The sequence below is a fragment of the Mycobacterium sp. BMJ-28 genome (genome assembly GCF_054404835.1).
The window spans coordinates 4079474-4192981 of the sequence record NZ_CM136783.1 but is presented as its reverse complement, the minus strand read 5'-3'; the positions used below and the strand labels follow the sequence as shown (position 1 = coordinate 4192981).

Here is a 113508-nt window from a genome sequence, read left to right as displayed (position 1 = left end):
CCGTTGTGGGACTGGCACTTTCGGCTGCCATTAGGGCGTTGTTGAGTGGGTTGGGGTGCCCGTCGGGGGTGGGGTCGGCGAGCGCTTGGGCGCCGAGGTCGACGGCCGCCGTGGCCGCCGCGGGATCCGGTGTCACCACGGTGATGGAACTCACCGCGGGTACCGCGGACGCCGCGGCCACGGTGTCGGCCAGCATCGCGAGCACCAGCCGCTCGCGCGCGGACGCCGACAGCACCGGCGCAAGCCGGGTCTTGGCGGCGGCCAGCCGCTTGACCGCGATCACCAGGCTCACCTGTGGCAGCGCGCCGGGCGCGCTCGTCGACGATTGACCCTGCCTCACACAGCACATCCTGCCAGCCGCCGCGGCCGCGCTAGGGTGAAGCGTGGTCGAAGCCGCGGTGATGGGTGCCGGTGCATGGGGAACGGCGCTGGCGAAGGTGCTTGCCGATGCCGGTAATGGTGTCAGGTTGTGGACGCGACGAGCCGAGCTCGCCGACGAGATCAACGCGACGCACCGCAACCCGTTCTACCTCGGGGATACCGTGTTGCCCGGCAGTATCCGGGCGACCTGTGATCCGGCGGAGGCGCTCGACGGTGCCTGCACGGTACTGCTGGGCGTGCCGTCGCAGACCTTGCGCACCAATCTCGATCAGTGGAAGAACCTGATCGGTGCGGACGCCACCCTGGTGAGTCTGGCCAAGGGCATCGAGCTGGACACCCTGATGCGGATGAGTCAGGTCGTGGTGCAGGTCACCGGCGCCGACCCGGCCCGGGTGGCGGTGGTGTCCGGGCCGAACCTGGCCAACGAGGTCGCCGACGGGCAGCCCGCGGCCACGGTTGTCGCGTGCACCGACTCCGGTCGCGCGGTGGCCCTGCAGCGCGCGTTCTCCACGCCGTACTTCCGGCCGTATACCAATGCCGACGTGGTGGGCGCCGAGATCGGCGGCGCCTGCAAGAACGTCATTGCGCTGGCGTGCGGGATGGCCGCCGGTGTCGGGCTGGGGGAGAACACTTCCGCCGCGATCATCACCCGTGGCCTGGCCGAGATCATGCGGCTGGGAATCGCGTTGGGCGCCAAGGGTGCCACGCTGGCCGGGCTGGCCGGTGTCGGGGATCTGGTGGCCACCTGCACGTCGCCACGGTCGCGCAACCGCACCTTCGGCGAGCGTCTCGGCCTGGGCGGTTCGATGGAGTCGGCGCTGCAGGCCGCCGAGGGGCATGTCGCAGAAGGCGTGACCTCGTGCCGGTCGGTGCTGGCGCTCGCGTCGAGTTATGACGTGGAGATGCCGCTCACCGACGCCGTCCACCAGGTGTGCCACCGCGGGCTGTCGGTGACCGAAGCGGTCATGCTGCTACTGGGGCGCAGCACCAAACCGGAGTGAACGGGGAGAGGCGACATTCGTGAGCGGCGGCTACGGGGATTCCACGCGCAGCGTCAATATCGTTGGTGCACATGCAGTTCCGGGCGATCCGATCGGCCCCACGCCGGTGCCGGCGTCGGCATACCACCTGACCTCCGACGAATCGGCTGAGCTGGACACCTACGGCCGGGTGTCCAATCCGACCTGGCGGCAACTCGAGTCGGCACTCGCCGACCTGGAGGGCGCCTCCCGGGCGTTGATCTTCGCCTCCGGGATGGGGGCCATCACCTCGGTGCTGCGCGTGCTGGCCAGTCCCGGGGCCACCCTGGTGGTCCCCGCCGACGGTTATTACCAGGTGCGCCGTTACGCGGCCGAATACCTTGGCGCCCAAGGCGTCCACGTCGTCGAGGCGACCGCGGCGCAGATGTGTGAGGCGGCCGGGCACGCCGATGTGGTGCTGGCCGAAACGCCGGTCAACCCCACCCTGGACGTGGTCGATCTGCATCGCCTGGCGACCATCTGCCGGGCCCGCGGAACCACCCTGGTGGTGGACAACACCGCCGCGACCCCGCTGGGTCTGCAGCCGCTGTCGCTGGGCGCCGATCTGGTCGTCGCCAGCGCCACCAAGGCGCTGTCGGGACACAGCGACCTGCTCGCGGGGTATGTGGCCGGTTGCAACGAGGAACTGATGGACCGGGTGCAACGGGACCGGCTGCTGGCCGGGCCGGTGCTCGGGGCCTTCGAGGCGTGGTTGGCGCTGCGCAGCCTGGGCACCGCGGGCCTGCGCATCGAACGGCAGTGCCGCAACGCGGCGGCGGTCGCGCTGATGCTGCGCGACCACCCCGCCGTGCGTTCGGTCCGGTATCCCGGCCTGCCCGGCGACCCTTCGCACGCGGTCGCCTCCGAGCAGATGAAACGGTTCGGCGGCCTGGTGGCCGTGGAACTCGCCGACGCGGCGGCCGTGCACGCCCTGGTTGAGCGCAGCTCACTGCTGGTGGCGGCGACGAGCTTCGGTGGCATCCACACCTGCGTGGACCGCCGCGCCCGGTGGGGCGACCCGGTCGGCGACGGCTTCGCCCGGCTCTCGCTGGGGATCGAGGACACCGATGACATCGTGGCCGACATCGAGGCAGCGTTGGCCTGAGACGCCCCGCCGGCCCGGCAGCCGGTAACGTCTCCTGATTGTGAGTGCCCGTATCCGCGTCGCCGTCGTCTACGGCGGACGCAGCTCTGAGCACGCGATCTCGTGTGTGTCGGCCGGCAGTATCCTGCGCAATCTCGATCCCGAGCGGTTCGAGGTGGTCGCCGTCGGAATCACGCCGGGAGGTTCCTGGGTGCTCACCGACGGGCGCCCGGAAACCCTGGCCATCACCGACGGGCGGCTCCCGGAGGTGACCGGGGCATCCGGCACGGCGCTGGCGCTGCCCGCCGACCCGCACCGCAGCGGTCAGCTACTCGCCCTCGGGGAGGCCGCGGGGGAGATGCTGGCCACCGTCGACGTCGTCTTTCCGGTGCTGCACGGTCCGTACGGGGAAGACGGCACCATCCAGGGCCTGCTCGAGCTGGCCGGTGTGCCCTACGTGGGGGCCGGGGTGCTGGCCAGTGCCGCCGGCATGGACAAGGAATTCACCAAGAAGCTACTGGCGGCCGAGGGCCTGCCGATCGGTGATCAGGTGGTGCTGCGTCCACACCAGGACACCGTCGAACTGGAAGACCGGGAACGGCTGGGCCTGCCGGTCTTCGTGAAACCCGCACGCGGCGGGTCATCCATCGGCGTCAGCCGGGTGACGGCCTGGGATCAACTGCCCGGTGCCGTCGAACAGGCGCGCAAACACGACCCCAAGGTGATCGTGGAGGCGGCGATACCGGGGCGCGAGCTGGAATGCGGCGTGCTGGAGTTCGCCGACGGCCATCTGGAAGCCAGCACGGTGGGCGAAATCAGGGTGGCCGGTGTGCGCGGCCGCGAGGACGGCTTCTACGACTTCGCCACCAAGTATCTGGAGGATGCGGCCGAACTCGACGTGCCGGCGAAGGTCGACGACAGCGTGGCCGAGGAGATCCGGCACCTGGCCATCAAGGCGTTCCGCGCCATCGACTGCCAGGGCCTGGCCCGCGTCGATTTCTTCCTCACCGAGCAGGGGCCGGTGATCAACGAGATCAACACCATGCCCGGGTTCACCACCATCTCGATGTACCCGCGGATGTGGGCGGCCAGCGGCGTGGACTATCCCACCCTGCTGGCGGCGATGGTGGACACGGCCGTCGCGCGCGGCACCGGCCTGCGCTAGTTCCTCGAGCTGGCGGCGGCGAGGGCGGCCTGCGCCGTGCGCACGTTGCTCATCCCGGACTGGACATCGGCCACGATGATGTTGATCGGGCCGCGGCCCCCTTCCGGGGTCAGGTTGTCGCACTGGGTCCCGGCGTCGATGAAGTTCGATGCCGCGGCCTCCATCGGTTCGGTGACGTCCTGCACCGGAGCGGGCAGCGTGCCGGCGATGGCGCGTCCGGCGGTGCCGACACGCCCGCATGCTTCCTTCATACCGGGGAAGTTCTGGGCGTCCATCGCGGTCTGGAAGTCGGCGATCGCATGGTTCAGCCGCTTCAGCGCGTTCTGGGTGGAGGTCTGCCACTTGGCCGCGGCGGCGCCCTTGGCCGCCTGGGCACCGGGCGACGGGGCAGGCGGGGATCCGGGACTGCCCGACATCAGCACCACCTCAGCCGGGGCGCCGGGCACCGGCCCGCCGCCCGGAGACAACGGGTGAACCAGGAGCGCTGCGGCCGCGATGGCGGCGGATCCCGCCGCGGCGGCCGTGAGTTTGCTGAGTCGCATCATGTTCCATAGTGACATTTATTTGCCGCCGGTGTCAGCGCGGCGGTCCGGGGGCGAGCGGCTGAGCCGGCATGACCTGGGCGATCGTCCGGGACATCAGCTGAATAGGGCTGGGCCCCGAACCCTGCGGCAGCGTCAGCGCGACGAAAATGCCGCGGTCGACCGCGAACCAGGTGCTCGACCCGTCGCCGTTGACCTCGAACCAGCTCACCTCGTCGACGACCTGTAGCGGCGCACCCACGACGAAGTCCGCCGGACGGTCCAGGCCGCATCGCAAGATCACCGGTTCGGCGGTCGGGTCGGCCCGCTGCCAGGCCGCCGCACCCGCGGGCACCGGTTCGGCGGCCACCGCCCGGTGATAGTCGCCGAGTTGATCCGGCAGGCTCGCCAGCAGGGCCGCGCACTGCGGACTGTCCGCGGCGGGGGCCGGGGCGCCGGCGATCGCGACGGGATGAGGAGCGGGATCGGCCTGCCGGATGGCGGCCAGACTCAGCAGCACGATCACCGCAGCCAACGCGACACCGGCGGCCGCGATGATCAGGCCGCGCGGCGGGCCGTCGTTGTCGGGATCGGGCACCCCGCAATGCTATGGGGCGGCTCCGTCGGCGATCGGGCAGGTCAGCGTGCGGGTGATCCCGGTGACCTGCTGGACGCTGACCGCGACGCTGTCGTGCAGTTCGGCGAGGGTTTCGGCGCCGACGCGCGCAACCACGTCGTAGGGGCCGGTGACGTACTCGGCGGACAGCACCCCGGGCAGTCCGGCGAGTTGCTTGGCGACGACCTCGGCCCGGCCCACCTCGGTTTGAACCAGCATGAAAGCCTCCACCACCGGGTGTGCCCTCCGTTCCACTACATAGACTCGGCGCCGCAGGGACCAAACGTACCGCAGGTCGCGTGACTGTTCAGGGTGGAGGGAGCTGGGATGACCGACAGTGAGCCCACGCTCGCTCAGCTCGGGGAATTCGCCGTCATCGACCGGATCAACGCCGGGCGGGTGCAGCCGGCGGCGGTGGTGCTGGGCCCCGGCGACGACGCCGCCGTGGTGCTGGCCGGAGATGGCCGCACCGTGGTGTCGAGTGACATGCTGGTGCAGGACCGGCACTTTCGGCTGGACTGGTCGGCCCCGCACGATATCGGCCGCAAGGCGATCGCCCAGAACGCCGCCGATGTGGAGGCGATGGGCGCCACCGCGACGGCTTTCGTGGTGGCCTTCGGGGCTCCCTCGGATACACCTGCGGACCACGCCGTCGCCCTCAGTGACGGAATGTGGACCGAGGCAGCGAAATTCGGCGCCGGGATTGTCGGCGGCGATCTGGTGAGCGCGCCGCTGTGGGTGGTGTCGGTGACGGTGCTCGGCGACCTGGCCGGCCGAGACCCCGTCCGGCGTGATACCGCACGGCCAGGTGACATGGTGGCGGTGGCCGGTGAGCTCGGCCGCTCCGCTGCCGGATACGTATTGTGGCTCAACGGCATCGGTGAGCCCGGCGAGCTTCGGCGCCGGCATCTGGTGCCCACTCCGCCGTATGGCCAGGGCCCCGCCGCGGCGCGTGCGGGGGCCACCTCGATGACCGATGTGTCCGACGGCCTGGTGGCCGATCTGGGTCATATCGCCGCCGCGTCCGGGGTGTGTATCGACCTGTCGGCTCAGGCGCTGCGGGCCGACCATGACGCGCTGGCCGCGGTGGCCGCCGACACCGGGTGTGATGCGTGGGACTGGGTGCTGGGCGGCGGGGAGGATCACGCCCTGGTGGCGACGTTCGCCGACGCGCCGCCACCGGGCTGGCGCGCCATCGGTCGGGTGCACGACGGACCGGCCGGCGTGCTGCTGGACGGCGAGCCGTGGCGGGGAAGCGCGGGCTGGCAGTCGTTCTGAGTGCCGGGCACGCTAGTTTTGGCGCTCGTGACACCACGTTCTCTGACTGAACTCGTCGACCCGGGTTGGGCCCAGGCCCTGGAGCCGGTCGCTCCGCAGGTCGCTCGACTCGGGGAGTTCCTGCGCGAGGAACTGGCCGCCGGACACCGTTACCTGCCCGCAGGGGAGAACGTGTTGCGCGCGTTCACCTTCCCGTTCGACGCGGTGCGGGTGCTGATCGTGGGCCAGGATCCCTATCCGACGCCCGGGCATGCGGTCGGGCTGAGCTTCTCGGTGGCGCCCGACGTTCGTCCGGTGCCGCGCAGTCTGGGCAACATTTTCAACGAGTACAGCACCGACCTCGGTTATCCGGTACCCGCCACCGGCGACCTGACACCGTGGGCCGCCCAAGGCGTGATGCTGCTCAACAGGGTGCTCACGGTGCGGCCGGGCAGCCCGGCGTCCCACCGCGGCAAGGGCTGGGAGGCGATCACCGAACGGGCGATCCGGGCCCTGGTGGCACGGCCGCAACCACTGGTCGCGGTGCTGTGGGGACGCGATGCGGCCACCCTCAAGCCGATGCTGGCCGAGGGTGGCTGTGCGGTGATCGAATCCGTGCACCCGTCGCCGCTGTCGGCATCGCGGGGATTCTTCGGGTCCCGGCCGTTCAGCAGGACCAACGAACTACTGACCGAGATGGGCGCCGACCCGATCGACTGGCGGCTGCCCTGAATCTCAGGCGTTGCCAAGAGTCACGAAAAGGCCGGGCGACCTAGGTCGTCCGGCCTTGTCGAAAGGCTTGATCAGCCGCGGGCGACCTTGCCGGCCTTCAGGCAGGAGGTGCACACGTTCAGGCGCTGCTTGTTGCCACCGGGGCGGGCGACGGCACGCACGGTCTGGATGTTCGGATCCCAGCGGCGGCTGGTCCGGCGATGCGAGTGCGAGACCGACTTGCCGAAGCCGGGGCCCTTTGCGCAGATATCGCAGACGGCAGCCATATCGAGAACTCCTCGTGATCAGTACTTGGGGGGTCTTGGATGCTGCGCCGCGAACGCGTCGCGAGCCGACCCGACAACCTGACCAGGATACCGGCCGGAGCGACGGATCTCCAAAACGGTCCACAACCTGTGCAGCAGCGCACCGGGCTGTCGGGCGTGATGGCTAGGCTGGCGCGGTCTGCACGTGCGTAAGGGGAGGTGGGATGGCCGAGGTTGCCGACGTTTCGGAAGAAGCTCGCCTCGATGCGTCCGGCCTGCGCCGCTGGGCTCACGATGCCGTCGGACACCTCATCACCCACACCGACGAGATCAATCGGCTGAACGTTTTCCCCGTCGCGGACTCCGACACCGGTACCAACATGCTGTTCACCATGCGGTCGGCGGTGGTCTGGGCCGACGACCGCCCGGCATCCGACGGGGTGGCCGGCGTGGCGGCCGCGCTGGCCGAGGGCGCCCTGCACGGCGCCAGGGGCAACTCGGGGGTGATCTTGTCGCAGATCCTTCGGGCACTCGCGGAGGCCACCGCACGGCCGGGGGTGACCGAGATCGACGGACCGGTGCTGGCCGAGGCGCTGCGCCGGGCCGAGGGGCTGGTCGTGATGTCGATGGGTCAGGCGGTGCCGGGGACCATCGTGTCGGTCCTGCAGGCCGCGGCCTCGGCGGCCGAGAGCGCCGCCGGCGGCGGAGCCGACCTGGTGTCGGTCGTCGTCTCGGCCGCCGACGCCGCCGCCGTCGCCCTGGAACGGACCACCGGCCAACTCGATGTGTTGGCCGAAGCCGGCGTGGTCGATGCGGGCGGGCGCGGACTTCTGGTGCTGTTGGATGCCCTGACGGCGAAACTGACCGGTGTGGTGCCGCGGCGCGCGAATTACCAGCCGGCCGGCGGTCAGACCGAAGTGGTCGCCGGCCCGGCCGCACCGCAGTTCGAGGTGATGTATCTGCTCGACGGGTGCACGCAGCAGGGCGCGGACCGGCTGCGCAAGCGCCTCGACGCGCTCGGTGACTCGGTGGCCATCGCGGCGGGCTCCGGGCGTCACTCGGTGCATGTGCACACCGATGACCCGGGCGGTGCCGTCGAAGCGGGGCTGTCGGCCGGTGTGCCCAGCCGGATCCAGATCGCCGCGCTGACCGGCGTGCACCCGAATGCGCACCGGGCGCGGGACCGGGCCGTGCTGGCCGTCGTCGATGGTGAGGACGCGGCCGAACTGTTCGCCGGTGAGGGTGCTCGCGTGCTGCGGCCCGACGGCGGAGCGCCGATCAGCGCCCAGCAGCTGCTGCGCGCACTCGTCGAAACCGACGCCGCGCAGGTGATGCTGCTGCCCAACGGTTATATCGCCGCGGAGGAACTGGTTGCCGGGTGCACCGCGGCCACGGGCTGGGGTATCGACGTGGTTCCGGTGCCGGCCGGATCCATGGTGCAGGGCCTGGCGGCATTGGCGGTGCACGACGCCGACCGGCAGACCGTCGATGACGGCTACACCATGGCGCGCGCCGCAGCCGGTGCCCGGCACGGCTCAGTGCGGGTGGCCACCGAGTCGGCGTTGACCTGGGCGGGCGCGTGCAAGGCCGGGGACGGGCTGGGTATCACCGGTGACGAGGTACTGATCGTCGCGCACGACATCGCTTTGGCCGCAACGGGTTTGATAGATCTGCTGCTGGCCTCCGGCGGCGAACTGGTGACAGTTCTGATCGGGGCGGGCGTGGACGACGGGGTCGGTGAACAACTGCGCAGACACGTGCGCGAGAGGCACATCGGTGCCGAGGTGGTCAGCTACCGCACCGGCCATGGCGGGGACGCACTGCTGATCGGGGTGGAGTAGGCGTGGTCGGGCTCGGGGACCGGTTGATCAATGTGCTGGGGGCCAAGGCCGCCGCCAAGCTGGACGAGGCCTTCGGGTTGCAGACCGTCAACGACCTGTTGCGCCATTTCCCGCGCAAGTACAGCGACGGCATGGCGGTCAGCGGGGAGGGTGAAGACCTCGAACTCGCCGAAGGGGATCACGTCACCCTGGTCGACGTCATCACCGAAGCGGTGGCCAAACCGATGCGGCGGCAACCGGGGAAGCGGCAGCGGATGTATCTGCGGGTGACACTGGGCAACCGCCGTCCCGAGGTCACCGCGACCTTTTTCAACGCCGACTATCTGATCAAGGATCTCGTCGTGGGCACCCGGCTGATGATGTCGGGGGAGGTCAAGTTCTTTCGCCAGACGGTGCAGCTGGACCATCCGGCCTTCCTGGTGCTCGATTCGCCGAGCGGACGCACCATCGGTACCAAATCGCTGAAGTCGATCGCCGAGGCGGCGGAGGCCTCGGGCGGCGAGGATCTGCTCGCCGCCTTCGAACGGGACTTCTTCCCCATCTACCCGGCGACGGCGAAAGTGCAGAGCTGGGACATCTTCGGTTGCGTGCGTCAGGTGCTGAGCGTCCTCGACCCTGTCTCCGAGGTGCTGCCGGAAACCGCTGTGCGGCAATGGGATCTGATCTCCGAAGACCGCGCGCTGCGCGCCATCCACATGGCCGAGAATGCCGTGGAACGCACCCGCGCGCAGGAGCGTCTGGCCGTCGACGAGGCCGTCGGCCTGCAGTGGGCGCTGGTGTCACGGCGCTACAGCCGGCTCGGTGAGACCGGTCCGGCCACCCCCTGGCGGGATGACGGCCTGGCCGCGGCGCTGTTGCGGCAGTTGCCTTTCGAGCTGACCGGTGGCCAACGGGAGGTGCTCGAGGTCATCTCCGCCGATATCGCCGGGACCCGGCCGATGAACCGGATGTTGCAGGGCGAGGTCGGATCCGGCAAGACCATCGTGTCGATCCTGGCGATGCTGCAGATGGTCGACGCCGGTTACCAGTGCGCGTTGTTGGCGCCCACCGAGGTGCTGGCCGTGCAACACGCCCGCTCGGTGCGCTCGGTGCTTGGCCCGTTGGCGACCGCCGGCGAACTCGGCGCACCCGAGGGGGCGACCAGGGTGGCGCTGCTGACCGGATCGATGTCGGCCCCGCAGAAGCGCCAGATCCGTGATGAGATCGCCGGCGGCGTCGCGGGCGTCGTGATCGGTACGCATGCGCTCATCCAGGAGTCGGTGGAATTTCACCGGCTGGGCATGGTGGTCGTCGACGAACAGCACCGGTTCGGGGTCGAGCAGCGAGATCGGTTGCGGGCCAAGGCGACCGGCGGTATCACGCCGCACCTACTGGTAATGACGGCCACCCCGATCCCGCGTACCATCGCGCTGACGGTGTTCGGCGACCTGGAGACCTCGGTACTGCGCGAGCTGCCCCGCGGGCGCCAGCCCATCGCCACCAATGCGGTGTTCACCCAGGACAAACCGGCCTGGCTGGACCGGGTGTGGGCGCGGATCGTCGAAGAGGTGGCCGCAGGCCGGCAGGCGTATGTGGTGGCCTCCCGCATCGACGAGTCGGAGAAGTCGGACAACGAACAGGGCCCGCCGCCCATCACGGTGCTGCAGCTGCTGGACTTCCTGAGCAACGGTCCGTTGTCCACGGTGCGGCTGGGACTGATGCACGGCCGGCTGGCCGGCGACGAGAAGGACGCCGTGATGAGCGCCTTCCGTGCCGGCGAGATCGATGTGCTGGTCTGCACCACGGTCATCGAGGTGGGCGTCGACGTGCCCAATGCCACCGTCATGGTGGTGATGGATGCCGAGCGGTTCGGTATCAGCCAGCTGCACCAGTTGCGCGGACGCATCGGCCGCGGTGCGCATCCGAGTCTGTGCCTGCTGGTGTCGCGGACGAAGGAGTCCACCAAGGCCGCCGAGCGGCTGCGGGCCGTGGCGAGCACGCTGGACGGCTTCGCCCTGGCCGACCTCGATCTGCAGGAGCGGCGCGAGGGAGATGTGCTGGGCTACAGCCAATCCGGCCGGCGGATGACCTTGCGATTTCTGTCGCTGGCCGATCACCAGCACATCATCGAGGCGGCCCGCGATTTCTGTCAGGCCGCCTATCAGGACAGTCCGCGCCAGCCGGGGCTCGACGTGCTGGCCGCGCAGTTCACCGACACCGAGCGTGTTCAGTACCTGGACAAGTCGTGAAACGACTGGGGCCGTTGGCGGCCGGGGTCGTGCTGGCGGTCGTCGTCGCGGTGCAGGTACTCACCCGCGTCGATGCGGACAGCCTCGCCCACGCCGACATTCCCACCGTCGCACCGGGTGTCGACATCCTGGCCGGCATTCCCGAGATTCCGGTGCGGGTCCGCGGTCACGATTACCGGCGGGCCGCCTTCGGCGAGGCGTGGGATGACCTCAATGACGCCCCCGGCGGCCACAATGGTTGTGACACCCGCAACGACATCCTCAATCGCGACCTCGTCGACAAGACGTATGTGGCGATCAAACGCTGCCCGCAGGCGGTGGCCACCGGCACCCTGCACGACCCGTATACCGATGCGTCCATCGCCTTCGTGCGCGGCAACCAGGTCGGTGCGGCGGTGCAGATCGACCACATCGTCCCGCTCGCGCTGGCCTGGGATCTGGGTGCGCGGGGCTGGCCGGACGGGCTGCGGCTGCGCTTCGCCAACGACCCGGCGAACCTGATCGCCGTCGAGGGGCAGGCCAATCAGGACAAGAGCGATGCCGAGCCGGCCCGCTGGATGCCGCCCAACCATGCGTTCTGGTGCCAGTACGCGGTGCAGTTCGCCGCCGTGCTGCGCGGCTACGGACTGCCGGTGGACGCGCCTTCGGCGACGGTGCTGCGGGATGCGGCCGGTACCTGCCCGACGGGATGACCGGCCCGGTTACGGCGGATAGACCTGTTTGATGCTGCCGTCCGGATTGACCTGCATGAAGCCGGTGCCCGGCGCGGTCGAATGGACGGCCAGCTCGACGCCACCGCCCTCGGTACCCTCGATGATCAGGTAGACCCCGGTGCCGTCGGGCGCGCCGAGTTTCTGGGGCGCGTCGGCCAGTGTCGCGGCGACGCCGGGTACGTCGATCGCACCGAGATCGGCAAGCACATCGAAGGAACTCGTGCTGGTCGCCGAACCCCAGGTCTGCCAGCTGTCGCCACGGTAGGTGTAACTCTGCTCGACGTGGGAGTTGGTGGGATCGGCCCGGTCCATCACCGCGTAGGTGGGGTAGACCACCAACTGATAACCCATGGTGTCGGCGAACTTACCGCGAATGGTCTCCAGCAGGGCGGCCAGCCCGGCGGGGGTCTGGAGCTCCGACGGCGGGTCGACGGGCTGCGATGCGGTGGGTGGCGGCGCGGTATTCGTTTGTGGCGTCGATGGTTTCGTGCTCGCCGACGCGGACGTCCGCGGGGTGGCGGTGCGGCTGGCGACTTGTTGGCCGGTCGAGCTCCCGGATTGCCCATTGATGATCAGGACGACGGCGACCACCGCGATGACGGCGACGACGAGCAGGCCGATCGGGATGAGGATGGCCGGTCCGCGCCACCACGGCGCTGCGGTCGGGGCGGGCTGCCAGGCCGGTGCCGCCGGTGCAGACCAGTGTTGCGGCACAGGCGGAGTCGCCGGATACGGAACGGCACTGGGCGGAGTCGCCGGATATGGAACGGCACTGGGCGGCGGCGCCGGGGCGGGGGCGCCCTGGTGGTGTGTCGGCGCCGCCGGCTTCGCGGTCAGTGCCGCGCGGGCCGCCGCCGCCAGATCCCGGGTGGTGGCGTATCGGTGGGCCGGGTCCTTGGCCATGCCCGCGGCGATGACCTGATCCATCTGCGGCGGCACCCCGGCGCGGATCAGCGAGGGTCGCGGCGGTGGCAGCGTGAGGTGCCCGGCCACCTGTCGTTCCATGCTGTCACCGGGAAAAGGTTGCGAGCCGGTCAGACACTCGTGCAGCACGCACGTCAGGGCGTAGATGTCGGCGCGCGCGTCCGAGGTGTCGGTGGAGAGCCGTTCGGGCGCCATGTACGCCAGGGTCCCGATGGTCGAACCGGTACTGGTCAGCTTGGTGGCCCCGGCGGTGCGGGCGATCCCGAAGTCGATCAGATAGGCGAAGTCCTCGTCGGTCACCAGGATGTTGGACGGCTTGACGTCGCGGTGCACCAGGCCGACGCGGTGGGCGGCGTTCAGCGCGGCGGCGATCTGCTCGACGATCGACACCGACCGCTGCGGTGACAGCGGGCCGTCTTCGAGAAGCTCGTGGATGGTCTTGCCGTCGATCAGCCGCATCGTCACATACAGCCGGCCGTCGATTTCGCCGAAGTCGTGGATCGGGACGATGTGGGGTTCATTCAGGCCCGCCGCCATCTGGGCCTCGCGGCGGAAGCGGCGCTGGTAGGTGTCGTCGTCGGCAAGGTTGGCGGGCAGCACTTTCAGCGCGACCACCCGGTTCATCGTGGTGTCGTAGGCCTGCCAGACCTCGCCCATGCCGCCCCGGCCCAGCACGCGGACCAGGCGGTACCGGCCGAACGGCGTTCCATCCACCGGCTCACCATAGTCGGCAATCCGGCAGCAGGGCAGAAACATTGCCCAGCTTCGGGGGCCTCAGCGCGTCGCGTCGTACCCGATGGTCATCCAGTACACGGTGCGGTCCAGGGTGGGCAGGATCTCGGTGATCCCGATCTCGCCCGCGGCGTACCGGCCGAACAGCCCGTGCACCAGGCTCAGCAGCACCTTGTCCAGGTCGGCGATGAAGGCGGGGTCGACGTCGGCGAGCAGCTCGAGGCCGGCCGGTACGACCACATCCAGGCCGCGGCGCAGCAGCCGCTGGCCACCGGGTGCCGACCGGGCCCGGTAGAACGCGGCGAGCATGCCGGGATGTTTCTCCCATGGCTCGAAAATTGTTCGCAGTAAACGCATCTGGGCTTCGTAGAGGGACTCGTCCGGGTCGCGGGGCGCTGGCGAGATGCCGGCGTAGCGGTGTTCCTCCAGCCATGCCTCCAGGGCGGCCAGGATCAGCTGGTCGCGGGTCGAGTACCGCTTGTAGATCGTGGCCAGCGAGGTCTTGGCGCGGCGGGCCACCTCCCGCAGCTGCACGGCGTCGTAGCCGTCGCTTTCCAGGATCTGCACCACGGTGTCCAGGATCGGGTCCATCCCGGGATCAGTCATCGAACCCCCTTGCCGCCGCCGAGTAACCAGGTTACCGTACCGGATGTAACACGGTTACTGCGCAACGAAGCGAGGATCAATGGGCACTTTGGACGGCAAGGTCGCGTTCATCACGGGAGTGGCGCGGGGTCAGGGGCGCAGCCACGCGGTACGGCTGGCCGCCGAGGGAGCCGACATCATCGGGGTGGACGTCTGCGCCGATATCGCCAGCAGCAGTTACCCGATGGCCACCCGCGCCGAACTCGACGAGACCGTGGACCTGGTCGAGGCGGGCGGCGGCAAGATGCTCGGCACGGTGGCCGATGTGCGCGATTTCCGCGCGCTGAAGTCGGCGCTGGACGCCGGCGTGGCACATTTCGGCCGGCTGGACATCGTGTGCGCCAACGCGGGTATCGCGGCAACGGCGTTTCGGGACGTGACCGATGACGAAGACCTCGACATGTGGGGGGACGTGCTGGGGGTCAACCTGTTCGGGGCCTACCACACCGCCAAGGTGGCGATCCCGCATCTGATCGCCGGTGGCCGCGGTGGGTCCATCGTGTTCACCAGTTCGACCGCCGGGCTCAAGGGCTTCGGCGGCTCACAGGGCGGCGGCCTCGGCTACGCCGCCTCCAAGCACGGCATCGTCGGACTGATGCGCACACTGGCCAATGCGCTTGCACCACATAGCATCCGGGTGAACACGGTGCATCCCACCGCGGTCAACACCATGATGGCCGTCAATCCGGCCATGACCGCGTTTCTGGAACACCTGCCCGACGGCGGCCCGCATCTGCAGAACCCGATGCCGGTCTCGCTGCTGGAGCCCGAGGACATCAGCGACGCCGTCGCGTATCTGGTGTCGGATCAGGCGAAGTTCGTCACCGGGGTGACCTTCCCCGTCGACGCCGGCTTCTGCAACAAGCTATGAGGGCCGCAGGCAAACGGGTCCTGATCACCGGGGCGGCCCGGGGGATGGGCCGCAGCCACGCGGTCCGGCTGGCCGAAGAGGGCGCCGACGTCATCCTGGTCGACATCTGCGAATCACTGCCGGAGATCGAGTATCCGCTGGCTACCCGCGAGGAACTCGACGAGAGCGCCCGCCTGGTCGAAAAGCACGGCCGCCGCGCGGTGGTGCACGTTGTCGACGTGCGCGATGCCGAGGCGCTGGCCGACGCCGTGGCGGACGGCGTGGCCGAGCTCGGCGGGCTGGACGCCGCGGTCGCCAACGCCGGTGTGCTGACGGCCGGAACGTGGGACACCACCACGAGCGCACAGTGGCGCACCGTCGTCGACGTCAATCTGATCGGCACCTGGAACACCTGCGCGGCGGCCCTGCCGCATCTGGTCGAGCGCGGCGGCAGCCTGATCAACATCAGCTCGGCCGCCGGGCTCAAGGGCACCCCGCTGCACACGCCCTACACCGCGACCAAACACGGTGTCGTCGGGCTGAGCAGAGCGCTGGCCAATGAGCTTGCCGCGGTGAACATCCGGGTCAACACCGTGCACCCGACCGGGGTGGCCACCGGCATGCGCCCGGATACGCTGCATCAGCTGCTGGCCGAGACGCGGCCCGACCTCGCACCGTTGTTCGGCAATGCCCTGCCGATAGTGATGACCGAGGCCGTGGATGTCAGCAACGCGGTGCTCTACCTCGTCTCCGACGAGTCGCGCTATGTCACCGGGATGGAGTTCAAGGTGGACGCGGGGGTGACGCTGCGATGAGTGCAGGCACCCAGGCCTTCGCCGACGTCATGACGTTCCCGGCGCCCGAGGACTCCAGCCCGGCGACCGCCGGACTGCTGGAGTACGTCTACGCCCAGATCTGGCAGCGCCCGGGGCTCACCCGGCGCGACCGCCGCTTCGTCACCCTGGCCTGCGTGGCCGCGGCCGACGCGGAGGGGCCACTGCGCGACCATGTGTACGCCGCCCTCAACAGTGGTGATCTGTCCATCACCGAAATGCAGGAGACCGTGCTGCATTTCGCGGTGTACGGCGGCTGGCCGAAAGCGTCGCGCTTCAACATGGTGGTCGATGAGCAATGGGCCCGCATCCACCGGGAGCGCGGGACGGAGATGCCGAAACCGGAGCCGCTGCTGCCGTTACCGACGCCGAGTGATCCCGAGCAGCGCCTCGCGGTGGGGGAGCAGTCCTTCCGCGAAATCAACTGCCTGCCGTTCGCGCCGGCCCGCGACAATCCGTATCAGGGCGCGGGCATCCTGAATTTCGTCTTCGGTGAGATGTGGTTACGGCCGGGGCTCGGCATGAAGGAGCGTCGGCTGGTGACGGTGGCGTGTGTGGCCTGGCAGGACGCCCCGTACCCGATCCTGAGCCACGTCTATGCCGCCCTGAGGAGCGGTGATGTGTCGTTCGGCGAAATGGACGAGCTGGCACTGCATTTCGCGGCCTATTACGGTTGGCCGAAGGCTTCACACCTGAATCAGGTGATCGGTGAACAAAAGCAGCGCGTGCGCGACGAACGTGCGGCGCAGCCCTCATGACCACCGCAGCAGGACTGCTGATCGGCGGTGACCGCGTGCTCTCGGACACCCTGCACGAGCACGTGTTCCCGGCGACCGGCCGGCCCAACGCGACCGTCGCGCTGGCCGGCGCCGCCGAGATCGACCGTGCCGTCGCCAGTTCCTGGGAAGCTCACCGCGAATGGATGGCGCTGACCGTGGACCGGCGCAGGGACCTGATGATCGACCTCGCCGATGTCGTGCACGCCCACCTCGAGGAGCTCGCCACCCTCAACGTGCAGGACTACGCCGTCCCCGTCTCGTATGCCGGAACGGCCCATCTGCTCGAACGGTTCCTGCGGCACTTCGCCGGCTATGCCGACAAACCGCACGGCTCCAGCACACCGGTGAACGGGTCCTTCGACGTCAATCTGGTGGAGCGCGAACCCTACGGGGTGGTGGGCGTCATCGCCCCGTGGAACGGTGCCCTCGCCGTCGCCGGATCCTGCGTGGCGCCCGCGTTGGCCGCCGGGAACGCGGTGGTGTTCAAGCCATCCGAACTCGCGCCGCTGGCGGCGTTGCGGTTCGGGGAACTGTGTATCGAGGCCGGACTGCCGACGGGGCTGGTCAACGTGGTGCCCGCCGGCGCCGACGGCGGTGACGCGCTGGTGCGCCATCCCGGCATCCGCAAGATCCACTTCACCGGCGGTGACGCCACCGCGCGCGCGGTGCTGAGTTCGGCCGCTGTCAATCTCACCCCGGTGGTGGCCGAACTGGGCGGCAAATCGGCGAACATCGTGTTCGCCGACGCCGACCTCGACGCGGCGGCCACACTCTCGGCGCATCAGGGCCCGCTGATGCAGTCCGGCCAGAGCTGTGCCTGCGCCAGCCGGATCCTGGTGCACGAGTCCGTGTATGACGCCTTCGTCGAGAAGTTCCTCACCGTCGTGCACGCGGCACGCATCGGGGACCCCTTCGATCCCACGGTCACCGTCGGTCCGGTCATCAGTCACGCTTCGCTGGACCGCATCCTGGCCACCATCGGCACCGCCGTCGCAGAGCGGGCCGGCGAATTGCTCACCGGTGGCCGGCGCCTGGGCGCTGAGTTGGCCGACGGTTTCTATCTGGAACCCACCGTGTTCGGCGACGCGGACAACACATCGACGCTGGCTCGCACCGAGACGTTCGGGCCGGTGGTGTCGATCGGCCGGTTCGGTGACGACGAGCAGGCGGTGCGGCTGGCCAATGACACGCCCTACGGCCTGAACGCATTTGTCCACACCACCAATCTGCACCGGGCGCACGCGACGGCGCGCCGGCTGGAATCGGGTTCGGTGTGGATCAACACCATCAGCAGTATCGCCCCGCAGGGACCTTATGGTGGCTACAAGCAGAGCGGCTTCGGCCGCACCGGCGGCGCCGAGGGCCTGCATGAATTCCTGCAGACCAAGAACATCCGGATCGCGATGCCGGGCTGAGCGGACCCAGGATCAAGGCCCGATCCGGATGCGGCCCGGACTCCACAGCCCGCCGCGCACCGCCACCCCCTGGGTGATGTCGGCCTCCTCGGCCGGGGCGACGGGGTCGAAGCGGCGCAGGGAGCCCCAGTCCCGCCCCCAGTCGTGTGACAGGTAGGTGGGCAGCACGTGCGCGCGCAGCAGAAGGTCGGTGATGCCCAGCAGGCCGCCGTTGTCGCCCGACTGCCACGTGTCGGGCATCTCGACCTTGGCCGGATAGTCCGGGGAGACACGGTATCTGGGCACCTGTGTGACGCCGTTGGCGTGCAGCATGGGCTGCTGGCAGGGAAACACCAGACCGACCGCCCAGTCCAGCAGGATCGGCTGGGTGCTGCCCAGGTACTCCTGTACCGAACGCAGCTCGGGGATCCGGGGCGGGGTCACCGCCACCCAGTCGCCCCGGTCGAGCGATCGGTCCGCGGCAACGATCCGGACATACCGTGCGGCGGAGGGAATGTCGGCCCGCGGGAACCGCAGGTCCCGCCAGGCGGGCTGGGGCCCGATATCGAACGGTTCGAGCCGTCCGCCCGGCACCGGGATGCCACCCGGTCCCGGCACACCGAACTCCAGCTCGACGGTCTGTGCATCGGTGTGACCGGTGCGCACGCTGCGGCCGCTGATGGTGCCCGCGGCGGTGATGACGACGAGGGGGTGGGCGGCGTCGGCGGCCGGTAGCGCGTACCACGCCGAGGTCAGCGACGCCGGTTGCGCGGCGCCTGCGGTGAAACTGCCCGCCACCGGCACCTTGGCCGGGTCCAGCCCGTAGGGCAACGGGACCGATGAACCGTTGACACCGGGGACCTCGAGTGCAGTGGGGGCGTCCCAGTCGTAGTCGGTGCCGTCCAGCCGGGGGCTCTGCCAAACCGCTTCGGCGAGGGTGTGTTCCGGAATCCCGTTGGGCGTGAACCCGATCGGGGCGCTGCCACCCAATGGGCCGAGGGAGCCGACGGCGGCGGGCAGCGGGGCGAGAAAACCGGTGTTCGGGTCCGGTTCGACCAGCACGTCATCGGCCAGCCCGCAACCACCGGCGAGCTCGCGCACGTTGGCCCACCCGTTCGAGTACGTCGGATACTGCCTGATCACGGCGAACAACATCGAATTCACGCACACCACGACCAGCACGGCCGCGGCGGCCGGTACGGGCGCGGTGGTCATGACGGTGACCCAGCGCGGTTCGTGACGGCGGGCCGGGTTCAGGTGCAGCCAGGCCGCGTAGGCGGCGGTGAGCAGGGCCGCCGCGAACAGCACAGCGCTGGCGGTCACCGGACCCAGATGAGGCGCGCTGTCGTTGAACGGCACGCCGTAACTGGATACGTACCACCATCCGTTGGTGGACGCGAAACACAGTGCCAGCACCAGTAACACGGTCGCCAGGAACGCCACCCGGTTGCGTGCCGAACGCAGCACGGCCGGGCCGAGCAGGGTGGTGGCCAGTGCGGCCATGGCCGCGCCGACTGCGGCGAAAAGCCCGAAGTGGTGGATCCACTTGGTCGGGGTGAACGTGAGCAGGAACAGGGTGCCGAAGATGGTGCCCATCAGCCGCCATGCAGGCCCGCGCGCGATACCGAGAATCCGCCTGCGGCGTAACAACATCAGCATCGAAGGGAACAGGCACGCCATCGTGATCAGGATGCCGAACCGCCGCGCGATGGACCCGTCGGTGGTGGGCAGGAACAGATAGAAGTAACGCAGATTCTCGGTGTACCAGGGCTGACTGGGGCCGATCGCGGTGCGTACCCGGGTGGCCTCCAGCACCGTGGCGATGCTCTGGTCGGCGAACACCACCGCAAGGACGACCAGACCGGCCGCGGCCAACGGCAGCAGCACCGGCCATATCCCCACCGCGCGGGCCCGTCTGGTGATGATCCGCAGGATGGGCCGGCCGCCGGCCAGCAGCGCGGCCACCGCGATCAGCCCGGTGGGCTGGATGCCCAGGGTGAAGGCGGCGACGACGATCGCCAGGGCCACCGGGGTGAGACGGCCGGACACGATGGCGCGTTCGATGAGCACATAGGTGATCAAGGCCCCGGTGGCGATCTGGCCTTCGGGGCGTAAACCGTTGTTGAAGGGCATCCACGCGGCGAGCAGTACCAGGGCAGCCGACCACAGCGCCACGGGGTTCCCCGACACCGCGGGCCCGAGTCGGGGCAACACCTCCCGGGACAACAGCAGCCAGCACACCAAGGCGCACACCAGGTCCGGCAGCCGCAACCACATGCTCGCGTGGCTGGTGTGGGTGAGGTACGCGATCAGGTCGTAGTACCAGCCGAACGGATCCTCCGGGCTGCCGAACCAGCGGAAGTAGTTCGACATGTACCCGGCATGGCCCGCCACGTTGGACATGCCGAATTGATAGCCGTCGTCCGAAGACCCGGCACCGGCGACGAACCAGAACGCCGAGACCACGACGACGGTGCCGTCGACCGTCGTGAACCCACGCCACCGCAACGGCACCAGCCGCCGCATGCGCCGGCCGTCGAGGCGGTCGAGTCGCCAGAGTGCAAGCAAGGCAAGGGCGGTCGCCGCAATGCCGATCGACATGGCAGCCAGCTTGAGCGGCGCCGGCGTGCTGGTGTAGCGCGTGTCGATGGTCGCCGAAAAGGACAGCCCCGCCGCGGCCGGACCGGTCAGGTCGGTGAACACGCCCACGATCTGGGGCCGCAGATTCGGATCGGCGAAACCGCTGCGCCACGCCCCACCGCCGGCCGGATCCGGCAGTCCCACCACCGTCGCGAACGTGCCCTGATCGGAGGAGGTGATGTCGATGTGCCGACACGCGGGGTCCGACATCGACTTTCGCGGCACGCTGGCCACCACCACGTTGCGGACCAGCACGTCGACCCGTTCGGTGGTGACGGTGACGAACATGCCGTTGAGGCCGGCCCGCCTACCCTGTGCGGGGGCGGTGCCCAGGACGAGTCCGCCGGCGGCGGGCATGTCGCGGGCGACCGAGCACGGCACGGTGGCGGTCAGCGCGACCGGCGTCAAGGTGATCAGCGGTGCGGTGACATTCGAGAACCGGTCGTGTTGAGGCCAATTCAGCGTCGCGGTGCTCTGCGCCACCGGTAACACGGGTACCAATGCGCACGCGAGGGCTCCGATGAACCCCGCTACCGCAGCGATCCACCGAAATGCACTCCCGCCCATGGCTTAACGTTTAGTTGAAACAAGTGTTACAGTCAAGTGTGTCGCGCGTACCCGACCGGGAGAGGCGTGAGGAACTGCTTGCGGCCGCGGGCGCAGTCCTCGCGCGGACGGGCGTGCTCGACACGTCGCTGCGGGCCCTCGCCGCCGAGATGGGCACCAGCGCCCGAATGTTGGTGTACTACTTCGGAAGTAAAGAGCAACTGATTCTCGATGTGCTCAATCGCCAGCAGCGGGCCGCCATCCCGGACACCGTCGAACTCGAACTGCCCACCTCGATCGAAGCGCACCGCCAGTGGTGCTTCGATGACTGGCACGCATGCACCCGCGGTGAACGCCGCGACACCCTGCGCGTTGTCGAGCAGGTGTTCGGTGCCGCGTGCGGGCGGGACAGCCCGTACCGGGCCTACACCTGGGAGACGTTGTCGCTGCTGACCCGCAACTCGCAGGCCCGGCTGGAGGCGCTGGGGCTGCCCACGCATGTCGCCGAGACCCGGTCCCGCATCGCGCTCGCCGCGTTCCAGGGCTTCATCATCGAGTTCTTCACCGCTGATGACCCGTCCGTGGTGGACGAGACGTTCGCCCGCTTCGTCGACGAATTCCTGCTCGCGCCCGTCGTCGACGCCGCCGACGGGCGGTGACCGCTAGGTTCCGGTGTAGGTCGCCGGGTCCGGTCGATAGCGGGTGCCGTCATCGAGCCCGTTGAGGGTATCGACATGGCTGGCCGCCAACTCGAAGTCGAACACGGCGAAGTTCTCCGCGATACGTTCGGCCGAGGACGACCGGGGGATCACCACGTTGCCCAATTGCAGGCTCCAACGGATCAGCACCTGCGCCGGGGACTTGCCGTATTCGGCCGCGATGGCCGTCACGGCGGGGTGCTCCAGCAGCTTGCCCACGCCCAGCGGGCTGTAGGCCTCGGTCACGATCCCGTGTTCGGCATTGACCGCCCGCAGGGCCGCCTGATTCAGCAGCGGGTGCAGCTCGATCTGGTTGATCACCGGCCGGGTATAGGTCAGGTCGATGATGGTGGACAACTCCTCGGCTCCGAAGTTGCACACACCGATCGAGGTGGCCAGCTTCTCGGCCTGCAGACGGAGCAACCCGCCCCAGCTGTCGACGTACTTGCTGGTGTCCCCGCCCGGCCAGTGGATGAGGTACAGGTCGACATGGTCCAGCCCGAGCCGTTCCAGGCTGGCTTTGGCGGCATCCTGAGCCGCGGTGAATCCCTGGTCGCCCGTCGCCAGTTTGGTGGTGACGAAGATCTCGGCCCGGGGCAGCCCGGAAGCGGCGATGGCCCGTCCGACACCCGCCTCGTTGCCATATGCGGCGGCGGTGTCGACAAGGCGCACACCGATTTCCAGCGCCGCCGACACCGCGCGCTCGGCTTCGGTGTCGGAAAGTTCGCCGACGCCGATGCCGACGACCGGAATTGTGTTCTCATCGCTGAGCCCGACATTGGGCACCGCAGCGGCCGAGGTCATGTCACCTACCCTGTGAAATTGAATGTGCGTGGATCGGGACCCAGTCGCGTTCCATCGTCGAGCGCGGCGACGGACGCGATGTCCTGCTCGCTCAATTCGAAATCGAACACGTCGAAATTACTCGCAATCCGGTCAGGGTTCACCGACTTCGGAATGACGATATTACCCAGCTGGATGTGCCACCTGATCAGTACCTGGGCAGGTGTTTTATCGTGCGCCTCTGCTACAGCCACCACCGCAGGGTCGTTCAGCAACCCACCCTGGCCCAGCGGGCTCCACGCCTCGGTGGCAATACCCAACTCGGCGTGCAGCTCCCGCAATTCCTGCTGCGGAAGGCGCGGATGCAATTCGATCTGGTTGACCGCCGGCACGATCCCGGTGCTGTCGACGAGGGTGCGCAGATGCTCGGTGGCGAAGTTGCTCACGCCGATCGAGCGGACCCGGCCCTGCTCACGCAGATGGGCCAGGCCCTTGAACGAGTCCACGAACAGGTTGGCCTCGGGCACCGGCCAGTGGATCAGATAGAGGTCCACGTACTCGACACCCAGGCGCTCGGCGCTGGCGTCGAAGGCCTTCACGGCTTTCTCGTAGCCCTGATCCGCGTTCCACAGCTTCGTGACGACGAATACGTCCTCCCGCGGTACCCCCGAGGCGGCCAGGGCGTGTCCGACCTCGGCTTCGTTGCCGTAAACGGCCGCGGTGTCGATGTGCCGGTAGCCCGCGGCAAGGGCCGCTTCGACGGCACGCTGAGTCTCCTCCGGGGGCGTCTGCCAGACTCCCAACCCGACGGTGGGAATCGAGTGGCCGTCGTTCAGCAAGACCGTCGGTTGCGTAGGGAGAGTCATGGCGCAAAGTCTGCCAGCACATCGGCATCCGGGGCGGACCCGGCTGGCCGTCGCCAATGCCGCGGGCCGCATCGGGATACCCGTGATGGCCAGAATCCCCGATCCGGTCAAGCGGCTGCTGCTGGGCCGGCGCGCGGTCACCGTCGACGGCAACACCCTGGACACGTCGCTGCAGCTGATGCTCACCGCGCAACGGCTGAGCAAGGTCTCCGGACTGGTCGCCAGTGCCGACGTGCACGTCGCGCGGGCCCAGCTGGCCCGGGCGAGCAAGGCGTTCCGCTCTCCGGTCGTGGTCCCCACCCGGGACTTCGGCATTCCCGGCCCGGCCGGCCAGATCCCGGTCCGGCATTACCAGGCCGCGCCCGGCGCCCCGCTGCTGGTCTTCTACCACGGTGGCGGATTCGTGGTCGGTGACCTGGACAGCCACGACGCGCTGTGCCGGCGCATCAGCCACGGCGCCGGCGTGCACGTGCTGTCGGTCGCCTACCGGCTGGCACCCGAACACAAGGCGCCCGCCGCGGCCGATGACGCCGACGCCGCCTACCGCTGGGCGCTGGAGCACGCCGGCGAACTGGACGCCGACCCCGATCGGATCGCCGTCGGCGGCGACAGCGCCGGCGGAAACCTCGCCGCGGTGGTCACGCAGTCCGCGCGCGCCGACGGCGTGCGGCTACCGGCCCTGCAGTTCCTGATCTATCCGGTCACCGATCTCGGGAGCGCGACGGTGTCCAAGACGCTGTTCGCCGACGGCTACTTCCTGAGCAAGCCCGACATGGACTGGTTCCACCAGCACTACGTGGACGGCGCCGGGATCGACCGTTCCGATCCGCGGGTCGCCCCGCTGCTGGCCACCGACCTGTCCGGGCTGTCTCCCGCGCTGGTGGCCACCGGTGGCTTCGATCCGCTGCGCGACGAGGGCAGGTCCTATGCGCAGGCGCTGGCCGCCGCGGGGGTGCCCGTCGACTGGCGCGAGTACGGCTCGCTGGTGCATGCGTTCGCCAATTTCTTCCCGCTCGGCGGCGGCAGCGAGACCGCCGTCGCCGACCTGATCTCGGCGCTGCGGGCGCATCTGAGCCGGACCTGAGAACCCCGCCGCGGCGCGCCGGTAGGCTGCACCCCGTGGCGAACAAACCCAAGCGTCAGGCCAGTTACGACCTCAAGGCCGCCGACCGTAAGCGCAATCTGCTCATCCAGATCGGATTGACCTCCGTCGTCGTCGTGTTCGCTGTGGCGCTGGTGCTCTACATCGTGATGTCCGGTGACAAGAAGCCGCCGGCCGGCGAGGCCAAGTCCATCCGGGTCACCTCGAGCAAGCTGATCACCAAGGACGGCACCTCCGAGCCCAAGGCCGTGCTGTCGATGTACGAAGACTTCCTGTGCCCGCACTGCGGCGCATTCGAGAAGCAGTTCGGCCCCGCGGTGAGCAAGCTCATCGACAGCGGTGCGGTGGCCGCCGACTACTACATGGTCGGAATCCTGGACGCGCCGAGTAACCAGAACTATCCGTCCCGGGCCGGCGGCGCCGCCTATTGCGTGGCCGACGAGTCGATCGACGCATTCCGCAGGTTCCATGCCGCGATGTATGCCCAGCAGCCGAACGAGACGGCCACCACGTTCCCGACCAACGCGCAGATCATCGAGACGGCGCGGCAGGCCGGTGCGGCGGGCAAGGTCCCGGACTGCATCAACAAGAACAAGTACGTCGATCTGGTGCAGGGCCTGGCGCAGGCCAGCAAGATCAACTCCACGCCGACGGTCCGGATCAACGGTGAGGACTACCAGTTCAGCACTCCCGACGCGTTGGTCGACAAGATCAAGGAGATCGTCGGCGACGTGCCGGGGATGAAGTGACCGCAGCCGCCGCCACCGAGCCGGACGAGACGTCCGGCACCGAGCCCGACGAGACGTCCGGCCCGGTGGGTCCGGCCGGCGCCTGGTGGATCCTCATCGCCGGCATCGTCGGGTTGGCAGCCGCACTCACGTTGACGATCGAGAAGATCGAGATCCTGATCAACCCGGCGTACGTGCCGTCCTGCAGCATCAACCCTGTGCTGTCCTGCGGGTCGGTGATGATCACCCCGCAAGCCTCGGTGTTCGGCTTCCCGAACCCGTTGATCGGCATCGCGGCGTTCAGTGTCGTGGTGGTCACCGGGGTGCTCGCGGTCGCCAAGGTGAGGCTGCCGCGCTGGTACTGGGTCGGACTGGCGATCGGCACCGCGCTGGGCGCGGTGTTCATCCACTGGCTGATCTTCCAGAGCCTGTACCGGATCGGCGCGCTCTGCCCGTACTGCATGGCGGTGTGGGCCGTGACGATCCCGCTGTTCGTCGTGGTGGCCTCCATCGCCCTGCGGGGCCGGTCCGCCACCAGCGGCGCGGGTCGCGTGCTCTACCAGTGGCGCTGGTCGCTGGTGGCGCTCTGGTTCACCTCACTGCTGCTGATGATCCTGGTGAGATTCTGGAATTACTGGTCAACGCTTCTGTAACACTGGGGTTACGGCCAGAAAGATAGGGTTTACCTCGTGATTTCCAAAATCTTGGTAGCCAACCGCGGTGAGATCGCCATTCGCGCGTTTCGCGCGGCGACGGAGCTGGGCATTGCGACGGTCGCGGTGTACCCGTTCGAGGACCGCAATTCGCTGCACCGGCTCAAGGCCGATGAGTCCTATCAGATCGGTGACGAGGGACATCCGGTCCGGGCGTACCTGTCGGTGCCCGAGATCATCCGGGTGGCCAAGCATGCCGGTGCGGATGCGGTCTACCCCGGTTATGGCTTCCTGTCGGAGAATCCGGAACTGGCGCGGGCCTGCGCCGAGGCCGGGATCACGTTCGTCGGGCCGTCGGCCGATGTCCTGGAGCTGACCGGCAACAAGGCCCGCGCGATCGCGGCGGCCAAGGCCGCCGGCCTGCCGGTGCTGGCCTCCTCGGAGCCGTCGGCGTCGGTGGACGAACTGGTCGAGGCGTCCACCCGGATGCAGTTCCCGTTGTTCGTCAAGGCGGTGTCCGGTGGCGGTGGCCGGGGCATGCGGCGGGTGGCCGAGCCCGACGGGCTGGCCGAGGCGATCGAGGCAGCCAGCCGGGAGGCCGAATCGGCGTTCGGTGATCCGACGGTCTACCTCGAGCAGGCGGTGATCAACCCGCGCCACATCGAGGTGCAGATCCTGGCCGATGGTGCCGGCAACGTGATGCATCTGTTCGAGCGGGATTGCAGTGTGCAGCGCCGTCATCAGAAGGTGATCGAGCTGGCGCCGGCGCCGAATCTGGAACCGGCGGTGCGCGAGAAGATCTGCGCCGACGCGGTGGCGCTGGCGCGGGAGATCGATTACAGCTGCGCGGGGACCATCGAGTTCCTGCTCGATGAGCGTGGCCACCACGTGTTCATCGAGTGCAACCCGCGGATTCAGGTCGAGCACACGGTAACCGAGGAGATCACCGATGTGGATCTGGTGTCCTCGCAGCTGCGGATCGCCGCGGGGGAGACCCTGGCCGATCTGGGTCTGAGTCAGGATTCGATCCAGATTCGTGGCGCGGCCATGCAGTGCCGGATCACCACCGAGGACCCCGCCAATGGTTTCCGGCCCGACACCGGCCGGATCACCGCCTACCGGTCACCCGGCGGCGCGGGTATCCGCCTGGACGGCGGCACCCACACCGGCGCGGAGATCTCGGCCCACTTCGACTCGATGCTGGTCAAATTGACTTGTCGGGGCAGGGATTTCGGGATTGCGGTGGCTCGGGCCCGGCGCGCGCTGGCGGAGTTCCGGATCCGCGGGGTGTCCACCAACATCCCGTTCTTGCAGGCTGTGCTGGACGACCCGGATTTCCGGGCCGGGCGGGTCACCACGTCGTTCATCGATGACCGTCCGCAACTGCTGACCGCGCACACCCCGGCCGACCGCGGCACCCGAATTCTGAACTACCTGGCCGACGTGACGGTCAACAAGCCGCACGGCGAACGACGTTCGGCGATCTATCCGCAGGACAAGTTGCCTGCGCTGGATCTGAGCAGCGCACCGCCTGCGGGCTCCAAGCAGCGACTGGCCGAGTTGGGGCCGACCGGTTTCGCGGCCTGGCTGCGCGACAGTCCGGCCCTGGGCGTCACCGACACCACGTTCCGCGATGCGCATCAGTCGTTGCTGGCGACCCGGGTACGCACGTCGGGACTGTTGCGGGTGGCGCCTTATGTCGCGCGGATGACCCCGCAGTTGTTGTCGGTGGAATGCTGGGGTGGGGCGACTTACGATGTGGCGCTTCGCTTCCTGAAAGAGGATCCGTGGGAGCGGCTGGCCGCGCTGCGCGAGGCGATGCCCAACATCTGCCTGCAGATGCTGCTGCGCGGGCGGAACACGGTGGGCTACACGCCCTACCCGGAGTTGGTGACCGACGCGTTCGTCGAGGAAGCGGCCGCGACCGGTGTCGACATCTTCCGGATCTTCGATGCCCTGAACAACGTCGGATCGATGCGCCCGGCCATCGATGCCGTCCGCGCGACCGGCACCGCGGTTGCCGAGGTCGCGATGTCCTACACCGGTGACCTGAGCAATCCCGCCGAGGATCTCTACACGCTGGACTACTACCTGCGTCTCGCCGAGCAGATCGTCGATGCCGGCGCGCATGTGCTGGCCATCAAGGACATGGCGGGTTTGTTGCGCCCGCAGGCCGCGGCCACGCTGGTGACGGCATTACGGGAGCGCTTCGACCTGCCGGTGCACGTGCACACCCACGACACTCCCGGCGGGCAGCTGGCGACGTATCTGGCGGCCTGGCAGGCGGGTGCGTCCGCGGTGGACGGGGCGGCCTCGCCGTTGGCGGGCACCACCAGTCAGCCCGCGTTGTCGGCGATCGTCGCCGCGACCGCGCACACCGAATACGACACCGGGCTCGACCTTTCGGCGGTATGCGAGCTGGAGCCGTACTGGGAGGCGCTGCGCCGGGTGTATGCGCCGTTCGAGTCCGGGTTGCCGGCGCCGACGGGGCGCGTCTACACCCACGAGATCCCCGGCGGGCAGCTGTCCAATCTTCGTCAGCAGGCGATCGCGCTGGGTCTGGGCGACCGGTTCGAGGATGTCGAGAACGCCTATGCCGGCGCGGATCGGGTGCTGGGCCGGTTGGTGAAGGTCACCCCGTCCAGCAAGGTGGTCGGCGACCTGGCCCTGTCGCTGGTGGGCGCCGGAGCCGCCGCCGACGAGTTCGCCGCCGATCCCGATCGCTATGACATCCCCGACAGTGTGATCGGGTTTCTGCGCGGCGAGTTGGGCGATCCGCCCGGCGGCTGGCCGGAACCGTTGCGGTCCAAGGCGTTACAGGGCCGCAGTCCGGCCAAGCCCGAGCAGCAGCTCTCCGGCGAGGACGAGGCGCTGCTGGCCGCACCCGGCCCCAAGCGCCAGGCGCGGCTGAACCGGCTGCTGTTCCCCGGTCCCACAAAGGAATTCGAGGCGCACCGGGAGGAATACGGTGACACCTCGTCGCTGAGTGCCAACCAGTTCTTCTACGGGCTGCGCCAGGGTGAGGAGCATCGCGTCGAATTGGAACGCGGCGTGCAACTGCTCATCGGTCTGGAAGCGGTCTCCGAGGCAGATGACCGCGGTATGCGCACCGTGCTGTGCATCCTCAACGGGCAGCTGCGCCCGGTGCTGGTGCGCGACCGCAGCATCGCCACCGACATCCCGGCCGCCGAGAAAGCCGACAAGGCCAATCCCGATCACGTGGCGGCCCCGTTCGCCGGGGTGGTCACCGTCGGCGTCAACGCCGGCGACCGCATCGAAGCCGGCCAGACCATCGCCACCATCGAAGCCATGAAGATGGAGGCCGCCATCACCGCGCCGCGCGCCGGCACCGTCGCGCGGGTGGCGGTCAGTGCCACCGCGCAGGTCGAGGGTGGGGACCTGCTCGTGGTGGTGAGTTGACCTGACCCGGATCGTCGCCGGCCGCTACGGCGGGCGCCGCATCGCGGTGCCCGCCCGCGGCACCCGGCCCACCACCGACCGCGTCCGCGAATCGCTGTTCAACGTGCTGGCCGCGCGGATGGACTTCCAGGACGCGGTGGTGCTGGACCTGTACGCGGGGTCGGGTGCGCTGGGACTGGAGGCGCTGTCCCGGGGTGCGGCCAGTGCGCTGTTCGTCGAATCGGACCGCAAGGCAGCGGCCGTGGTGGCCGACAACATCGCCACCCTCGGCGCCGTGGGCACCGTGCGGTGCGCGCCGGTGCTCAAGGTGCTGACCGGCGGGGCGGCCAAGCCTGTGGACCTGGTGTTCGCCGACCCTCCGTATGAACTGGCTGTCGCCGACGTCGAGGCGGTGCTCGCGGCCTTGCACGGCCACGGTTGGGTGGCTGCCGGGACGGTGACCGTCGTCGAACGTGGCGCCGGTGGTCCCGCGCTGAACTGGCCCGAAGGCTGGGAATCTGTCGACGAACGACGCTACGGCGACACCCGGCTGGAGTTCGGGATCGCGTAACGTCGGGCCACATGAGTGGCGCCGTCTGCCCAGGATCCTTCGACCCGGTCACCCTCGGTCACATCGACATCTTCGAACGGGCCGCCGCCCAGTTCGACGAGCTCGTGGTGGCCGTGCTGGTCAACCCGAACAAGAAGGGCATGTTCAGCGCCGACGAACGCATCGAGTTGATCCGCGAGTCGACGACACATCTGCCGAACCTGCGGGTCGAATCCGGTCAGGGCCTGGTGGTGGACTTCGTCAAGCAGCGCGGACTGACCGCCATCGTCAAAGGCCTGCGCACCGGCACCGATTTCGAGTACGAGCTGCAGATGGCGCAGATGAACAAGCACGTCGCGGGCGTGGACACGTTCTTCGTGGCCACCACGCCCCGGTACTCGTTCGTGTCGTCTTCGCTGGCCAAAGAGGTGGCGTCGCTCGGCGGAGACGTCAGCGATCTGCTGCCCGAGCCGGTCAACGTCCGGCTGCGCGCCAAGCTGCTGGGTTAGTGCCCGTGCCCGGCGGGTAAGCCAGAGGTGGCGCACGGCGCATCCGCGCCCTCGCGTCAACCCACCGGCTCAGGAGGTTTCGCCATGGTCGAAACGTTTGTCCAATCCACCGACGACGTCGTGAACTTCCTCAAGGACCAGCACAACCTGATCCAGGATCTCTTCGATGAAGTGCAGTCCGCTTCGGGGCGCAAGGCCAGGGAGAAGGCCTTCACCGACTTGCGGCAGCTGCTGGCGGTGCACGAGACCGCCGAGGAGATGGTGGTGCATCCGCGGGCCAGGCGCGAGGTCACCGGCGGGAACGAGATCGTCGATGCCCGGCTCGAAGAGGAACACGGCGCCAAGGAGCAGCTGGCGAAGCTGGAGGGGATGGACGTCGATTCCGACGCGTTCCTCGAAGAACTGACGCTGTTGCGCGCCGATGTCGTCAAGCACGCCGAACGCGAGGAGACCGAGGAGTTCAGCCGCTTGCAACGCAAGCTCAGCGATGCCGACCTGGCCCGTATGGTCAAGGCGGTCCAGGCCGCCCAGGCCATCGCGCCGACCCGCCCGCATCCGGGGGTCGAGACGCCGCTGCTGAACTACGCCGTGGGGCCGTTCGCCTCGATGCTGGACCGGGCCAGGGACGCTCTCGCTGCGGCGATGCGCTAGCCGGTAGCGCGACACACCGGGACAAAACTCCTGTCACAGGGGTAACACCAGGCACACTGGTCACTAACAACTACGCCTGGAGGGTGTTGCCGTGTACCGAGTGTTTGAGGCGCTTGACGAACTCAGTGCGATTGTGGAGGAAGCACGCGGCGTGCCGATGACGGCCGGTTGCATGGTGCCCCGTGGTGATGTCCTGGAGCTGCTCGACGACATCAAGGACGCCATTCCCGGCGAACTCGACGATGCCCAGGACGTGCTCGACGCACGCGATGCCATGCTGAACGAAGCCCGCGAGCATGCCGATGCCACGGTGTCCTCGGCCAACGCCGAGGCCGACTCCCTGCTCAATCACGCCCGCAGCGAAGCCGATCGGATGATGGCCGAGGCCAAGTCCGCCGCCGATCGGATGGTGCACGAAGCTCGCGCCCACGCCGACCGGATGGTGACCGAGGCGCGTGACGAGGCCACCCGGATCGGCGCCGCGGCCAAGCGTGAATACGAGGCCAGCACCGGCCGCGCCAAGTCCGAGGCCGACCGGCTGATCGAGAACGGCAACCTGTCCTACGAGAAGGCCGTCCAGGAAGGTATCAAGGAGCAGCAACGCCTGGTCTCGCAGACCGAGATCGTGCAGACGGCCACCGCCGAGGCCACCCGTCTGGTCGACTCCGCACATGCCGAGGCCGACCGGTTGCGCGGCGAATGCGACATCTACGTCGACAGCAAGCTGGCCGAATTCGAGGACTACCTCAATGGCACCCTGCGCTCGGTGAGCCGCGGGCGCCACCAGCTGCGCACTGCCGCCGGCACCCACGATTACGTGACGCGGTCGGCCTAAAGCTGGCCGTGCCGGGGCGGTTTCGTCCCGGACAATGTGTAGCGGCCGATGTGCTGCACCTTCCACCGCGTGGCGTCGTGCAACGTATGGGTGCGGGCATCACGCCAGTAGCGCGACAGGTTCGCTGCGGCCGATGCACTGCGGGTACCACCGAGCTCGAACAAAGTGCCGGCAGCCTCCAGCGATGCGCGAGTCGCCGCCACCTTGGCGACGGCGACGGCAACCGAAGCTTCTGCCGCCGAGTCTTCGTTCAGGCCGGCGGTGGCGGCGTCGACCGCCCGGCCCGCTTCGGTCAGCAGGGCCTGCGCGCCACGCACCGTCACGGTGAGGTTCCCGGCGACCTGAATCAGCGTCGGATCATCGGCCGCCTCGGACACGTCGGCCTCGAAATGGGGCCGTGCCTTGGCGACCTGCCGGACGCCCTCGGCCAGTGCGGCCGTGGCGATTCCGACGTCCAGCGCGGTGTGGAACAACTGGGCGCGGGCACCGTACACACTGGGCGCCGTGAAGATCGGGGTGAACGCCACCACGTGCGCGGCGGGCACCAGCACATCGTCGAGTGTCACGGTGCCCGACGCGGTGGTGCGCTGCCCCATCCCGTCCCAGTCGTCTACGATCTGCACGCCCTCGGTGCCGGCGGGCACGAAGGCCAGCGCTTTCGGTGTGGACGACGTCGGGGTGTCCCCGGGGTGCTCGGGCAGCGAGGCCCGCACGATCACCCAGTCGGCGAAAAGCGCTCCGGTGGAATAGAACTTGCGCCCCGACAGCCGGTAGTTGCCGTCAGCGGTCGGGGTCAGGACGGTGGTGTCCACGTCGATGGGGCCGGAGCGTTCGGACTGCGCGTTGGCGAACAGCGCCCCGTCGCGCACCTTTCCGTAGAAGAACGCCTGCTGCTCGGGGCTGCCCTGCAGGCGCACCGCCTCCAGGAAGGTGTAGTGCGAATGCGGAATCTGGGCCAGTGATGCATCGGCATGTGCCAGCAACCGGAACACCTCGGCGATCACCGACGCAGGCGCGTCGATCCCGCCGTGCTCCAGCGGCACCGACAAGGCAAGCAGCCCAGCACCTTTGAGCGCGCGCACCTGCTCATGGGGCAGTTCGCGGCCGGCATCTCGCGCTCCCGCGCCCGCGGCGAACACCTCGGCGAGTTCGGCGGCCACTGCCAGTGCGTGGTCCGCGTCGGTGATCCGGGCCCGCGCCGCCGTCACCGTCACCGTGCCGCACCGACGAACGGGATCGAGACCTGCGGGGCCTCCGACGCGCCCGCGTTGAACAGGCCGCGTTCCCGCAGGATCGGCACCACGCCCTCGCCGAACCAGAACAGCTCCTCCAGGTGCGGGTAGCCGGAGAAGATGAACTCGTCGATGCCGATCTCGGCGTACTCGGCGATCCGGTCGGCCACCTCGGTGTGGCTGCCGACCAGGGCGGTGCCCGCCCCGCCGCGCACCAATCCGACGCCGGACCACAGGTTCGGGGCGATCTCCAGGGTGCGGGCATCGCTCCAGCTGCCGTCGGCCCGGTTGGCCTCGTGCAAGGCCAGCATCCGCTTCTGTCCCTCGGACTGGCTGCGGGCCAGCCCGGCCTGCGCGGCCTGCACGGTCTTTTCGTCGAGCGCGCCGATCAGTTTGTCGGCCTGGGCCCACGCCTCGTCGGCGGTGTCACGGGAGATGGTGTGCAGCCGGATGCCGAACCGCAGCGTGCGCCCCGCGGCCTCGGCCTCCTTGCGGATCCAGGCAATCTTCTCGGCCACCGCGGCCGGTGGCTCACCCCAGGTGAGGTAGACATCGGAATGCCGCGCCGCGACCGGGCCCGCGGCCTTCGAGCTGCCACCGAAGTACAGCGGCGGCACCGGGCTGGGCGGCACCGCCAGCGCGGCCTCCTCGACGTTGACGTACTCGCCGTTCAGGCTGACCGTCTCGCCGGCAAAGAGCCGGCGTACCACCTCGAGGAACTCGTCGGCGCGGGCGTACCGGGCGTCCTTGTCCAGGTGATCGCCGAACGAGCGCTGCTCATGCGCCTCCCCGCCGACCACCACGTTGAGCAGGATGCGTCCCGGTGCGTGCCGGGCGAAGGTGGCGGCCATCTGCGCCGACAGCGTCGGGCTGACCAGTCCGGGGCGGAACGCCACCAGGAAGGCCAGTGACGTGGTTTCCCGCGCCAGCAGGGCGGCGGTCACGAAGGCGTCCTCGCACCAGGCCCCGGTCGGGATGAGTGCCCCGGTGAACCCGAACCGCTCGGCGGCCCGCACGATCGACGCCAGATAGTCGATCGACGCCTCGCGATCACCCCCGGCGGCACCGGCCGGAGTGCCGTGTCCACCTCCGACGATCAGCCGGCTGTCGCCGTAAGTGGGCAGGAACCAGTGCAGCTTGACAGTCACGGGTCGAGTATCGATGTCCGCCGACCCGGTCGGTGCCACCGCCGGTGTTCGCCGCCCGACATCACCGACCTCACCGGCCACAGCGCCGGGGGCGAATAAAAATCTCGGTGATCGAGTTTCGCCCCCGGTCGACGGCGGTCGGCGCCAAAGTAGGATCAGCGACATGGCCCGCCCGAATCCGCTCGTCATCGACATCTCGCGGCTGGGGCATCGGCCCGGCTCGATGATCACGGTGCAGGACACGGTGCCCGCACCGGCCAATATCGGCCTGGACCTGATCCGGATCGAGCAGGGCGCCCCGGTGGAGCTCGACCTCGTGCTGCAATCCGTGTCCGAGGGTGTGTTGGTGACCGGCAGCGTCGCGGCACCCACCAGGGGCGACTGCGTGCGCTGCCTGGAACCGCTGACCGGCCACGTGAGCATCGAACTCACCGAACTGTTCGCCTATCCGGGCAGCACCACCGAGGAGACCACGGACGACGATGAGGTGGGTCATGTGGTCGACGACCGCGTCGACCTCGAACAGCCGATCGTGGACGCGGTCGGGCTGGCGCTGCCCTTCACCCCGCTGTGCCGGGAGGACTGCCCCGGGCTGTGCCCGGACTGCGGCGTGGCGCTGAGCTCGGCCGAACCCGGGCACGGGCACGACAAGATCGATCCGCGCTGGGCCAAGCTGGCCGCGCTCAAGGACGACATCGGAAGTGACGCCGGACCCGGAGCGGATGCGTGACCGTCGATCGCACCCCGCTGCTCGACTCGCTCGGCATCAAGCTGTCCGACGACCTGCTCACCGTCGCGCTGACGCATCGCAGTTACTCCTATGAGAACGGCGGCCTGCCCACCAACGAGCGCCTCGAGTTCCTGGGCGACGCGGTGCTCGGCCTGACCATCACCGAAGAGCTGTACAACCGCCATCCCGACCGGCCCGAAGGTGACCTGGCCAAGTTGCGGGCCAGCATCGTCAATACCCACGCGCTGGCCGACGTCGGGCGCGGACTGGGTACCGACGGGCTGGGCTCCTACCTGCTGCTGGGTAAGGGCGAGGAGAGCTCCGGGGGCGCCGACAAATCCAGCATCCTGGCCGACGGCGTCGAATCCCTCTTGGGCGCAATCTATATCGAGCACGGCAACACCGCGGCCCGGAAGGTCATCCTGCGGTTGTTCGGCGACCTGCTCGACACCGCGCCCACGCTGGGCGCCGGCCTGGACTGGAAGAGCAGCCTGCAGGAACTCACCGTCGCCCGTGGACTGGGGCCCCCGTCGTACTCCGTCAGCTCAGAGGGGCCCGACCACGACAAGGAATTCACCGCGGTGGTCGCCGTCGCGGGCGCCGAGTACGGCAGAGGCGTGGGCCGCACCAAGAAGGAGGCCGAACTGAAGGCCGCGGCGGCCGCCTGGAATGCACTCAAGGATGCCTGAACTCCCCGAGGTCGAGGTGGTGCGGCGCGGCCTCGAGGCGCACGTCGTCGGCCGCCGCATCGCCGAGGTCCAGGTGCTGCACCCGCGGGCGGCGCGCCGGCACGACGGCGGTCCCGCGGACCTGTCGGCGCGGTTGCGCGGCACCACGATCGCCGGGACCGGCCGGCGCGGAAAGTACCTGTGGCTCACGCTGGACAGCGGCGACGCCCTGGTGGTGCATCTGGGCATGAGTGGCCAGATGCTGCTCGGGTACGGAACTGGCACTGTGCCCAACCCGTCTCATATTCGGATCGCGTCGGTGCTCGACGACGGCACCGAGTTGAGCTTCGTCGACCAGCGCACCTTCGGCGGCTGGATGGTCACCGAGGTGGTCGGTCCGGATGATGTTCCGCTGCCCGTCGCGCACATCGCCCGTGACCCACTGGACCCGGCCTTCGACCGCGACGGCGTGGTGACGGTGTTGCGGCGCAAGCATTCCGAGATCAAACGGCAGCTGCTGGATCAGACGGTGGTATCCGGGATCGGCAACATCTACGCCGACGAGGCGTTGTGGTCCGCGCGGGTGTACGGCGGCCGGCCGGCCTCGGCGCTGCCCCGCAAGCAGCTGGCCGAACTGCTCGACGCGGCCGCCGAGGTGATGACCGCGGCGCTCCGGGAGGGCGGTACCTCATTCGACTCGCTGTACGTCAACGTCAACGGTGAGTCGGGCTACTTCGACCGGTCGCTCAACGCGTACGGACGGGTGGACCTGCCGTGCCGGCGGTGCGGCGCGGTGATGCGGCGGGAGAAGTTCATGAACCGGTCGTCGTTCTACTGCCCGAAATGTCAACCGCCGCCGCGGGTGCGGCGGGCGGCTACTGCTTCTTGTTGAAGTCCGTCGCCGCGGACATGCAGACCTTCCACTCGCCGGATTCCTTACGGAAGTAAGCGGTGTCGAACGGGCCGCCGGCGTTCATGTGCGCCGAGGCGACATCGCCCTTCACCTTGATGTCGGTGGCGGTCACCTCGGTCTTCGGTGCGTTGCTGGGCACCTCGATACCCTGCAGGATCTCGCCGAGCTGACCGAGGGCACCGAACATTCCGGCCTCGGCCTTGCAGAAGTACTGCGCCAGGTCGGAGAACTTGCCCGAACTGCCCGCCGCGTTGAAATCCTGGACCAGCCGCGCGATCTCGGATTCGTCCTTGGACGCCTGCGGGGTGGCAGTGGAGCGCAGCAGGACGACCCCGCCGACCACCAGCGCGATGACGAGCACCACCGCGGCGATGCCCCCGCCGATCAGCCACCCGCGGTTGCGCTTGGGCTGCGGGGGCGCCGGATAGGGATACGGGTAGGGGAGGCCCTGCTGAGGCGGGGCGTAGGCGCCCTGCGGCGGATAACCGTACGGCGGCGGCGCGCCGTACTGCGGCGCGTCGTACGGCGGATAGGCGGGGTACGGCACGGCGGCGGGCTGCTGGGCAGGGTCCCAAGGGCCCGGCTGCTGTGGCGGGTAGTGCGTCACGGTGATTGCTCCTGAAGGTGTTGCAGTTCACCCTAACGCGGGGTGTGACCGGCAGCGCGGAACCGCACGTAGCGGGTAGGAATGACGTCATGACAGAACTGTGGGTCGAGCGCACGGGCGTGCGCCGCTACACCGGTCACAGCTCGCGCGGTGCGGAAGTGCTGGTCGGATCCGAGGATGTCGAGGGCGTGTTCACCCCCGGCGAGCTGATGAAGATCGCCCTGGCCGCATGCAGCGGGATGAGCAGCGACCAACCGCTGCGCCGTCGGCTCGGCGACGACTACGCCGCCACCATTCGGGTGTCCGGCGCCGCGGACCGGGAGCAGGAGCGCTACCCGCTGCTGCAGGAGAAGCTCGAGGTCGACCTGTCGGGATTGTCCGAGGAGGAGATCAAACGCCTGCTGGTGGTGGTCGAGCGCGCCATCGACCAGGTCTGCACCGTGGGGCGCACGCTGAAATCGGGTACCGAGGTCAAGTTCGAAGTGTCCGATGAGCGCCGGCCCTGAAGTTCGGCTGAATGCCTGGGTGCACGGCCACGTGCAGGGTGTCGGCTTCCGGTGGTGGACCCGTTCCCGGGCCTTGGAGCTGGGGCTGACCGGTTTCGCCTCCAACCGACCCGACGGCAGGGTGCACGTCGTCGCGCAGGGGCCGCGGCCGGCCTGCGAACGGCTGCTCGAACTGTTGCGCGGCGGTGACACGCCGGGGGCGGTCGACACGGTGGTCGCCGACTGGGCCGACGCGGGCGAGCAGATCCCGGGCTTCACCGAGCGTTAACCGCGGCGACGGTAGGGTTACCCGTCATGCATTTGAAGAGTCTGACGCTGAAGGGTTTCAAATCCTTCGCCGCGGCGACGACTCTGCGCTTCGAACCGGGAATCACCTGCGTCGTCGGGCCGAACGGATCCGGTAAATCCAACGTCGTCGACGCCCTGACCTGGGTAATGGGGGAGCAGGGCGCCAAGACATTGCGCGGCGGCAAGATGGAGGACGTCATCTTCGCCGGCACGTCCTCGCGGGCGCCGCTGGGGCGCGCCGAGGTCACGCTGACCATCGACAACTCCGACAACGCGCTGCCCATCGAGTACTCCGAGGTGTCGATCACCCGGCGGATGTTCCGCGACGGGGCGGGCGAGTACGAGATCAACGGCAGCAGTTGCCGTTTGATGGATGTGCAGGAACTGCTCAGCGACTCCGGCATCGGCCGGGAGATGCACGTCATCGTGGGCCAGGGCAAGCTGTCGGAGATCCTGGAGTCCCGCCCGGAGGATCGCCGCGCCTTCATCGAAGAGGCCGCCGGTGTGCTCAAGCACCGCAAGCGCAAAGAGAAGGCGGTCCGCAAGCTCGACTCCATGCAGGCCAACCTGGCCCGGCTCACCGACCTGACCACCGAGTTGCGCCGCCAGCTCAAGCCGCTGGGCCGCCAAGCCGAGATGGCCCGGCGCGCCCAGACCATCCAGGCCGACCTGCGCGACGCCCGGCTGCGGCTGGCCGCCGACGACCTGCTCACCCGGCAGACCGAGTTCAACGACACCAATCAGGCCGAGACCACGCTGCGCCGCGAACACGACGAGGTCAACACCCGGCTGGAGGCGGCGACGCTGGAACTGGCCGCGCACGAGACCGCGGTGTCCGACCTGTCCGGGCGGGCCGACGCCGCCCAGCAGACCTGGTTCCGGCTGTCCGCGCTCGCCGAGCGGGTGAGCGCGACGGTCCGCATCGCCACCGAGCGGACCCAGCTGCTGGACTCCGCGCCGGAGTCGTCGCCCGGCCGCGATCCGGACGCGCTGGAGGCGGAGGCCGATCTGGTCGCCGAGGAGGAACGCCAGCTGCTCGAGGAACTCGAGGAATCTCGTTACGCGCTGGAGGCGGCCCGGGCCGAGCTGGCCGAGCGCGAGCGGGTGGCCGCCGAGGCCGAACGGGCGCAGCGCGCCGCGGCCCGCGCCGAGGCCGACCGCCGGGAAGGGTTGGCCCGACTGTCCGGCCAGGTCGACACCATGCGCACCCGAGTGGAGTCCACCGATGACGGTATCGCCCGGCTGACCGCGCGGATCGAGGAAGCTGCGGCCCGGGTCGAGCATGCCCAGGCCGAATTCGAGGTGGTGCAGGCCAAGGTCGGCGAACTGGACGAGGGCGAGGTCGGTCTCGACGACCACCACGATCGCACGGTGACGGCACTGCGGCTGGCCGACGAGCGGGTGGCGGAGTTGCAGGCTGCCGAGCGGGGCGCCGAACGTCAGGTGGCTTCGCTGCAGGCCCGGATCGACGCGCTGTCGGTCGGGCTGGACCGCAAGGACGGCGCGGCGTGGTTGACCGAAAACCACGGTGCCGATGGGCTTTTCGGCTCGGTGGCGAAACTGCTGCGGGTCCGTGCGGGGTTCGAGGTGGCGGTCGCCACTGTGCTCGGTTCCGCCGCCGACGCGGTGGCCGCGGAAAACCTCGGCGCCGCGCGCGCCGCGGTCGCCGCCCTCAAGGAGGCCGACGGCGGCCGGGCCGCGATCGTGCTGGGGGACTGGCCGGTTGCGGCGCGGCCCGATGCCGGTGCGTTGAGTCCCGGTGCGCACTGGGCCGTCGACCTGGTGGAGGCGCCGGACCGGTTGCGCGGTGCGATCACCGCGATGCTGGCCGATGTGGTGGTCCTCGACGACCTGTCCGAGGCCCTCGAAATCGTGGCCGCACAACCACATCTACGGGCGGTGACAACCGAGGGTGATCTGGTCGGGGCCGGCTGGGTCAGTGGCGGTTCGGATCGCAAGGTGTCCACCCTGGAGATCGCGTCGGAGATCGACAAGGCCCGCGCCGAACTCGTCGCCGTGGAGCGGCAGAGCGCGGAGCTGATGGCCGCGCTGTCCGGTGCAAAGGAAGAACAGACGGCCCGCCAGGACGCCGCCGAGCAGGCCCTGGCCGCGCTCAACGAATCCGATGCCGCCATCTCGGCGATCTACGAACAACTCGGCCGGCTGGGCCAGGAGTCACGCAATGCCGACGCCGAATGGCAGCGGCTGATCAAACAGCGCGACGAGCTGGAAGCCGGCCGTGCGTCGGCGGTCGAGGAGCTGACCGAGCTGGAGACCCGGCTGCACAACGCGCAGCAGGAGCCGATGTTCGAGGCCGAGGCGGTGGACCGGCAGGAGACCAACGTGGCCGCCGACGCGGCCCGCTCCACCGAAGTGGAAGCCCGGCTTGCGGTGCGTACCGCCGAGGAACGCGCGAATGCCGTTCGCGGCCGGGCTGATTCGCTGCGCCGCTCGGCCGCTGCCGAACGGGAGTCGCGCGCGCGGGCACTGCGGGCCCGCGAGGCGCGGGAATACGCGGCCACCGTCGCGGCGGCCGTGGCCGAATCGGGCCGGCTCGTCGCCGCCCGGCTGGCCGACGCGGTGGGCGCCGCGTCACGTATCCGCGACGAGTTGGCCACCGAGCGCCGGCTGCGCGCCGAAGCGTTGAGCAGGGCCCGGACCGAGGTCACCGAACTCGGTACCAGGATCACCGCACTCACCGATTCGCTGCACCGCGACGAGGTGGCCAAAGCGCAAGCGGCCCTTCGGATCGAGCAACTGGAGCAGCAGGCGCTGGAGCAGTTCGGGCTTGCGGCCGGTGATCTGATCGCCGAATACGGCCCCCAGGTGCCGTTGCCCCCGACCGAACTGGAGATGGCCGAATACGAACAGGCCAAGGAACGCGGTGAGCAGGTGACCGCGCCGGCGCCGATGCCGTACGACCGGCCCACCCAGGAACGCCGCGCCAAGAAGGCCGAACGGGAGCTGTCCGAGCTGGGCCGGGTCAACCCGCTGGCGCTGGAGGAGTTCGCCGCGCTGGAGGAGCGCTACAACTTCCTGTCCACCCAGCTGGAGGACGTCAAGGCGGCCCGAAAGGACCTGCTGGATGTCATCGAGGATGTCGACGCGCGCATCCTCACGGTGTTCGCGGAGGCCTACGCCGATGTGGAGCGCGAGTTCACCCAGGTGTTCGCGTCGCTGTTCCCGGGCGGTGAGGGCCGGCTGCTGCTGACCAATCCGGACGACATGCTGACCACCGGCATCGAGGTCGAGGCCCGCCCGCCCGGCAAGAAGGTCAAGCGCCTGTCGCTGCTGTCCGGTGGCGAGAAGTCACTCACCGCGGTGGCCATGCTGGTGGCCATCTTCCGGGCCCGCCCGTCACCGTTCTACATCATGGACGAGGTCGAGGCGGCCCTCGACGATGTGAACCTGCGGCGCCTGCTTGGCCTGTTCGAGCAGTTGCGCGAGCGTTCGCAGCTGATCGTCATCACCCACCAGAAGCCGACGATGGAGATCGCCGACGCACTGTACGGCGTGACGATGCAGGGCGACGGCATCACCCAGGTGATCTCGCAGCGGATGCGTGGCGAGGAACTGGTCACCGCGCAGTAGCAGTCGGTCGTGAATCGACGGATGTGCACATTCGAGTAGGCGACTACTTGCCGTGTCGGCGCGTACTCCCGTGACGATTGGTTCAGTTATTCGTCAGCCCGGCCGCACCTCGGTATCCGGTTCGGTCGGTGCTCTTATTCGAGGGGGTATGGCATGGCTGAATCGATCGTCGGGCCGCTTGACATCAACGGCACCAACGGAGACATCGGCGTACTTCGGGTGAACGGAAAGTCGCTGGCATCAGATGCTTCTCAGGAGCATGGTGAGATCGCCTGCGGACATCTCACCGCCCACGGCGACAAGGCCACCGGCGCGCCGGCGGCGAACTTCGGCAGTCATGTCGGGGTGGATGGGAACATCGATGTGACGGGTCGGGTCAATGCCGGGACGGTGCGGGCGACCAAAGATGTTCAGACGGCGCATGTGTCGGCCAGTGGCAACAAGGCCACCGGTGCGCCGGCGGCGAATTTCGCCAGTCATGTCGGGGTGGATGGGAACATCGATGTGACGGGTCGGGTCAATGCCGGGACGGTGCGGGCGACCAAAGATGTTCAGACGGCGCATGTGTCGGCCAGTGGCAACAAGGCCACCGGTGCGCCGGCGGCGAATTTCGGCAGTCACGTCGGCGTGGACGGGAACATCGACGTGACCGGCGACATCCGGTTGATGGGGGCCGACTGCGCGGAGAATTTCGATGTCTCCTACGACGGTGAGATCACCGCGGGCTCGGTGATGGTGATCGACGAGAACGGCGGGCTGACCCCGTCGTCGCGGCCCTACGATCGGCGCGCGGTCGGCGTGGTGTCCGGTGCGGGTAGCTATCGGCCTGCCGTCATCATGGACACCGCGGGGGCGGCCGAGCGCCGGTGTGCACCCATCGGGCTGATCGGCAAGGTGTACTGCAAGGCCGATGCCACGTCCGCGGCGATCGAGGTCGGTGATCTGCTGACCACGTCCGCGGTGTCCGGGCACGCGATGAAAGCAGTCGATCCGGCTCGGGCGTTCGGCGCCATCGTGGGTAAGGCACTCGGTCCGCTGCCCGAAGGCGTCGGACTGATCCCGATGCTCGTATCGCGGCAGTGAGACGCACATGACCATCTCACTGCGCAAAGTGGCGGCCACCCACGGTTTCACCGGTCGGGTGTTCGTGTGCAGCGACCTGCTGGGCTTCGAAGGCGGTCACCTGCCTGGCGCGCTCGTGCCGACCCGGCCGCGGCCGCAGCTCAGCCTCAAACAGCACGTCCAGTTGTTCCGGACGAGTCATTTCGATGTCCATTTGATCTTCGCGGGCTCCGATCTGCTCACCACGGCAGATCACGACGCCATCAACTACGCGATCTTCCGGATGCGAACCATCTATTACGCCAACGGGATCGGTATCGGCCGAGTCAGTTGGCAGATGCTCACGGCGGCGAATTCATCCGGGCACGCCACCGTGACGACCGAAGCCGACATCGTGAGCACCGGGACCGACCTCACCGCCGACGGCGCCTTTGTGCCCGTCGTGATCCCGGCGAACATGAATGTCACGACGACGGCAGCCGACGGCTCTGTCAGCGTGACCCTGGGAAAGTCACCGGTTGGCGGGCCATGCACCCCGCGCAACGGAACCGGTATGCGCTCGGCGGTCGTGGCGCTCGCCGGTGAGGGGACGGGCCGTAGCTTGGCCCACGAGGTGGGGCACTACCTCGGCGCATCCCATCCCGGGACCGCCGACAACAGCCTGATGACCCAGACCGGCAGTGTCACCAGCGGTGACCCGTTCAACGCGGTGACAATAAATACTGATGACAGAAGGACGATGGTCGGCCACTGCACGATGAAGGCCGGTACGTCGTCCGCGGTGGAGGTGTGAGAGCGATGACGGATTCGGTGACATATCATCCCGACGATTTCTCGGTGGACGATCTGGTCGGCGCCGTGCACGGGCGAAGTGGGGCGCTGACCCCGCAGGTCGCGGTGGCTTTGTTGCGCGCCAAGCTCGGCGACGGCGCGCTCGACACGCTCACCTCGGTGGCGCAGGACACCGCGCTGGACCGCCGGGTGAGGTCGGCCGCCGTGCGCGAACTGGCGTCCTTCGACGTGGCCCGCGGCACCCTGCAGGAGCTCGCGACCTCCGCGGACGTGCTGGTCGCAGAGGCGGCGGTGAACGCTCTGCAGCGGTGATGCGCGCCGTCAGCCGGCGGTGGCGACACCGACATCGCGCAGTGCCGCCAGGTCGGCCGCGCCGCAGCCGTGCAGGCAGATGCGCAATTCGGCGATGAAGCGCTGCAGCCAATCCTGCACGGCCGCAGCGGATTCGATCGCGGGCACCAACAGCGGCCGGGCAACGGCCACCACATCGGCGCCCAGCGCGATCGCCTTGGCGGCGTCCATCCCGGTGCGGATACCGCCGGAGGCCACCAGGGGCATACCCGGCAGCGTCCGGCGCACCTCCACCAGGGCCTGCGCGGTGGGGATGCCCCACTCGGCCAGTTCGGGGTCGTTGATCCGCCCGTAGCGGACGAACTGCTCCACCCGGGCCCAGGACGTGCCGCCCGCGCCGGCCACGTCGACCGCGGCGATCGGGACCCCGGCCAGTTGCGCGGCGGCCGCCGCCCCGATTCCGTGGCCGACCTCCTTGAGCAGCACCGGATAACCGATGGAGGCGGCCAGTTCGTGGAGCCGCTGGACCGATCCGGTGAAGTCGGTGTCCCCGCCCCGCTGTACCGCCTCTTGTAGTGGATTGGTATGTACGGCAAGGGCGTTGGCGCCCACCTGACCGAGCGCCTCGCGCAGCTCGGGCACCACGGCAGGGCCCAGCTGGGCCAGCCCGATGTTGCCCACCAACAGCACGTCGGGGGCCACGTCACGAACCCGGAACGTCGGTGCCAGATCGTCGCCGAGCATGACCCGCTGCGAACCGAGCATCATGCCGATCCCCAGCGCCTGGGCGGCGGCGGCCAGGTTGCGGTTGATCGTGCCGGACAGTTCGGAGCCGCCGGTCATGGAACCGATCAGCACCGGCGCCCGCAAACCGACGCCGAGGAAATCGGTGCTCAGGTCGATCTCGGCCAGGCTGGTCTGGGTGAGCGCGTTGTAGGGCAACCGGTAGCGCTCCAGGCCGGTGCGCACCGTCTGGTACTCGACGGGCTCGGACAGGCACACGTCGATATGGCGGCGTTTGCGAACCTGGATGCCGTCGTCAAAGCCGGGGCCGATCGTCATTGGACCGCCCTGAGACAATGGCGGCGTGTCAGATGCTCTGTGGATCGCACTTGCGGTCATCGCCGTTCTGGTTGTCGCTGCGCTGGTTGTCGGGCTGGTGCGTTACCGGCGCCGCCAGATCAGCCTATCCAAGCAGGACACCGCCACCCCGATCGATCGTTCCGGCGGTTACACGGCGGCCTCGGGCATCACCTTTGCCGAGGCCCCGACCGTCGATGGAGCCCCGCCGACGGGTACCGGCCTTCCCGGGGTCGGCGATGACGCCGCGGTGCCCCGCGACGCGCCGAAACGCACCATCTCCGACGTGGCGCTGCCCGAGCCGCCCGTCGAGGTGGCCGAGCCCGCACCTGAACCCCTGCCCGAGCCCACCCCAGCACCTGAGCCCGAGCAGGCGCCCGCACCGGCCATCGAGGAGATCGCCCCGAGCGAGGGCCGGCTGGAGCGGTTGCGCGGCCGATTGGCGAAATCGCAGAACACGCTGGGCCGGGGGGTCCTGGGCCTGCTCGGTGCCGGCGATCTGGACGAGGAGTCGTGGGAGGAGATCGAGGACACCCTGTTGATCGCCGACCTGGGCCCGGTGGTCACCCAGTCCGTGATCACCGCGCTGCGCGAGCGGATGGCCAGCGCCGGTGTGCGCACCGAGGCCGATGCCCGTGCCGTGCTCAAGGAGGTTCTGGTCGCCGAACTGCGCCCGGAGCTGGACCGCTCCATCAAGGCACTGCCGCACGCGGACAAGCCGTCGGTGCTGCTGGTGGTCGGGGTGAACGGCACCGGCAAGACGACCACGGTCGGCAAACTGGCCCGCGTCTTGGTCGGTGACGGCCGCCGGGTGGTGCTCGGCGCGGCCGACACCTTCCGCGCCGCCGCGGCCGACCAGCTGCAGGCCTGGGGCTCCCGGGTGGGTGCCGAGGTGGTGCGCGGACCCGAAGGGGCGGACCCGGCGTCGGTGGCCTTCGACGCCGTCGACCGGGGCATCGCGACCGGCGCCGATGTCGTCGTGGTGGACACCGCGGGTCGGCTGCACACCAAGACCGGGCTGATGGATGAGCTGGGCAAGGTCAAACGCGTGGTGGAGAAGCGCGCCAAGGTGGACGAGGTGCTGTTGGTGCTGGACGCCACCATCGGCCAGAACAGCCTGCCGCAGGCCAAGGTGTTCGCCGAGGTCGTCGCCATCACCGGGGTGGTGCTGACCAAACTCGACGGAACCGCCAAGGGCGGCATCGTCTTCCGCGTGCAGCAGGAATTGGGCGTGCCGGTGAAGCTCGTCGGCCTCGGCGAGGGGCCCGACGATCTGGCTCCGTTCGAGCCCGGCGCGTTCGTCGACGCGCTCCTGGTGTAGCCCCAAAGCACACAAAGGCGCAGCGTGTAACACCGGTGAAACCAAACGGGCCGATCCGTTCACGCGCACGAAACGCAGGCGCGTCCTAGGCGAAACAACTACTCAGCAGAGTTCCCTACCAGGTCAACGGTGCCTAACCGTGGCATGTCGAAGGAGGAAGCTGGGAGTGGACGGATTTCCGATGATGGGTATACCGGACACCGGTGATACCGCATGGATGCTGGCAAGTGCCGCACTCGTGCTGTTGATGACGCCGGGGTTGGCGTTCTTCTACGGCGGCATGGTGCGCGCCAAGGGCGTGCTCAACATGATCATGATGAGCATCAGCTCGATGGGTGTGGTCACCGTGCTGTGGGTGCTCTACGGCTACTCGCTGGCCTTCGGCAACGACAAGTTCAATCTGTTCGGGGATCCCACCCAGTACTGGGGACTCAAGGGCCTGATCGGCGGCACCTACCTGCAGCTGCATCCCGAGGACGCGGCGGTGGCCATCCCGCTGGCGGGCACCATTCCCCAGACGGTGTTCGTGGCCTTCCAGGCGATGTTCGCCATCATCACCGTCGCCCTGATCTCCGGCGCGGTGGCCGACCGGCTGAAGTTCGGCGGTTGGCTGCTGTTCGCGGGGCTGTGGGCGACCTTCGTCTACTTCCCGGTGGCGCACTGGGTCTTCGCCTTCGACGGTGTCACCGCCGAGCACGGTGGCTGGATTGCCAACAAGCTCAAGGCGATCGACTTCGCCGGCGGTACCGCAGTGCACATCAACGCCGGTACGGCCGGTCTGGTGCTGGCCATCATCCTGGGCAAGCGCCTCGGCTGGCCGGGCACCCCGATGCGGCCGCACAATCTGCCCTTCGTGATGCTGGGCGCCGGTCTGCTGTGGTTCGGCTGGTACGGCTTCAACGCCGGTTCGGCGGTGGGCTCCAACGGTATTGCGGGTGCGACGTTCATCACCACCACCGTGGCGACCGCCGCTGCCATGCTGGCCTGGCTTGTCACGGAACGCATTCGTGACGGCAAGGCCACCTCGCTGGGTGCGGCCTCGGGCATCGTCGCAGGCCTGGTTGCCATCACCCCGTCGTGTTCGTCGGTCAACGTGCTCGGCGCGTTGGTGATCGGTGTGGTCGCCGGTGTGGCGTGTGCGCTGGCCGTCGGCCTGAAGTTCAAGCTGGGCTTCGACGATTCGCTGGACGTGGTGGGTGTCCACCTGGTCGGCGGCATCATCGGCACCCTGATGGTCGGCCTGGTGGCCGCACCCGAGGCGCCTGCCGCGGTGGCGGGCCTGTTCTACGGTGGCGGATGGGATCAGCTGACCAAGCAGGCCATCGGGGCGGGTGCTGTTCTCGTCTATTCGGCGGTCGGTACGGCTATCTTGGCGTTGATCGTGAAATACACCGTGGGGCTGCGTCTCGACAAGGAAGAGGAGGCATCCGGCATCGATGAGTCCGAGCACGCAGAAAGCGGTTACGACTTCGTGGCTGTCGGAACCGGTTCTGTTCTTGGTCGTCACGGCGCGGAGGGATGAGGAAAATGAAGCTGATTACTGCGATCGTCAAACCGTTCACCCTGGAAGACGTCAAGACCGGTCTGGAGCAGACGGGCATCCTCGGGATGACCGTCAGCGAGGTACAGGGCTATGGACGGCAGAAGGGCCACACCGAGGTCTACCGTGGCGCGGAGTATTCCGTGGATTTCGTGCCGAAGGTGCGGGTCGAGGTCGTCGTGGACGACTCCGCCGTCGACAAGGTGGTGGACGTCATCGTCCAGGCCGCCCGGACCGGGAAGATCGGCGACGGCAAGGTGTGGGTCAGTCCCGTCGACACCGTGGTGCGGGTGCGCACCGGTGAGCGGGGAGCCGACGCCCTGTGACCCAGCGGTGAGCTGAGGGGTGCTCTCCCGGCCGGTGCAGTGATTGATCGTGATAGGAACGGCCGGGGGAGGACCGAGATGACAGAGCACACGCCAGATTCCGCCGACGAGCGCTCGCGCGAGGAGCAGATCACCACCGCCGGGGCGTCCCGATGGGAGGCCCCGGCGGCGGGATCGCTGCGTCCGGCAACGGATCTGGCCAAGGCGTCCGAGCAGCTCCTGGTCGGCGGTGGCCGCCAGCTCGATTCGGCGGCGTTGCGTGACGCCTTGCTCGACCTGAACGAATTCTGGCTGGCCACCAAGGCGACCGAGATCGGCATCACCGCGACGAGCGGTTTCGCGATCGTCGCGACCGGCGGCCTCGGCCGCGGTGAGCTGTTGCCCTATTCGGACCTGGATCTGACCCTGCTGCATGACAACATGCCTGCCGAGATCGTCAGCCAGGTCGCCGAACTTCTGTGGTACCCGTTGTGGGACGCGAACATTCGTATCGACCACAGTGTGCGGACGGTACCGGAGGCCCTCAAGGTCGCCGGTGAGGATGTGTCCGCCGGGCTGGCGATGCTCGATGCCAGGCACATCGCCGGTGATCAGGAACTCTCGTCGCTGTTGATCGGTGGGGCGCGACGGCAGTGGCGTACCGGGATCGCGCCGCGGTTCGACGAGTTGGTCGAACACGCCCAGGCACGGTGGCAGCGCAGCGGGCAGATCGCGCACCGCGCCGAGCCGGATCTGAAGAACGGCCGTGGCGGTCTGCGTGACGTCCAGCTACTCAACGCCTTGGCCATCGCGCAACTGGCCGACGTGTATCCCAGCCGGATGCTGGCGTCACCGACCGGAACGCTGGGCGGTGCCCATCTGTCGTTGCTGAATGTGCGCACCGAGCTGCACCGCATTTCGGGACGTGGCCGTGAGCAGGTGCTGGCGCAGTATGCCGACGAGATCGGCGCCTCGCTGCGGATCGGGGATCGGTTCGACCTGGCCCGGGTGCTCTCCGATGCCGCCCGCACCGTCAGCTACTACGTGGACGCGGGTATTCGCACGGCCGGGAATGCACTGCCGCGCCGCGGATTCGCGGCGCTGCGCCGGCCCGCCCGCCGTCCGCTCGACGAAGGGGTGATCGAGTTCGCCGGTGAGGTGATCCTGGCTCGCGACGCCCGCCCGGAACGCGATCCCGGCCTCATCCTGCGGGTTGCGGCGGCCTCGGCCACCACCGGGCTGCCGATGGCGGCTTCCACGCTGAGCCGGCTCGCCGGCGCCGCACCGGAACTGCGTGCGCCGTGGCCGCGTGCGGCGCTCAAAGACCTGCTGGTGATGCTGTCGGCCGGCCCGGCCGCGGTCGCCACCGTGGAGGCACTGGACCGGACCGGGCTGTGGGGGCGGCTGTTCCCCGAATGGGGTGCGGTGCGCGACCTGCCGCCGCGCGACGTCGTGCACATCTGGACGGTGGACCGGCACCTGATCGAAACCGTTTCGCGGGCAAGTGCTTTCACCACCCGGGTGGCGCGGCCGGACCTGCTGGTGCTCGGTGCGCTGCTGCATGACATCGGCAAGGGGCGCGGGGGAGACCACAGCGTCATCGGTGCTGAACTGGCCAACCAGGTCGGGACCCGGCTGGGGTTGTGGCCATCGGATATCGAGGTGCTGTCCAAGATCGTCCGGTATCACCTACTGCTGCCCGACACGGCAACCCGCCGAGACCTGCAGGACCCCAAGACCATCGACCGGGTGGTGGACGCCCTCGGCGGCGATCCCGTCCTGCTCGAGCTGCTCCAGGCGCTGGCAGAGGCGGATTCGCTGGCCACCGGTCCCGGCGTGTGGGGGGACTGGAAGGCGTCCCTGATCGGCGATCTGGTCCGGCGTTGCCGGCTGGTGATGGCCGGTGAGCCGTTGCCGCAACCCGATCCCATTGACCCGCAGTATCTTTCCCTGGCCGCCGAGGGCGGCGTGCATGTCGACCTGGTGCCCGGGGACGGGGCGCACATCCACAACGTGACGATGATCGCGCCCGATCGCCGTGGCCTGCTGTCCAAAGCGGCCGGGGTGCTGGCGCTGAATTCACTGCGGGTGCATTCGGCTTCGGTCAACAGTCGCCAGGGGATGGCGATCAACACGTTCGTGGTGTCACCGCATTTCGGCTCGCCCCCGGCGGCCGAACTGTTGCGCCAGCAGTTCATCCTGGCGCTGGACGACGAACTCGATGTGGTCGAGGCACTGGAGCGCCGCGATCGGGACGCGGCGGCGAACACGCGTGCCGGTGAGGTCGCCTCGGCGGTCCCGGTGAATCAGGTCAGTGCGCCGCCGCGGATCCTGTGGTCCGATGGCTCCGGTCCTGGCGAGTTCATCATCCAGATCCGCGCCGCGGACCGGACGGGTCTGCTGGCCCGGCTCACCGCGGTGATCGAACGCGACGGGCTGGATATCGCGTGGGCCAAGGTCACCACGCTGGGGTCGGCGGTGGTCGACGTGTTCTGCATCGCGGTGCCGTCCCTGGCCGGTGCCGACGACCCGGCCCGGGCCGCGGCGATCCGCGCCGAGCTTGAGCGTGACCTGTTCGCGGTGCTGCCCACGCCGCCGAAGAAGGTGTCGGAAGCCAGTTAGCCGGTGTGCTGAAGGCCGGTGCGGGCCAGGCACGTTTCGGCGAGCTCGTCCAGTGACAGCGGCAGTACGCGGGCCAGCGCTGCGATGGTGCTGAACGCCGGGGTCGCCAGTCGGCCGGTCTCGATCTTGCGAAGTGTCTCGGGGGAAATCGCCGCTTCCTCGGCCACTTCGGCGAGCGTGCGGCTTCCCCGGGCAGCGCGAAGCTGCTCTCCCAGGCGTTTGCCTGCGGCGAGTTGTTCTGCGGTCAGCGGGAGACGCACCATGGCGCCATCCTACTGACATCGGTATGAAAATACCGATTCATCGGCTAGCTTGGTATTTTCATACCGCTGAGGAGGCGTGGCTTTGTTTGAGTTGAAGACAGCGCGGGAGATCGCGGCAATGGACGTCACCGGCACGTTCATCGCCGAGTTGCTCGACGATTTGACCGGACGGGCGCGTCCGGGGGTGAACCTGCTCGATCTCGAGGAGCGCGCCCGCGTGCTGATCGCCGAGCGCGGCGCGCAATCCTGCTACTGGGACTATGCGCCGTCGTTCGGGCGCGGACCGTTCCGGAATGTGATCTGCCTTTCGGTGAATGACGCGGTGCTGCACGGGCTTCCGCATGACTACCTGCTCGCCGACGGTGACCTGCTGACCATGGACATCGCGGTGTCGATCGACGGATGGGTCGCCGATTCGGCGCGCAGCATCATCGTGGGCACCCCGCGAGAAGCGGATCGACGCCTCATCACAGCCACGGAGGAGGCGCTCGCGGCGGCCATCGCCGCGGCGGTGCCGGGAAATCTCCTCGGCGATATCTCTGCCGCCATCGGAGCCGTGGCGGACGGTTACGGGTACCCGGTCAACACCGAATTCGGCGGACACGGGCTCGGGCGCACCATGCACGAGGATCCGCACGTCCCCAACACCGGGCGGCGGGGACGGGGGCTCAAGCTGCGTCCCGGACTGACCCTCGCGCTCGAACCATGGTTCGCCGCGGGCACCGACCGCATCGTCTACGACCCGGACGGTTGGACCATCCGGTCGGCGGACGGGTCGCGGACCGCCCACAGCGAACACACCATCGCGATCACCGAGGGTGCGCCCCTGGTGCTCACGTCGCGGGAACGGGTCACGGCCTCGGTGTGATGCGGCGGTAGCGGCATCTCGCTCAGCCGGCGGTCACCGTCACCCAGGTGCTGTTCACCGCGGCGGTCCCGGTGAACGCGTCCACCCGGGCGGGGTCGTGCAGCACGTTGACGTTGGCTCCGGGCAATGCGCGCGCATGGCGCCAGCCGGTGCCCTGGTGACCCCAGCCGTGCGGTACCGCGACCGTGCCCGCCCGGATGTCCTCGCTGATATCGAGTGGTACTTCGATTTCGCCCACTGCCGAGGTGACCCGGACGGTGTCACCCTGGCCGAGCCCGCGGGTCCGCGCATCGTCGGGATGCATCAGCGCGGTGCACTTGTTGTTCCCGCCGGTCATCGTCGGCACATTGTGCAACCACGAGTTGTTGCTGCGCAGCTGCCTGCGCCCGATGAGCTGAAGATCGTAGGTGCGCGCCGCCCCGTCGTCGTGCCTGCCCAGATACGCCGCGGCCGCATCGACGAATTCGGCCGGCGCCAGCGCGACCTTGCGGTCGCCGGTGGCGATGACCTTGCCCAGTCGTGGCTGCAGCGGGCCCAGATCAACGCCGCCCGTGCTGGAGCGCAACCCGCGCATCGTGATTCCCTTGCGGCCGTTGCGGATCCGCCCGTACGGTCCCGTCAGCAGGGCGAGTCCGGCCAGCCGTAGCGGGTTGGCGAACTCGATCAGCCTGGTGCGCACCGGTGCAAGCAACTGACGAATCGGTGCGGGGAGCAGCTCCATGGTGAGCCGGCTGAGAATCTGCCAGTCCTCCAATGCATCGGCGGGCGGGTCGAAGGACCGGTGCTGGAACCGGATGTTGTTGCGCACACTGAAGATCGTGGTCAACAGCGCGACATCTTCGCGTTCCAGCGGCGACACCGGCGGCAGGATGAAGTCCGCATGCCGGGTGGTCTCGGTGACGTACATGTCCACCGCCACATACAGATCCAGGTTCGACAGGGCTTCGTCGAGGCGTCCCGCCTGCGGGATCGAGGACACCGGATTGCCGGCATAGGTGATCATCGCCCGGATCTGACCCTCACCGGGGGTGAGCATCTCGTCGGCCATCACCACGGCGGGCAGTTCGGCCCGGAACGACTTGTGCCGGCCGGAGCGGTCTGACCACCGCCCGTGCCCGACGGGAACGTACCGCGCGGCGCGGGGGACGTCGAGGATCGGGGTGGAGAACATCGTGCCGCCGGCCCGGTCCAGGTTGCCGGTCACCGCGTTGATCACCATGACCAGCCAGCTCACCAGCGTTCCGGTCTCCTGTTGGCAGATGCCGATCCGGGCATACATCGCGGCGGATTCGGCGGCGGCGTGCTCGCGTGCCAGCGCGCGGATGGTGTCCGCGTCCACGCCGGCCCGCTCGGCGACGGCGTCCGGCGCGGCGTTGCCGACCAGCGCCGCGAGTTCGGCCCAGCCGGACGCCTGCCCATCGACGACCGCGGTGTCACAGAGGTTCTCCTCGATCAACACGTGCAGGATGCCCAACAGCAGGTAGAGGTCGCCGCCCGGGCGCACCGCGACGTGCTGGTCGGCGAGGCGGGCCGTCTCGGTGCGGCGCGGGTCGATGACGACGACCTTGCCGCCGCGGTCGCGCACCGCTTTGATGCGGCGTTTGGCCCCCGGCATGATGGACAGCGAGCCGTTCGAGACGGCCGGATTGGCGCCGATGATCACCAGCCGCTGCGTGCGGTCGATATCGGTGATCGGGATCAGCATGTTGGAGCCGAACACCCGCCACGCCGCGTACTCGTGCGGCATCTGATCGATGGACGACGCCGAGAAGAAGTTGGGCGTCAACAGGGCCAGTCGCAGCAGCAAACCGTAGGCCGCACCGGAGCTGTGCGCGGCGGGATTGCCGAGGTACATCCCGAGCGACCGGACCCCGTGCGCCTTGCGGATCCGGCGTAGTCGCACCCCGATCTCGGCGAACGCCTCGTCCCAGCCGACCGGTTCGAATCCGTCCCCGACCCGCCGCATCGGGGTGCGCAGCCGGTCCGGGTCGTGGTGCAGGGCACCCATGGCCGTGGCCTTCGGACAGATATAGCCCTTGGAGAAGACGTCATCGGGATTGCCCTCGATCCGGCTGACCTTTCCGTCGGTCACCGTCACGTGGATGCCGCAGTGTGCCTCGCACAGGGTGCACTGGCTGATATGGGTGGTAGCGCTCACGGCAGGTGGCCCTCCGACGATATCTGTCTCGATGCGTTGACAGATTAGCGCCGACGACTCGCCTGAGACCAGAGTGCACCGCGACCGTTAGGCTTACCAGGTGTTTGAATCGCTGTCTGACCGGTTGACCGGTGCACTGCAGGGCCTGCGCTCCCGGGGTCGGCTGACCGACGCCGACATCGACGCGACCGCCCGCGAGATCCGGTTGGCGCTGCTCGAAGCCGACGTCTCGCTGCCGGTGGTGCGCGCCTTCGTCGCCCGGATCAAGGATCGCGCCAAGGGCGCCGAGGTCTCGGGTGCGTTGAACCCGGCCCAGCAGGTCGTCAAGATCGTCAACGAGGAGCTGGTCGGCATCCTGGGCGGCCAGACCCGCCAGATCGCCTTCGCCAAGACTCCGCCCACGGTCATCATGCTCGCCGGCCTGCAGGGTTCGGGTAAGACCACGCTGGCCGGCAAGCTCGCGAAATGGCTGAAGGCACATGGCCACACACCGCTGCTGGTGGCGTGTGACCTGCAGCGGCCCGGTGCGGTGCACCAGCTGCAGATCGTCGGTGAACGTGCCGGGGTGTCGGTGTTCGCGCCGCACCCGGGCGTGTCGCCCGACGGGGTCACCATCGACCAGATGACCACCGGCGATCCGGTCTCGGTGGCCGCCGCCGGCCTGGCCGAGGCCAAGGCCAAGCACTTCGACGTCGTCATCGTGGACACCGCGGGCCGCCTCGGTATCGACGAGCAGCTGATGGCCCAGGCCGCCGCCATCCGCGACGCCGTGCAGCCCGACGAGACGCTGTTCGTGCTGGACGCCATGATCGGTCAGGACGCGGTCACCACCGCCGAGGCGTTCGGCGCCGGGGTCGGGTTCACCGGCGTCGTGCTGACCAAACTCGACGGTGACGCCCGTGGTGGTGCCGCGCTGTCGGTCCGCGAGATCACCGGTGTGCCGATCCTGTTCGCGTCCGCGGGGGAGAAGCTCGAAGACTTCGACGTCTTCCACCCCGACCGGATGGCCAGCCGGATCCTGGGCATGGGGGACGTGCTCACCCTGATCGAGCAGGCCGAGCAGGTCTTCGATCAGCAGAAGGCCGAGGAGGCCGCCGCCAAGATCGGCTCCGGCGAGCTGACCCTGGAGGACTTCCTGGAGCAGATGCTGGCCATCCGCAAAATGGGTCCGATCGGCAACCTGCTGGGCATGCTGCCCGGCGCCGGCCAGATGAAAGAGGCGCTGGCCGCCGTCGACGACAGCCAGCTGGACCGGGTGCAGGCGATCATCCGCGGCATGACACCGGCCGAACGGGCCGACCCCAAGATCATCAACGCCTCGCGGCGGCTGCGCATCGCCAACGGTTCCGGGGTGACCGTGTCCGAGGTCAATTCGCTGGTCGACCGGTTCTTCGACGCCCGCAAGATGATGTCGCAGATGGCCGGTCAGATGGGAATGCCGTTCGGCCGCAAGAGCTCGCCGCGCAAGGCGGCCAAAGGCAAGAACAAGCAGGCCGGCAAGAAGAAGGGCCGTCAATCAGGGAACGGGCCGACGCCGCCGAAGAATCCGATCGGCGCCGGTCTACCCGCGGGTTTCCCGGACCTGACCAACATGCCCAAGGGCCTGGACGAGCTACCGCCAGGTCTGGCCAACATCGACCTGTCCAAGCTGAAGTTCCCGGGTCAGAAGTAGGCCGATGAGCACACTGCATGTTCGCGGCCGGGGGCTTCCCGACGGCGAACCGGTGCAGTGGTGGATACACGACGGTGTGCTGTCGGCGGAGCCGATTGCCAACGCCGCCAGTGTGTTCGACGGCGGCTGGATCATCCCGGGCCTGGTCGACGCGCACTGCCATGTCGGTCTGAAACCCGGCGGGCCCACCACGGTCGAGGAGGCCGTCGAACAAGCCGAGACCGAGCGCGGTGCCGGCGCACTGCTGCTGCGCGATGCCGGATCCCCCGTGGACACCCGCAGCTTCGACGACCGCGACGACCTGCCGCGGATCATCCGGGCGGGCCGCCATCTGGCCCGGCCCAAGCGCTATATGCCGGGTCTGCCCATCGATATCGACGACGAATCGCAGCTTCCTGCCGCGGTCGCCGAGCAGGCCCGCTGGGGCGACGGCTGGGTGAAACTCGTCGGGGACTGGATCGACCGGGAGATCGGCGATCTGGCTCCGTTGTGGTCCGATGACATCCTCACCGCGGCCATCGACGCCGCCCACGCCAACGGCGCCCGGGTCACCGCCCACGTCTTCGGCGAGGATGCGTTACCCGGGCTGATCAAAGCCGGGATCGACTGCATCGAGCACGGCACCGGGATCACCGGTGACGTCATCGACCTGATGCGCGAGCACGGGACCGCGCTGGTGCCCACCCTGATCAACATCGAGAATTTCCCCGGGATCGCCGACGCCGCGGTCAAGTACCCGACCTACGCCGCGCACATGCGCGAGCTCTACGCCACGTGTCATGACCGGGTCGGCGCCGCACACGAAGCGGGGGTGCCGATATATGCCGGCACCGATGCCGGCGGGATGATCGCGCACGGCCGGATCGGCGACGAGATCGCTGCGCTGCGCGGTGTCGGGCTCGACCCCACCGACGCACTGGGGGCGGCGTGCTGGGACGCGCGGGCGTGGCTGGGCCGGCCGGCGCTGACGCACGGAGCGTCGGCGGATCTGTTGTGTTTCACCGAGGATCCGCGGGTGGCCGGTGTGAGTCACCCAGATTTGGTGGTGCTGCGCGGGCGGGTGTACTAGTACACGTCACGCACGTAGCGGTGTGACTTGATCAGGTCGTTGACGTAGGCGTGCGCGGCATCGGAGTCCATGGCGCCGCCGCGGGCCACCACCTCGTGCAGCGCCGCGTCGACATCCTTGGCCATCCGGTCGGCATCCCCGCACACGTACACATACGCTCCGTCGGCGAGCCAGCCGAACAACTCCTCGGCGTGCTCCGACATCCGGTGCTGCACATACACTTTGGCTTCCTGATCGCGCGAGAATGCCAGGTCCAGTCGGGTCAGCGCGCCCGAGGCCACAAACTCCTGCAGCTCCTCGCCGTACAGGTAGTCGGTGGCGCGACGGCGGTCACCGAAGAACAGCCATGAGCGCCCCGTCGCGCCGGTGGCCGCCCGCTCCTGCAGAAACGCGCGGAATGGGGCGATGCCGGTACCGGGCCCGATCATGATGATCGGCACGTCGGGCGCGGGCAGCCGGAAGTTGTGGTTGGGGCGCAGGTGTACCCGCACCTTCTCGGTGCGGTCGGCCAGATACGTCGACGCGACACCGGTGTGGTCGCGGTCGGCCCCGGCGTAACGCACCGTGGCCACCGTCAGGTGGATGTGCCCCGGATGGGCCAGCGGGCTGGAGGCGATCGAGTAATCGCGGAAAGTCAACGGGCGCAGGCTGTCCAGCACGTCGTCGACCTTGAGGTCGGCGCGCTTGATCAAGTCGAGGACGTCCTCGCCGTAGGCGGCGGGGCCGGCCAGGTCCTGCAGCGCCCGGGACGGGGTCCGGATCTCCAGGCGTTCGGTGAGCAGTACGCCGACGGGTTCATCGTGGCCGGCAACGGTGTGGTCGGCTCCGACGCCCAGTTGGGTGAGGATCGCCTCGACCAGTGCGGGATCGTTGGTGGCGTGCACGGCCAGCGAATCACCGGCCTGGTAGGCGATTCCGGACCCGGCGAGATCCACCTCGTAGTGGCGCACCTCTTTGTCGGATCCGGCGCCGGTCAGCAGGCGATTGACCGTCAGTGGCGCTTCGAACACCTCGTGCCGTTCCCGCGCGGCGGGGGTCTGCACCGGCGCGGCGGGAGCGCTTTCGGCGGTCATCATCTTGACCACATCGGTGGTCCAGGCTTTGGCCGGCTGTTCATAGAAGCCGTCGACGTCCACCCGGTCGACCATTCGGGTGGCGCCCAGAGCCTCGAGTCGTTCATCGAGCAGTTTGCCCGCGTTGCAGAACAATTCGTAGGAGGTGTCGCCCAGCGCCAGCACCGCGAAACTGAGGTTCGGCAGCGGGTCGTCGCTGGCCTGCAACGCCTCCCAGAACAGGGTTGCGGTGTCGGGGAACTCGCCCTCGCCGAAGGTCGAGACGACCGAGACGAAATGCGTGGCGGTCTGCAGTTCGGCCAGTTCGACCTGATTGAGTTCGATCGCTTCGGCCTGGATCCCGATGGCCGCCACCGACTCGGCGAAGGTCATGGCCGCGTCCTCGGCGTTGCCCATGTCCGTGCCGTAGGCGACGATCAGCGATATCTCCGCGGTGCCGGTCAAATCCGTTCCCCTCAATCGTGCGTATGCAAAATTAGGGTTACCTTACTTGGATGGGATCGGTTTCGGGAACTTCCCCTATGCCGTGCGGCTGAAACCCCAGTCGAGCAGGCTGACCGCCTGCCCGTACAGATCGCCGTTACCGTACATCTGGACCACCACCAGCCGGCGGTCACCGCGTTGGGCGGCGCCTACGTAGGTGTGCTGGGCCAGGTTCGTGTACCCGGTCTTACCGCCGAGGTCGCCCGGGTAGCGACGCAGCAGCTCATTCTGATTGGTGAGCGTGCGGCCAGGGAAATCCGCCGACGGCTGCCGCATGATTTGCGCGATCAGCGGATAGCCCAGCGCCGCCCGGAAGATCACCGCCAGATCGTGCGGGGTCGTCACCGTCTCCCAGCCCGGTCCGTCCAGCCCGGACGGCGACGCGGCCTTGGTGTGCCGGGCGCCCAGTTGCTGGGCCTTGGCGTTCATCCGCGCGACCGCGATCCGCTGGCCGCCGAGCATATCGGCCAGCATGTTCGCGGCGTCGTTGCCCGACACCATCAGCAGCGCCTCGAGCAACTGCCGGGTGGTGTAGGCCTGCCCGGGTTGCAGCCCGACGCAAGAACATTCGACCTTGGTGTGGGAGGCATTGGCGCGGGCGAAATTATCCGGGCGCAGGTTGTCGAGCACCACGGTGGCCAACAGCACCTTGATCGTGCTGGCCGGGGCGTAGCTGCCGTACGGGTCCGACGACGCCAGCACCGCGCCGGTGTCCAGGTCGGCCAGCAGCCAGGCCTTGGCCGGGCCGTTGGCGAAGGCCTGCGCACCGGCGGGTTCGGCGCCGGGTTGGGCGTCCGACTGGGGCGTGGCGACACCGAGAGTCAGAACCGTACCCGCGGCCAGCAGTGTGGCCGTCAACAGTCTTCGCACGCGCGATGAGGTTACGGAGCACAGGACTCGCTCAGTGCGCGGTCAGGTTGCCGTTCGGCATCGACTCCACGCCTCAGAGTGCGCCGACCCCCGTGGTCCCGCGGTCCTGCGCGAAGCCCCAGTCGAGCAGTGCGGACGCCTGATCCCAGTAGGTCGGTCCGCCCTCCCTGACCAAACCGTGCATCAGCACCACCACCAAGCGCCTGCCGTCCCGCTGCGCGGCGCCGACGAAGGTCTTGCGGGCCAGATCGGTGAAACCGGTCTTGCCGCCCAGCATGCCGGGGTAGCGCGCCAGCATCTCGTCCTGGTTGACCAGCACCCGGTTGCCGGTCTTGGCCGGGAATACCGCGGTGGGTTGTGCGGTGATCTCGGCGAACACCGGATGGGCCAGGGCCGCGCGGAAGATCACCGCCAGGTCGTGCGGAGTGGTCCAGACGTCGATCCCGGGGCCGTCCAGCCCGGACGGGCTGCCCGCCGTGGTCGAGGTCGCGCCGACGGATACCGCCTTGGCCGTCATCTTCGCGATCGCCGCGTCGCGGCCGCCGAGCATGGTGGCCAGCGTGTTGGCGGCGTCGTTGCCCGAGACCAGCAGCAGGCCCTCCAGCAGCTGACGCGCGGTGTACGTGACCCCAGGCGCGACACCGGCGCAGTTGCATTCGACGACGGTGTCGGCCGTATCGGCGACGACGGTGGCATCGAGTGGGAGTTCGTCTAGCACCGTCAGCGCCAGCAGCACCTTGATGGTGCTGGCCGGGGCGAACCGGCCGAACTCGTTGCGGGCCGCCAGCACCGCGCCGTTGTCGAGATCGGCGAGCACCCACGCTTCCGCGGGACCCTCAGGAAGGGCGGTGGCGCCGGCGGGTACCTCGACGTCGGCCAGGGCTGCGGGGGCGCCGGCGGCGGCGATGACGGTCAGCCATGTCAGCAGGACGGTCAGGAATCTCCCCATGGAATGCGAAGCCTATCGTGCGGCGCCGGACCCGCCATGTTGATGCAGTCGCGTTTGGAAGTCGGGAGAGCGGGTATCCGTGCTCGCGGGCGACGTGCTTGGACCCAACCTGGCATGGTCGCCCTCAATCGAGGAAGAGGTGGTTCACGCCATGTGCGGCATCGCGGGCGAAATCGCTCGCGGACGGGCAGCAGATATCGGAGCCATCGCATCGATGGCCGACACCATGGTCCCGCGGGGACCCGACAGCGGCGGTGTCTGGGCGAAGGACGGTGTGGCTTTCGGGCACCGGCGCCTGGCGATCATCGACCTGTCGAGCCACGGACACCAGCCGATGCATGATCCGGAGTTGCATCTGACCGTGGCCTTCAACGGCTGCATCTACAACTACCCGCAACTGCGCGAGGACCTGATCGCCAAGGGCTACCGGTTCTTCTCCCACAGCGACACCGAAGTGGTGCTCAAGGGGTTCCATGCATGGGGTGAGGGCGTGGTGGACCGGTTGTACGGCATGTTCGCTTTCGCCGTGACCGACACCGACAGCGGGCAGGTGATGTTGGCCAGGGACCGGCTCGGGGTCAAGCCGCTGTACTGGGCCGACGTGCCCGGAGCGTTCCGGTTCGCCTCCACGCTGCCTGCGCTGGTGGCCGCCGGTGGTGTCGACACCTCGATCGATCCGGTTGCGCTGCACCACTATCTGAGTTTCCACTCGGTGGTGCCCGCGCCGCACACCATCTTGCGCGGGGTCCGCAAACTGGCCCCGGGAACCATCATGCGGATCGAGCCGGACGGCCGGCGCGTCGAACGCACCTATTGGAGCCCGGTCTTCGAACGCGTGCCCGAGCGGGCGTCCTGGTCGGAAAGGGACTGGCAGGATGCCGTTCTGGCGTCGCTGCGCACCGCGGTGGAGCGCCGTCTGGTGGCCGATGTGCCGGTGGGTTGTCTGCTCTCGGGCGGGCTGGATTCCAGCCTCATCGTCGGGCTGCTCGCGGAAGCGGGACAGCATGGCCTGCAAACCTTCTCGATCGGCTTCGAGGCGGCCGGGGGCGAGGAAGGTGACGAGTTCAAGTACTCCGACGTGATCGCCCGCCACTTCGGCACCGACCATCACCAGATCCGGATCGACACCGCACGCATGCTGCCTGCACTGTCCGATGCGATCGGGGCGATGAGCGAGCCGATGATGAGCCACGACTGCGTGGCGTTCTATCTGTTGTCCCAGGAGGTCAGCAAGCACGTCAAGGTGGTGCAGTCCGGGCAGGGTGCCGACGAGATCTTCGCCGGTTATCACTGGTATCCGCCGATGGCGCACGCCGCGGACACCGATGTCGCCGGCGCGCTGGCACGCTACCGTGCCGCCTTCTTCGATCGCGACCATGCGGCGGTCAACGCCCTGCTGCAGCCGCAGTGGCGCCTCGACGCCGACATCGCCGGGGATTTCGTGCGGGACCAGTTCGCCAGCCCCGGCGCGGCCACCGCCACCGACCGCGCGCTGCGGCTGGACACCACCGTGATGTTGGTCGACGACCCGGTCAAACGTGTCGACAACATGACCATGGCGTGGGGCCTGGAGGGTCGGGTGCCGTTCCTCGACCATGAACTCGTCGAACTCGCGGCCACCTGCCCGCCCGCGCTGAAGACCGCGTACGACGGCAAGGGTGTGCTGAAAGAGGCTGCGCGCCACGTCATCCCGAGTGAGGTCATCGACCGCCCGAAAGGGTATTTCCCGGTGCCGGCGCTCAAGCATCTGGCCGGTCCGTACCTGGACCTGGTGCGGGACGCGTTGTGCAGCGATGCCGCCCGCGACCGTGGGCTGTTCGCCACGGCGGCCGTGGACGAACTGCTGGCGGACCCGAATGGCAACCTCACCCCGCTGCGCGGAAATCCGTTGTGGCAGATCGGGTTGCTGGACATGTGGCTGGCCGCGAATGTCGACGGTGCGCGCACCGCCGGAGGTACGCGGTGACCATGTCGGACACCCGGGACGACGTCGGAGTGGTGCAGGATCTCGGCTGGGGGCGGTTGGTCTTCGGCCAGACCTTCGACGACCCGGAGGCGTTCGGCACCGCGCTGCGGGCCGAAGCGAGTGGCCGGCGGGACATCGGCATGTATCTGGATGCGCCGCATGTCTTCGTCGCCCTGCACCCGCAGGAATTCTTCATCGACCCCAGCTTCACCTACCGGCTGACATTCGCCGACCGCGGTGAGTTCTGGCCCGGCGATGTGCCCGGCGTGGTGGTGCGTCCGGTGCAATCGCTGGGGGACTGCGGCGCGATCAACGAGATCTACGTGCGGTGCCGGATGGTCCCGGCCGATGTGGACCTGATGTGGGCGAACGTGCAGCATGAGCAGCACATGGTGTACCTGGTGGCGACCGACGAACACACCGGAGCGCTGATCGGTACGGTGACCGGAATCGATCATCGACAGCTCTTCGGGGATGCCGAGAACGGCTCCAGCCTGTGGTGCCTGGCGGTCGATCCGGCGGTGTCGCGCCCCGGCGTCGGGGGGCTGCTGGTGCGCTCGCTGGTCGAGGAGTTCATCCGGCGGGGCCGCGATCAGATGGACCTTTCGGTGCTGCACGACAACGAGGGCGCCATCGCCCTGTATGAACGGATGGGTTTCGAACGCGTTCCCGCGCTGGGCATCAAGCGCAAGAACGCCATCAACGAGAAGCTGTTCGCCCCAGTGCAGGAGGAGGAGGGGCTGGCCGAACTGAACCCGTACGCCCGGATCATCGCCGATGAGGCCATGATGCGGGGCATCCACGTGGAAGTGCTGGACGGCAAGGGCGGCTACATGCGGCTCACCCACGGCGGGACCAGTGTCGTCACCCGGGAGTCGTTGTCGGAGTTGACCAATGCCGTCGCGATGAGTCGGTGTGACGACAAACGGGTGGCGCGCCGGGTGGTGTCCGAGGCCGGTATCCGGGTACCCCGGGGCCGGACGGCGACCTTCGACGACGAGGACTACGCGTTCATGCGCGAAGTGGGTTCGGTGGTGGTCAAACCCGCCCGCGGGGAGCAGGGCGCGGGCATCACCGTCGGTGTCACCAAGCCCGACGAGCTGGACCGCGCGCTGACCTGGGCGGCCAAGCACTGTCCCGACGTGCTCATCGAGGAGCGTTGCGAGGGTGAGGATCTGCGACTGGTGGTGATCGGCGGCAAGGTCATCGCGGGGGCCGTGCGGCGTCCTCCAGAGGTGCTGGGCAGCGGCAAGCACACCATCCGCGCGCTGATCGAGGCGCAGAGCCGGCGCCGTTCGGCCGCCACCCACGGCGAATCCGTGATCCCCGTCGACGATGTCACCGTCGACACCGTCCATGAGGCGGGCTGGGAACTCGACGACGTGCTGCCTATCAACGAGCGGCTCACCGTCCGGCGCACGGCCAACCTGCACACCGGTGGCACCATCTGTGACGTCACCGATGACGTCAATCCGAAGTTGACGCGGGTCGCGATCGAAGCCGCCGACGCGATCGGCATCCCCGTCACCGGCATCGACCTGATGGTGCCCTCGGTGACCGGCGAGGAGTATGTATTCATCGAGGCCAACGAACGCCCGGGACTGGCCAATCACGAACCGCGCCCGACAGCGCAGGCTTTCGTGGATCTACTCTTTCCCCGTACCGCGGCGACGCCGTGGGCCTGGCAGCCCGATCCCGTCAACCAGGGGTAGTGGCCGCCGGGGCGCACCGCGGCGCCCCGTGTATTTCCGATGCTTGAGAAGGAGGCATGGTGTCCGAACCTGCGCTGATGCCGGAAGCGACCCGGGCGTGGATGATCGACACGCTGCTCGGCCTGCTGCAGACACCGAGCCCGTCGGGCCGCACCGACGCGGTCATGCAACTGATCGGTGACACCCTCGACGATCTCGGGGTGCCGTTCACCCTGACCCGCCGGGGCGCGCTGACCGCCGAGTTGCCCGGCGCATCCAAGACCACCGACCGCGCCGTCGTCGTGCACGCCGACACCATCGGCTGCATGGTCCGCACATTGAAGGACAACGGCCGGCTCGAGGTGATCCCGGTCGGCACGTTCTCGGCGCGGTTCGCCACCGGCGCGCGGGTCCGGATCTTCACCGACGATCCCGACGAGTTCTTCACCGGCACCGTGATGCCGCTGATGGCATCCGGGCACGCCTTCGGCGACGAGATCGACACCCAGCCCACTCAATGGGAGAACGTCGAGGTCCGCATCGACCGCAAGGTCTCCACTCGCGCGGACCTGGAACAACTCGGCTTCCACGTCGGTGACTTCGTCGCACTGATCGCCGCCCCGGAGCTGGCCTCCGACGGCTACATCGTGTCGCGCCACCTGGACGGCAAGGCCGGAGTGGCCGTGGCGCTGGCCCTGGCCAAGACCGTCGCCGAGGACCGCATCGTGCTGCCGCACAAGACGACGATCATGGTGACCATCACCGAGGAGGTCGGCCACGGCGCCAGTCACGGTCTGCACCCCGACGTCGCCGAATTGGTGTCCGTCGACAACGCGGTGTGCGCCCCGGGGCAGCACTCCATCGAAGACGGCGTGACGATCCCGATGGCCGATCTGCACGGGCCGTTCGACTACCACCTCACCCGGAAACTGTGCCGGCTGGCCGACGAGCGCCGAATTCCGCACGCGCGCGACGTGTTCCGGTTCTATCGATCCGACGCCGCGGCCGCCATCGAAGCCGGGGCCAACACCCGCGCCGCGCTGGTGGGCTTCGGTCTTGACGGCAGCCACGGCTGGGAGCGCACCCATATCGATTCACTGGAGGCCGTCTACAACCTGCTGTTCGCCTGGCTGCAGACCCCGCTGACGTTCGCCAAATGGGATGCCACGCCGTCCGGCAAGCTCCGCGACTTCCCGTCGTCCAAGCAGCCGGCACCCATTGAGCAGTGGGTGCCGCTGGCCCGCGGTGACCACGCCGAGCCCGGTGAATGGTCGGGGGAGCACTGGCCGCCCGCCGAAGGTCCGCTGGGTCCGCAAGCCTGACCTGCGCGGGGCCCGCCGGTGGTTGAATGCAGGCGTGCTGAGTATCGAAGAGATCTCCGACCGCCTGGAAATCCAAGATCTGCTGGTGGCCTACTCCACGGCCATCGACAGTCGCCGGTTCGACGACCTGGACCGGGTCTTCACCGCGGACGCCTATATCGACTACCGCGCGATGGGTGGGGTGGACGGGCACTATCCCGAGGTCAAGGCGTGGCTGGCGCAGGTGCTGCCGAATTTCCCGGCGTATGCGCACATGCTGGGGAACTTCGACATCCGGCTGTCCGGTGACACCGCGACCGCGCGCACGCTGTGCTTCAACCCCATGGTTCTCGGAGCCGCCCCGGCGGCGACATCGGGCTCCGGCGGCGATCAGCAGCAGGTGCTGTTCTGCGGGCTCTGGTACGACGACGCATTCGTCCGCACCGACCAGGGCTGGCGGATGACTCGCCGGGTCGAGGAGAAGTGCTTCGATCGCGTGGTCTGAGCCGCCCGCAGATTTGGGGCGATAACGCCTGCTCTGGCACAATGGGCGGCTGTCCGCGCGCGACACGTTAAATGCGCCGCTCGCCGGTCACACACGCAAAGGCAAAACCGGACCGGGCAATCCGCCCGCGTCGCTGAATTACCAGCGTGGCAATCACAGGAGAAGTCGCACAACATGGCTGTCAAGATCAAACTCGCCCGCTTCGGCAAGATCCGCAACCCCCAGTACCGCATCGCCGTCGCCGACGCGCGCAACCGCCGCGACGGACGCGCCATCGAGGTCATCGGCAAGTACCACCCCAAGGAACAGCCGAGCCTGATCGAAATCGATTCGGAGCGCGCGCAGTACTGGTTGAGCGTCGGCGCACAGCCCACCGAGCCGGTCCTGGCGCTGCTGAAGATCACCGGTGACTGGCAGAAGTTCAAGGGCCTGCCGGGCACCGAGGGCACGTTGAAGGTCAAGGAACCCAAGCCTTCCAAGCTGGACCTGTTCAACGCCGCGCTGGCCGCCGCCGACAACGCCCCGACCGGCGAGGCCACCCAGCTCAAGAAGAAGAAGGCCGCCGCGAAGAAGGACGACGACGCGGCCGCCGAGGCTCCGGCTGCCGAAGCCGCCGAGACTGAAGCACCCGCCGCCGAATGAGTTCCGTAGTCGTCGACGCCGTCGAGCACTTGGTGCGCGGAATCGTCGACAATCCCGACGACGTTCGTGTCGATCTGGTGACCAACCGGCGCGGCCGCACCGTCGAGGTGCACGTGCACCCCGAGGACCTGGGCAAGGTCATCGGCCGCGGCGGTCGTACCGCCACCGCGCTGCGTACCCTGGTCGCCGGCATCGGCGGCCGGGGCATCCGCGTCGACGTGGTCGACACCGACCAGTAAGACATGGACCTCGTCGTCGGTCGGGTGGTCAAGGCCCACGGCATCACCGGCGAGCTCGTCGTCGACGTCCGCACCGACGACCCGGACGCCCGGTTCACCCCGGGCGCCCGGTTGCGCGGATCCAAGCGCGGCGGTGCGCAACGGGAATTCGTCGTCGAGTCGGTGCGTGAGCACGGCGCCCGGTTGCTGGTGCGGTTGGCCGGTGTCAACGACCGCAATGCCGCAGACGAGGTCCGCGGCACGGTGTTTCTGGTGGATGCCGCCGAGCTTCCCCCTATCGAAGATCCCGACGAGTTCTACGATCATCAGCTCGAGGGGCTGGCCGTCCGCACCGTGGACGGCACCGCGGTCGGCACCGTGGCCGAGGTGCTGCACACCGCCGCCGGAGAACTGCTGGCGGTCAAGACCCCTGAGGGTGCCGAGGTGCTGGTGCCGTTCGTCGGAGCGATCGTCACGTCTGTCTCGCTGGCCGATGGCACCGTGCTCATCGATCCGCCCGACGGTCTGCTGAACATCGAAGATCTGTAGTACGACGTGCGCATCGACGTTGTCACGATCTTCCCCGGCTATCTCGACGCACTGCGAGAGGCGTTGCCGGGCAAGGCGATCCAGACCGGAATAGTCGAACTCGGAGTGCACGATCTGCGCGAGTGGACGCACGATGTGCACCGGTCGGTGGATGACTCGCCCTACGGTGGCGGTCCGGGAATGGTGATGAAGGCGCCGGTGTGGGGCGCCGCGCTCGACGAGATCTGTTCGCCGGAAACACTTCTGGTGGTGCCGACGCCGGCGGGTAGGCCGTTCACCCAGGCGACTGCGCAGCGCTGGAGCGAGGAAGCCCACCTGGTGTTCGCCTGCGGGCGCTACGAGGGCATCGATCAGCGGGTCGCCGAGGATGCCGCCCGCCGGATGCGTGTCGAGGAAGTGTCCATCGGCGACTATGTGCTGGCCGGCGGGGAGGCCGCCGTGCTGGTGATGGCCGAGGCCGTCATCCGGTTGTTGCCCGAGGTGCTGGGGAATCCGCAGTCGCATCAAGAGGATTCACACTCCATGCAGAAAGGTGGCCTGCTGGAGGGGCCGAGTTACACGAGGCCGCCGGTCTGGCGCGAGCTGGAGGTGCCGCCGGTGCTGTTGTCCGGTGACCACGCCAAGATCGCCGCGTGGCGGCACGAGCAGTCGCTGGAACGAACCCGCGACCGACGGCCCGACCTGCTCCGGGGCGAGCGAACAGACGGGGGAAGCGGGAACTAGATATGCCCGCCGGGGAAGATCGTCGCCACGGCCTGGGTGATGGTCTGGCGAGCGCGCTCGGCGGTGGCGGGCTGCATGGAACTGATCGCCATCACGAAACGGCGGTCCATCCCGATCACGCCGGTGGACAGATGCATCCAGTCGGCGCCGATGCAGCACATCCAACCCTGTTTCACCGCAACGGGTTCGGCCGGCAACCCCTCGGGGATGCCGAAACGTTGCGGGTACACCCCGCCGGGCACCATGCCGTCGGGCGCGGTGGGGGTGGATTCGGCGAGGTTGGACAAGATGATGCTGGCGTCGGCGGCAGGCAATCCACCGGTACCGGCCAGCAGCATGTCGTAGTAGCGCACCAGGTCGGTCACCGTGCTGGTGGTGTTGTACCACCGGCCGTTGCCCGGCGGCCGCGTCGCGGACAGCCCGTAGCGGCCGGCGACCCGGTTGATGATGGCGCTGCCACCGCTGCGGTTCCAGAACACCTCGGCCGCGCTGTCATCGGAGGACCGCAGCATGACGTCGAGCATCCGCCGGTCATCCGGGCTGAGGGTGGTCTGACCCTTGGCCTCCTGCAGTAGCAGGTCGTCGGCGATGAACAGCTTGACCACCGAGGCGATCGCGATGGTGTTGATGGCTCCGTTGGTCACCAGTTGGCCGGTGTTGCGATCCAGCAGTGCCACGGTGATGTCCGCACCCGCGGCGGCCGCCTCCGCGGTGGCTTGGCGGACCCGCAGGTCGATTCCGTCGAGCGCCACCGCCGCCGGGTGGTCGGGCGGCGCCTCGGGCAGCGGGGCGGAGGTGCCCAGGGGAGCGATGACGGTCAGCTGCGGTGACTCGGGAGGTGGCGGCGGGGTGCCGTAGACCTTGGCCTCGCATGCCGACACGAGTGCGCCGGCGCAGAGCACGGTCGCGGTCACCGTCATCAACCTCGACGGCCGCGCTCGCATAGCTCTCCTCCCGGGCATGGATGTCCCTTGCCTGGTAAACCGCTGTGTAAACCATGATGTCGGCCAGCTGCTCGACCCCTCGAAACCGGCCCTGACGTTCGTATAGCCTAACTGTTGACCGCCGTTGTCGCGCCTCTGACAGTTCGGGCGTTTCGCGTCCGGACGCGGCGATTTCGTCGGATGCGTGCCGTCTGGCACAATTGAGCAGTTGTCTGCGCACGGTCTCGCCTGTGATGAGTGAAGCCTGCTGCGTGACGCACGACCCGATATACCCGAAATACCTCGGCTCGATCGCGCCCGGCGCGGTCGCACACGAGCCGCCAACAACAAGGAAGTGTCACCGATGAACACGCTTGACTTCGTCGACAAGGCGTCGCTGCGCGACGACATCCCGGCATTCGGCCCCGGCGACACCGTCAACGTGCACGTCAAGGTCATCGAGGGCTCCAAGGAGCGCATCCAGGTCTTCAAGGGTGTCGTGCTGCGCCGCCAGAACGGTGGGGTCAGCGAGACCTTCACCGTCCGCAAGGAGAGCTACGGCGTCGGCGTCGAGCGGACCTTCCCGGTGCACTCGCCCAACATCGACCACATCGATGTCGTGACCCGCGGTGACGTGCGTCGCGCCAAGCTGTACTACCTGCGCGAGCTGCGCGGCAAGAAGGCGAAGATCAAGGAGAAGCGCTGACGCGCCCTGCCAGGGTTCGCGTCATGACGCTGGCTACCCTGATGCCGTGACCGAGGACAAAGAAGGCACGGCGGCAGGCCACTCTGATCCGGCAGAGTCCGTGACCGATGAGGTCGACGACACCGGCGAGCACGAGAACACCGACGAACCCAAGGGCAAGTCGGGTGCGGTGCGCGAAGGCGTCATTCTCGTCACCATCGCGCTGGTCATGTATTACGTGGTGCTCACCTTCGTGGCCCGGCCGTATCTGATCCCGTCCGAGTCGATGGAGCCGACCCTGCACGGGTGCACCGGCTGCGTCGGCGACCGGATCATGGTCGACAAGTTGACCTACCGGTTCACCGAGCCCGGGCCCGGCGACGTCGTCGTCTTCAAGGGGCCGTCGAACTGGAACATCGGCTACAAGTCGATCCGATCCGACAATCCGGCGATCCGGTGGGCGCAGAACGCGCTGTCCTTCGTCGGTTTCGTACCTCCGGACGAGAATGACTTGGTCAAGCGGGTGATCGCGGTCGGCGGCCAGACCGTCGAATGCCGAGCGGCCACCGGGCTGACCGTCGACGGCAAGAAGCTCAACGAGCCGTATCTGGACCCGACGACGATGATGGCCGACACCAACGTCTACCCCTGCCTGGGCAATGAGTTCGGCCCGGTCAAGGTGCCGGACGGCCGGCTGTGGGTGATGGGTGACAACCGCACGCATTCGGCCGACTCGCGCGCGCACTGCTCCAATCTGCCCGCCGATGCGCAAAAGGGCCTGCTGTGCACCGGTGATCCGGTGGCGGGCACCGTGCCCGTCGGCAATGTCATCGGTAAGGCCCGGTTCATCGCCTGGCCGCCGTCCCGTTGGGGTGGCGTGCACAGCGTGAACCCGCAGACTGCTCCCGCCTCCTAGGAGCCCAGCGTTGCCGGCGAGCTGGCCACCGAGGACCGTGATCCGCAAATCCGGTCTGCGCACCCTTGAATCGGCGCTCTACCGCAGCGGGCTGGGACCCGTCGCGGGTGTCGACGAGGTAGGACGCGGCGCGTGTGCCGGCCCGCTGGTGGTCGCCGCCTGCGTGCTCGGTCCGAACCGGCTGTCCAGCCTGGCCGCGCTGGACGATTCGAAGAAGCTCACCGAAGCCGAACGGGAACGACTGTTTCCCCTGATCCGGCGCTATGCGGTGGCCTATCACGTGGTCTTCATCCCGTCGACCGAGGTGGACCGCCGCGGCGTCCACATCGCCAATATCGAGGGGATGCGGCGCGCGGTGGCGGGGCTGCCGCTGCGGCCGGGCTACGTGCTGTCCGACGGGTTCCGGGTCCCGGGCCTGGCGGTCCCGTCCTTGCCGGTGATCGGTGGCGACGCGGCCGCCGCGTGTATCGCCGCCGCCAGCGTGCTGGCCAAGGTCAGCCGCGACCGGCTGATGGTGCGGATGGAGACTGAACACCCCGGGTACGGCTTTGCCGAGCACAAGGGTTACAGCACCCCGGCGCACACCGCCGCGCTGGGCCGGCTCGGTCCGTGCCGTGAACACCGGTTCTCGTTCGCCAACGTCGCCCGCGTTGCGGGCTCGGGTGGGATGCCTCGGTTGGACGCAGACGAGCCGTGCGGAATGATGGATGTCAACCTAGACGAAGGACAGCTGAGCAGATGAGTGCCGAGGATCTCGAGAAGTACGAAACCGAGATGGAGCTCTCGCTGTATCGCGAGTACAAGGACATCGTCGGCCAGTTCAGTTACGTGGTGGAGACCGAGCGCCGGTTCTACCTGGCCAACAGTGTGGAGCTGGTACCGCGTAACGCCGACGGCGAGGTCTACTTCGAGTTGCGGTTGGCCGACGCGTGGGTGTGGGACATGTACCGGCCGGCCCGGTTCGTCAAGCAGGTTCGGGTGATCACCTTCAAGGACGTGAACATCGAAGAGGTCGAGAAGCCCGAGCTTCGGCTACCCGACTAGGCCGGCGCCGGACGCCCCGGGACCGATGCCTATCGTGAGCGGGTGACTGACGCACCCGAGGCTGCTCGGCCACTGGCCGGTGTCCGCATCATCGAGATCTCCAGTTTCGTTGCCGTACCGCTGGCCGGAATGACCCTGGCGCAGCTGGGCGCGGAGGTGATCCGGGTCGATCCGGTCGGTGGGGCCGCCGATTACCATCGCTGGCCGGTGACCGAAGGCGGCGAAAGTATCTATTGGGCCGGCCTGAACAAGGGCAAGCGGTCGGTAGCGGTGGACATGCGCGCGCAGCGCGGGCAGGACCTGGTGCGCCGGCTGATCGCCGATGCCGGCATTCTGATCACCAATGTGGCAGGGCGGCAATGGCATTCGTATGACGAGCTGGTCGCGTTACGGCCGGACCTGATCCATGTGGAGATTTCGGGCCGCGCCGACGGCGGCACGGGTGTGGACTACACCGTCAACGCCGGGCTGGGTTTTCCGTTGGTGACGGGTCCGGCCGGGTTGGAGGTTCCGGTCAACCACGTGCTGCCGGCCTGGGATGTCGCCTGCGGTCTGTACACCGCGTTGGCCGTCACCACCGCGCTGCGGCACCGCGACGCCACCGGGCAGGGGCAACGGGTGTCCATCCCGCTGGAGAACGTCGCGCTGGCCACCGCCGGAAACCTGAGCTTTCTGAGCGAGGTGATGATCAACGGGGACGACCGGCCGCGGATCGGAAATTCGATCTACGGACAGTACGGCCAGCAGTTCACCAGTGCCGACGGTGTCGCGTTCATGATCGTCGCCCTGACCGGCCGGCACTTCCGCGATCTGGCGGAGGTTACCGGGAACACCAAAGCGGTTGCCGCGCTGGGCGAATCGCTAGGCGCCGATTTCACCGATGAAGGGCAGCGCTATCACCACCGCGATGCGCTCACCGGGCTTTTTACCCCGTGGTTCAGCGCGCACACCGCCGAGCAGATCGCCGCCGCGCTCTCGGCGACGTCGATCCTGTGGGAGCGCTACCGCAGCTTCGCCGAGGCGGTCGCCGCCCCGATGGTCACCGACAATCCGTTGTTCACCACCCTGGATCAGCCGCGGATCGGGAGCTACCTCGCGCCCGGCCTGCCGGTGGCCATCGACGGTGCGTACCCACCCGCGGTGGCTGCACCCGCGCTCGGCGACCACACCGCGGCGGTGCTGGCCGACTCGCTCGGGCTCAGCGCGGACGAGATCGGGACGTTGACCGAATCCGGGACGGTGGCATGAGTGCCCTCGCGGAACTCTTCGCGCTGACCGAGGCGGGGCACGACGCGTGGACCGGCCCGGCGAGCGGGCCCGCAGGCAAGCGGGCCTTCGGTGGCCTGATCGCGGCGCAGACCCTGGCCGCGGCGTGGCGCACCGTCGACGAGGCCTACCAGCCCACCAATATGCACCTGCAGTTCCTGCGCGGCGGGGACGCCGGGGCGGCCCTGGACCTGCGGGTGGACCGGGTGTACGACGGACGCACGGCGGCCGCCCGGCGCGTCGAGACCCGCCAGGCCGGGCGACTGCTGACCGCGGCGACGGTGTCGTTCACCGTGCCGCTGGCCGGACCCGAACACGGTGTGCGGCCGACGATGCCCGCCCATCCGGACACCATGGAACCGACCGGCCCACCCGGACCGGCCCCGTCGTTGCCGTTGGACGACTTGGATATTCGAGTTCAGGACATCGGCTCCGGGCCGGATTTCGTCCGGCGCATGTGGTGGCGGGTGACGACGCCGCTGCCCGATGTTCCCCTGTTGCACACCTTGATCGCCGTCTACATCACCGACCTCTACGGCGTCGACCCGGCCTCGCGGGTACACGGCCACTCGATGAGTGACCGTGCGCACCGCACCGGGACCACCGACTCGTCGATCTGGCTGCACCAACCGGTGCGCGCCGATGAGTGGAATCTGCTGGAGTCCACCTCACCCGCGGCGGCGCGGGGCCGCAGCGTCATCACCGCCGGCCTGCTGCGCGCCGACGGGGTCATCGCGGCGACCCTGGTCCAGGAAGGACTGTTGGCCGACCGGGAGTCCTAGCCCGGCGTGGATCGACCCACTCGACGGACTCACCGTCGGGATGGCGGGTGTGGATGAAGTACTCGAATCCGCCGTATCCGGGTGCCCGGTCCCGGGCCAGCCGCGCGGGCAGCGGTAACCGGTAGAGCCGGGTGCCTTGCCCGCCGGTGTCGATCAACTCCGCGCCGGAGTCACCGATGAGTTGTTCGAAGGTGAGGTAGCGCAACGCGATTGACCGCTGGTCGGCATTGCGTAGCGCCGCGACGTGCTCGATGGACATCTGCCGGCCGACGATCCGGCGATATGCGGCTGCATCGAATTCGGTGCCGTGCAGGTAGTGGATGCCCGATCCGTCAGACCATTCGATGGCGGGCCGGCCGGTATCGTCGTGCAGGACGTTGGTGCTGCCCTCGGCGTACCGCACCGAAGGCATCGGCACCAACAGCACCTCCCGGTGGATCGGCACGATCCAGCCCAGGCCGAGATCCCTGGCGGTGCGCATCGACTGCGAGAACCGGGCCCACCGGCTGACGGACACCACACCGATCGGCGGCAGCCAACGCGCGTCGGGCAGGGCGGCGACCAACCGGCTGTACAGGATGTCCCGCAGGTCGTTGGGCACGACCGCCCCCGGCGGGCCGCCGGCATCGTCATTGCCGGACCAGCGGGCGATGCGGGTCCATCGCTTGTCCGGACCGATGAGGGCGGCAATCCGCAGCGCTCGGTCCAGTTGCGGGATGACCGAGTATTTGGTGCCCAGATGCACGTCGCGGGACGTGCAGAACTCGGCGACCAGGTCGATCGCCGCGTCGGCATCGAACGCACCCGTGTCCGGTGCCCGCCGGGCCGGGTGATCCAAGTCGACATAAGACTCCAGGTCGAAGGTCATGGGCCGAAGGTAGCGCCGGGGTGTGACAAGTCGGATCCGCCAGATGAGCCGGTGCGCGCAAACATGCCGCGACCGCGGGGCCGATCAATAGGATCGAGCGATGAAGCCGATTGCCATCCTCCTGTTCAGTGCGTCCGCCGTGTTCGCGACCGTGGCCGCCCCGACCGCATCCGCCGCCGATCCGTGCTCGGCGAGCAGTCTGGCCACCACCGCCAGCGGCGTGCTCGCGCAAGCGGGGGCATACCTGGACACCCATCCCGGCGCCAATGACGTCCTGACCGCCGCGGGAAACCAGAGCACCGGGGACGCCACCACGGCGGTCAGGGGTTATTTCACCGGGCATCCCGGCGAGTTCCTCGACCTGCAGAACATCGCCCGGCCGCTCACGTCGTTGCGCAGCCAGTGTGGTGTCTCGGTGTCGCCGGGCCAGCTGGCGGCGCTGTTCGACGCGCTGTCCTGAGCCGGGCGGTCGTCCGCTCCGGCTGTGGATGAATCGGTGACTGTGGACAACTAGCGCTTTCGCGGGGTTGCCTCGGCTGGATTGTCGGTGGGCGAGACCACCGTCGAGTCCATGGAGACATGGACGCGCGCCGAGATCGGCGCTCTGGGTGAGCAGTTGGCGGTGGAGCATCTGGAGGCCTTGGGCTTGCGGGTGCTCGAACGCAATTGGCGGTGCCGGTACGGCGAGTTGGATGTGATCGCTGCGGATGGTTCCACGGTGGTGTTCGTGGAGGTCAAGACCCGCACCAGTGATGCCTTCGGCGGGGTGGCGCAGGCGGTGACGCCGGTCAAGGTGCGGCGGTTGCGGCGGCTGGCCGGGGTGTGGCTGGCGCAGCACCCGGGCAGTTGGGCTGGCGTGCGCATCGATGTGGTGGGGGTGCGGATCGGTCGGACCCGGGTGCCCGAGGTGGCGCATGTGCAGGGGATCGGCTGATGGCGTTGGGTAGGGCGTTCTCGGTGGCCATCCGCGGTGTGGAGGGTGTGATCGTCGAGATCGAGGCGGATATCACCTCGGGTCTGCCGGGGGTGCATCTGGTGGGTTTGGGGGATGCCGCGCTGCAGGAATCGCGGGACCGGGTGCGTGCGGCGATCACCAATTGTGGCAACACCTGGCCGATGTCGCGGTTGACGTTGGCGTTGTCACCGGCGACGTTGCCCAAGAACGGTTCGGCGTATGACTTGGCGCTGGCGGCTGCGGTGTTGTCCGCGCACGGGAAGAAGGAGTGGCCTCGGCTGGAAAAGGCCTTGCTGCTGGGCGAATTGGCGCTCGATGGCCGGGTGCGGCCGGTGACCGGGATTCTGCCCGCGGTGTGGGCGGGGAAGAAGGAGGGGTGGCCGGTGGTCGTGGTGCCCGAGGAGAATCTCGCCGAGGCCAGTCTGGTGGATGGTATCGAGGTGTGGGGTGTGCGCACGTTGCGTCAACTGCAGGCGTGGCTGGCGGGTAAGGGTGGATTGGCCGGTCGTCTGGACACCGTGGCGCCGGTGCCGGCGGTGGTGGCCGATCTCGCTGATGTGGTCGGGCAGACCCAGGCCCGCTATGCGGTCGAGGTGGCGGCCGCCGGTGCTCATCATCTGTTTCTGTCGGGTCCGCCGGGGATCGGTAAAACGATGCTCGCGCAACGGCTTCCGGGGTTGCTGCCGCCGTTGACGGAGCAGGAGGCGTTGGAGGTCACGGCGATTCATTCGGTGGCCGGATTGCTGACCGGGGCCACTCCGTTGATCACCGAGCCGCCGTTCATCGCGCCGCATCACACCTCCAGTGTCGCGGCCATGGTGGGTGGTGGCTCGGGTATGGCCCGCCCGGGTGCGGTCAGCCGGGCGCACCGCGGCGTGCTGTTCCTGGACGAATGCGCCGAAATCGGCACCAGTGTGCTGGAAGCCATGCGGACGCCCCTGGAGGACGGCGAGATCCGGCTGGCCCGCCGTGACGGGGTGGCGAAGTATCCGGCCCGGTTCCAGCTCATTCTGGCCGCCAACGAATGCCCTTGTGCTCCGGCAAATCCCCGGGATTGTGTGTGCCCGGCCGCGGTGAAGCGGCGCTACCTCGGCAAGCTGTCCGGCCCGTTGATGGACCGGGTCGATCTTCGCGTCAAGATGCATCAGGTGCGTGGCGGCGCATTCGGCGACCAGGTCCCCGAACCCACGGCGGTGGTCCGGGATCGGGTTGCCAATGCCCGGGCCGCCGCGGCGCATCGATGGCAGGCCGTCGGGGTGCGGACCAATGCGGAGGTGCCCGGGCCGATCCTGCGGCGCGCGTTCCGGCTCAGCCGCGAGGCCATGGCGCCGCTGCGCACGGCGCTCGACCGCGGCTCGCTCAGCATCCGCGGGGTCGACCGAACCTTGCGGGTCGCCTGGTCCATCGCCGATCTGGCGGGCAAGGAATCTCCGACGGTGGTGGACGTCGGTACGGCGCTGAGCTTTCGCGATGAGGTGGTCAATGATGGCCGATGAACAGACCCGGCAGGCGTGGGCATACCTGTCGCGGGTGACCGAACCGCCTTGTCCCGCACTGGCCGAATACGTCAACGTGCACGGTCCGGTCGAGGCGGCCGCGAGGATACGGTCGGGCAAGGAGCCGCCGTCGCTGACCGATGCGGTGGCGGGTCGCCGGGATATCGACCGCTCGGCAGACGATCTGGCGATGCTCGATCGTCGCGGCGGCCGGCTGATCACGCCTGACGATGACGAGTGGCCGTACCTGTCATTCACCGCGTTCGGGGCCGAAGACGTCAGGAAGAAACAGGATGGGCGTGTGCCGATGGTGCTGTGGGCGATCGGGCCGGCGCGGCTGAACGATGTCGCCGACCGTGCCGCGGCCATCGTCGGCACCCGAGCGGCCACCGCCTATGGCGAACACATGGCCGCGACCCTGGCAGACGGGCTCGTCGAACACGATGTGGCGGTGGTCTCGGGTGGCGCGTACGGGATCGACGGTGCGGCTCATCGGGCGGCGCTGGCCGCCGAGGGTTGCACGGTGGCCGTGTTGGCCGGCGGCATCGACGTGCCGTATCCGAGCGGTCATTCGGCTCTGCTGCACCGGATTTCGCAGAGCGGATTGCTGCTCACCGAGTATCCACCCGGCGTGCGTCCCGCCCGGTTCCGCTTCCTGGCCCGCAATCGTCTGGTGGCCGCACTCGGACGTGCCACCGTCGTGGTGGAAGCCGGGTTGCGCAGCGGGGCGGCCAACACCGCCGCGTGGGCCGCGGCGATGGGGCGAGTGGTGTGTGCGGTACCTGGACCCGTGACGTCCTCCGCGTCAGCGGGTTGCCATGTGCTCCTGCGCGGCACAGCTCTGCTGGTGGACCGGGCCGATGAACTGGTCGAGATCGTCGGCAAGGCGGGGGAGTTCGCCGACGAGCCGGAACACCCGGTCGCACCACTGGACGGGCTGTCCCGGCCCGAACGACTGGTGTACGAGGCGCTGCCGGCGCGGGGTTACCGCACCGTCGAGCAGATCGCGGTGGATGCCGCCCTTCCCGCGGAGTCGGTACTCGGGCCGCTGGCGCTGCTCGAGGTATCGGGCTTGGTGCAGCGAAAGGAGGGGAGGTGGCGAATCGTGTCGGGCTCCACGTCGGCGTAGCCGACCGCCGCCGACCGGCCACTCGTACAGTGGTGCGGAGATCGACTAACAGAACGGGGAGGCACTGTGGCGGGACGTCCGGTCCATACCTTCGAGGTGATCAGCTCCACGCAGCTGACACCGCACATGATCCGGCTGGTGCTCGGTGGCTCCGGGGCGGGGCAGGGCTTTGACACCTTCACCCCCGGCGCGTTCACCGACTCCTACGTCAAATTCGTCATCGTCCCGGACGGCGCCGATGTGAGCGCGCTCCCGCGACCTCTGACCCTGGACAGTTTCAACGAACTGCCGCAGGATCAGCGGCCCACGGTGCGCACCTACACCGTCCGCCATGTCGATACCGAAAAGCGCCAGATCACAGTCGATTTCGTGGTGCACGGTGACCAGGGAGTGGCCGGTCCCTGGGCCGCGGCCGCCACACCCGGCCAGTTGGCGTACCTGATGGGTCCCAGCGGAGCGTATGCACCCGATCCCGCCGCCGACTGGCACCTGCTGGCCGGTGACGAGGCCGGGCTGCCTGCGATCAGCGCCGCCCTGCAGGCGCTGCCGCCGGCCGCCATCGGGCATGCCCTCATCGAGGTCGCCGGACCCGAGGACGAACTCGACCTGCCCGCTCCGGCGGGAGTCACGGTGCACTGGATCCACCGCGGTGGACGCGCCGACCAGGTGCCCGACACCGCCGCCGGCGACAACGCGCCGCTCGTCGCGGCGGTACGCGCGCTGCCTTGGCTGCCCGGTCAGGTGCAGGCTTTCGTACACGGCGAGGCGCAGGCCGTCATGCACAATCTGCGTCCCTACCTGCGCAAGGAACGCGGCGTCGAGGCGAAGTGGGCGTCGGTCTCCGGGTACTGGCGGCGTGGCCGTACCGAGGAGACCTTCCGGCAGTGGAAAGCGGAACTAGCGAAAAACGAAGCAGGCCAGCCAGACTGACCCCATGGCATTCGGCGACTATCAGCTCGAGATCTACCTGCAGGGCCTGGCCGGGGTGGTGCCCTCGCTCCCGATCGGCTACGCCGAACTGGAAGAAAGGGCGGAAAAGGCGATGTCCGCGTCGCTGTGGTCGTATGTGGCCGGCGGCGCAGGCGACGAGCGCACCCAGCGGGTCAACGTCACCGCCTTCGAGAACTGGGGCCTGATCCCGCGGATGTGCGTCGGGGCCACCGAACGCGACCTTTCGGTGGACCTGTTCGGGCTGACGCTGCCCTCGCCGTTGTTCATGGCGCCCATCGGGGTGATCGGGCTGTGCGCTCAGGACGGCCACGGCGACATCGCCTCGGCCCGCGCGGCCGCCAAGACCGGCATCCCGATGGTCGTCTCCACCCTCACCGCGGATCCGCTGGAGGCCGTCGCCGCCGAATTCGGCGACACCCCGGGCTTCTTCCAGCTCTACACACCCAAGGACCGCGACCTGGCGGCCAGCTTCGTGGCCCGCGCCGAAGCCGCCGGATTCAAGGGCATCATCGTCACCCTGGACACCTGGGTGCCCGGTTGGCGCCCCCGCGACCTTTCCACCTCGAACTTCCCGCAACTGCGCGGGCACTGCCTGGCCAACTACACCAGCGATCCGGTGTTCCGGGCCGGGCTGGCGCAGCCGCCGGAAGAGAACCCGCAAGGCGCGATCCTGAGCTGGATCCAGAACTTCGGACAGTGCGTCACCTGGGACGACCTGGCCTGGCTGCGGACCCTGACCCGGTTGCCGTTGCTGGTCAAGGGCATCTGTCACCCCGACGACGTCCGGCGGGCACGCGATGTCGGTGTCGACGGCATCTACTGCTCCAACCACGGCGGCCGCCAGGCCAACGGCGGCCTGCCCGCGATCGACTGCCTGCCCGACGTGGTGGCCGCGGCCGACGGACTGCCGGTGCTGTTCGATTCCGGGGTGCGCAGCGGCGCCGATGTCATCAAGGCGCTGGCGCTGGGGGCCACCGCGGTCGGTGTCGGCCGGCCGTACGCCTACGGTCTGGCCCTGGGCGGTGTCGACGGCGTGGTGCACGTGCTGCGCTCGCTGCTGGCCGAGGCCGACCTGATCATGGCCGTCGACGGCTACCGGTCACTGGCAGATCTCACCCCGGACACGCTGCGGCGCGTCACCTAGACAGGCCGGCCCTGGCCCAGCACGGTGAGGGCGTGCAGACCGAGGCCCTCCTGGCGGAATTCGACGAATTCCTGTCGTTGCAGCGTGGCCGCTCCGAGCACACCCGCCGGGCCTATCTGGGCGATCTGCGGTCGTTGTTCGCGTTCACCGGTGGGGGTCTGGAGACGCTCAGCCTGATCACGCTGCGATCCTGGCTGGCCGCGCAGGCCGGAGCGGGGGCGGCGCGCACCACGCTGGCCAGGCGCACCTCGGCGGTCAAGACGTTCACCGCGTGGGCCTGCCACCGCGGCCTGCTGCGCACCGATCCCGCAGCCCGGCTGCAGACGCCGAAGTCGCACCGCACCCTGCCGGCCGTGCTGCGCCAGGATCAGGCCCTCGATGCCCTGGAGGCCCTGAATTCCGGTGCGCAGCAAGGTGATCCGCTGGCCTTACGGGACCGGCTCATCGTCGAGCTGCTCTATGCCACCGGTATCCGGGTCAGTGAGCTGTGCGGGCTGGACATCGACGACGTGGACACCGGGCGGCGGGTGCTGCGGGTGCTGGGTAAAGGCAACAAGCAGCGCACCGTGCCCTTCGGTGAACCGGCGAAGGTGTCTTTGCGCGCCTGGCTGACCGATGGGCGACCCGAGCTGGCCACCGACAAGTCGGGTCCGGCGCTGCTGCTGGGGGCCCGCGGCGGCCGGCTCGATCAGCGCCAGGTGCGCACCGTCGTGCACGACACCATGACCGCCGTGGACGGCGCCCCCGACATCGGCCCGCACGGCTTGCGCCACAGCGCGGCGACCCACCTGCTTGAGGGCGGTGCCGATCTGCGGATCGTGCAGGAACTGCTGGGCCACTCGAGTCTGGCCACCACGCAGCTCTATACCCATGTCACGGTGGCGCGGCTGCGCGCGGTCCACGATCAGGCGCACCCCAGGGCCTGATCACGAGACGGGTTTGAGCCGGATCGGGGTTTCGCCGAGCAGCCCCAGCGGGTCGACGTAGTCGGCCCGCGACGCCGGGCCCCACATCGCACCCCAGTGCAGGCAGGCCGCGGTCGGGCAGCCGGCGTGCCCGCCGACCAGCCTTCCGATCGGGGTGCCCGCCTCCACCCGTTGGCCGGCCCGCACCGCGGCGCGCACCGGTTCATAGCTGGTCCGTAAGCCGCCCGGGTGCGCGATGGACACCAGCGGACGCCCGGCCAGCTCGCCGGCGAACACCACCGTTCCCGGACCGCCGGCGTAGACGGGCTGCCCCGGCGCACCCGCCAGGTCGACACCGCGATGGCCCCGATTCCAGTTGGGCGCCGGGGCGTCGAAGGTGCGGGTGACGGCGGGGCGGGGCCGCAGCGGCCAGCTCAGCCGGTCGGCGGCCGCCCCGGCCGGAGCGGCCGCCAGCAGCGCCAGCAGAACCGCCGCGAGCACCTTCATCCTCCCAGCTCAGCGCCGGGTCAGCGGCAGGGCAAGGCCGGCCGCGAAGAATGTGGATGACGGCCGCACTGTGCACAACTGTGGTGGTAAAAGGCGCGGTATCCACGGTGTAAACTGCTAGCCGCAGCTCACTTCTGTGGGCTGACTTCGCGCGCCTGCTCAGCCGCCCGTACCAACGGGTTGCACCAGCATGCCGGGCGGTCCCGTTCCGGGAGATCGGAACGGGTCCGGCAGCAGCAGACGCCAGGGTCCGGTATCAACCGATGCCGGGCGACAACCGATATCTGAGTGAGGCATCACCATGGCCGTAGTGACCATGAAGCAGCTGCTGGACAGCGGCACCCACTTCGGGCACCAGACCCGTCGTTGGAATCCCAAGATGAAGCGGTTCATCTTCACCGACCGCAACGGCATCTACATCATCGACCTGCAGCAGACGCTGACCTACATCGACAAGGCCTACGAGTTCGTCAAGGAGACCGTGGCCCACGGTGGCACCGTGATGTTCGTCGGCACCAAGAAGCAGGCCCAGGAGTCCATCGCCGCGGAGGCGACCCGCGTCGGCATGCCCTATGTGAACCAGCGCTGGCTCGGCGGCATGCTCACCAACTTCTCCACCGTGCACAAGCGCCTGCAGCGCCTCAAGGAGCTCGAGGCCATGGAGCAGACCGGTGGCTTCGAAGGCCGCACCAAGAAGGAAATCCTCATGCTCACGCGTGAGAAGAACAAGCTGGAGCGCAGCCTCGGCGGTATCCGCGACATGGCGAAGGTGCCGTCGGCCATCTGGGTCGTCGACACCAACAAGGAGCACCTGGCCGTCAACGAGGCCATCAAGCTCGGCATCCCGGTCATCGCGATCCTCGACACCAACTGCGATCCCGACCAGGTCAACTACCCGATCCCGGGTAACGACGATGCGATCCGTTCGGCCGCACTGCTGACCAAGGTGGTCGCCTCTGCCGTCGCCGAGGGCCTGCAGGCCCGTGCCGGTGCCGGCAAGACCGAGGCCGGCCAGGATGCGCCGGCCGCCGAGCCGCTGGCCGAATGGGAGCAGGAACTGCTCGCGGGTGCGACCACCGGCACCGACGGTGCTGCCGAGACCACCACTGACGCCTCTTAATTCCAGGAGAACGCTTTTTATGGCTAACTACACCGCTGCCGACGTCAAGCGCCTTCGGGAGCTGACCGGCGCCGGAATGCTCGACTGCAAGAACGCGCTGGCCGAGTCCGACGGCGATTTCGACAAGGCCGTCGAGGTTCTGCGCATCAAGGGTGCCAAGGACGTCGGCAAGCGCGCCGAGCGCGCGACCGCCGAAGGTCTGGTGGCAGCCAAGGACGGCGCCCTGATCGAGCTGAACTCGGAGACCGACTTCGTCGCCAAGAACGACGAATTCCGTGCCGTGGCCGATCAGATCGTCACCGCCGCTGCCGCCTCCAAGGCGACCGATGTGGACGCGCTCAAGGCCGCCAAGGCCGGCGACAAAACCGTCGAGGAATTGATCGCCGCGCTCAGTGCCAAGATCGGCGAGAAGCTCGAACTGCGCCGCGTCGCCGTGTTCGACGGCAACGTGGAGACCTACCTGCACAAGCGGTCTGCCGACCTGCCGCCGGCAGTCGGTGTGCTGGTCGAGTACACCGGTGATGACAAGTCCGCCGCACACGCGGTGGCCCTGCAGATCGCCGCGCTGAAGGCCAAGTACCTCACCCGCGAGGAGGTGCCCGCCGATGTCGTCGCCAACGAGCGCCGCATCGCCGAGGAAACCGCCAAGGAAGAGGGCAAGCCCGAGGCCGCGCTGGCCAAGATCGTCGAGGGCCGGCTCACCGGGTTCTACAAGGACGTGGTGCTGCTCGATCAGCCGTCGGTGTCGGACAACAAGAAGTCCGTCAAGGCGCTGCTCGACGACGCCGGCGTGACCGTGACCCGGTTCGTCCGGTTCGAGGTCGGCCAAGCCTAGACAGTTTCGCCCGAAGAACCCCGCATCGCCTCGGCGACGCGGGGTTCTTTGCGTCGGGAGCCACCGAGCTGGTACGTGCTGGTACCGTCGGGTCATGACACGTGTGCACGCCTTCGGCGATGACGCCCTCGGTGATCTGGACGCGGTCGCGCTCGTTGCCGCGCTGCGCTCCGGCGACGTTTCCCGGGCCGACCTGATCGAATCCGCAATCGCCAGGGCCGAGGCCGTCAACCCGGCCCTGAACGGTCTGGCCCACCGGGCCTTCGACCGGGCCCGCGCGGCCACACCTCGACAGGGCTACTTCTCCGGGATCCCGACGTTCGTCAAGGACAACGCCGATGTCGCGGGGATGCCGACCATGGACGGCACCGACGCCTGGGCGCCGCGGCCGGTATCGGCGGACGGCGACTTCGCCCGCAGCTACCTGGGCACCGGTCTGGTGGTGCTGGGCAAGACCCAGCTCTCGGAGTTCGGATTCAGCGCCTCGGCTGAACATCCGCGCCTGGGCCCGGTGCGCAATCCATGGGACACCGACCACACCGCCGGTGCGTCGTCGTCCGGGTCGGGCGCGCTGGTGGCGGCCGGCGTGGTGCCGATCGCGCATGCCAACGACGGCGGCGGCTCCATCCGCATCCCGGCCGCGTGCAACGGCCTGGTCGGGCTCAAACCGTCGCGTGGTCGGCTGCCGCTGGACAAGCAGATGCGCCAGATGCCGCTGCGCATCGTGGCCAACGGCGTGCTCACCCGCTCGGTCCGTGACACCGCGGCGTTCTACCGCGAGGCCGAACTCCTGCAGCGTAATCCGAAGCTGCCGCCCATCGGTGATGTCACCGGGCCGGGGAGCCGTCGGTTGCACGTCGCGGTGTGTACGGAATCGATTGCGCGCCAGGCCAGTCCGGAGATCCGCGAACTGACGATGAAGACGGCGGTGCTGCTGGAGGAGCTCGGCCACCGGGTCACCGAAATCGCCAACCCGGTTCCCGCGTCGTTCATGAACGACTTTCTGCTGTACTGGTCGCTGCTGGCGTTCGCCCTGGTGCGCGGCGGGCGACGCACTTTCGGCCCGAGCTTCGACAAGACCAAGCTGGACAATCTCACGCTCGGACTGGAACAACTGGCCGGCCGCAATCTGCACCGCCTGCCGCTGGTGATCGGCCGGCTCAGCCGAACCCGGCGCATCATCACCCGGTTGTCGGCCTCCTACGATGTGCTGCTCACCCCGACCCTGGCCGAGGTGACCCCGCGCATCGGGCACCTCGACCCGACGGCGCCCTATCAGCAGGTCATCGACCGGCTCGTCGACTGGGTCGCCTTCACGCCACTGCAGAACGTCACCGGCGACCCGGCGATCTCGCTGCCGATGGGCCGATCCGCGCAGGGACTGCCGGTCGGGATGATGTTCGGGGCGCTGCGGGGGCAGGAGCGTGTGCTGCTGGAATTGGCGTACGAACTCGAACAGGCCCAGGCGTTCGCGCGTATCCAGGATTGACGGCTCTATGCTGTGATGCGGCTGGACACAAGCAACGGGGGATAGATGGAATCCGGGTCCGACGACGCACCCGACAAGGTCGAGGCGCCACCGGCGCGGGGCTCGATGCGCTATCAGGATCCCGGTTCGACAAAACCGCGGCCGCCCACCGTCGCCGAGGCGCGTCAGCGGGACAAGGCCCGGCGCGCCCGCGAGGCGGCCGAGGAGTTCGCCGCGCAGCAGCAGGCCGACGCCGAGAGGCGGGCCGCCAGGAACAAGAAGGTCCTGATGGGCTCGGTGGCGGTCGTCGGTGTCGTCGGCGTGATCGCGCTGGGCTATCAGATCCTGCACGAGGACACGGTGTCGGCCACCTGCGTCGCCGACGGCTCCAACCAGGTGGTCCCGGACAGCTACTGCAGCAGCGGCTACACCGGAACCGGTGGCGTCTTCATCTACGCCGGCTCGCCGTATCGCTATTACTACGGCGGCAACAACGGCGGGATCGGGACCACCGCGCGGGGTGGGACCCTGGAGCTCCCCAAGGGCACCACGGGCAAGACGAGCTCCGGATCGTCGATCTCACGGGGTGGCTTCGGCTCGTCCAGTCATGGAAGCTCGGGCAGCTGAATGCGGCGTGAGCGCAGTTCCCCCCGACCGGGCTGGGAACGGATCGTGGCCGAGCAGGGCATGTGCTTCGGCACCCCGGCCCGCGATTCCGCCGGGGCCGACCGGCCGTACTGGGACGAGTCGGTGCACTACGTCTTCGACATGGACGAGGTGCTGTCCCTGGAGGCCTCCGTCGAGGTGCTGCACTCGATGTGCCTGGACGCCGTCGAGCACGTCGTCCTCGCGGAGCGTTACCGCGACTTCGGCCTGCCGGAGTGGACCTGGGAGCACATCGCCGCGTCGTGGCGCCGCAGCGACCCGCACGTATACGGACGGTTCGATCTGCGCTACGACGGGCGCAGGCCACCGGTGCTGCTGGAGTACAACGCCGACACGCCGACGTCGCTGCTGGAGGCAGCGATCCTGCAGTGGCACTGGAAGACCGACGTGTTTCCCGCCGACGATCAGTGGAACTCGCTGCACGAGAAACTCGTCGGCAGGTGGTCCGAGGTACGGGATCGGTTGCCCGGCAAGGAAACCCACTTCACCTGGTCCTCGGCCGATGCCAGCGGCGAGGACAACGTGACACTGGCCTACATCCAGGAGTGTGCGGCCGAGGCCGGCCTGCACACCGTCGGCCTGCCGATCGAGGACATCGGCTACGACCAGGACCTGCAGCGCTTCGTCGACCTGGAGGAAGCGCCCATCGCGTCGATGTTCAAGCTCTACCCGTGGGAGTGGATCCTCGACGACGACTTCGGGCGTCAAGCCCTGGACCTGCTGCCGTCGACGATGTGGGTCGAGCCGCTGTGGAAGACGCTGCTGAGTAACAAGGCCATCCTCGCGGTGCTGTGGGAGATGTATCCCGGACACCCGAACCTACTGCCGGCCTATCTCGACGATCCGCACGAACTCACCGAATACGTGCGCAAGCCCAAACTGGGGCGGGAAGGCGCGAACATCACCGTGGTCGGTGCCGGCCAGGACATGCAGACCGGCGGGGTGTACGGCGAGGAAGGCTACATCTACCAACTGCTGGACCCGTTGCCCAAATTCGACGATATGCGTCCCGCGCTGGGCGCCTGGATCGTCGGCGACGAATCCGCGGGCCTGGGCATCAGGGAGACCTCCGGCCTGATCACCGACGATGGTGCTGCCTTTGTGCCGCACCGCATTCCACTCTGACCGACAAAGAAGGAATCCGATGAACCGCGTCACGCTCTGCGCCCTCGCCCCGGACTACTGGTCGGTGGTCGGCCATGGTGCGTCGGCGATCGTGCTGTACACGATCGTCGGTATCGCCCTGATGGTTCTCGGCTTCTTCGTGATCGACTGGACCACGCCGGGACCGCTGCGCGCCCTGGTCCAGGCCGGGCGCCCCAATGCCGCCGCGATCACCGCGTCCGGGGTGGTCTCGATGGCACTGATCATCGTGCTGGCGATCTACAGTTCGTCCGGCGACCTGATCGGCGGGTTGATCAAGACCTTGGTGTTCGGTCTGCTCGGCATTGCCGCACAGGCGTTCTCGGTCCGCCTGGTCGGCGTGATCAAGGGCGTCGACATCGGTAGCGTGCTGGCTCAGGAGCGCTTCACCCCCGAGGTACTGGTGGTGTCCGCGTCTTATCTGGCCTTCGGACTGATCATCGCGGCCGCGATTCTGTGATTGACAACGAAATCCGTAGCCGCCGGGACACCCTGTTGTAATCGCAATCAGTTCCCGTTAACGCGCCGGATACCAGAGACGGCCATCGACGAAACACGACGCGCCCACGATCCCATTCGTGGAGTCCGCAGCATCACCCACGATAACCCGAGCGCCGGAGATAGCGACCGCATCCGGTAACACCTTTCTGTGCCTGGTCCGGTTCGCGCTCGCCAACATCAGGCGCCGCCCCGAGCGGTTCGTGCTGTCCGTCGTCGGCATCGCGCTGGCGATCGCGTGCGTCACCGTGGTGCGCACCATCGCCGCGAGTTTCGCCATCTCCGGCGAGGATTCGGTCACCGATGTGATCGGCGGCGCGCAGTTGTGGGTGGTCCCGGCGGCCGGCGTGCACTATGACAACGAGGCCGAGGCGCTGGTCGCCGACGGGCCCGCTTCCGATATCACCGCCATCCCGGATGGCTGGACCGCCACCCGCACCCTGTCCGGCACCACCACCGTCAACGGGGTGGTGGTCTCGCTGCGGGGTGGCGACAAGGTCGCCGCGGGCCATGCCTCGATCGGGCAGGGCCTGGCGGCCAGACTCGGTGTGGGCGCCGGGGACCGGGTGGTGATCGGGGGCCAGAGCCTGCTGGTGGACATCTCCGGCTCCGGTCAATCCGCAACTGTGTCAACTGATCTGGCGCATGCCATCGTCGGTGACAATGGCTGGTGGACGGTCAACGCCCCCGCGGGCCAGGAGAACCGTCGAGACTCGGCGCAGATCTTCGGCGCCGCGGCCGCGCTGCCGTCCAGCACGGATCCGTCCGTGCAGCCCGACCGCGGTGGCGCAGGGCTGATCTATGACACGGTGGGCGGGGTCGGCCCGTTGACCTTCGAGCAGAGTTTCTCGGCGCTGTTCTCGGGCAAGGTGACCAGTTCCACCCTGGGTCTGATCTCCACGATCGGTCTGATCCTCGGGTTCGTGATCGCGGTGTCCTCGTTCCTGGCCGCAGTCGCCGAACGCAAACGCGAATTCGGCATCATGTCCAGTATCGGCCTGGCCGACGAGGTGCTGTACTTCTTCCTCGTCGAGTCCTTCATCGTGTTCATCGTGGCCTTCATCGTCGGTGTGCTCGGTGCAGGAGCTGCAGTCGCACTGGTCATTCCGGGCATCGCGACCGTGACGGCGTGGGCGCAGGCCGCGGGCATGGTGGCAGCGTTCATCCCCGCGATGGCGATCGTCGGCGCGCTCATCCCGGTGCATCGGCTGTTGCAACAACGGCCGGTCGACCTGCTCAGGGGGAACTGATGCGCTACGGATTGTCCTACGGGTGGCTGGCGGCGCGGCGCCGGATCCGCGAGATGGTGTTGCCCGCCATCACCACGGCCACCGGTGCCTTTCTGGTGGTCATCGTGTTCGGGATGTCCGACGGGATCAGGGCCCAGTCGGCATCCCTCGGCCACGCCGAGGAGATCCGTGCCGCTGTGGTGCTCATCGCGGTGACCGTCCTGTTGGTCGGTGTGGTCGAGGTGGCGGTCGCCACGACACGGACTGTCGCCCAGCGAACCAGGGAACTGGGTGTGCTGGGCGCCAACGGAATTCCCCGCATGCCCGTCGTCGTCGCGTTGCTGGTCGAGCCCGTCGTCGCCGCCACCCTGGGAGCCGTCGGCGGTGCGGTGCTGGCGGTGGTCGCCGGGCTGGCGCTGGGAGCCATCGGGTTCGTCCCCACCGGGGTGGCGATCGGGGGGCTGGCCCTGGGCACCGTCATCGCCGTTGCCGTCAGCATCGTGGCCGCGCTGGCCACCAGTGTGATGCCCACTTGGAATGCGGCCTCGCGGCCGCCCATCCGTTCGTTGAGCACAGGAGGCTAGGCACATTGACCGCCATCGAAACCGGCACTGCGACCGGCACCGAAACCAGCACGCTCGCCACCGCGGCTGCGGCCGGAACGCCGCCGGTCATCGAGATCTCCGATGTGTGGAAACTGCACAAGCTCGGCGATGAGGTGGTCAAGGCCCTCATCGCCGTTGAACTTCAGGTGCTGCCGGGCGAATTCGTCTGCCTGATGGGTCCCAGCGGCAGCGGCAAGTCGACGCTGCTCAATATCATCGGCGGCCTGGATCGCCCGACCAAGGGTTCCGTCCGTGTCGCCGGTCAGGACACCTCGACGATCTCGGAGAGCCAGTTCGCCGCTCTGCGGCACGACACCATCGGGTTCATCTTCCAGAGCTACAACCTGATCCCGTTCCTGTCTGCCGTCGAGAATGTCGAACTGCCACTGATGTTCGAGCCCTACGACCGCAAGGCGCTGCGCAAGCGGGCCACCGAACTGCTCGAACTGGTCGGTCTTGGGCACCGGATTCACCACCAGCCGACCAAGATGTCCGGCGGTGAGCAGCAGCGCACAGCCATCGCGCGTTCGCTGATCAGCAATCCGACGCTGGTGCTCGCCGACGAGCCGACCGCCAATCTGGACCACCGCACGGGGGAGACGGTGGTGCGAATGCTCCGCGATCTGTGTTCGACGCTCGGCGTCACGGTCGTCGCGAGCACCCACGACCCCACGGTGGCCGACGAAGCGAGCCGTGTGGTCCGAATGCGTGACGGCCAGATCGTCAACTGATCCAAAGGTATTGGGAGACAGCATATGACACAAGAACTGGAACACTCGGCAACCGCTTCCCGCGACAAGCTGATGGCGACCGAACTGGTCCCGGAACAGATCCTGCCCAAGGTGATGAGCACCTTCGGCCTCACTGCGGCCTACGTGTTCATCATCTGTTGGATCACCGGATCTTCGGTGATGGCAACGGGCGGATGGACCGCCATCCCGATGTGGATCCTGGGTATCCTCACCTTCCTGGTTCCCGCCGGTATGGCCGTCGTCGAACTCGGAAACCTGTGGCCCGGTCAGGGTGGTGTGTACATCTGGGCCACCCGGACGATGGGGGAGACGTGGGGCTTCGTCGGCGGTTACCTGTCCTGGGTGCCGGTGATCCTGAACGCCGCCTCCTCGCCGGCGGTGGTGCTGTCATTCCTGTTGCTGGCCTTCCACGCCGAGCTGGGTGTGATGTCGAGCGTCATCCTGCAACTGGTCATCATGTGGGTGGTCGTGGGGCTGGCGCTGGCCAAGCTCGCCGCCAACCAGCGCATCATGAACGTCGTCTTCGTGGTGTTCGGCGCTCTCGCGCTGACCATCTTCCTCTGCGGTCTGATCTTCGCGGTGAAGCACGGCTCGGCGACCCCGTTCAGCTGGCACGATGCCGTGATACCGAACTTCGCGGTGTCGGGCTTCCTGTACGGCACGGTGCTGCTGTACCTGCTGGGTGTGGAAACCCCGTACAACATGGGTGCGGAGTTCCTGTCGGTCCGTAAGAGCGGGCCGCGGATGATCCTCTGGGGTTCCACCGCCTTGGTGGCCATCTACCTGCTGACGACACTGGGCACCATGATGGCCCTGCCCACCGACCAGATCGACGCGGTGACCGGTGTCATCGGCATGCTGGGAGTCTCGGGTTTCCCCGGGCTGATGGAGATCTGCGCCGTGGTGCTGGCCCTGATCATCGTCGTGGCGCTGATGACCTACCAGGTGGCCTACTCCCGGCTGATCTTCGTGTCCGGCCTGGAGCGCCACCTGCCGCGGATCTTCACCCACCTGAACCCGCGGACGCGCAACCCGGTGAGCGCCATCCTCATTCAGGGCGTGCTCTCGTCGCTGCTGATCATCGGACTCTACTCACAGAGCAGTCTGGTCAATACGACGATCTTCCTGCAGGGCGGACTGTCGACGGTGTGGTTGCTGTCCGGGTTCTTCTTCCTGATCCCGGTCGTCATCGCCCGCAAGAAGTACGCCGACCGCTATGCGAACGAGACGTTCTGGCGCATCCCGGGTGGCATGGTCGGTGTCTGGATCACGGTCGCCGTCGGCACGATCGGCACCATTGCCGGCGTGTACTACTCGTTCGCCAAGTCCTGGCTGACCAGTGCCGGCGTCGGGGACGGCGAGTGGATGACGTGGGTCGGAAGCATCAGCGTCGGCATGTTCGCGCTCGGCCTGGTCGTGTACGTCTTCGGCCGCCGCTCGGCGCACAAGGTGTCCCAGGAGGATGCCCTGGCCCATCTCGCGGTGCTCGATCTCACCAAGGAAGCAGAGGAAATATCCAAGTGACCATGGAAGACACCCGGCCCAGCACGGGTTCTGCCGGCGAGGCCAAGCTCTATCCGCTCGACCCGCTGTCCGGAGACGAGGTCCAGGCTGCCGCGTCGATCATCACCGCGTCCGAATACGCCACGCCCACATTGAAATTCGTCATGATCCAGCTCGCCGAGCCGAAGAAGAACGCCGCGCTCAGCTTCGAAGGTCGCGACGATGTGCCGCGGTCGGCGTTCGTCAGCATGTACGACGCGGCGGCGAAGATGATCTACGAGGCGGTCGTCGATCTCGGTGCCCGGGTCATCGAGTCGTGGAAGGCCGTACCCGGGCGGTTCCCGTCCTACCTCGTCGAGCACATGACGGGTGTGGAGGAGAAGGTGCGGGAGGACCCGCGCTGGCAGGCGGCGATGCTCAAACGCGGCGTGACCGACTTCAGCCTCGCGATGATCGACCCTTGGCCCGCAGGGTATTACGGGGCCGGAGATCACTACGACAACTCGGCGCTGATCTGCCGCCCGTTGACCTTCATGCGGGCCGCCGCGTCCGAGCACGGGTACGCCCGCCCGGTCGAAGGGCTGATCGTGACGTTCGATCTGGACGCCATGGAGGTCATCGATATCGAGGATCACGGTGTCGTGCCGTTGCCTCCGACGGCGGGCAACTACTCCGAACAGTTCATGTTCGACCCGAACAACCGCCCGGCGTTCACCCAGTTCCGCGATGACGTCAAGGCGATCGAGATCACCCAGCCCGACGGGCCCAGTTTCACCGTGGACGGGTGGAAGGTGCAGTGGCAGAAATGGTCTCTGCGCATCGGGTTCAATCCACGTGAAGGGGTCACCGTTCACGAGGTGACCTACACCGACCGCGGGGAGACCCGGCCCATCCTCTACCGGGGGTCGCTGTCGGAGATGGTGGTGCCCTACGGCGACACCGCGCCGACGCACTGGAACAAGAACGTCTTCGACATGGGCGAGGTCGGGATGGGATTCTCGGCCAATCCGTTGACGCTGGGTTGTGACTGTCTCGGCGAGATCCACTACTTCGACGGCACGGTCAACGACTCCAGCGGGAACGCGGTCGTCATCCCGAATGCGATCTGCATGCACGAAGAGGACTTCGGGATCTCGTGGAAGCACACCGACTTTCGCACCGGCGAGGTCGAGGTGCGCCGGTCGCGGCGGCTGGTGGTCTCGATGATCTGCACGGTGGGCAACTACGAGTACGGATTCTTCTGGTACTTCTACAACGACGCCTCGATCGAGGTCGAGGTCAAGCTCTCGGGTGTGCTGACCACCGGTGCGGTGGCCGACGGTGAGACACCGCGCTGGGGCAAGATGGTGGCGCCCGGCATCTACGGCCCGAATCATCAGCACTTCTTCAACTTCCGGCTGGACATGAGCGTCGACGGTGCCGGAAACAGTGTGTACGAGGTGGATTCGGTTCCCGAACCGGATCCGGCGCTCAATCCGCACCACAATGCCTGGATCACCCAGGACACGCTGGTGGCCTCCGAAGCTGAGGGTGCACGCGATTGGAACTGGCAGACGGGCCGGTACTGGAAGGTGACCAATCCGTCCAAGGTCAACGAGCTCGGTGCGCCGGTGGCCTACAAGCTGGTGCCCAAGGAAATCGTGCCGGTGATGGTGCAGGAGGGCTCCTACATCTACGACCGCGCCAAGTTCGTGCAGCACAACCTCTGGGTGACCAGGTACGACCCGTCGGAGATGTTCGCCGCCGGCGACTACATGTACCAGTCGGCCGACAGCCAGGGCCTGCCCGAGTTCGTCGCCGACGATGCGCCCCTGGAGGACACCGACGTGGTGCTCTGGTACACGTTGGGCGCCCATCATGTGGTGCGTCCGGAGGATTGGCCTGTGATGCCTTGTGCCTACACGGGTTTCCATCTCAAGCCGATCGGATTCTTCGACGGTAACCCGGCACTGGATCTGCCGCCGTCGCCGCCGAAAGCCTGCCACCAGCATTAGCGCGACGGGCCCGGCGGGGAAGCCCCAGCAACTTTCCCGCTCGGAAAGGGCCTGATTGCCAGGTTGCCGGTTTAGCCTGTGCGCACTCTATGAAGGGTGTGACCATGCAACCGAACACGCTCGACCCCGTCGCCGGTGAGCGGCTGTCGCACGCCAGGAAGGTGTTCACCTCGGACCTGTCGATCAACGAGTTCGCCATCCTGCACGGTGCTGGATTCGAGCCGATCGAACTGGTCATGGGGGTGTCGGTCTACCACGTCGGCTACCAGTTCACCGGGATCAAACAGCAGGCCGAGCTGCCGGTGCTGACCGAGGCGACCTACCGTGCCCGATGGAATGCCATGTCCCGCTTGCAGGCCGAGGCCGACGCGCTGGGTGCCGACGGTGTTGTCGGGGTGCGGTTGCAGTGGCGTCAGCTCGGCGAGGGTGATCATCTCGAGTTCATCGCCGTCGGTACGGCAGTGCGGTTCAGCGCCAACCCGGGTGCCTACCGGCGACCGAACGGCCAGGCGTTCACCAGCCATCTGTCCGGGCAGGACATGGGCACGTTGCTGCGGTCGGGCTTCGTGCCGGTGGCGTTCGTGATGGGCAACTGCGTGTTTCACGTTGCGGTGCAAGGATTTCTGCGCACCCTGAGTCAGGTGGGGCAGAACGCCGAGATGCCGCAGTGGACCCAGGGCAATTACCAGGCCCGGGAACTGGCGATGTCGCGGATGCAGGCCGAGGCCGAACGCGACGGCGGCACCGGGGTGGTGGGGGTGTGGTTCGACGTGACGAATTACGCCTGGGGACACCACACCGTCGAGTTCTACGCTGCCGGTACCGCCGTGCGTCCCGGGGCGGCGCCCGGCGAGACGATCATGCCCGCCTTCGTCTTGCCGATGACCGACTGATGACCGCCCTGGACCTGGAGCGGGTGCGGACGGCGATCGACGCCGCGGCGTCGGGCCCCGGTGGTGTCGCGCTCGTCGTGAACGTCTTCAGCGGCGTGTCCGGCGTGATCCGCACCCCGGCGCGGCGTGGGCTGTTCCACTCCGAACCGGAGCGCATCCAGATCGGTGACTGGCGATACGAGGTGGGCCGTGACGGGCTGCTGAGCGCCGCACATGTGGTGAACGGCATCGTGCTGGCTCAGGAGGTGCTGGCTGCCGGTGCGGTGGGCGGTCATCTGGCCCGCGCGCTGGGACAGGTGGCAGCCCGGTACGGGGATGCCGTCGTGGCCCATATCGATGCCGCGGTGGACGCGATGGCAGCCGGTGCCGGGCACTGAATCCCGGAGCGGCTCAGTCCGCGACGACCGCGAGCATTCTCTTGAGCTCCGAGCGCTCACGCTCGGTGAGATGTCCGAGCACTTTCATCTCGGCGGCGCGGATTCCCGGATCGGTGCGCTTGAGCAGTGCGACGCCTTCGCGGGTCACCTCGGTGGGCAGGGCCCGGCCGGCCGGCACCGTGGCCGGCCGCGACACCAGGCCGATCTCCTGTAAACCGCGCACCACCATGTTCATCGCCTGCGGTGACACGTACATCTCCCGAGCGAGCTCGGCGTTGGACTTCCCCGGGAAATGCGACAGCAACCGCAGGCAGCGGTACTGGGCGAAGGTCAGATTGAGCGGTTCCAGCACGGCGGCGGTGACCTCGACCCGTAGCGCCATCGCGGCGCGGGTCAGCAGGTAGCCCAGCGGCAGGTCGGAGTCGATGTCACCCATGTCAAGCATATTGACACATATCAAGCACGTTGATATACCGGAGACATGACCACACCGCAGGAAATGTTCGAATCGGCCTACCGCGGCGAAGCCGCCGATTTCCAGGGCGCGCGGCCGCCATGGAGCATCGGGGAGCCCCAGCCCGAGATCGCCGCGCTCATCGCGGCCGGACGTGTGCACGGCGACGTGCTCGACGCCGGCTGCGGCGAAGCGGCCACCGCGCTGGATCTCGCCGCGCGCGGATTCACCACCGTCGGCCTGGATGCCTCGCCGACCGCCATCGAGCTGGCCCGTGCCGAAGCGGCCAGGCGTGGGCTGGCCAACGCCACCTTCGATGTCGCCGACATCAGCGCCTTCACCGGTTACGACGGACGGTTCGGCACCATCATCGACTCGACGCTGTTCCACTCGATGCCGGTGGAACTGCGCGAGGGCTACCAGCAGTCGATCGTGCGCGCGTCCGCGCCCGGTGCGTCGTACTTCGTGCTGGTCTTCGACGCCGCCGGGATGCCGGGCGACAGCCCGGTCAATGCGGTCACCGCCGACGAGCTGCGCGATGTGGTCGGAAAATACTGGGAGATCGACGAGATCCGGCCGGCCCGCATCCACGCCCAGGTGCCGCCGGCGCTGGACGGGTTCGGCGCTTTCGCCGGTGCCGACGTCCGCGACGAGGCAGGCGGGCGTAAGTCGGTGGGCGCGTGGCTGCTGACCGCGCATCGAGACTGACCGAACCAGGACTACGCCCCGGCCACCCCGACGTGGCCGGGGCGTCGTCATGAGGCAGGATGGTGGCGATTCTGTGTCGGAACCGAAGGAGTCTGATGGCGGAGGGACAAATCCGGCCGGCGTACTCGCGGGTGCTGCTCAAACTGGGTGGCGAAATGTTCGGCGGTGGACAGGTCGGCCTGGACCCCGACGTGGTGGCCCTGGTGGCCCGCCAGATCGCCGATGTCGTGCGCGCCGGAGCCCAGGTCGCCGTCGTGATCGGTGGCGGCAACTTCTTCCGCGGCGCCCAGCTGCAGCAGCGGGGGATGGAACGCACCCGCAGCGATTACATGGGCATGCTCGGGACCGTCATGAACAGCCTTGCGCTGCAGGACTTTCTGCAGAAGGAGGGCATCGATACCCGCGTGCAGACCGCCATCACCATGGGGCAGGTCGCCGAACCGTACATCCCGCTGCGCGCCCGGCGGCACCTGGAGAAGGGCCGTGTCGTCATCTTCGGCGCCGGCATGGGCCTGCCGTACTTCTCCACCGATACCACCGCCGCGCAACGCGCCCTCGAGATCGGTGCCGAGGTGGTGCTGATGGCCAAGGCCGTCGACGGGGTGTTCACCGACGACCCCCGCAAGAATCCGGATGCCGAGCTGCTGACCGCGATCACCCACCGCGAGGTGATCGATCGGGGACTGCAGGTCGCCGATTCCACCGCATTCAGCCTCTGTATGGACAACGGCATGCCGATCCTCGTGTTCAATCTCCTCACCGACGGAAATATCGCGCGAGCGGTCGCAGGTGAGAAGATCGGGACACTGGTCACCAGCTGACAGTCGGGCAGGTGGAGGAGATGCTGTGGGCGAGCGAAACGCTTCGGGAGATACGTGCCTGGGCGAGCGAATGCGACGGGAGATAACCACGTGATCGACGAAACAATCTTCGACGCCGAAGAGAAGATGGAGAAGGCGGTGGCCGTGGCGCGCGACGACCTCGCGTCGATCCGCACCGGCCGTGCCAACCCCGGCATGTTCTCGCGCCTGAACATCGAGTACTACGGTTCGCCGACGCCGATCACCCAGCTGTCCAGCATCAACGTGCCCGAGGCCCGCCTCGTCGTGATCAAGCCGTACGAGGCCAACCAACTGCGTGCCATCGAGGACTCCATTCGCAATTCGGACCTGGGCGTCAACCCGTCCAACGACGGCAACGTCATCCGGATCTCCATCCCGCAGCTCACCGAGGAACGCCGTCGTGAACTGGTGAAGCAGGCGAAGTCCAAGGGTGAGGACGCCAAGGTATCGGTGCGCAACATCCGCCGTAAGGCGATGGAGGAGCTGGCCCGGATCAAGAAGGACGGCGAGGCCGGCGAGGACGAGGTGGGCCGCGCCGAAAAAGACCTCGACAAGAGCACCGGGCAGTATGTCGCCCAGATCGACGAACTGGTCAAACACAAGGAAGGCGAGTTGCTGGAGGTCTAGATGACCTTTCAGCACCCCAGTCCCGTGGCGCAGACCGAGCCACCCAAGAAGACGTCGCGCGCCGGGCGCAATCTGCCCGCCGCGATCGCAGTCGGCGCGGTCCTCGGGGCCCTGGCCATCGGCACCCTGCTCTTCGCGCCGATCTGGTGGCTGCCGCTGCTCGCCGTCGCCATCGCCATCGCCACCCACGAGGTGATCCGGCGGCTGCGTGAGCAGGGCTATGCGCTGCCCACCCTGGCGCTGCTCATCGGTGGACAGGCGATGATCTGGCTGACCTGGCCGTTCGGCGTCGCCGGGCTGCTGGGCGGCTATGGCGCCACCATCGTCGTCTGCATGGTCTGGCGGCTGGTCGGCCAAGGCCTGAACCGGCAACCCGTCAACTATCTGCGCGATATCGCGGCCACTGTGCTGCTGGCGACCTGGGTACCGATGTTCGCCGCGTTCACCGCGCTGCTGATCTTCGCCGACCACGGTGGTGTGCGGGTGTTTACCGTGATCGTGACGGTCGTCTTCGCCGACATCGGCGGCTATGTCGCGGGTGTGCTGTTCGGCAAGCACCTGTTGGCGCCGGCCATCAGCCCCAAGAAATCCTGGGAGGGCCTCGGGGGGTCGTTGCTGTTCGGTATCACCGCCGCGGTGCTGTCGGTCACGTTCTTGATGGACAAGCCGGCTTGGGTCGGCGTGCCGCTCGGTGTGCTGCTGGTCGTCACCGGCGTGCTCGGCGACCTGGTCGAATCTCAGGTCAAGCGCGATCTCGGCATCAAGGACATGGGCACCCTGCTACCGGGTCACGGCGGGATCATGGACCGCATCGACGCGATGCTGCCGTCCGCGGTCGTCGGCTGGATCGTCCTGACACTGCTCGCCTGAATCCTTGTCGGTGCGGTCGTGCCCGCCGGGTCCTTTGGGCTTGCCCGACGCGTTCAGCCAGCAGGCCGCCGCGCCGAGGACCAGTCCCGCGGCGATCCCGAGATCCACCCGCTCGCCGAGCATCAGCCACGACAGCACGCCGGCCACCGCGGGAATCACGCAGAACAACATTGCCACCGACGACGCACCGTGCAGACTGATCGCCCGGACGTAGAGGGACACCCCGAGGGTGGCGTTGAGCAGCACCACACCGCCCACGGCGAAGATCGCGTGGGTGACGTTGTGCACCTGGAACGGCATGGCCAGCGTCAAGGCCAGCGCGGGGACGAAGGCCACGGCGTTCTGCACCGCGGTGGACGCCCGGAAGTCGACATCGGCGCAGAACCGCTGCTGATAGACACCGCCGGCCGCCAGGCCCAACAACGCGACCAGCAGCAGCCCCACCACCGGGTCCACGCCGCCGGTGGAGATCAGCCGGGTCGCGCAGGCCGCCAGCACCGCGGCGACACCGAGCACCAGGGCGACCACCCGGCGCGGGGTCAGCCGGTCCCGCAGGAACGCCGCGGCCAGCAGCGCCGTCGCGACCGGGTTCATCGCGACCACCACCGCGCACAGCACCGCGGGAGCGCCGTGCTGGATGGCGATGTAGAGCGCGCAGAACTGCACCGCTTGCATCAGCAGACCGGCCACTGCGACATGGGCCAGCGTGCGTCCGGTGGGGAACCGCACCCGCGCCAGCGCGGCCCAGGTTCCCAGTATCGCGCCGGCCAGTCCGAACCGGAACGCCAGCACCGCCATCGGGGACAGGGCGTGCACCGCCAAATTGCCGATCGGGTAGCCCAGTGCGTAGAAGAACGTCACGGTGCTCGCGGTGCGCAGCGGCATCCGGGTGGGCGTCATGGGTTCATCGTGCGGCGGCCCGGTGCGCGTAGTCCAACGAATATCGGCTATCACAATCGATCGCAAATGCTGATCGATTGCCCGGAATAACCGCGACATCCACGCAAGATGGGTGGTTTTTTGATCGTCTGCGCTGATCGGAGTACGTTGGCCGGATGGGACAGGTGCTCGATATCGGGCCGCTGCGCAGCGTGGTGGCGGTGGCGGACTGTGGTGGGTTTCACCGCGCCGCCGCGGTGTTGCACATGACGCAGTCCGCCGTCAGCCAGCATGTCCGCCGCATCGAGGCAGTGGTCGGGGGCGCCGTCGTCGAGCGCTCCGGGCGCGGCGTCGCCTTCACCGAGCTGGGGCACCGCGTACTGGGCCACGCCCGCACCATTTTGGCTGCGCACGACGGTGCGCTGGCCGATCTGGGCGCCGCCGAGGAACGGGTGCTGCTGATCGGCGCCACCGAACACGGCGCCGACGTGATGCTGCCCGGCCTGACCGCCGCGCTGGGCGAACGGCTGCCCGATTGGCGGCTACGGTTCCGCCTCGATCGCAACGTCATGCTGGCCGACGCCATCGAGCACGGCCTCGTCGACCTCGCGGTGATGCTCGACGGCTCCGGGCTGGACCCGGCACACGCATCGGGAATGCTTGCGCTGAAATGGGTTTCGGCGCGCAGCTTCGCCATGCCGGCCGGGCAGCCGTTGCCGGTGGTGATGTTCTCCGAACCGTGCACCCTTCGCGAACCGACATTCGCCACGCTGGACCGACTCGGTACCGAGTACCGCATCGCCGCCGAATCCGCGGATCTGTCCGGGCTGTTCGCCGCCGTCCGTTCCGGGCTGGGAGTGGCGCTGCTGCCAATGATCGGCCGGCTGCCCGATGGCCTGAGCCTGGCCGAGGGACTGCCGCCGGCCAGCCGCGCGTCGGTGTTCGTCCGCGGCCGGGCCGGCGTGAACGCCGACATCCTGCACACCGTCGAACAGACCGTCCGTGACGTTCTGGCCGACCAGGCCTGATACTGGAAGCAATCATGAAGCAGGAACTGATTTTCGACGCACCGCGCCGCGGAACTCCGCCGCGCCACCTCGCCGACCTCGACGAAGCGGGGCGGATCGACGCCGTCACCGCGCTCGGCTTACCGAAGTTCCGGGCCAAACAGCTGGCCAACCAGTACTACGGACGGCTGATCGCCGACCCGCACCAGATGACCGACCTGCCCGCCGCGCTGCGCGACCAGGTGGCCGGCGAACTGTTCCCGACGCTGATCACCCCGGCACGCGAGGTTCAATGCGATGCCGGAGAGACCCGGAAGACGTTGTGGCGTGGGCTCGACGGCACCACCTTCGAATCGGTGCTGATGCGGTACCCGCAGCGCAACACCGTGTGTATCTCGTCACAGGCCGGCTGCGGGATGGCCTGCCCGTTCTGCGCGACGGGTCAGGGCGGGCTGCAGCGCAACCTGTCCACCGCCGAGATCCTCGAGCAGGTACGGGCCGCATCGGCGACCATGCGTTCCGAGCACGATGGCCGGCTGTCCAACATCGTCTTCATGGGCATGGGGGAGCCGCTGGCCAACTACAACCGCGTGGTGGCCGCCGTCCGGCGCATCATCGCCCCGCCGCCCGACGGGTTCGGGATCAGCGCCCGCTCGGTGACGGTGTCCACCGTCGGCCTGGCACCCGCAATCCGCAAGCTGGCCGACGAGAAACTCGGGGTCACCCTCGCGGTGTCGCTGCACACGCCAGACGACGAACTGCGCGACACCCTGGTGCCGGTGAACAATCGCTGGCGGGTGGATGAGGTGCTCGACGCCGCACGGTATTACGCCGATTCCACCGGCCGCCGGGTGTCGATCGAATACGCGCTCATCCGCGACGTCAACGACCAGCCTTGGCGGGCAGACCTATTGGGCAAGAAGTTGCACAGTAAGTTGGGGCCGCTGGTGCACGTGAACCTGATCCCGCTCAACCCGACCCCGGGCAGCGAGTGGGATGCCAGCCCGAAACCGGTGGAGCGGGAGTTCGTCAAACGAGTCCTGGCCAAGGGTGTGTCGTGCACCGTGCGCGACACCCGCGGACGCGAGATCGCGGCAGCCTGCGGTCAGCTGGCAGCCGAGGGCTGAGCGGCCGGCGGGTTGGGACCGCCGGGCGCGGATTTCCAACGTGCCCGCCGAGATCGACGTTTCGCCGACATCTACTCGCAATTCCTGGCCCGAAGGTGAGTTTGGGCGAAGTCATGCCGGCATGCCGATGGTCTTGGCGTCCAGGTACTCCTTGTAGCCCTCTTCGCCGTTGCGGTAACCCAGACCGCTCTGCTTGGTGCCGCCGAACGGGCTGTCGATCCCGAAGTGGCTCTTGCCGTTGATGGTGACGTTGCCGGTGCGCATCCGGGTGGCCACCGCGAACGCCCGGTCCAGATCGCCACCGCTGACCTCTCCGGAGAGACCGTAGATGGAGTTGTTGGCGATCGCGACGGCCTCGTCGTCACCGTCGTAGGGGATGACGGCCAGCACCGGCCCGAAGACCTCCTCCTGGGCGATCTGGCTGTCCGGGTCGACATCGGCCAGCAGGGTCGGCTGGGTGTAGTAGCCGACCGGCAGTTTCTCCGGCACACCGCCGCCGGTGACCAGGCGGGCACCGGATTCGACGGCACCCTTGACCATGCCCAGCACCTTCTGTCGCTGGGTCTCGCTGATCTGCGGGCCCTGCATGTTGGCCGGATCCCACGGGTCGCCGACCGGGAAGTTCTCCATCATGTTCTTCATGATCTCGATGCCTTCGTCATAACGACTGCGCGGCAACAAGATCCGGCTCGGCAGGATGCAAGACTGGCCCGACATGACGCACGCCATCAGCGCCGCCATCGGCAGTGCCATGGTGAAGTCCGCGTCGTCGAGCACGATGTGCGCGCTCTTACCGCCCAACTCCAGCAGCGTCTTCTTCACCGTCTGCGCACCGGCGGCCAGGATCGCCCGGCCGGTGGCCGTCGACCCGGTGAAGGTGATCATGTCCACCCGCGGGTCGGCCGCCAGCGCGGCGCCCACCTCGTTGGCGTTCGAGACCACCAGGTTGAACACCCCCGGCGGGATATCGGTTTCCTCGGCCACGATGCGGCCGTACTCGCTGCCCGACCATGGGGTGAGCTGCGCGGGCTTGAGCACCACGGTGTTGCCCGCCATCAGGGCGGGCACGGTCTCGGCGATGTTGAGGTAGAACGGCACATTCCACGGCGTGATGGCGCCGACCACCCCGACGGCCTCGTAGTGGATCTTGCGCCGGGCGGGCCCCAGCGGCGTCTCGTGCACGCCGTTGTCGGCCAGGTACTCGAAATTCTTACCGTGCTCGGCCCAATGCTTGACCTCCTCGATCGGGCTCTCGATCTGGGCCCCGGTCACCTTTACCGGGCAGCCGACCTCGGTGATGAGCACCCGGCGCAGATGTTCCTTGTTGCGCTCCAGCGCCTCGTGCAGCTGCGTCAGGCAGTGGTAGCGGAAGTCCAGATCGCGTGACCAGTCGGTCTCGTCGAACGCGCGCCGCGCCGCGCCCACCGCGCGCGCCATGTCGTCGACCGAGCCGTCGGTGGCCTGGCCCGCGACCTGCTCGCTGGCGGGGTGGACGACGTCGAACGTCGCCCCGCTGGAGGTGTGCTGCAGTTCGCCGTCGATGAGCATCCGGGTGTCGCCCGCCAAGATGCCGGTGTCCGCCATGCCTGACAGCTTTACATGGTGGCCGCTGAGTGTCACGATTTCGCCATGGCGGCGAGCCCCGGGACGGATCAGCAGAAGGTCACCTACTGTCGCATCTGCGAACCGATGTGCGGCCTGATCGCCACGGTGTCCGACGGCCGGCTGGCGTCGCTGCGCCCGGATCAGGACCACCCGTTGTCCCGCGGTCGCGCGTGCCCCAAGGGAATCGCCTTCACCGACGTGCAGAACGATCCGGACAGGGTGCTGCATCCGCTGCGCCGCCGCGACGACGGGACCTTCGAAGAAGTCAGCTGGGACACCGCGATCGACGATATCGCCGCACGGCTGGCCGAGATCGTGGCTGAGAGCGGCGGGGCATCGGTCGGGCAGTACTTCGGAAACCCAGCGGCTTTCGGCTACGCCTCCAGCGTGTGGTCGGGGATCTTCATGGCCCGTATCGGCTCGCGGCACCTGTACTCGGCCGGGTCCCAGGACATCAACAGCCGCTTCGTGGCCAGCAAGCTGCTGTACGGAGCGGCCAGCCAGCTGCCGTTCCCGGATCTGCCGCGCACCCACTTCCTGTTGATGCTGGGCGCGAATCCGCTTGTCTCGCATGGCAGTGCGGTCCGAGCGCCCCGCATCAAGGATGATCTGGCCGCCATCGTCGGCCGCGGTGGCCGGGTGGTGGTGATCGACCCGCGCCGCACCGAGACCGCCCGCCATTACGAGCACCTCGCGGTGCGGCCGGATTCGGACGCCTGGCTGCTGCTGTCGCTGCTGCAGGTGATCTTCGAGGAGGGGCTGGCCACCGACACCGGCCGCCAGGCCCGCGGCGCGGACACCCTACGGGCATGGTGCGCCCCGTTCCCGCCGGAGGTGACCGCCGGCCGCACCGGCCTGGATGCGGGCGTGGTCCGCACCCTGGCCCGTGATTTCGCCACCGCACCCAGTGCGACCGCCTATGGGCGGACGGGTGTCTGCCTGGGCAGGCACGGCACCCTGGTGAGCTACCTGCTGGACGCGCTCACCACGGTGACCGGGAATCTGGACCGGCCCGGCGGCACCTTGATGTCGCACTCGGTGATCCCGCTGGAGGAGATGGGTGAGCGGGTCGGGAGCTTCAGCTACGGCAAGACGCGCTCGCGTATCGGTGACTTCCCCGACGTTCTCGGCACCTTCCCGGCGGCGTTGATGGCCGACGAGATCACCACCGACGGTGAGGGACAGCTGCGCGCGCTGTTCGTCGTGGCGGGTAACCCGGTGCTGTCGGTACCCAACAGTGCCGCGCTGGAGTCGGCGCTGCGCCGTCTCGAACTGTTCGTCTCCTTCGACCTCTACGTCAACGAGACGAACCGGTTGGCGCACTACGTGTTACCCGCCACCACCATGCTGGAACGCGATGATCTGCCGATCGCGTTCGCGGCGTGCTCGCCGACCTTGTTCGTGCAGTCATGTGAACCCGTGCTGGAACCGTATGGGCAGGCCCGTCCCGAGTGGGAGGTGTACTCCGAGATCGCCCGGCGGATGGGGATGGCCCTGTTCGCCACCGGACCGCTGCTGCGGTTCAACCGGGTGCTGGCCTGGCTGGACCGGCGCGGAATCGGGCGGATGACCCCACGCCGGCTGATGGAACTGCTGTTGCGCACCGGTCCGCACGGCGATCTGTTCGGATTGCGGCGTGCCGGGCTCAATCTGGAACGGCTGCGTGCCCACCCGCATGGCATCGTGCTGGCCGAGCACGCGCCCACCGGGATCTTGGCCGACGTGGTGCGCCACGCCGATGCCAAGGTGCATCTGGATTCGCCGGAGATCGCCGACGAGATCGCCCGGCTGGGCCACAATCATCCCGACGACCCGCGTTTCCCGTTGCTGGCCATCGGTATTCGGGAGATGCGCTCGCAGAACTCGTGGATGCACAACAGTCCCACCCTGATGAAGGGCGACCGCAGGCAGCGCACCCGGATCCATCCTGCCGATGCGGCCGCGGCAGGCCTGCAGGACGGCGGCCAGGTCCGCATCGTGTCCGAGCACGGCAAGATCGAGACCGGTGTGCTCATCACCGACGAGATGGCGGTGGGCACCGTCGCGATCCCGCAGGGCTGGGGCCATCGCGGCGGTGGCTGGCAGCTGGCCAACGCCACGCCGGGGGCCAACGTCAACGAACTGACCTCCAACCGGCCCGAGGACCTGGAGGCATTGGCCGGGATGGCCGTCCTCAACGGGGTGGCCGTCCGGCTGGAGAGCGTGTAGGCGTCAGTCGGCGTCGGGCTGGCGGATACCCACCGCGTGCCGCAGCTGGGCCAGGAACTGGCCTTCGTCATCGCTGCGCACGATGTAGTGCGAGATGGCGACCCGGATGGCGGTGGCCGCGCGCACCGGCCCACCGGCCCCGGGCATCAGCTTGAGCAGCCTGGCACGCATGACCGGAATCACGTGGGACAGCTGTGCGATCACGACCTCGGGCTCGATGTCGACCACCCGCACACCTGAGTAGGACTGCTGGTATTCCACGATGAATCGCAGTGCGGCGTCGAGCTTCTCGGTGCCACGCAATCCGGAGGTGGCCCGGCTCATGCCGGTGTCGAACATCTCACGCTCGTATTCGCCGAAGGCGCCCAGCAGCTCTTCCTTGGAGGCGAACCACCGGTACAGCGTGGGCCGGGACACCCCGGCCTGCAGCGCCACCTCGGACAGGCTGAGCTTGGTCTGGCCGCTGCGTCCGAGTACCTCTGCCGTGGCCACCAGAATCCGTCGTCGCGTCGAGGTGTCCTCACCGGCGTCGGCGGTCAACGGCTTGTTCACATCCCTGATGGTAGTTGCTGGAGCATTACAAATTCGCCTTCAGTGTCTTGACCGTGTCGAGATCTTCCAGCGCCGCGACCGCCCGGCCCAATCCGGCCAAGGCGATGGTGTCGTCCTGCATGCCGCCCATCCCGGCCGTGATGAGGGTGGCGATGTAGGCGTACAGCGCGGCCTGGCGGTACCGGGACCACAACTCGTCACCGTCGAGGTCGGGCCCGCCGCCCGCCGCCAGCGCGCGCCGGTACACCTCGAGCAGGTCGCGCTGATGCTCGATCCGGTCGGCGGTGGTCATGCCGGTGATCAACGTGTAGGACAGCTCCCGGGACGGATGGCCGCGGCGCACCGCCTGCCAGTCGAGCAGGCCGGCTCTTCCGTTGCGGAAGTAGACGTTTCCGGGGTGGGCGTCCCCGTGCATGACGGTGTGCGGGGGCCTGTCGATCAGCTGCGCGACGGCGCGGTAGTTGTCGTTGATGAAGCGACCGTTCTGCAGCGCCACGGTGGTGCGCCCGGCCAGCCGGCGGGCCGCGGCGTTGGCCAGCGAACCGGTCAGCAGTGAGGTGGTGTCCCCGGAGGCGGAGTACACCCAGGGGTGTGGGTCCAGCCGCTCCCAGAACGTCGCGTGCACATGGGCCAGCAATTCGACGATCTGGGCAGCCTGGTCGGCACTGAGGGGATTCAGGGTGTCGGGGAATTCACACCGGTCGACCGCCAGATCCTCCAGCACCAGGACGAAACGTCCGGTCAGGGCGTCGAAGGTGCCACCGTGGCATCCGGGCACGTCGCGTAGGCGCGGGGCGAGCTCGCGGTAGAAGCGCACCTCGGTGTCCGCGAGCCGGCCGAGCTCGCCCATCAACCTGGTCGCCGCGGTCTCGGCAGGCATCTTGACGAACACCGTCGAGGGGAGGTCGGCGCCGGTCAGGGCGAGCCGGGCGCGTGCGGAGGTGCCCGCGTCACCGCCGATCACCGTCACGGATTCGACGCTGCGCCCGAGTAGCCGGGACAGGAACGGCGCATCCAGATCGCGGATATGCCGGGGGAGTGTGCGCATCCGCCCGACGGCGGCGTCGGTTGCGATACGTTGCACACCGCGGCCCAGGTGCGCGGTCAAGCCGAGGACGGGCCAATCGCGCCGGGGCAGCAAGGACATTCGTCGATGTTTACAAAGGTCGACCTGATTGTAAAGGGGCGTCATGGCGGGGCCGATGGACGGATTCACCGTGGTGGAGCTCGGCGTCTGGGTGGCCGCGCCGGCCACGGGTGCCATTCTGGCCGACTGGGGCGCCGACGTGATCAAGATCGAACCGCCCGCCGGTGATCCCGCCCGCACCTTCGGCGCAATGATGGGCCTGGACCCCGAACTCGGCGTGGGTGCGAATCCACCGTTCGAGATGGACAACCGCTCCAAACGCAGCATCGTGCTGGACCTGGGCACCGTGGCCGGACGCGACACCGCGTTCGAGTTGCTCTCGGGCGCAGATGTTTTCGTGACCAACCTGCGCCCGGCGGCATTGCACCGGCTCGGCTTGGACCATGAATCGGTGGCCGAGCTCAACCCGCGGCTGGTGTACGGACTGATCACCGGGTACGGCACCAAGGGGCCCGATGCCGACCGTGCCGCCTACGACGTGGCGGCATTCTGGGCCCGCGCCGGGCTGGCCGATCTGCTCACCAGGCCCGGCGATACCCCGCCGTTTCAGCGCGGCGGGATGGGCGACCATTCGGCGGGGATGACGCTGGCCGCCGCGGTGTGTGCGGCCCTGCTGGCCCGCAACCGAACCGGCGAAGGGCAGCTGGTGAGCACCTCGCTGTACCGCCAAGGCGCCTACACGGTGTCCTTCGACCTCAACACGATGCTGCTGACCGGCCAGCAGGTGGCGATCGGTCAGCGCGAGTCGATGGGCAATCCGTGTATGAACAACTACGCCGCCGGTGACGGGCGTCGGTTCTGGATCGTCGGGCTGCAGGGGGAGCGGCACTGGCCGGCGCTGTGCCGTGCGGTGAACCGCACGGACTGGCTGACCGACCCCGAATTCGCAACCGCCGGGGCCCGCTTCATCCACGCGCGCGAACTGATCGCCGCACTGGACCAGATCTTCGCGACGCGCCCGTTGGACGACTGGGCGCAGGTTTTCGCCGCCGAGCCGGACTTCTTCTGGTCGCCGATCAACACGCTCGACGACGTCCTGGCCGACGAACAGTTCCATGCCGCCGGGGGTATCGTCGATGTGCCCGAAGGTGATTCGAGTGTCCCGATGGTGGCGACCCCGGCCGATTTCTCGGCGACGCCCTGGGCGCCGCGGGCCGTCGCGCCCAGGCTCGGCGAGCACACCGAGGATCTTGGCCGAACTGAAGGCCCGAGCCACCTAGATTCCGTCGCTTCGCTCGTCCTGTCCATCGTGCTGCGCGTTGACCTCGACCAGCAGGGCGTTCAGCCGCTCCCGGGTCAGTGCGCCCCCACTGAAGGTCACCAGCCGGTCCAGCGGGATGGACGCGATGATGGCGAGCATCTCGGCGCTCGGTGCGCCACCGCCCGCCCCCGGCATGTCGGTGACCGCCGCCGCGAGGACCGCCGCCGCGGCCGGATCGGCCAGCACCTCTCCCAGGGCGGACTCACCGGTGAAGGGTTCAGGCACCTCGTCACCGGCCAGCGTCACGGTGGTGTGCAGCCGCAGATCCCGGCTGGACGCACCGGCCCACAGCGTGTACCGGCCGCCCTCGACCACCCAACGGCCGGCCCAGTAGGCGAGATCGTGTGCGGACACCGGTATCTCGACGACGGCGTCGTCCCCGGGGTCCAGGGTCACCGACCCGAAACCGGCCAGCCAGCGCGGCGCCCGGTCCACGCGGGAATCCGTCCTGCCGGCATAGACCTGCACCACCTCCCTGCCCCGCCGGGCACCGGTGTTGGCCACGGTGACGGCAACGGTCAATCCGTCGCCGTGTTCGGCGACCTCCACGCCGCGGTAGTCGAACGTGGTGTAGGACAAGCCATGCCCGAACGGATAGGTGACCGGCAGCTCACGGGCGTCATACCAGCGGTAGCCGACGAAGATTCGCTCGCCGTAGGTGGTGTGACCGCGCTCGGACGGGAAGTTCAGGTAGGCGGGGGTGTCCTGCAGCCGCACCGGCACCGTCTCGGCGAGCCGACCGGACGGATTGCACACGCCGAACAGCACATCGGCGATACCGCCGCCGCCGGCCTGGCCCAGCAGGGCGCCGTCCAGGATCGCCGGTGCCAGGGCTGCCACCTCGTCCAATCGCACGACGCCGCCGTGCGAGAGCACCACCACGGTGCGGGGCTGTACCCGCACCACCTCGCGCAGAAGTTGCAGATGCGCGCCCGGCAGCTCGATATGTGGCCGGTCGAATCCTTCGGATTCGTCTTCGGCCGTGAGGCCGAGGAACAGCACCGCCACATCCGATGACGCGGCCTGGGTCGCGTCATCGGAATACGACACCTCGTGATCCCCGGCCAGCCGGCGGATCTCGTCCAGCGCGATGTCCAGCCGGGTCGGGTTCACATGTGAGCTGCCGCCGCCCTGGTAGCGGGGTTCGCGGGCGAAACCGCCGATCACCGCTATCCGGCCCGGCTGCAGCGGAAGCAGGCCGCCGTCGTTCTTGAGCAGCACCACCGCGCGGCCCGCGGCCTCCCGGGCCAGCCGGTGATGGGCATCCTCATCGAATTCCGTTGCGGTGCCGTCACTTTTCAGGGTGCGCGCGGCCAATGTGGCCACCCGTGCCGCGGCGCGGGCGATCATGTCCTGCGCCAGTTCACCCCGCCCGACGGCCGCGACGACATCCCGGTCGGTCACCCCGCCGCTGCCCGGCATCTCCAGATCGAGGCCGGCGGCCACCGCCGCGACGCGGTCGCGCACCGCGCCCCAGTCGCTGACCACCACACCGTCGAAGCCCCACTCTCCGCGTAGCACGTCGGTGAGCAGCCAGTGGTTCTCCGCCGCGTACACCCCGTTGATGCGGTTGTAGGAACACATCACCGACCACGGAGCGGCCCGGCGCACCACGTATTCGAAGGCCCGTAGGTAGATTTCGCGCAGCGTCCGTTCGTCGACATCGGAACTCGCTCGCATCCGGTCGAATTCGGCATTGTTGGCGGCAAAGTGTTTCACCGAGGCGGCCACGCCGCGACCCTGGACGCCGCGGACCCAGGCCGCCCCGAGTGCGCCGGAGAGCAACGGATCCTCGGAGAAGTACTCGAAGTTGCGCCCGCAGCGGGGGTCCCGCTTGATGTTGATGCCCGGTCCGAGCAGGACGTTGACGCCCAGCGCCCGGCTTTCGTCACCCAGCGCGACACCGATCCGCTCGACCAGCTCAGGATCCCAGGTCTGGGCCAAGCCCACCGCGGGCGGAAAACAGGTCGCCGGCACACTCTCGCCGATACCCAAATGGTCGGCGCCAGTGCCGGATTGCCTGCGCACGCCGTGCGGGCCGTCGGTGAGCACGATCGCCGGAACATCCCCGATCGCCTTGGTGGTCCAGAAGGTGGCGCCACTGCCGAGCGCGGCCTGTTGTGACACATCGAGTGCACCGATATCGACCATGGACCCAGGCTACCGACGGCTGCTGTGCGTCCTCACCCTCGCCGAGTGCCGCAACTGTGCGAGGAAGTCCGCCCCGTCATCACTGCGCACCAGGTAATGCGATACCGCCACCCGGACCGCGGTGGCTGCAGCCACGGCGGCGTCCGGCCCCTCCGAGAGGCGTTCGAGCCGTTCGCGCATCAGCGGGATGAACTGTGCCAGCCGCGCGATCACGTGCTCGGGCTCGATGTCGACCATCCGCAGGCCCGGATAGGACTGCTGGTATTCGACGATGATCTGCAGGGCGGCATCGAGACGCTCGGCGGCGGGCAGCCGGGCCGCGACCGCCGCGACGGCCCGCTCGTAATGCCCGCGTTCCCAGACCACGAACGCGTCCAGCAACTGCTGTTTGGAGGCGAACCACCGATACAGCGTCGGACGCGACACGCCTGCCTGCGTGGCGACCTCCGACAAGCTGAGCTTGGTCATGCCGTAATTGCCCAGCACCTCGGCGGTTGCGGTGAGGATGCGTTCGCGCGTGCTGGCCGCCGCCTCGGCGGCAACTGGGTCCGGCATCCCCACAGCTTTACAAACTATTGCTGAACTGTCACGCTGAATCGGTCGCGACATCGCCGTCGCGAACCCTGAGGAGGGAACGCCCCGTGACCGTTGCCAGCAACCCGCAGGCGCGCGAATACAGTTCGTTCGACATCACGTCACACGAATTCTGGAATCAGCCGTTTGCCGAGCGGGACCAGACGTTCGCCCGGCTGCGGGCGGCCGACGGCCTCAGCTGGCACCAGCCGTTGTCCACCCTGTTCGACATCTCCGAGCCGGGGTTCTGGGCACTGACCCGGCGGGCCGACATCCAGTTCGCCAGTCAGCATCCCGAGCTGTTCACCTCCGCGCGCGGGGTGGCGCTGGACCCGATGCCCGCCGAGGTGCAGAAGTTCGCCACCTTCTTCCTGATGATGGATCCACCCGAACACACGGTGTACCGCAAGCTGATCAGCTCGGCCTTCACCCCGCGCCACGTCCGCCAGATCGAGGAACAGATCCACCGCAACGCGGTCGCCGTGGTGGACGACCTGGTCGGGGTGGGCGATGTCGATTTCGTCGAAGCCTGTTCGGCACGACTGCCGATGCGAACCATCTCCGACATGCTCGGGGTGCCCAGCGCCGATCAACCCGCCTTGGCGAAGGCCGCCGAGAAGCTCTTCAGCATGAGCGACGACGAGTTCTCCAGTCTGGAAGAACGCGCGATGGCGACCATCAACGAAATCATGTTGATCTCCAACACCGGTATCGAGCTGGCGAAGTTCCGTCGCGCCAATCCGGGCGACGACCTGATGACGAGCATCGTGAACGCCGAGGTGGACGGTCACCGGCTGACCGACGAACAGATCGGGGCGTTCCTGATCCTGCTCGCGTCGGCGGGTAACGACACCACCAAGCAGACCACCACCCATGCGATGATGGCGCTGGCCGCCCACCCGCAGCAGCGGGACTGGCTGCTGGCGGATTTCGACGGCCGGATCGGCACCGCGGTCGAGGAGTTCGTGCGCTGGGCCACGCCGGTGATGCAGTTCGCCCGGTTCGCCACCGAGGACGTGGAACTGGCCGGTCAGCTGATCAGCGCGGGGGACAAGGTGGGCCTGTTCTACTGTTCGGCGAACCGGGACGAGTCGGTGTTCGACGCGCCGGAGACATTCGATCTGAGCCGTTCACCCAACCCGCACGTCGGATTCGGTGCCGGCGGACCGCATTTCTGCCTGGGCAACCAGCTGGCCAAGACCGAACTGCGAAACCTGTTCCGCGAGTTGCTGACCCGGTGTAAGACCATCGAGTTCGGCGAGCCCGACCTGTTGTACAGCTCATTCGTGCACGGCGTGAAGCGCGTGCCGGCCCACGTCCGTTGACCAAGGAGTGACGCATGCATGTCGAAGTCGACCTGGGCAAGTGCACCGGGCACGGGATCTGCGAATCCCTGGCCGAGGATGTGTTCGAAGTGACCGACGAGGGCAGCGTCGTCATCCATGACAGCGGCGCCGCCGATGACGGGCTGCTGCGCCAGGCCGTCATCCAGTGCCCGGCGGCCGCGCTGCGGGCCGTCGACTAGGACGTGCGCGGCGGCCTGCGGCGCACCAGCACCGACTGTTGGATGGCCCCGATCGCGCCCTGCTCGTCGAAGAGCGTGCCCAGCGTGGTGCCGATCCCGTCCGGACCGTAGTTGGTCTCGGCCCGGATGCCGATCCACGGACCGTCGGGTATCCGGTGCACATGCACCGCCAGATCGGTGTTGAGGAACGTCCATTTACGGATATCGAGCTTGTTGCCGATCCCGTTGGCATCGTCGGCCACCGCGAACAGGCGCTGCAGCGCGGTCATGGACTCGCCGGCCACCAGGTCCACCGTCGGGCTGAGCCACGATTCGCCGGGACCGGCGGCCAGCGGGTCGGTGAGCCAGCGCCAGTCGATGCTGTGCACATAGTTGGGCGCCCAGTCCTTGGCCATGTCCCGGCTGCGGGCCTGCGCCAGCGGACGCAGCGGCGCGGCCGACGCATGCACGGCCTCGGTGGTGTCCTCCCGCTGCAGCCGCCACCCACTGGCCCGCACCACCGGGCGGACGGTGCCGTCGGGTGCGGCGGCCAGCATCTCCGCTGTGATCAACTCGATCTGCTTGCCCGCCCGTTCGCGTTGCGCACGCACCCACAGATCCCCTTCGGCGGGAACGGGTCCCAGCAGATCGACGAGGACCCGGCTCAGCCGGGTGTCGTCGCGCCGGTCGCAGCGTTCCAACGCTCGGACCAGTAGTGCCGACGGTGGCGCCCCGTGCTGAAACTGGGCCGACCAGGTGCCACGCACCATATCGGTGGCCCGGAATCTCTCGCCGGTGGCATCATCGGCGTCGATCAGTTCGTAGTAACAGTCCGACATCTGCTCTCTCATTCCGGGGCCGGGACGTCGACCATGATCGCGTCCAGGCGGGACAGCCTGGTACCGCGAAGCTTCCGCGGATAGGCATCGGTGGACGACAGTAGGAACAGCGTGCGATTCTCCGGGCCGCCCAGTGCACACGCGATCGCGGTGCGCCCCTCCATGTCGATCCGGTCGGTGACTCCCGCTGCGGTGACGCGCTGGAACTGATGCGCGAGTGTCATGGCCACCCAGACGCCTCCGTCGGCGTCCACCGCGAGCCCGTCGGGTGGTCCGTCCAGCCCGTCGGCGAACACCCTCCGGTCGCCCAGTCCGCCGTCCTCGTCGATGGTGAAGGCCGACAGCCGCCTGCCCGTCGACTCGGCCACGATCATGGTGGTCCCGTCCGGCGTGATGACCATGCCGTTGGGGAAATCGAGATCACCCGCGACCACCCGGGCGCTGCGGTCGGGGTCCAGTCGCACGATCACGCCACCGGTGCGGGCTTGGGAGCCGACGTACGCCCGCCCATGCTCGTCGACCACCATATCGCCGAGTTCGGCGGGCACGATTGCGCTGAGATCGGCTAGCGCGGAGACGGATTCGCCGTCGTAGTGCAGAACCTGGCGGGCTTGCGTGGAGGCGATCAGCAGGGTGCCGTCGGGCGCAAAACCCAGTCCGGACGGGGCGTGCCCGGGCAGCGGGAGTGTCGACATCTCACCGGCGAGGGTGACGGTGTGCACCGCTTCGCCGAGCATGTCGGAGAACCACACCAGACCCTCGAACCAGCGAGCACCTTCGCCGAAGCAGAATCCGTTGGCCAGCGGTTGCACCGTCATGTGGTCACGATAGCCGACCATCACACCGGACCTTTACAAAACACGTCTCAAATGTCACGCTCGCTGA

110 protein-coding genes and 2 pseudogenes (1 of these 112 running past the window's edge) are annotated in these 113508 nt (G+C 68.3%); 81 read left to right on the top strand and 31 right to left on the bottom strand.

Going from position 1 to position 113508, the window contains the following annotated elements; genetic code table 11:
• Positions 1–340 carry the 5' end (the start) of a 2-phospho-L-lactate guanylyltransferase gene (gene cofC / locus ACXPWS_RS20830; protein ID WP_458708472.1) on the bottom strand. 341 nt of this gene lie to the left of the window's left edge, so the window shows 340 of its 681 coding nt (coding positions 1–340); the start codon lies at positions 338–340; its stop codon lies off the left edge, out of view.
• Between the two features lie 61 nt (positions 341–401).
• Here cofC and ACXPWS_RS20825 point away from each other — a divergent pair, with 61 nt between their 5' ends.
• The 3 genes from ACXPWS_RS20825 to ACXPWS_RS20815 are packed head-to-tail and all read left to right on the top strand — an operon-like array spanning position 402 to position 3649.
• Positions 402–1382 carry an NAD(P)H-dependent glycerol-3-phosphate dehydrogenase gene (locus ACXPWS_RS20825; protein ID WP_458713626.1) on the top strand — a complete coding sequence of 327 codons (981 nt, stop codon included), beginning with the start codon at positions 402–404 and terminating at the stop codon, positions 1380–1382.
• A 19-nt stretch (positions 1383–1401) separates the two neighbouring features.
• Positions 1402–2505: a cystathionine gamma-lyase gene (locus tag ACXPWS_RS20820; RefSeq protein ID WP_458708471.1), complete on the top strand. Its 1104-nt coding sequence runs from the start codon at positions 1402–1404 to the stop codon at positions 2503–2505.
• A 40-nt stretch (positions 2506–2545) separates the two neighbouring features.
• On the top strand, positions 2546–3649 hold the full coding sequence (locus tag ACXPWS_RS20815) for a D-alanine--D-alanine ligase family protein (RefSeq protein ID WP_458708470.1): 1104 nt from the start codon (positions 2546–2548) through the stop codon (positions 3647–3649).
• Here the strand turns inward: ACXPWS_RS20815 and ACXPWS_RS20810 are convergent.
• The 3 genes from ACXPWS_RS20810 to ACXPWS_RS20800 are packed head-to-tail and all read right to left on the bottom strand — an operon-like array spanning position 3646 to position 5020.
• Positions 3646–4191, bottom strand: a complete 546-nt coding sequence (locus ACXPWS_RS20810) for a hypothetical protein (RefSeq protein WP_458708469.1) — start codon at positions 4189–4191, stop codon at positions 3646–3648. The two genes, ACXPWS_RS20815 and ACXPWS_RS20810, sit on opposite strands and share 4 nt — an antisense overlap.
• A gap of 34 nt (positions 4192–4225) precedes the next feature.
• Positions 4226–4768: a DUF3515 domain-containing protein gene (locus ACXPWS_RS20805; protein ID WP_458708468.1), complete on the bottom strand. Its 543-nt coding sequence runs from the start codon at positions 4766–4768 to the stop codon at positions 4226–4228.
• 9 nt (positions 4769–4777) lie between these two features.
• On the bottom strand, positions 4778–5020 hold the full coding sequence (locus ACXPWS_RS20800; protein WP_458708467.1) for an Lrp/AsnC ligand binding domain-containing protein: 243 nt from the start codon (positions 5018–5020) through the stop codon (positions 4778–4780).
• A 93-nt stretch (positions 5021–5113) separates the two neighbouring features.
• On the opposite strand from ACXPWS_RS20800, the gene ACXPWS_RS20795 reads away from it, so the two are divergent.
• Together ACXPWS_RS20795 and ACXPWS_RS20790 are read left to right on the top strand one after the other, a co-directional pair.
• Positions 5114–6064, top strand: coding sequence for a thiamine-phosphate kinase (locus tag ACXPWS_RS20795; RefSeq protein WP_458708466.1), 951 nt, complete (start codon positions 5114–5116; stop codon positions 6062–6064).
• Positions 6065–6091: 27 nt separating this feature from the next.
• On the top strand, positions 6092–6775 hold the full coding sequence (locus ACXPWS_RS20790) for a uracil-DNA glycosylase (RefSeq protein ID WP_458708465.1): 684 nt from the start codon (positions 6092–6094) through the stop codon (positions 6773–6775).
• Positions 6776–6846: 71 nt separating this feature from the next.
• On the opposite strand, the gene rpmB is transcribed toward ACXPWS_RS20790, so the two are convergent.
• On the bottom strand, positions 6847–7041 hold the full coding sequence (gene rpmB / locus ACXPWS_RS20785) for a 50S ribosomal protein L28 (protein ID WP_458708464.1): 195 nt from the start codon (positions 7039–7041) through the stop codon (positions 6847–6849).
• Between the two features lie 203 nt (positions 7042–7244).
• Between rpmB and ACXPWS_RS20780 the strand changes: the two genes are divergently transcribed.
• The 3 genes from ACXPWS_RS20780 to ACXPWS_RS20770 are packed head-to-tail and all read left to right on the top strand — an operon-like array spanning position 7245 to position 11781.
• Positions 7245–8861, top strand: a complete 1617-nt coding sequence (locus ACXPWS_RS20780) for a DAK2 domain-containing protein (RefSeq protein WP_458708463.1) — start codon at positions 7245–7247, stop codon at positions 8859–8861.
• 2 nt (positions 8862–8863) lie between these two features.
• A complete protein-coding gene (recG, locus tag ACXPWS_RS20775; RefSeq protein WP_458708462.1) occupies positions 8864–11089 on the top strand; it encodes an ATP-dependent DNA helicase RecG in 2226 nt (741 codons plus the stop codon).
• Positions 11086–11781: an HNH endonuclease family protein gene (locus tag ACXPWS_RS20770; protein WP_458708461.1), complete on the top strand. Its 696-nt coding sequence runs from the start codon at positions 11086–11088 to the stop codon at positions 11779–11781. Before recG ends, ACXPWS_RS20770 begins: the two co-directional genes overlap by 4 nt.
• 9 nt (positions 11782–11790) lie before the next feature.
• On the opposite strand, the gene ACXPWS_RS20765 is transcribed toward ACXPWS_RS20770, so the two are convergent.
• Positions 11791–13440 carry a serine/threonine-protein kinase gene (locus ACXPWS_RS20765; RefSeq protein ID WP_458708460.1) on the bottom strand — a complete coding sequence of 550 codons (1650 nt, stop codon included), beginning with the start codon at positions 13438–13440 and terminating at the stop codon, positions 11791–11793.
• Positions 13441–13500: 60 nt separating this feature from the next.
• Positions 13501–14064: a TetR family transcriptional regulator gene (locus ACXPWS_RS20760; protein ID WP_458708459.1), complete on the bottom strand. Its 564-nt coding sequence runs from the start codon at positions 14062–14064 to the stop codon at positions 13501–13503.
• A 79-nt stretch (positions 14065–14143) separates the two neighbouring features.
• Between ACXPWS_RS20760 and ACXPWS_RS20755 the strand changes: the two genes are divergently transcribed.
• From ACXPWS_RS20755 to ACXPWS_RS20740, 4 genes are read left to right on the top strand one after another with little or no spacing between them, the layout of a single operon-like run.
• A complete protein-coding gene (locus ACXPWS_RS20755; RefSeq protein ID WP_458708458.1) occupies positions 14144–14974 on the top strand; it encodes a mycofactocin-coupled SDR family oxidoreductase in 831 nt (276 codons plus the stop codon).
• Positions 14971–15768, top strand: coding sequence for a mycofactocin-coupled SDR family oxidoreductase (locus ACXPWS_RS20750; protein ID WP_458708457.1), 798 nt, complete (start codon positions 14971–14973; stop codon positions 15766–15768). The genes ACXPWS_RS20755 and ACXPWS_RS20750 overlap by 4 nt, the downstream gene beginning before the upstream one ends.
• Positions 15765–16544, top strand: a complete 780-nt coding sequence (locus ACXPWS_RS20745; RefSeq protein WP_458708456.1) for a carboxymuconolactone decarboxylase family protein — start codon at positions 15765–15767, stop codon at positions 16542–16544. Before ACXPWS_RS20750 ends, ACXPWS_RS20745 begins: the two co-directional genes overlap by 4 nt.
• Positions 16541–17980 carry an aldehyde dehydrogenase family protein gene (locus ACXPWS_RS20740; RefSeq protein WP_458708455.1) on the top strand — a complete coding sequence of 480 codons (1440 nt, stop codon included), beginning with the start codon at positions 16541–16543 and terminating at the stop codon, positions 17978–17980. Before ACXPWS_RS20745 ends, ACXPWS_RS20740 begins: the two co-directional genes overlap by 4 nt.
• A 12-nt stretch (positions 17981–17992) precedes the next feature.
• Here the strand turns inward: ACXPWS_RS20740 and ACXPWS_RS20735 are convergent, their stop codons facing one another.
• Complete coding sequence (locus tag ACXPWS_RS20735) at positions 17993–21166, bottom strand: arabinosyltransferase domain-containing protein (RefSeq protein ID WP_458708454.1); 3174 nt, start codon at positions 21164–21166, stop codon at positions 17993–17995.
• 38 nt (positions 21167–21204) lie between these two features.
• On the opposite strand from ACXPWS_RS20735, the gene ACXPWS_RS20730 reads away from it, so the two are divergent.
• Positions 21205–21804, top strand: coding sequence for a TetR family transcriptional regulator (locus ACXPWS_RS20730; RefSeq protein ID WP_458708453.1), 600 nt, complete (start codon positions 21205–21207; stop codon positions 21802–21804).
• A gap of 3 nt (positions 21805–21807) precedes the next feature.
• Here ACXPWS_RS20730 and ACXPWS_RS20725 read toward each other — a convergent pair whose 3' ends face one another.
• A complete protein-coding gene (locus ACXPWS_RS20725) occupies positions 21808–22647 on the bottom strand; it encodes an aldo/keto reductase (RefSeq protein WP_458708452.1) in 840 nt (279 codons plus the stop codon).
• Positions 22648–22652: 5 nt separating this feature from the next.
• Positions 22653–23492, bottom strand: a complete 840-nt coding sequence (locus tag ACXPWS_RS20720) for an aldo/keto reductase (RefSeq protein WP_458708451.1) — start codon at positions 23490–23492, stop codon at positions 22653–22655.
• Here ACXPWS_RS20720 and ACXPWS_RS20715 point away from each other — a divergent pair.
• The 8 genes from ACXPWS_RS20715 (at position 23491) to sepIVA (ending at position 31919) form a co-directional block, all read left to right on the top strand.
• Positions 23491–24576, top strand: a complete 1086-nt coding sequence (locus tag ACXPWS_RS20715) for an alpha/beta hydrolase (protein ID WP_458708450.1) — start codon at positions 23491–23493, stop codon at positions 24574–24576. The genes ACXPWS_RS20720 and ACXPWS_RS20715 overlap by 2 nt on opposite strands.
• Positions 24577–24611: 35 nt before the next feature.
• On the top strand, positions 24612–25343 hold the full coding sequence (locus ACXPWS_RS20710) for a DsbA family protein (RefSeq protein ID WP_458708449.1): 732 nt from the start codon (positions 24612–24614) through the stop codon (positions 25341–25343).
• Positions 25340–25975, top strand: coding sequence for a vitamin K epoxide reductase family protein (locus ACXPWS_RS20705; RefSeq protein WP_458708448.1), 636 nt, complete (start codon positions 25340–25342; stop codon positions 25973–25975). The genes ACXPWS_RS20710 and ACXPWS_RS20705 overlap by 4 nt, the downstream gene beginning before the upstream one ends.
• 36 nt (positions 25976–26011) lie before the next feature.
• Positions 26012–29395: a pyruvate carboxylase gene (locus ACXPWS_RS20700; RefSeq protein ID WP_458708447.1), complete on the top strand. Its 3384-nt coding sequence runs from the start codon at positions 26012–26014 to the stop codon at positions 29393–29395.
• A 1-nt stretch (position 29396) separates the two neighbouring features.
• The gene (rsmD, locus tag ACXPWS_RS20695; RefSeq protein WP_458713625.1) at positions 29397–29945 is read left to right on the top strand and encodes a 16S rRNA (guanine(966)-N(2))-methyltransferase RsmD; all 549 of its coding nucleotides are present in this window, start codon (positions 29397–29399) and stop codon (positions 29943–29945) included.
• An 11-nt stretch (positions 29946–29956) separates the two neighbouring features.
• Positions 29957–30433 carry a pantetheine-phosphate adenylyltransferase gene (gene coaD, locus ACXPWS_RS20690; protein WP_458708446.1) on the top strand — a complete coding sequence of 159 codons (477 nt, stop codon included), beginning with the start codon at positions 29957–29959 and terminating at the stop codon, positions 30431–30433.
• Positions 30434–30517: 84 nt separating this feature from the next.
• On the top strand, positions 30518–31084 hold the full coding sequence (locus tag ACXPWS_RS20685) for a hemerythrin domain-containing protein (protein WP_458708445.1): 567 nt from the start codon (positions 30518–30520) through the stop codon (positions 31082–31084).
• Between the two features lie 91 nt (positions 31085–31175).
• Positions 31176–31919, top strand: coding sequence for a cell division protein SepIVA (gene sepIVA / locus ACXPWS_RS20680; RefSeq protein WP_458708444.1), 744 nt, complete (start codon positions 31176–31178; stop codon positions 31917–31919).
• Here the strand turns inward: sepIVA and ACXPWS_RS20675 are convergent.
• Entirely contained in the window at positions 31916–33133 is a 1218-nt protein-coding gene (locus tag ACXPWS_RS20675; protein WP_458708443.1) for an SfnB family sulfur acquisition oxidoreductase, read from the bottom strand. The two genes, sepIVA and ACXPWS_RS20675, sit on opposite strands and share 4 nt — an antisense overlap.
• A complete protein-coding gene (locus tag ACXPWS_RS20670) occupies positions 33130–34299 on the bottom strand; it encodes an LLM class flavin-dependent oxidoreductase (protein ID WP_458708442.1) in 1170 nt (389 codons plus the stop codon). The genes ACXPWS_RS20675 and ACXPWS_RS20670 overlap by 4 nt, the downstream gene beginning before the upstream one ends.
• Before the next feature lie 163 nt (positions 34300–34462).
• Here ACXPWS_RS20670 and ACXPWS_RS20665 point away from each other — a divergent pair, with 163 nt between their 5' ends.
• The 3 genes from ACXPWS_RS20665 to mutM are packed head-to-tail and all read left to right on the top strand — an operon-like array spanning position 34463 to position 36589.
• Positions 34463–35029 carry a YceD family protein gene (locus tag ACXPWS_RS20665; protein ID WP_458708441.1) on the top strand — a complete coding sequence of 189 codons (567 nt, stop codon included), beginning with the start codon at positions 34463–34465 and terminating at the stop codon, positions 35027–35029.
• Positions 35026–35718, top strand: a complete 693-nt coding sequence (gene rnc, locus ACXPWS_RS20660; protein WP_458708440.1) for a ribonuclease III — start codon at positions 35026–35028, stop codon at positions 35716–35718. The genes ACXPWS_RS20665 and rnc overlap by 4 nt, the downstream gene beginning before the upstream one ends.
• On the top strand, positions 35711–36589 hold the full coding sequence (gene mutM / locus ACXPWS_RS20655; RefSeq protein WP_458708439.1) for a bifunctional DNA-formamidopyrimidine glycosylase/DNA-(apurinic or apyrimidinic site) lyase: 879 nt from the start codon (positions 35711–35713) through the stop codon (positions 36587–36589). The genes rnc and mutM overlap by 8 nt, the downstream gene beginning before the upstream one ends.
• Here mutM and ACXPWS_RS20650 read toward each other — a convergent pair.
• Positions 36573–37217, bottom strand: a complete 645-nt coding sequence (locus tag ACXPWS_RS20650) for an Rv0361 family membrane protein (protein WP_458708438.1) — start codon at positions 37215–37217, stop codon at positions 36573–36575. The genes mutM and ACXPWS_RS20650 overlap by 17 nt on opposite strands.
• Positions 37218–37306: 89 nt before the next feature.
• Between ACXPWS_RS20650 and ACXPWS_RS20645 the strand changes: the two genes are divergently transcribed.
• The 6 genes from ACXPWS_RS20645 (at position 37307) to ACXPWS_RS20620 (ending at position 43768) form a co-directional block, all read left to right on the top strand.
• Complete coding sequence (locus ACXPWS_RS20645; RefSeq protein ID WP_458708437.1) at positions 37307–37723, top strand: OsmC family protein; 417 nt, start codon at positions 37307–37309, stop codon at positions 37721–37723.
• Positions 37707–37991: an acylphosphatase gene (locus ACXPWS_RS20640; RefSeq protein ID WP_458708436.1), complete on the top strand. Its 285-nt coding sequence runs from the start codon at positions 37707–37709 to the stop codon at positions 37989–37991. The genes ACXPWS_RS20645 and ACXPWS_RS20640 overlap by 17 nt, the downstream gene beginning before the upstream one ends.
• Positions 37992–38017: 26 nt before the next feature.
• Complete coding sequence (smc, locus tag ACXPWS_RS20635; RefSeq protein ID WP_458708435.1) at positions 38018–41602, top strand: chromosome segregation protein SMC; 3585 nt, start codon at positions 38018–38020, stop codon at positions 41600–41602.
• Between the two features lie 153 nt (positions 41603–41755).
• The gene (locus tag ACXPWS_RS20630; RefSeq protein WP_458708434.1) at positions 41756–42685 is read left to right on the top strand and encodes a hypothetical protein; all 930 of its coding nucleotides are present in this window, start codon (positions 41756–41758) and stop codon (positions 42683–42685) included.
• 7 nt (positions 42686–42692) lie between these two features.
• Positions 42693–43457 (top strand): hypothetical protein, encoded by a 765-nt coding sequence (locus tag ACXPWS_RS20625; protein ID WP_458708433.1) that lies wholly within the window; start codon positions 42693–42695, stop codon positions 43455–43457.
• A 5-nt stretch (positions 43458–43462) separates the two neighbouring features.
• Complete coding sequence (locus ACXPWS_RS20620; protein ID WP_458708432.1) at positions 43463–43768, top strand: hypothetical protein; 306 nt, start codon at positions 43463–43465, stop codon at positions 43766–43768.
• 9 nt (positions 43769–43777) lie between these two features.
• On the opposite strand, the gene fni is transcribed toward ACXPWS_RS20620, so the two are convergent.
• Positions 43778–44809 carry a type 2 isopentenyl-diphosphate Delta-isomerase gene (gene fni / locus ACXPWS_RS20615; protein WP_458708431.1) on the bottom strand — a complete coding sequence of 344 codons (1032 nt, stop codon included), beginning with the start codon at positions 44807–44809 and terminating at the stop codon, positions 43778–43780.
• Between the two features lie 25 nt (positions 44810–44834).
• Between fni and ftsY the strand changes: the two genes are divergently transcribed.
• The 4 genes from ftsY (at position 44835) to ACXPWS_RS20595 (ending at position 50615) form a co-directional block, all read left to right on the top strand.
• The gene (gene ftsY, locus ACXPWS_RS20610; protein ID WP_458708430.1) at positions 44835–46148 is read left to right on the top strand and encodes a signal recognition particle-docking protein FtsY; all 1314 of its coding nucleotides are present in this window, start codon (positions 44835–44837) and stop codon (positions 46146–46148) included.
• A 166-nt stretch (positions 46149–46314) separates the two neighbouring features.
• Complete coding sequence (locus tag ACXPWS_RS20605; RefSeq protein WP_458708429.1) at positions 46315–47670, top strand: ammonium transporter; 1356 nt, start codon at positions 46315–46317, stop codon at positions 47668–47670.
• Between the two features lie 5 nt (positions 47671–47675).
• Positions 47676–48014: a P-II family nitrogen regulator gene (locus tag ACXPWS_RS20600; RefSeq protein ID WP_003881099.1), complete on the top strand. Its 339-nt coding sequence runs from the start codon at positions 47676–47678 to the stop codon at positions 48012–48014.
• A gap of 78 nt (positions 48015–48092) precedes the next feature.
• Entirely contained in the window at positions 48093–50615 is a 2523-nt protein-coding gene (locus tag ACXPWS_RS20595; RefSeq protein ID WP_458708428.1) for a [protein-PII] uridylyltransferase, read from the top strand.
• Here the strand turns inward: ACXPWS_RS20595 and ACXPWS_RS20590 are convergent.
• Positions 50612–50878, bottom strand: a complete 267-nt coding sequence (locus ACXPWS_RS20590; RefSeq protein ID WP_458708427.1) for a helix-turn-helix domain-containing protein — start codon at positions 50876–50878, stop codon at positions 50612–50614. The two genes, ACXPWS_RS20595 and ACXPWS_RS20590, sit on opposite strands and share 4 nt — an antisense overlap.
• 82 nt (positions 50879–50960) lie before the next feature.
• Here ACXPWS_RS20590 and map point away from each other — a divergent pair, with 82 nt between their 5' ends.
• A complete protein-coding gene (gene map / locus ACXPWS_RS20585) occupies positions 50961–51746 on the top strand; it encodes a type I methionyl aminopeptidase (RefSeq protein WP_458713624.1) in 786 nt (261 codons plus the stop codon).
• Between the two features lie 22 nt (positions 51747–51768).
• Here the strand turns inward: map and ACXPWS_RS20580 are convergent, their stop codons facing one another.
• Complete coding sequence (locus ACXPWS_RS20580; RefSeq protein ID WP_458708426.1) at positions 51769–53904, bottom strand: molybdopterin-dependent oxidoreductase; 2136 nt, start codon at positions 53902–53904, stop codon at positions 51769–51771.
• A gap of 100 nt (positions 53905–54004) precedes the next feature.
• Between ACXPWS_RS20580 and ffh the strand changes: the two genes are divergently transcribed.
• Both ffh and ACXPWS_RS20570 read left to right on the top strand, forming a co-directional pair.
• Complete coding sequence (gene ffh, locus ACXPWS_RS20575) at positions 54005–55576, top strand: signal recognition particle protein (protein ID WP_458708425.1); 1572 nt, start codon at positions 54005–54007, stop codon at positions 55574–55576.
• 4 nt (positions 55577–55580) lie between these two features.
• Positions 55581–56645, top strand: coding sequence for an amidohydrolase family protein (locus ACXPWS_RS20570; protein ID WP_458708424.1), 1065 nt, complete (start codon positions 55581–55583; stop codon positions 56643–56645).
• Here ACXPWS_RS20570 and ACXPWS_RS20565 read toward each other — a convergent pair.
• The 3 genes from ACXPWS_RS20565 to ACXPWS_RS20555 all read right to left on the bottom strand — a co-directional run bounded on the left by ACXPWS_RS20565 (position 56642) and on the right by ACXPWS_RS20555 (position 60020).
• On the bottom strand, positions 56642–58162 hold the full coding sequence (locus tag ACXPWS_RS20565) for a diflavin oxidoreductase (RefSeq protein WP_458708423.1): 1521 nt from the start codon (positions 58160–58162) through the stop codon (positions 56642–56644). The two genes, ACXPWS_RS20570 and ACXPWS_RS20565, sit on opposite strands and share 4 nt — an antisense overlap.
• 75 nt (positions 58163–58237) lie before the next feature.
• A complete protein-coding gene (locus tag ACXPWS_RS20560; protein WP_458708422.1) occupies positions 58238–59071 on the bottom strand; it encodes a D-alanyl-D-alanine carboxypeptidase family protein in 834 nt (277 codons plus the stop codon).
• Between the two features lie 73 nt (positions 59072–59144).
• Positions 59145–60020 carry a D-alanyl-D-alanine carboxypeptidase family protein gene (locus tag ACXPWS_RS20555; RefSeq protein ID WP_458708421.1) on the bottom strand — a complete coding sequence of 292 codons (876 nt, stop codon included), beginning with the start codon at positions 60018–60020 and terminating at the stop codon, positions 59145–59147.
• Between the two features lie 151 nt (positions 60021–60171).
• Here ACXPWS_RS20555 and ACXPWS_RS20550 point away from each other — a divergent pair, with 151 nt between their 5' ends.
• The 8 genes from ACXPWS_RS20550 to trmD all read left to right on the top strand — a co-directional run bounded on the left by ACXPWS_RS20550 (position 60172) and on the right by trmD (position 67615).
• Complete coding sequence (locus tag ACXPWS_RS20550; RefSeq protein WP_458708420.1) at positions 60172–61986, top strand: N-acetylglutaminylglutamine amidotransferase; 1815 nt, start codon at positions 60172–60174, stop codon at positions 61984–61986.
• A 2-nt stretch (positions 61987–61988) separates the two neighbouring features.
• Positions 61989–63698 carry an N-acetylglutaminylglutamine synthetase gene (gene ngg / locus ACXPWS_RS20545; protein ID WP_458713623.1) on the top strand — a complete coding sequence of 570 codons (1710 nt, stop codon included), beginning with the start codon at positions 61989–61991 and terminating at the stop codon, positions 63696–63698.
• A 56-nt stretch (positions 63699–63754) separates the two neighbouring features.
• Positions 63755–64999: an osmoprotectant NAGGN system M42 family peptidase gene (locus ACXPWS_RS20540; protein WP_458708419.1), complete on the top strand. Its 1245-nt coding sequence runs from the start codon at positions 63755–63757 to the stop codon at positions 64997–64999.
• A 34-nt stretch (positions 65000–65033) separates the two neighbouring features.
• On the top strand, positions 65034–65483 hold the full coding sequence (locus ACXPWS_RS20535) for a nuclear transport factor 2 family protein (protein ID WP_458708418.1): 450 nt from the start codon (positions 65034–65036) through the stop codon (positions 65481–65483).
• A gap of 174 nt (positions 65484–65657) precedes the next feature.
• Complete coding sequence (gene rpsP / locus ACXPWS_RS20530) at positions 65658–66125, top strand: 30S ribosomal protein S16 (RefSeq protein WP_458708417.1); 468 nt, start codon at positions 65658–65660, stop codon at positions 66123–66125.
• The gene (locus tag ACXPWS_RS20525; protein ID WP_090356861.1) at positions 66122–66364 is read left to right on the top strand and encodes an RNA-binding protein; all 243 of its coding nucleotides are present in this window, start codon (positions 66122–66124) and stop codon (positions 66362–66364) included. The genes rpsP and ACXPWS_RS20525 overlap by 4 nt, the downstream gene beginning before the upstream one ends.
• 3 nt (positions 66365–66367) lie before the next feature.
• Complete coding sequence (rimM, locus tag ACXPWS_RS20520) at positions 66368–66892, top strand: ribosome maturation factor RimM (RefSeq protein ID WP_458708416.1); 525 nt, start codon at positions 66368–66370, stop codon at positions 66890–66892.
• A gap of 6 nt (positions 66893–66898) precedes the next feature.
• Positions 66899–67615 (top strand): tRNA (guanosine(37)-N1)-methyltransferase TrmD, encoded by a 717-nt coding sequence (trmD, locus tag ACXPWS_RS20515; RefSeq protein ID WP_458708415.1) that lies wholly within the window; start codon positions 66899–66901, stop codon positions 67613–67615.
• Here trmD and ACXPWS_RS20510 read toward each other — a convergent pair.
• On the bottom strand, positions 67612–68559 hold the full coding sequence (locus ACXPWS_RS20510) for a serine hydrolase (RefSeq protein ID WP_458708414.1): 948 nt from the start codon (positions 68557–68559) through the stop codon (positions 67612–67614). The two genes, trmD and ACXPWS_RS20510, sit on opposite strands and share 4 nt — an antisense overlap.
• A gap of 343 nt (positions 68560–68902) precedes the next feature.
• On the opposite strand from ACXPWS_RS20510, the gene rplS reads away from it, so the two are divergent.
• The 6 genes from rplS to ACXPWS_RS20480 all read left to right on the top strand — a co-directional run bounded on the left by rplS (position 68903) and on the right by ACXPWS_RS20480 (position 73231).
• Entirely contained in the window at positions 68903–69244 is a 342-nt protein-coding gene (gene rplS, locus ACXPWS_RS20505; protein ID WP_073856043.1) for a 50S ribosomal protein L19, read from the top strand.
• A gap of 100 nt (positions 69245–69344) precedes the next feature.
• Complete coding sequence (gene lepB, locus ACXPWS_RS20500; RefSeq protein WP_458713622.1) at positions 69345–70139, top strand: signal peptidase I; 795 nt, start codon at positions 69345–69347, stop codon at positions 70137–70139.
• Between the two features lie 10 nt (positions 70140–70149).
• On the top strand, positions 70150–70881 hold the full coding sequence (locus tag ACXPWS_RS20495; RefSeq protein ID WP_458708413.1) for a ribonuclease HII: 732 nt from the start codon (positions 70150–70152) through the stop codon (positions 70879–70881).
• Entirely contained in the window at positions 70878–71183 is a 306-nt protein-coding gene (locus tag ACXPWS_RS20490) for a DUF2469 domain-containing protein (protein WP_024450376.1), read from the top strand. The genes ACXPWS_RS20495 and ACXPWS_RS20490 overlap by 4 nt, the downstream gene beginning before the upstream one ends.
• Positions 71184–71225: 42 nt before the next feature.
• On the top strand, positions 71226–72431 hold the full coding sequence (locus ACXPWS_RS20485) for a CoA transferase (RefSeq protein ID WP_458708412.1): 1206 nt from the start codon (positions 71226–71228) through the stop codon (positions 72429–72431).
• The gene (locus ACXPWS_RS20480) at positions 72428–73231 is read left to right on the top strand and encodes an acyl-CoA thioesterase (RefSeq protein WP_458708411.1); all 804 of its coding nucleotides are present in this window, start codon (positions 72428–72430) and stop codon (positions 73229–73231) included. Before ACXPWS_RS20485 ends, ACXPWS_RS20480 begins: the two co-directional genes overlap by 4 nt.
• On the opposite strand, the gene ACXPWS_RS20475 is transcribed toward ACXPWS_RS20480, so the two are convergent.
• Positions 73179–74099 carry a DUF6745 domain-containing protein gene (locus tag ACXPWS_RS20475; protein WP_458708410.1) on the bottom strand — a complete coding sequence of 307 codons (921 nt, stop codon included), beginning with the start codon at positions 74097–74099 and terminating at the stop codon, positions 73179–73181. The two genes, ACXPWS_RS20480 and ACXPWS_RS20475, sit on opposite strands and share 53 nt — an antisense overlap.
• 100 nt (positions 74100–74199) lie before the next feature.
• On the opposite strand from ACXPWS_RS20475, the gene ACXPWS_RS20470 reads away from it, so the two are divergent.
• From ACXPWS_RS20470 to ACXPWS_RS20440, 7 genes are all read left to right on the top strand, one after another.
• The gene (locus tag ACXPWS_RS20470; protein ID WP_458708409.1) at positions 74200–74559 is read left to right on the top strand and encodes a heme-binding protein; all 360 of its coding nucleotides are present in this window, start codon (positions 74200–74202) and stop codon (positions 74557–74559) included.
• 111 nt (positions 74560–74670) lie between these two features.
• Positions 74671–75033: a YraN family protein gene (locus ACXPWS_RS20465; RefSeq protein WP_458708408.1), complete on the top strand. Its 363-nt coding sequence runs from the start codon at positions 74671–74673 to the stop codon at positions 75031–75033.
• Positions 75033–76550, top strand: coding sequence for a YifB family Mg chelatase-like AAA ATPase (locus ACXPWS_RS20460; protein WP_458708407.1), 1518 nt, complete (start codon positions 75033–75035; stop codon positions 76548–76550). The genes ACXPWS_RS20465 and ACXPWS_RS20460 overlap by 1 nt, the downstream gene beginning before the upstream one ends.
• A complete protein-coding gene (dprA, locus tag ACXPWS_RS20455; protein WP_458708406.1) occupies positions 76537–77679 on the top strand; it encodes a DNA-processing protein DprA in 1143 nt (380 codons plus the stop codon). Before ACXPWS_RS20460 ends, dprA begins: the two co-directional genes overlap by 14 nt.
• Before the next feature lie 66 nt (positions 77680–77745).
• Complete coding sequence (locus ACXPWS_RS20450) at positions 77746–78609, top strand: siderophore-interacting protein (RefSeq protein WP_458708405.1); 864 nt, start codon at positions 77746–77748, stop codon at positions 78607–78609.
• A 4-nt stretch (positions 78610–78613) separates the two neighbouring features.
• Positions 78614–79774 (top strand): alpha-hydroxy-acid oxidizing protein, encoded by a 1161-nt coding sequence (locus ACXPWS_RS20445; protein WP_458708404.1) that lies wholly within the window; start codon positions 78614–78616, stop codon positions 79772–79774.
• Between the two features lie 32 nt (positions 79775–79806).
• Positions 79807–80700 (top strand): tyrosine recombinase XerC, encoded by an 894-nt coding sequence (locus ACXPWS_RS20440; RefSeq protein WP_458708403.1) that lies wholly within the window; start codon positions 79807–79809, stop codon positions 80698–80700.
• A gap of 3 nt (positions 80701–80703) precedes the next feature.
• Here the strand turns inward: ACXPWS_RS20440 and ACXPWS_RS20435 are convergent.
• A pseudogene (locus ACXPWS_RS20435) lies at positions 80704–81159 on the bottom strand (M23 family metallopeptidase); the annotation flags it as partial.
• 328 nt (positions 81160–81487) lie between these two features.
• Here ACXPWS_RS20435 and rpsB point away from each other — a divergent pair.
• The 13 genes from rpsB to ACXPWS_RS20370 all read left to right on the top strand — a co-directional run bounded on the left by rpsB (position 81488) and on the right by ACXPWS_RS20370 (position 94269).
• Entirely contained in the window at positions 81488–82306 is an 819-nt protein-coding gene (gene rpsB, locus ACXPWS_RS20430) for a 30S ribosomal protein S2 (protein WP_458708402.1), read from the top strand.
• 19 nt (positions 82307–82325) lie between these two features.
• Positions 82326–83141 (top strand): translation elongation factor Ts, encoded by an 816-nt coding sequence (tsf, locus tag ACXPWS_RS20425; RefSeq protein WP_458708401.1) that lies wholly within the window; start codon positions 82326–82328, stop codon positions 83139–83141.
• A gap of 94 nt (positions 83142–83235) precedes the next feature.
• Positions 83236–84630, top strand: a complete 1395-nt coding sequence (locus ACXPWS_RS20420; protein ID WP_458708400.1) for an amidase — start codon at positions 83236–83238, stop codon at positions 84628–84630.
• 105 nt (positions 84631–84735) lie between these two features.
• Positions 84736–85236, top strand: a complete 501-nt coding sequence (locus ACXPWS_RS20415; protein WP_458713621.1) for a hypothetical protein — start codon at positions 84736–84738, stop codon at positions 85234–85236.
• Entirely contained in the window at positions 85237–86400 is a 1164-nt protein-coding gene (locus tag ACXPWS_RS20410; RefSeq protein ID WP_458708399.1) for a glutathionylspermidine synthase family protein, read from the top strand.
• A gap of 19 nt (positions 86401–86419) precedes the next feature.
• Positions 86420–86878, top strand: coding sequence for a DUF350 domain-containing protein (locus ACXPWS_RS20405; RefSeq protein WP_458708398.1), 459 nt, complete (start codon positions 86420–86422; stop codon positions 86876–86878).
• 118 nt (positions 86879–86996) lie between these two features.
• The gene (locus ACXPWS_RS20400; protein ID WP_458708397.1) at positions 86997–88166 is read left to right on the top strand and encodes an ABC transporter permease; all 1170 of its coding nucleotides are present in this window, start codon (positions 86997–86999) and stop codon (positions 88164–88166) included.
• Positions 88166–88729: an ABC transporter permease gene (locus tag ACXPWS_RS20395; protein ID WP_458708396.1), complete on the top strand. Its 564-nt coding sequence runs from the start codon at positions 88166–88168 to the stop codon at positions 88727–88729. Before ACXPWS_RS20400 ends, ACXPWS_RS20395 begins: the two co-directional genes overlap by 1 nt.
• An 89-nt stretch (positions 88730–88818) precedes the next feature.
• On the top strand, positions 88819–89481 hold the full coding sequence (locus tag ACXPWS_RS20390; protein WP_458713620.1) for an ABC transporter ATP-binding protein: 663 nt from the start codon (positions 88819–88821) through the stop codon (positions 89479–89481).
• Positions 89482–89505: 24 nt separating this feature from the next.
• Complete coding sequence (locus ACXPWS_RS20385; RefSeq protein WP_458708395.1) at positions 89506–91026, top strand: APC family permease; 1521 nt, start codon at positions 89506–89508, stop codon at positions 91024–91026.
• A gap of 2 nt (positions 91027–91028) precedes the next feature.
• Positions 91029–92999, top strand: a complete 1971-nt coding sequence (locus ACXPWS_RS20380; RefSeq protein ID WP_458713619.1) for a primary-amine oxidase — start codon at positions 91029–91031, stop codon at positions 92997–92999.
• Positions 93000–93103: 104 nt separating this feature from the next.
• A complete protein-coding gene (locus tag ACXPWS_RS20375) occupies positions 93104–93892 on the top strand; it encodes a heavy metal-binding domain-containing protein (protein ID WP_458708394.1) in 789 nt (262 codons plus the stop codon).
• A complete protein-coding gene (locus ACXPWS_RS20370) occupies positions 93892–94269 on the top strand; it encodes a DUF5073 family protein (RefSeq protein WP_458708393.1) in 378 nt (125 codons plus the stop codon). Before ACXPWS_RS20375 ends, ACXPWS_RS20370 begins: the two co-directional genes overlap by 1 nt.
• 13 nt (positions 94270–94282) lie before the next feature.
• Here the strand turns inward: ACXPWS_RS20370 and ACXPWS_RS20365 are convergent, their stop codons facing one another.
• Complete coding sequence (locus tag ACXPWS_RS20365) at positions 94283–94714, bottom strand: MarR family winged helix-turn-helix transcriptional regulator (protein WP_458708392.1); 432 nt, start codon at positions 94712–94714, stop codon at positions 94283–94285.
• A gap of 36 nt (positions 94715–94750) precedes the next feature.
• Between ACXPWS_RS20365 and ACXPWS_RS20360 the strand changes: the two genes are divergently transcribed.
• The 4 genes from ACXPWS_RS20360 to ACXPWS_RS20345 all read left to right on the top strand — a co-directional run bounded on the left by ACXPWS_RS20360 (position 94751) and on the right by ACXPWS_RS20345 (position 97770).
• The gene (locus ACXPWS_RS20360; protein ID WP_458708391.1) at positions 94751–95431 is read left to right on the top strand and encodes a class I SAM-dependent methyltransferase; all 681 of its coding nucleotides are present in this window, start codon (positions 94751–94753) and stop codon (positions 95429–95431) included.
• A gap of 95 nt (positions 95432–95526) precedes the next feature.
• Entirely contained in the window at positions 95527–96252 is a 726-nt protein-coding gene (gene pyrH / locus ACXPWS_RS20355) for a UMP kinase (RefSeq protein WP_458708390.1), read from the top strand.
• Positions 96253–96342: 90 nt separating this feature from the next.
• Complete coding sequence (gene frr / locus ACXPWS_RS20350; protein WP_458708389.1) at positions 96343–96900, top strand: ribosome recycling factor; 558 nt, start codon at positions 96343–96345, stop codon at positions 96898–96900.
• Positions 96901–97770 (top strand): phosphatidate cytidylyltransferase, encoded by an 870-nt coding sequence (locus ACXPWS_RS20345; protein ID WP_458708388.1) that lies wholly within the window; start codon positions 96901–96903, stop codon positions 97768–97770.
• Here the strand turns inward: ACXPWS_RS20345 and ACXPWS_RS20340 are convergent.
• Complete coding sequence (locus ACXPWS_RS20340; protein ID WP_458708387.1) at positions 97681–98670, bottom strand: DMT family transporter; 990 nt, start codon at positions 98668–98670, stop codon at positions 97681–97683. The genes ACXPWS_RS20345 and ACXPWS_RS20340 overlap by 90 nt on opposite strands.
• Before the next feature lie 155 nt (positions 98671–98825).
• Here ACXPWS_RS20340 and ACXPWS_RS20335 point away from each other — a divergent pair, with 155 nt between their 5' ends.
• Positions 98826–99677 (top strand): LysR family transcriptional regulator, encoded by an 852-nt coding sequence (locus ACXPWS_RS20335; protein WP_458708386.1) that lies wholly within the window; start codon positions 98826–98828, stop codon positions 99675–99677.
• Positions 99678–99691: 14 nt separating this feature from the next.
• Positions 99692–100783 (top strand): 23S rRNA (adenine(2503)-C(2))-methyltransferase RlmN, encoded by a 1092-nt coding sequence (rlmN, locus tag ACXPWS_RS20330; protein ID WP_458708385.1) that lies wholly within the window; start codon positions 99692–99694, stop codon positions 100781–100783.
• A gap of 111 nt (positions 100784–100894) precedes the next feature.
• Here the strand turns inward: rlmN and ACXPWS_RS20325 are convergent, their stop codons facing one another.
• Positions 100895–102367 (bottom strand): aldehyde dehydrogenase family protein, encoded by a 1473-nt coding sequence (locus ACXPWS_RS20325; RefSeq protein WP_458708384.1) that lies wholly within the window; start codon positions 102365–102367, stop codon positions 100895–100897.
• A 45-nt stretch (positions 102368–102412) separates the two neighbouring features.
• Between ACXPWS_RS20325 and ACXPWS_RS20320 the strand changes: the two genes are divergently transcribed.
• Positions 102413–104596, top strand: coding sequence for a molybdopterin-dependent oxidoreductase (locus ACXPWS_RS20320; RefSeq protein WP_458708383.1), 2184 nt, complete (start codon positions 102413–102415; stop codon positions 104594–104596).
• 3 nt (positions 104597–104599) lie between these two features.
• Here ACXPWS_RS20320 and ACXPWS_RS20315 read toward each other — a convergent pair whose 3' ends face one another.
• Positions 104600–105148 carry a TetR/AcrR family transcriptional regulator gene (locus ACXPWS_RS20315; protein ID WP_458708382.1) on the bottom strand — a complete coding sequence of 183 codons (549 nt, stop codon included), beginning with the start codon at positions 105146–105148 and terminating at the stop codon, positions 104600–104602.
• 25 nt (positions 105149–105173) lie between these two features.
• Complete coding sequence (locus tag ACXPWS_RS20310) at positions 105174–106295, bottom strand: phosphotransferase (protein ID WP_458708381.1); 1122 nt, start codon at positions 106293–106295, stop codon at positions 105174–105176.
• Positions 106296–106338: 43 nt separating this feature from the next.
• On the opposite strand from ACXPWS_RS20310, the pseudogene ACXPWS_RS20305 reads away from it, so the two are divergent.
• Positions 106339–107515, top strand: a pseudogene (locus ACXPWS_RS20305) (CaiB/BaiF CoA transferase family protein).
• Here ACXPWS_RS20305 and ACXPWS_RS20300 read toward each other — a convergent pair.
• Together ACXPWS_RS20300 and ACXPWS_RS20295 are read right to left on the bottom strand one after the other, a co-directional pair.
• Positions 107512–109707 (bottom strand): glycoside hydrolase family 3 C-terminal domain-containing protein, encoded by a 2196-nt coding sequence (locus ACXPWS_RS20300; RefSeq protein WP_458708380.1) that lies wholly within the window; start codon positions 109705–109707, stop codon positions 107512–107514. The pseudogene ACXPWS_RS20305 and the gene ACXPWS_RS20300 sit on opposite strands and share 4 nt — an antisense overlap.
• Positions 109708–109716: 9 nt before the next feature.
• Complete coding sequence (locus ACXPWS_RS20295; protein ID WP_458708379.1) at positions 109717–110262, bottom strand: TetR/AcrR family transcriptional regulator; 546 nt, start codon at positions 110260–110262, stop codon at positions 109717–109719.
• 86 nt (positions 110263–110348) lie between these two features.
• Here ACXPWS_RS20295 and ACXPWS_RS20290 point away from each other — a divergent pair, with 86 nt between their 5' ends.
• Entirely contained in the window at positions 110349–111605 is a 1257-nt protein-coding gene (locus ACXPWS_RS20290; protein ID WP_458708378.1) for a cytochrome P450, read from the top strand.
• Positions 111606–111619: 14 nt separating this feature from the next.
• On the top strand, positions 111620–111805 hold the full coding sequence (locus tag ACXPWS_RS20285) for a ferredoxin (protein WP_458708377.1): 186 nt from the start codon (positions 111620–111622) through the stop codon (positions 111803–111805).
• Here the strand turns inward: ACXPWS_RS20285 and ACXPWS_RS20280 are convergent.
• Both ACXPWS_RS20280 and ACXPWS_RS20275 read right to left on the bottom strand, forming a co-directional pair.
• A complete protein-coding gene (locus ACXPWS_RS20280; protein WP_458708376.1) occupies positions 111802–112623 on the bottom strand; it encodes a thioesterase family protein in 822 nt (273 codons plus the stop codon). The two genes, ACXPWS_RS20285 and ACXPWS_RS20280, sit on opposite strands and share 4 nt — an antisense overlap.
• 8 nt (positions 112624–112631) lie before the next feature.
• Positions 112632–113441, bottom strand: coding sequence for an SMP-30/gluconolactonase/LRE family protein (locus ACXPWS_RS20275; RefSeq protein ID WP_458708375.1), 810 nt, complete (start codon positions 113439–113441; stop codon positions 112632–112634).
• Positions 113442–113508: the final 67 nt, after the last annotated feature.

Coding starts and splice junctions, on each gene's coding strand:
- ACXPWS_RS20295 (WP_458708379.1), bottom strand. CDS start 110,262: ATGCCGGACCCAGTTGCCGCCGAGGCGGCGGCCAGCACGCGCGAACGC.
- ACXPWS_RS20525 (WP_090356861.1), top strand. CDS start 66,122: ATGAGTTCCGTAGTCGTCGACGCCGTCGAGCACTTGGTGCGCGGAATC.
- rimM (WP_458708416.1), top strand. CDS start 66,368: ATGGACCTCGTCGTCGGTCGGGTGGTCAAGGCCCACGGCATCACCGGC.
- ACXPWS_RS20335 (WP_458708386.1), top strand. CDS start 98,826: ATGGGACAGGTGCTCGATATCGGGCCGCTGCGCAGCGTGGTGGCGGTG.
- pyrH (WP_458708390.1), top strand. CDS start 95,527: ATGGCGGAGGGACAAATCCGGCCGGCGTACTCGCGGGTGCTGCTCAAA.
- ACXPWS_RS20310 (WP_458708381.1), bottom strand. CDS start 106,295: ATGTCCTTGCTGCCCCGGCGCGATTGGCCCGTCCTCGGCTTGACCGCG.
- ACXPWS_RS20395 (WP_458708396.1), top strand. CDS start 88,166: ATGCGCTACGGATTGTCCTACGGGTGGCTGGCGGCGCGGCGCCGGATC.
- ACXPWS_RS20595 (WP_458708428.1), top strand. CDS start 48,093: ATGACAGAGCACACGCCAGATTCCGCCGACGAGCGCTCGCGCGAGGAG.
- ACXPWS_RS20550 (WP_458708420.1), top strand. CDS start 60,172: ATGTGCGGCATCGCGGGCGAAATCGCTCGCGGACGGGCAGCAGATATC.
- rpsP (WP_458708417.1), top strand. CDS start 65,658: ATGGCTGTCAAGATCAAACTCGCCCGCTTCGGCAAGATCCGCAACCCC.
- ACXPWS_RS20460 (WP_458708407.1), top strand. CDS start 75,033: ATGGCGTTGGGTAGGGCGTTCTCGGTGGCCATCCGCGGTGTGGAGGGT.
- ACXPWS_RS20720 (WP_458708451.1), bottom strand. CDS start 23,492: ATGACTCTCCCTACGCAACCGACGGTCTTGCTGAACGACGGCCACTCG.
- ACXPWS_RS20625 (WP_458708433.1), top strand. CDS start 42,693: ATGACCATCTCACTGCGCAAAGTGGCGGCCACCCACGGTTTCACCGGT.
- ACXPWS_RS20570 (WP_458708424.1), top strand. CDS start 55,581: ATGAGCACACTGCATGTTCGCGGCCGGGGGCTTCCCGACGGCGAACCG.
- ACXPWS_RS20620 (WP_458708432.1), top strand. CDS start 43,463: ATGACGGATTCGGTGACATATCATCCCGACGATTTCTCGGTGGACGAT.
- ACXPWS_RS20345 (WP_458708388.1), top strand. CDS start 96,901: ATGACCTTTCAGCACCCCAGTCCCGTGGCGCAGACCGAGCCACCCAAG.
- ACXPWS_RS20360 (WP_458708391.1), top strand. CDS start 94,751: ATGACCACACCGCAGGAAATGTTCGAATCGGCCTACCGCGGCGAAGCC.
- ACXPWS_RS20645 (WP_458708437.1), top strand. CDS start 37,307: ATGACAGAACTGTGGGTCGAGCGCACGGGCGTGCGCCGCTACACCGGT.
- ACXPWS_RS20380 (WP_458713619.1), top strand. CDS start 91,029: ATGGAAGACACCCGGCCCAGCACGGGTTCTGCCGGCGAGGCCAAGCTC.
- fni (WP_458708431.1), bottom strand. CDS start 44,809: ATGACGATCGGCCCCGGCTTTGACGACGGCATCCAGGTTCGCAAACGC.
- ACXPWS_RS20715 (WP_458708450.1), top strand. CDS start 23,491: ATGGCGCAAAGTCTGCCAGCACATCGGCATCCGGGGCGGACCCGGCTG.
- ACXPWS_RS20640 (WP_458708436.1), top strand. CDS start 37,707: ATGAGCGCCGGCCCTGAAGTTCGGCTGAATGCCTGGGTGCACGGCCAC.
- ACXPWS_RS20445 (WP_458708404.1), top strand. CDS start 78,614: ATGGCATTCGGCGACTATCAGCTCGAGATCTACCTGCAGGGCCTGGCC.
- ACXPWS_RS20590 (WP_458708427.1), bottom strand. CDS start 50,878: ATGGTGCGTCTCCCGCTGACCGCAGAACAACTCGCCGCAGGCAAACGC.
- ACXPWS_RS20375 (WP_458708394.1), top strand. CDS start 93,104: ATGCAACCGAACACGCTCGACCCCGTCGCCGGTGAGCGGCTGTCGCAC.
- ACXPWS_RS20665 (WP_458708441.1), top strand. CDS start 34,463: ATGGCCCGCCCGAATCCGCTCGTCATCGACATCTCGCGGCTGGGGCAT.
- ACXPWS_RS20795 (WP_458708466.1), top strand. CDS start 5,114: ATGACCGACAGTGAGCCCACGCTCGCTCAGCTCGGGGAATTCGCCGTC.
- ACXPWS_RS20370 (WP_458708393.1), top strand. CDS start 93,892: ATGACCGCCCTGGACCTGGAGCGGGTGCGGACGGCGATCGACGCCGCG.
- ACXPWS_RS20555 (WP_458708421.1), bottom strand. CDS start 60,020: ATGGGGAGATTCCTGACCGTCCTGCTGACATGGCTGACCGTCATCGCC.
- ACXPWS_RS20415 (WP_458713621.1), top strand. CDS start 84,736: ATGCGCTATCAGGATCCCGGTTCGACAAAACCGCGGCCGCCCACCGTC.
- ACXPWS_RS20810 (WP_458708469.1), bottom strand. CDS start 4,191: ATGCGACTCAGCAAACTCACGGCCGCCGCGGCGGGATCCGCCGCCATC.
- ACXPWS_RS20735 (WP_458708454.1), bottom strand. CDS start 21,166: ATGGGCGGGAGTGCATTTCGGTGGATCGCTGCGGTAGCGGGGTTCATC.
- ACXPWS_RS20465 (WP_458708408.1), top strand. CDS start 74,671: ATGGAGACATGGACGCGCGCCGAGATCGGCGCTCTGGGTGAGCAGTTG.
- ACXPWS_RS20725 (WP_458708452.1), bottom strand. CDS start 22,647: ATGACCTCGGCCGCTGCGGTGCCCAATGTCGGGCTCAGCGATGAGAAC.
- ACXPWS_RS20750 (WP_458708457.1), top strand. CDS start 14,971: ATGAGGGCCGCAGGCAAACGGGTCCTGATCACCGGGGCGGCCCGGGGG.
- ACXPWS_RS20365 (WP_458708392.1), bottom strand. CDS start 94,714: ATGCTTGACATGGGTGACATCGACTCCGACCTGCCGCTGGGCTACCTG.
- ACXPWS_RS20410 (WP_458708399.1), top strand. CDS start 85,237: ATGCGGCGTGAGCGCAGTTCCCCCCGACCGGGCTGGGAACGGATCGTG.
- ACXPWS_RS20600 (WP_003881099.1), top strand. CDS start 47,676: ATGAAGCTGATTACTGCGATCGTCAAACCGTTCACCCTGGAAGACGTC.
- ACXPWS_RS20275 (WP_458708375.1), bottom strand. CDS start 113,441: ATGACGGTGCAACCGCTGGCCAACGGATTCTGCTTCGGCGAAGGTGCT.
- ACXPWS_RS20825 (WP_458713626.1), top strand. CDS start 402: ATGGGTGCCGGTGCATGGGGAACGGCGCTGGCGAAGGTGCTTGCCGAT.
- ACXPWS_RS20320 (WP_458708383.1), top strand. CDS start 102,413: ATGGCGGCGAGCCCCGGGACGGATCAGCAGAAGGTCACCTACTGTCGC.
- ACXPWS_RS20325 (WP_458708384.1), bottom strand. CDS start 102,367: ATGGCGGACACCGGCATCTTGGCGGGCGACACCCGGATGCTCATCGAC.
- ACXPWS_RS20475 (WP_458708410.1), bottom strand. CDS start 74,099: ATGACCTTCGACCTGGAGTCTTATGTCGACTTGGATCACCCGGCCCGG.
- ACXPWS_RS20285 (WP_458708377.1), top strand. CDS start 111,620: ATGCATGTCGAAGTCGACCTGGGCAAGTGCACCGGGCACGGGATCTGC.
- ACXPWS_RS20745 (WP_458708456.1), top strand. CDS start 15,765: ATGAGTGCAGGCACCCAGGCCTTCGCCGACGTCATGACGTTCCCGGCG.
- mutM (WP_458708439.1), top strand. CDS start 35,711: ATGCCTGAACTCCCCGAGGTCGAGGTGGTGCGGCGCGGCCTCGAGGCG.
- coaD (WP_458708446.1), top strand. CDS start 29,957: ATGAGTGGCGCCGTCTGCCCAGGATCCTTCGACCCGGTCACCCTCGGT.
- ACXPWS_RS20300 (WP_458708380.1), bottom strand. CDS start 109,707: ATGGTCGATATCGGTGCACTCGATGTGTCACAACAGGCCGCGCTCGGC.
- ACXPWS_RS20760 (WP_458708459.1), bottom strand. CDS start 14,064: ATGACTGATCCCGGGATGGACCCGATCCTGGACACCGTGGTGCAGATC.
- ACXPWS_RS20490 (WP_024450376.1), top strand. CDS start 70,878: ATGAGTGCCGAGGATCTCGAGAAGTACGAAACCGAGATGGAGCTCTCG.
- tsf (WP_458708401.1), top strand. CDS start 82,326: ATGGCTAACTACACCGCTGCCGACGTCAAGCGCCTTCGGGAGCTGACC.
- rplS (WP_073856043.1), top strand. CDS start 68,903: ATGAACACGCTTGACTTCGTCGACAAGGCGTCGCTGCGCGACGACATC.
- ACXPWS_RS20405 (WP_458708398.1), top strand. CDS start 86,420: ATGAACCGCGTCACGCTCTGCGCCCTCGCCCCGGACTACTGGTCGGTG.
- ACXPWS_RS20685 (WP_458708445.1), top strand. CDS start 30,518: ATGGTCGAAACGTTTGTCCAATCCACCGACGACGTCGTGAACTTCCTC.
- ACXPWS_RS20540 (WP_458708419.1), top strand. CDS start 63,755: ATGGTGTCCGAACCTGCGCTGATGCCGGAAGCGACCCGGGCGTGGATG.
- ACXPWS_RS20480 (WP_458708411.1), top strand. CDS start 72,428: ATGAGTGCCCTCGCGGAACTCTTCGCGCTGACCGAGGCGGGGCACGAC.
- ACXPWS_RS20280 (WP_458708376.1), bottom strand. CDS start 112,623: ATGTCGGACTGTTACTACGAACTGATCGACGCCGATGATGCCACCGGC.
- dprA (WP_458708406.1), top strand. CDS start 76,537: ATGATGGCCGATGAACAGACCCGGCAGGCGTGGGCATACCTGTCGCGG.
- ACXPWS_RS20780 (WP_458708463.1), top strand. CDS start 7,245: ATGGCCGAGGTTGCCGACGTTTCGGAAGAAGCTCGCCTCGATGCGTCC.
- ACXPWS_RS20385 (WP_458708395.1), top strand. CDS start 89,506: ATGACACAAGAACTGGAACACTCGGCAACCGCTTCCCGCGACAAGCTG.
- ACXPWS_RS20510 (WP_458708414.1), bottom strand. CDS start 68,559: ATGCGAGCGCGGCCGTCGAGGTTGATGACGGTGACCGCGACCGTGCTC.
- rpmB (WP_458708464.1), bottom strand. CDS start 7,041: ATGGCTGCCGTCTGCGATATCTGCGCAAAGGGCCCCGGCTTCGGCAAG.
- smc (WP_458708435.1), top strand. CDS start 38,018: ATGCATTTGAAGAGTCTGACGCTGAAGGGTTTCAAATCCTTCGCCGCG.
- rlmN (WP_458708385.1), top strand. CDS start 99,692: ATGAAGCAGGAACTGATTTTCGACGCACCGCGCCGCGGAACTCCGCCG.
- ACXPWS_RS20340 (WP_458708387.1), bottom strand. CDS start 98,670: ATGACGCCCACCCGGATGCCGCTGCGCACCGCGAGCACCGTGACGTTC.
- ACXPWS_RS20470 (WP_458708409.1), top strand. CDS start 74,200: ATGAAGCCGATTGCCATCCTCCTGTTCAGTGCGTCCGCCGTGTTCGCG.
- ACXPWS_RS20740 (WP_458708455.1), top strand. CDS start 16,541: ATGACCACCGCAGCAGGACTGCTGATCGGCGGTGACCGCGTGCTCTCG.
- ACXPWS_RS20755 (WP_458708458.1), top strand. CDS start 14,144: ATGGGCACTTTGGACGGCAAGGTCGCGTTCATCACGGGAGTGGCGCGG.
- ACXPWS_RS20630 (WP_458708434.1), top strand. CDS start 41,756: ATGGCTGAATCGATCGTCGGGCCGCTTGACATCAACGGCACCAACGGA.
- ngg (WP_458713623.1), top strand. CDS start 61,989: ATGTCGGACACCCGGGACGACGTCGGAGTGGTGCAGGATCTCGGCTGG.
- ACXPWS_RS20420 (WP_458708400.1), top strand. CDS start 83,236: ATGACACGTGTGCACGCCTTCGGCGATGACGCCCTCGGTGATCTGGAC.
- rpsB (WP_458708402.1), top strand. CDS start 81,488: ATGGCCGTAGTGACCATGAAGCAGCTGCTGGACAGCGGCACCCACTTC.